This is a genomic window from Paenibacillus canaveralius (assembly GCF_047238265.1).
Classification (GTDB): domain Bacteria; phylum Bacillota; class Bacilli; order Paenibacillales; family NBRC-103111; genus Paenibacillus_F.
The window spans coordinates 4,963,358-5,078,700 of sequence record NZ_JBDFMM010000001.1 but is presented as its reverse complement, the minus strand read 5'-3'; the positions used below and the strand labels follow the sequence as shown (position 1 = coordinate 5,078,700).

The 115,343-nt window shown below is 55.4% G+C and carries 92 protein-coding genes, 3 rRNA genes, 2 pseudogenes and 2 riboswitches (1 of these 99 cut by a window edge); of the genes and pseudogenes, 78 read left to right on the top strand and 19 right to left on the bottom strand.

Annotation, left to right across the window (positions count from 1 at the left end; all coding sequences use genetic code 11):
• Positions 1 to 353: 353 nt before the first annotated feature.
• The 3 genes from ABC395_RS22875 to ABC395_RS22865 form a co-directional block, all read right to left on the bottom strand.
• Complete coding sequence (locus ABC395_RS22875; protein ID WP_413006129.1) at positions 354 to 2,450, bottom strand: hypothetical protein; 2,097 nt, start codon at positions 2,448 to 2,450, stop codon at positions 354 to 356.
• 164 nt (positions 2,451 to 2,614) lie between these two features.
• Positions 2,615 to 3,568: an aldolase catalytic domain-containing protein gene (locus tag ABC395_RS22870; RefSeq protein ID WP_413006128.1), complete on the bottom strand. Its 954-nt coding sequence runs from the start codon at positions 3,566 to 3,568 to the stop codon at positions 2,615 to 2,617.
• A gap of 200 nt (positions 3,569 to 3,768) precedes the next feature.
• Positions 3,769 to 4,083, bottom strand: a complete 315-nt coding sequence (locus ABC395_RS22865; RefSeq protein WP_413006127.1) for a hypothetical protein — start codon at positions 4,081 to 4,083, stop codon at positions 3,769 to 3,771.
• Between the two features lie 132 nt (positions 4,084 to 4,215).
• On the opposite strand from ABC395_RS22865, the gene ABC395_RS22860 reads away from it, so the two are divergent.
• From ABC395_RS22860 to ABC395_RS22850, 3 genes are all read left to right on the top strand, one after another.
• The gene (locus ABC395_RS22860; protein ID WP_413006126.1) at positions 4,216 to 4,914 is read left to right on the top strand and encodes an ABC transporter ATP-binding protein; all 699 of its coding nucleotides are present in this window, start codon (positions 4,216 to 4,218) and stop codon (positions 4,912 to 4,914) included.
• Positions 4,850 to 6,151 carry an ABC transporter permease gene (locus ABC395_RS22855; RefSeq protein WP_413006125.1) on the top strand — a complete coding sequence of 434 codons (1,302 nt, stop codon included), beginning with the start codon at positions 4,850 to 4,852 and terminating at the stop codon, positions 6,149 to 6,151. The genes ABC395_RS22860 and ABC395_RS22855 overlap by 65 nt, the downstream gene beginning before the upstream one ends.
• A gap of 99 nt (positions 6,152 to 6,250) precedes the next feature.
• Positions 6,251 to 6,733, top strand: coding sequence for a hypothetical protein (locus tag ABC395_RS22850; protein ID WP_413006124.1), 483 nt, complete (start codon positions 6,251 to 6,253; stop codon positions 6,731 to 6,733).
• A gap of 264 nt (positions 6,734 to 6,997) precedes the next feature.
• Here the strand turns inward: ABC395_RS22850 and ABC395_RS22845 are convergent, their stop codons facing one another.
• From ABC395_RS22845 to ABC395_RS22820, 6 genes are all read right to left on the bottom strand, one after another.
• Entirely contained in the window at positions 6,998 to 8,272 is a 1,275-nt protein-coding gene (locus tag ABC395_RS22845) for a BaiN/RdsA family NAD(P)/FAD-dependent oxidoreductase (RefSeq protein WP_413006123.1), read from the bottom strand.
• Positions 8,273 to 8,366: 94 nt separating this feature from the next.
• Positions 8,367 to 9,476, bottom strand: coding sequence for a GerAB/ArcD/ProY family transporter (locus ABC395_RS22840; RefSeq protein ID WP_413006122.1), 1,110 nt, complete (start codon positions 9,474 to 9,476; stop codon positions 8,367 to 8,369).
• Between the two features lie 121 nt (positions 9,477 to 9,597).
• Positions 9,598 to 9,804: a hypothetical protein gene (locus ABC395_RS22835; RefSeq protein WP_413006121.1), complete on the bottom strand. Its 207-nt coding sequence runs from the start codon at positions 9,802 to 9,804 to the stop codon at positions 9,598 to 9,600.
• A gap of 3 nt (positions 9,805 to 9,807) precedes the next feature.
• A complete protein-coding gene (locus ABC395_RS22830) occupies positions 9,808 to 11,004 on the bottom strand; it encodes a Ger(x)C family spore germination protein (protein ID WP_413006120.1) in 1,197 nt (398 codons plus the stop codon).
• A 15-nt stretch (positions 11,005 to 11,019) separates the two neighbouring features.
• Positions 11,020 to 12,582: a spore germination protein gene (locus ABC395_RS22825; RefSeq protein ID WP_413006119.1), complete on the bottom strand. Its 1,563-nt coding sequence runs from the start codon at positions 12,580 to 12,582 to the stop codon at positions 11,020 to 11,022.
• Positions 12,583 to 12,697: 115 nt separating this feature from the next.
• Complete coding sequence (locus ABC395_RS22820) at positions 12,698 to 13,753, bottom strand: metallophosphoesterase family protein (RefSeq protein WP_413006118.1); 1,056 nt, start codon at positions 13,751 to 13,753, stop codon at positions 12,698 to 12,700.
• 226 nt (positions 13,754 to 13,979) lie between these two features.
• Between ABC395_RS22820 and ABC395_RS22815 the strand changes: the two genes are divergently transcribed.
• From ABC395_RS22815 to acpS, 9 genes are all read left to right on the top strand, one after another.
• On the top strand, positions 13,980 to 14,273 hold the full coding sequence (locus ABC395_RS22815; protein ID WP_009676300.1) for a LiaF transmembrane domain-containing protein: 294 nt from the start codon (positions 13,980 to 13,982) through the stop codon (positions 14,271 to 14,273).
• 35 nt (positions 14,274 to 14,308) lie between these two features.
• A complete protein-coding gene (locus ABC395_RS22810; protein ID WP_103996456.1) occupies positions 14,309 to 14,971 on the top strand; it encodes a PspA/IM30 family protein in 663 nt (220 codons plus the stop codon).
• Positions 14,972 to 14,974: 3 nt separating this feature from the next.
• A complete protein-coding gene (locus ABC395_RS22805; RefSeq protein ID WP_413006117.1) occupies positions 14,975 to 15,490 on the top strand; it encodes a PspC domain-containing protein in 516 nt (171 codons plus the stop codon).
• A gap of 2 nt (positions 15,491 to 15,492) precedes the next feature.
• Positions 15,493 to 16,194, top strand: a complete 702-nt coding sequence (locus ABC395_RS22800) for a PspA/IM30 family protein (RefSeq protein ID WP_413006116.1) — start codon at positions 15,493 to 15,495, stop codon at positions 16,192 to 16,194.
• Positions 16,195 to 16,471: 277 nt separating this feature from the next.
• Positions 16,472 to 16,600 carry a hypothetical protein gene (locus ABC395_RS22795; RefSeq protein WP_258042510.1) on the top strand — a complete coding sequence of 43 codons (129 nt, stop codon included), beginning with the start codon at positions 16,472 to 16,474 and terminating at the stop codon, positions 16,598 to 16,600.
• 125 nt (positions 16,601 to 16,725) lie between these two features.
• Complete coding sequence (locus ABC395_RS22790) at positions 16,726 to 17,160, top strand: BrxA/BrxB family bacilliredoxin (RefSeq protein ID WP_103996459.1); 435 nt, start codon at positions 16,726 to 16,728, stop codon at positions 17,158 to 17,160.
• Between the two features lie 503 nt (positions 17,161 to 17,663).
• Complete coding sequence (locus tag ABC395_RS22785) at positions 17,664 to 19,949, top strand: glycosyl hydrolase family 18 protein (protein ID WP_413006115.1); 2,286 nt, start codon at positions 17,664 to 17,666, stop codon at positions 19,947 to 19,949.
• A gap of 133 nt (positions 19,950 to 20,082) precedes the next feature.
• Complete coding sequence (gene nadE / locus ABC395_RS22780; protein WP_413006114.1) at positions 20,083 to 20,892, top strand: NAD(+) synthase; 810 nt, start codon at positions 20,083 to 20,085, stop codon at positions 20,890 to 20,892.
• Between the two features lie 457 nt (positions 20,893 to 21,349).
• Positions 21,350 to 21,736 carry a holo-ACP synthase gene (acpS, locus tag ABC395_RS22775; RefSeq protein WP_413006113.1) on the top strand — a complete coding sequence of 129 codons (387 nt, stop codon included), beginning with the start codon at positions 21,350 to 21,352 and terminating at the stop codon, positions 21,734 to 21,736.
• Positions 21,737 to 22,099: 363 nt separating this feature from the next.
• On the opposite strand, the gene ABC395_RS22770 is transcribed toward acpS, so the two are convergent.
• Positions 22,100 to 22,654 carry a hypothetical protein gene (locus ABC395_RS22770; protein WP_413006112.1) on the bottom strand — a complete coding sequence of 185 codons (555 nt, stop codon included), beginning with the start codon at positions 22,652 to 22,654 and terminating at the stop codon, positions 22,100 to 22,102.
• Between the two features lie 308 nt (positions 22,655 to 22,962).
• Here ABC395_RS22770 and mutY point away from each other — a divergent pair, with 308 nt between their 5' ends.
• Positions 22,963 to 24,312 (top strand): A/G-specific adenine glycosylase, encoded by a 1,350-nt coding sequence (gene mutY / locus ABC395_RS22765; protein WP_413006788.1) that lies wholly within the window; start codon positions 22,963 to 22,965, stop codon positions 24,310 to 24,312.
• A gap of 356 nt (positions 24,313 to 24,668) precedes the next feature.
• Here mutY and ABC395_RS22760 read toward each other — a convergent pair.
• Positions 24,669 to 25,284: pseudogene (locus ABC395_RS22760) on the bottom strand (superoxide dismutase).
• Positions 25,285 to 25,378: 94 nt separating this feature from the next.
• Positions 25,379 to 25,567 carry a hypothetical protein gene (locus ABC395_RS22755; protein ID WP_326054579.1) on the bottom strand — a complete coding sequence of 63 codons (189 nt, stop codon included), beginning with the start codon at positions 25,565 to 25,567 and terminating at the stop codon, positions 25,379 to 25,381.
• A 416-nt stretch (positions 25,568 to 25,983) separates the two neighbouring features.
• On the opposite strand from ABC395_RS22755, the gene ABC395_RS22750 reads away from it, so the two are divergent.
• The 22 genes and pseudogenes from ABC395_RS22750 (at position 25,984) to ABC395_RS22645 (ending at position 48,587) form a co-directional block, all read left to right on the top strand.
• Positions 25,984 to 26,877: a carbohydrate ABC transporter permease gene (locus ABC395_RS22750; RefSeq protein WP_413006111.1), complete on the top strand. Its 894-nt coding sequence runs from the start codon at positions 25,984 to 25,986 to the stop codon at positions 26,875 to 26,877.
• Positions 26,874 to 27,758 carry a carbohydrate ABC transporter permease gene (locus ABC395_RS22745; protein ID WP_413006110.1) on the top strand — a complete coding sequence of 295 codons (885 nt, stop codon included), beginning with the start codon at positions 26,874 to 26,876 and terminating at the stop codon, positions 27,756 to 27,758. The genes ABC395_RS22750 and ABC395_RS22745 overlap by 4 nt, the downstream gene beginning before the upstream one ends.
• Positions 27,759 to 27,789: 31 nt before the next feature.
• Positions 27,790 to 29,169, top strand: coding sequence for an ABC transporter substrate-binding protein (locus ABC395_RS22740; protein WP_413006109.1), 1,380 nt, complete (start codon positions 27,790 to 27,792; stop codon positions 29,167 to 29,169).
• A 63-nt stretch (positions 29,170 to 29,232) separates the two neighbouring features.
• Complete coding sequence (locus tag ABC395_RS22735; protein ID WP_413006108.1) at positions 29,233 to 30,261, top strand: LacI family DNA-binding transcriptional regulator; 1,029 nt, start codon at positions 29,233 to 29,235, stop codon at positions 30,259 to 30,261.
• Between the two features lie 54 nt (positions 30,262 to 30,315).
• Positions 30,316 to 31,278 carry an N-acetylglucosamine kinase gene (locus ABC395_RS22730; protein WP_413006107.1) on the top strand — a complete coding sequence of 321 codons (963 nt, stop codon included), beginning with the start codon at positions 30,316 to 30,318 and terminating at the stop codon, positions 31,276 to 31,278.
• Positions 31,279 to 31,301: 23 nt separating this feature from the next.
• On the top strand, positions 31,302 to 32,624 hold the full coding sequence (locus ABC395_RS22725; RefSeq protein WP_413006106.1) for a 6-phospho-beta-glucosidase: 1,323 nt from the start codon (positions 31,302 to 31,304) through the stop codon (positions 32,622 to 32,624).
• 396 nt (positions 32,625 to 33,020) lie between these two features.
• A complete protein-coding gene (locus ABC395_RS22720) occupies positions 33,021 to 33,452 on the top strand; it encodes a GNAT family N-acetyltransferase (protein WP_103996524.1) in 432 nt (143 codons plus the stop codon).
• A 286-nt stretch (positions 33,453 to 33,738) separates the two neighbouring features.
• Entirely contained in the window at positions 33,739 to 34,290 is a 552-nt protein-coding gene (locus ABC395_RS22715; RefSeq protein WP_413006105.1) for a DUF402 domain-containing protein, read from the top strand.
• A 1-nt stretch (position 34,291) separates the two neighbouring features.
• On the top strand, positions 34,292 to 34,900 hold the full coding sequence (gene lepB / locus ABC395_RS22710) for a signal peptidase I (RefSeq protein WP_413006104.1): 609 nt from the start codon (positions 34,292 to 34,294) through the stop codon (positions 34,898 to 34,900).
• 143 nt (positions 34,901 to 35,043) lie between these two features.
• Positions 35,044 to 36,291: a tRNA epoxyqueuosine(34) reductase QueG gene (queG, locus tag ABC395_RS22705; protein ID WP_413006103.1), complete on the top strand. Its 1,248-nt coding sequence runs from the start codon at positions 35,044 to 35,046 to the stop codon at positions 36,289 to 36,291.
• A gap of 283 nt (positions 36,292 to 36,574) precedes the next feature.
• A pseudogene (locus ABC395_RS22700) lies at positions 36,575 to 37,172 on the top strand (methylated-DNA--[protein]-cysteine S-methyltransferase).
• Positions 37,169 to 38,200, top strand: a complete 1,032-nt coding sequence (locus ABC395_RS22695) for an HD-GYP domain-containing protein (protein ID WP_413006102.1) — start codon at positions 37,169 to 37,171, stop codon at positions 38,198 to 38,200. The pseudogene ABC395_RS22700 and the gene ABC395_RS22695 overlap by 4 nt, the downstream one beginning before the upstream one ends.
• A gap of 78 nt (positions 38,201 to 38,278) precedes the next feature.
• On the top strand, positions 38,279 to 38,521 hold the full coding sequence (locus tag ABC395_RS22690; RefSeq protein ID WP_009676878.1) for a YneF family protein: 243 nt from the start codon (positions 38,279 to 38,281) through the stop codon (positions 38,519 to 38,521).
• Between the two features lie 93 nt (positions 38,522 to 38,614).
• On the top strand, positions 38,615 to 39,223 hold the full coding sequence (locus ABC395_RS22685; protein ID WP_413006101.1) for a TetR/AcrR family transcriptional regulator: 609 nt from the start codon (positions 38,615 to 38,617) through the stop codon (positions 39,221 to 39,223).
• Positions 39,213 to 39,800 (top strand): GTP cyclohydrolase I FolE, encoded by a 588-nt coding sequence (folE, locus tag ABC395_RS22680; RefSeq protein WP_413006100.1) that lies wholly within the window; start codon positions 39,213 to 39,215, stop codon positions 39,798 to 39,800. Before ABC395_RS22685 ends, folE begins: the two co-directional genes overlap by 11 nt.
• Before the next feature lie 369 nt (positions 39,801 to 40,169).
• Positions 40,170 to 41,276: a putative 2-aminoethylphosphonate ABC transporter substrate-binding protein gene (locus tag ABC395_RS22675; RefSeq protein WP_413006099.1), complete on the top strand. Its 1,107-nt coding sequence runs from the start codon at positions 40,170 to 40,172 to the stop codon at positions 41,274 to 41,276.
• Positions 41,277 to 41,347: 71 nt separating this feature from the next.
• A complete protein-coding gene (locus ABC395_RS22670) occupies positions 41,348 to 42,391 on the top strand; it encodes a putative 2-aminoethylphosphonate ABC transporter ATP-binding protein (RefSeq protein WP_413006098.1) in 1,044 nt (347 codons plus the stop codon).
• Between the two features lie 18 nt (positions 42,392 to 42,409).
• Positions 42,410 to 44,170, top strand: a complete 1,761-nt coding sequence (locus ABC395_RS22665; protein WP_413006097.1) for a putative 2-aminoethylphosphonate ABC transporter permease subunit — start codon at positions 42,410 to 42,412, stop codon at positions 44,168 to 44,170.
• Between the two features lie 130 nt (positions 44,171 to 44,300).
• On the top strand, positions 44,301 to 45,146 hold the full coding sequence (gene phnX / locus ABC395_RS22660) for a phosphonoacetaldehyde hydrolase (RefSeq protein WP_413006096.1): 846 nt from the start codon (positions 44,301 to 44,303) through the stop codon (positions 45,144 to 45,146).
• A gap of 13 nt (positions 45,147 to 45,159) precedes the next feature.
• On the top strand, positions 45,160 to 46,314 hold the full coding sequence (phnW, locus tag ABC395_RS22655) for a 2-aminoethylphosphonate--pyruvate transaminase (protein ID WP_413006095.1): 1,155 nt from the start codon (positions 45,160 to 45,162) through the stop codon (positions 46,312 to 46,314).
• Between the two features lie 61 nt (positions 46,315 to 46,375).
• Entirely contained in the window at positions 46,376 to 47,560 is a 1,185-nt protein-coding gene (locus ABC395_RS22650) for a saccharopine dehydrogenase family protein (protein ID WP_413006094.1), read from the top strand.
• A gap of 241 nt (positions 47,561 to 47,801) precedes the next feature.
• On the top strand, positions 47,802 to 48,587 hold the full coding sequence (locus ABC395_RS22645) for a DeoR/GlpR family DNA-binding transcription regulator (protein WP_413006093.1): 786 nt from the start codon (positions 47,802 to 47,804) through the stop codon (positions 48,585 to 48,587).
• 258 nt (positions 48,588 to 48,845) lie between these two features.
• Here the strand turns inward: ABC395_RS22645 and ABC395_RS22640 are convergent, their stop codons facing one another.
• Both ABC395_RS22640 and ABC395_RS22635 read right to left on the bottom strand, forming a co-directional pair.
• On the bottom strand, positions 48,846 to 50,648 hold the full coding sequence (locus ABC395_RS22640) for a Fe-Mn family superoxide dismutase (RefSeq protein WP_413006092.1): 1,803 nt from the start codon (positions 50,646 to 50,648) through the stop codon (positions 48,846 to 48,848).
• A 68-nt stretch (positions 50,649 to 50,716) separates the two neighbouring features.
• Positions 50,717 to 51,730 (bottom strand): alpha/beta hydrolase, encoded by a 1,014-nt coding sequence (locus ABC395_RS22635; RefSeq protein WP_413006091.1) that lies wholly within the window; start codon positions 51,728 to 51,730, stop codon positions 50,717 to 50,719.
• Positions 51,731 to 52,026: 296 nt separating this feature from the next.
• Here ABC395_RS22635 and ABC395_RS22630 point away from each other — a divergent pair, with 296 nt between their 5' ends.
• The 3 genes from ABC395_RS22630 to ABC395_RS22620 all read left to right on the top strand — a co-directional run bounded on the left by ABC395_RS22630 (position 52,027) and on the right by ABC395_RS22620 (position 54,705).
• Positions 52,027 to 52,767, top strand: a complete 741-nt coding sequence (locus ABC395_RS22630; RefSeq protein WP_413006090.1) for an IclR family transcriptional regulator — start codon at positions 52,027 to 52,029, stop codon at positions 52,765 to 52,767.
• Positions 52,768 to 53,259: 492 nt separating this feature from the next.
• Positions 53,260 to 54,174, top strand: a complete 915-nt coding sequence (locus ABC395_RS22625; RefSeq protein WP_413006089.1) for a cation diffusion facilitator family transporter — start codon at positions 53,260 to 53,262, stop codon at positions 54,172 to 54,174.
• A 330-nt stretch (positions 54,175 to 54,504) separates the two neighbouring features.
• Complete coding sequence (locus ABC395_RS22620) at positions 54,505 to 54,705, top strand: DUF1272 domain-containing protein (protein WP_413006088.1); 201 nt, start codon at positions 54,505 to 54,507, stop codon at positions 54,703 to 54,705.
• Between the two features lie 240 nt (positions 54,706 to 54,945).
• On the opposite strand, the gene acnA is transcribed toward ABC395_RS22620, so the two are convergent.
• A complete protein-coding gene (gene acnA, locus ABC395_RS22615; protein WP_413006087.1) occupies positions 54,946 to 57,660 on the bottom strand; it encodes an aconitate hydratase AcnA in 2,715 nt (904 codons plus the stop codon).
• Positions 57,661 to 57,929: 269 nt separating this feature from the next.
• Here acnA and ABC395_RS22610 point away from each other — a divergent pair, with 269 nt between their 5' ends.
• The 9 genes from ABC395_RS22610 (at position 57,930) to ABC395_RS22570 (ending at position 66,230) form a co-directional block, all read left to right on the top strand.
• Positions 57,930 to 58,952: an amidase domain-containing protein gene (locus tag ABC395_RS22610; protein WP_413006086.1), complete on the top strand. Its 1,023-nt coding sequence runs from the start codon at positions 57,930 to 57,932 to the stop codon at positions 58,950 to 58,952.
• 33 nt (positions 58,953 to 58,985) lie between these two features.
• Complete coding sequence (locus ABC395_RS22605; RefSeq protein WP_413006085.1) at positions 58,986 to 60,122, top strand: D-alanine--D-alanine ligase; 1,137 nt, start codon at positions 58,986 to 58,988, stop codon at positions 60,120 to 60,122.
• A gap of 175 nt (positions 60,123 to 60,297) precedes the next feature.
• Entirely contained in the window at positions 60,298 to 60,621 is a 324-nt protein-coding gene (locus ABC395_RS22600; protein WP_413006084.1) for a hypothetical protein, read from the top strand.
• 276 nt (positions 60,622 to 60,897) lie between these two features.
• Complete coding sequence (gene uvsE, locus ABC395_RS22595) at positions 60,898 to 61,899, top strand: UV DNA damage repair endonuclease UvsE (protein ID WP_413006083.1); 1,002 nt, start codon at positions 60,898 to 60,900, stop codon at positions 61,897 to 61,899.
• Between the two features lie 220 nt (positions 61,900 to 62,119).
• Positions 62,120 to 62,896 carry an enoyl-ACP reductase FabI gene (gene fabI / locus ABC395_RS22590; protein WP_009676877.1) on the top strand — a complete coding sequence of 259 codons (777 nt, stop codon included), beginning with the start codon at positions 62,120 to 62,122 and terminating at the stop codon, positions 62,894 to 62,896.
• Positions 62,897 to 63,099: 203 nt separating this feature from the next.
• Positions 63,100 to 63,927: a hypothetical protein gene (locus ABC395_RS22585; protein WP_413006082.1), complete on the top strand. Its 828-nt coding sequence runs from the start codon at positions 63,100 to 63,102 to the stop codon at positions 63,925 to 63,927.
• Positions 63,927 to 64,421, top strand: coding sequence for a S24/S26 family peptidase (locus ABC395_RS22580; RefSeq protein WP_413006081.1), 495 nt, complete (start codon positions 63,927 to 63,929; stop codon positions 64,419 to 64,421). The genes ABC395_RS22585 and ABC395_RS22580 overlap by 1 nt, the downstream gene beginning before the upstream one ends.
• Before the next feature lie 144 nt (positions 64,422 to 64,565).
• The gene (locus ABC395_RS22575) at positions 64,566 to 65,426 is read left to right on the top strand and encodes an inositol monophosphatase family protein (protein WP_413006080.1); all 861 of its coding nucleotides are present in this window, start codon (positions 64,566 to 64,568) and stop codon (positions 65,424 to 65,426) included.
• Between the two features lie 162 nt (positions 65,427 to 65,588).
• A complete protein-coding gene (locus ABC395_RS22570; RefSeq protein ID WP_413006079.1) occupies positions 65,589 to 66,230 on the top strand; it encodes a hypothetical protein in 642 nt (213 codons plus the stop codon).
• A 791-nt stretch (positions 66,231 to 67,021) separates the two neighbouring features.
• Here the strand turns inward: ABC395_RS22570 and ABC395_RS22565 are convergent.
• Positions 67,022 to 67,915, bottom strand: a complete 894-nt coding sequence (locus tag ABC395_RS22565) for an AraC family transcriptional regulator (protein ID WP_413006078.1) — start codon at positions 67,913 to 67,915, stop codon at positions 67,022 to 67,024.
• A 171-nt stretch (positions 67,916 to 68,086) separates the two neighbouring features.
• Between ABC395_RS22565 and ABC395_RS22560 the strand changes: the two genes are divergently transcribed.
• From ABC395_RS22560 to ABC395_RS22530, 7 genes are all read left to right on the top strand, one after another.
• Positions 68,087 to 68,845, top strand: coding sequence for a sugar phosphate isomerase/epimerase family protein (locus tag ABC395_RS22560; RefSeq protein ID WP_413006077.1), 759 nt, complete (start codon positions 68,087 to 68,089; stop codon positions 68,843 to 68,845).
• A 276-nt stretch (positions 68,846 to 69,121) separates the two neighbouring features.
• Entirely contained in the window at positions 69,122 to 70,141 is a 1,020-nt protein-coding gene (bioB, locus tag ABC395_RS22555) for a biotin synthase BioB (RefSeq protein ID WP_413006076.1), read from the top strand.
• A 204-nt stretch (positions 70,142 to 70,345) separates the two neighbouring features.
• Positions 70,346 to 71,314, top strand: a complete 969-nt coding sequence (locus tag ABC395_RS22550) for an ABC transporter permease (RefSeq protein WP_413006075.1) — start codon at positions 70,346 to 70,348, stop codon at positions 71,312 to 71,314.
• A gap of 25 nt (positions 71,315 to 71,339) precedes the next feature.
• Positions 71,340 to 72,236 (top strand): carbohydrate ABC transporter permease, encoded by an 897-nt coding sequence (locus ABC395_RS22545; RefSeq protein ID WP_413006074.1) that lies wholly within the window; start codon positions 71,340 to 71,342, stop codon positions 72,234 to 72,236.
• 90 nt (positions 72,237 to 72,326) lie between these two features.
• Positions 72,327 to 73,967, top strand: a complete 1,641-nt coding sequence (locus ABC395_RS22540) for an extracellular solute-binding protein (protein WP_413006073.1) — start codon at positions 72,327 to 72,329, stop codon at positions 73,965 to 73,967.
• Positions 73,968 to 74,060: 93 nt separating this feature from the next.
• Entirely contained in the window at positions 74,061 to 75,632 is a 1,572-nt protein-coding gene (locus tag ABC395_RS22535) for a response regulator (RefSeq protein ID WP_413006072.1), read from the top strand.
• Between the two features lie 41 nt (positions 75,633 to 75,673).
• Entirely contained in the window at positions 75,674 to 77,440 is a 1,767-nt protein-coding gene (locus ABC395_RS22530; protein WP_413006071.1) for a sensor histidine kinase, read from the top strand.
• A gap of 442 nt (positions 77,441 to 77,882) precedes the next feature.
• Here ABC395_RS22530 and ABC395_RS22525 read toward each other — a convergent pair whose 3' ends face one another.
• A complete protein-coding gene (locus ABC395_RS22525; RefSeq protein ID WP_413006070.1) occupies positions 77,883 to 79,193 on the bottom strand; it encodes a glutamate-1-semialdehyde 2,1-aminomutase in 1,311 nt (436 codons plus the stop codon).
• 124 nt (positions 79,194 to 79,317) lie between these two features.
• Positions 79,318 to 80,412: an LCP family protein gene (locus ABC395_RS22520; protein WP_413006069.1), complete on the bottom strand. Its 1,095-nt coding sequence runs from the start codon at positions 80,410 to 80,412 to the stop codon at positions 79,318 to 79,320.
• A 275-nt stretch (positions 80,413 to 80,687) separates the two neighbouring features.
• Here ABC395_RS22520 and ABC395_RS22515 point away from each other — a divergent pair, with 275 nt between their 5' ends.
• The 5 genes from ABC395_RS22515 (at position 80,688) to bcp (ending at position 84,872) form a co-directional block, all read left to right on the top strand.
• Positions 80,688 to 81,770, top strand: coding sequence for an ABC transporter ATP-binding protein (locus tag ABC395_RS22515; RefSeq protein WP_413006068.1), 1,083 nt, complete (start codon positions 80,688 to 80,690; stop codon positions 81,768 to 81,770).
• Positions 81,763 to 82,557, top strand: a complete 795-nt coding sequence (locus tag ABC395_RS22510; RefSeq protein ID WP_413006067.1) for an ABC transporter permease — start codon at positions 81,763 to 81,765, stop codon at positions 82,555 to 82,557. The genes ABC395_RS22515 and ABC395_RS22510 overlap by 8 nt, the downstream gene beginning before the upstream one ends.
• Before the next feature lie 3 nt (positions 82,558 to 82,560).
• Positions 82,561 to 83,346 (top strand): ABC transporter permease, encoded by a 786-nt coding sequence (locus tag ABC395_RS22505; protein WP_413006066.1) that lies wholly within the window; start codon positions 82,561 to 82,563, stop codon positions 83,344 to 83,346.
• Between the two features lie 152 nt (positions 83,347 to 83,498).
• Positions 83,499 to 84,236, top strand: coding sequence for a hypothetical protein (locus ABC395_RS22500; protein WP_413006065.1), 738 nt, complete (start codon positions 83,499 to 83,501; stop codon positions 84,234 to 84,236).
• A 171-nt stretch (positions 84,237 to 84,407) separates the two neighbouring features.
• Positions 84,408 to 84,872, top strand: coding sequence for a thioredoxin-dependent thiol peroxidase (gene bcp, locus ABC395_RS22495; RefSeq protein ID WP_413006064.1), 465 nt, complete (start codon positions 84,408 to 84,410; stop codon positions 84,870 to 84,872).
• A gap of 60 nt (positions 84,873 to 84,932) precedes the next feature.
• Here the strand turns inward: bcp and ABC395_RS22490 are convergent, their stop codons facing one another.
• Positions 84,933 to 86,093, bottom strand: coding sequence for a Gfo/Idh/MocA family protein (locus ABC395_RS22490; protein ID WP_413006063.1), 1,161 nt, complete (start codon positions 86,091 to 86,093; stop codon positions 84,933 to 84,935).
• A gap of 173 nt (positions 86,094 to 86,266) precedes the next feature.
• Between ABC395_RS22490 and ABC395_RS22485 the strand changes: the two genes are divergently transcribed.
• The 19 genes from ABC395_RS22485 to purL form a co-directional block, all read left to right on the top strand.
• Complete coding sequence (locus ABC395_RS22485; protein ID WP_413006062.1) at positions 86,267 to 87,037, top strand: nucleotidyltransferase domain-containing protein; 771 nt, start codon at positions 86,267 to 86,269, stop codon at positions 87,035 to 87,037.
• A gap of 146 nt (positions 87,038 to 87,183) precedes the next feature.
• Entirely contained in the window at positions 87,184 to 88,557 is a 1,374-nt protein-coding gene (locus tag ABC395_RS22480) for a polysaccharide deacetylase family protein (protein ID WP_413006061.1), read from the top strand.
• A gap of 62 nt (positions 88,558 to 88,619) precedes the next feature.
• Entirely contained in the window at positions 88,620 to 89,600 is a 981-nt protein-coding gene (locus ABC395_RS22475; RefSeq protein WP_413006060.1) for an AAA family ATPase, read from the top strand.
• 9 nt (positions 89,601 to 89,609) lie between these two features.
• A complete protein-coding gene (locus tag ABC395_RS22470; protein ID WP_413006059.1) occupies positions 89,610 to 91,496 on the top strand; it encodes a DUF58 domain-containing protein in 1,887 nt (628 codons plus the stop codon).
• Positions 91,483 to 94,299 carry a DUF4129 domain-containing transglutaminase family protein gene (locus ABC395_RS22465; protein ID WP_413006058.1) on the top strand — a complete coding sequence of 939 codons (2,817 nt, stop codon included), beginning with the start codon at positions 91,483 to 91,485 and terminating at the stop codon, positions 94,297 to 94,299. The genes ABC395_RS22470 and ABC395_RS22465 overlap by 14 nt, the downstream gene beginning before the upstream one ends.
• Positions 94,300 to 94,351: 52 nt before the next feature.
• Positions 94,352 to 95,896, top strand: a complete 1,545-nt coding sequence (gene guaA / locus ABC395_RS22460) for a glutamine-hydrolyzing GMP synthase (protein WP_374755404.1) — start codon at positions 94,352 to 94,354, stop codon at positions 95,894 to 95,896.
• A gap of 169 nt (positions 95,897 to 96,065) precedes the next feature.
• A riboswitch (purine riboswitch) is annotated at positions 96,066 to 96,165 on the top strand.
• 186 nt (positions 96,166 to 96,351) lie between these two features.
• The gene (locus ABC395_RS22455; protein ID WP_413006057.1) at positions 96,352 to 97,758 is read left to right on the top strand and encodes an NCS2 family permease; all 1,407 of its coding nucleotides are present in this window, start codon (positions 96,352 to 96,354) and stop codon (positions 97,756 to 97,758) included.
• 301 nt (positions 97,759 to 98,059) lie between these two features.
• Positions 98,060 to 99,331 carry an S-layer homology domain-containing protein gene (locus tag ABC395_RS22450; protein WP_413006056.1) on the top strand — a complete coding sequence of 424 codons (1,272 nt, stop codon included), beginning with the start codon at positions 98,060 to 98,062 and terminating at the stop codon, positions 99,329 to 99,331.
• A 195-nt stretch (positions 99,332 to 99,526) separates the two neighbouring features.
• A complete protein-coding gene (locus tag ABC395_RS22445) occupies positions 99,527 to 102,904 on the top strand; it encodes a DUF5704 domain-containing protein (protein WP_413006055.1) in 3,378 nt (1,125 codons plus the stop codon).
• Between the two features lie 398 nt (positions 102,905 to 103,302).
• A 16S ribosomal RNA gene (locus tag ABC395_RS22440) occupies positions 103,303 to 104,856 on the top strand.
• Positions 104,857 to 105,108: 252 nt separating this feature from the next.
• Positions 105,109 to 108,025 (top strand): 23S ribosomal RNA (locus ABC395_RS22435).
• 134 nt (positions 108,026 to 108,159) lie between these two features.
• A 5S ribosomal RNA gene (rrf, locus tag ABC395_RS22430) occupies positions 108,160 to 108,276 on the top strand.
• Together the 16S, 23S and 5S rRNA genes form the textbook arrangement of a ribosomal RNA operon.
• 645 nt (positions 108,277 to 108,921) lie before the next feature.
• Positions 108,922 to 109,024: riboswitch (purine riboswitch) on the top strand.
• Positions 109,025 to 109,183: 159 nt separating this feature from the next.
• Entirely contained in the window at positions 109,184 to 109,669 is a 486-nt protein-coding gene (purE, locus tag ABC395_RS22425; protein WP_413006054.1) for a 5-(carboxyamino)imidazole ribonucleotide mutase, read from the top strand.
• A complete protein-coding gene (gene purK, locus ABC395_RS22420) occupies positions 109,666 to 111,159 on the top strand; it encodes a 5-(carboxyamino)imidazole ribonucleotide synthase (protein WP_413006053.1) in 1,494 nt (497 codons plus the stop codon). The genes purE and purK overlap by 4 nt, the downstream gene beginning before the upstream one ends.
• A 203-nt stretch (positions 111,160 to 111,362) precedes the next feature.
• The gene (gene purB, locus ABC395_RS22415) at positions 111,363 to 112,658 is read left to right on the top strand and encodes an adenylosuccinate lyase (protein ID WP_103997834.1); all 1,296 of its coding nucleotides are present in this window, start codon (positions 111,363 to 111,365) and stop codon (positions 112,656 to 112,658) included.
• Positions 112,659 to 112,688: 30 nt separating this feature from the next.
• Positions 112,689 to 113,582 carry a phosphoribosylaminoimidazolesuccinocarboxamide synthase gene (locus tag ABC395_RS22410; RefSeq protein ID WP_413006052.1) on the top strand — a complete coding sequence of 298 codons (894 nt, stop codon included), beginning with the start codon at positions 112,689 to 112,691 and terminating at the stop codon, positions 113,580 to 113,582.
• A 336-nt stretch (positions 113,583 to 113,918) separates the two neighbouring features.
• Positions 113,919 to 114,158, top strand: coding sequence for a phosphoribosylformylglycinamidine synthase subunit PurS (gene purS / locus ABC395_RS22405; protein ID WP_009675257.1), 240 nt, complete (start codon positions 113,919 to 113,921; stop codon positions 114,156 to 114,158).
• Between the two features lie 20 nt (positions 114,159 to 114,178).
• On the top strand, positions 114,179 to 114,874 hold the full coding sequence (purQ, locus tag ABC395_RS22400; protein ID WP_413006051.1) for a phosphoribosylformylglycinamidine synthase subunit PurQ: 696 nt from the start codon (positions 114,179 to 114,181) through the stop codon (positions 114,872 to 114,874).
• Positions 114,852 to 115,343 carry the 5' portion of a phosphoribosylformylglycinamidine synthase subunit PurL gene (purL, locus tag ABC395_RS22395; protein WP_413006050.1) on the top strand. The gene runs 1,752 nt beyond the window's last position, so 492 of the gene's 2,244 nt are visible here — the first part of the coding sequence; it begins with the start codon at positions 114,852 to 114,854; its stop codon lies off the right edge, out of view. The genes purQ and purL overlap by 23 nt, the downstream gene beginning before the upstream one ends.

The following is a 115,343-nucleotide window of genomic DNA, read 5'->3' as shown; positions in this document are numbered from 1 at the left end:
TCGTATCGCGCCGTTCCCGGCGTGCTGTTTCGCTGCGTGTCAATGATCGTCGATCACATCATGAGTACAGCAGTATATGTAACTATTTTGCTTTTTTGAATGTATTTAGTCAATCAATTTTACGCAGCGAAAGCAGGAGGCCCCAGAGCAAAAAAAGCACAGAGAAATTTCCCTGTGCCGTTTTATAACGGCTGAGCTGCTTCTGTACCGCAAGCGGACTTCCAAAGGTCCGAGCCCTCCGGCTGAGCTTGCGGAAGCGGTATACAGCTTTTTGAAGCCGCAGCAGCCAAAAGAAAGAGGCGGCGTCCTAAACCATGGCCGTCAGATTGATGGAAAAAAACTATCCGGCTGCCTTACTGGCCGCTGCCCTGCTTAACCAGCTCATCCACGGACCACGCCACGCACCAGGGATACTGGTTCTTCGTTTCCTCCGGAATCCAGTAGCAGCGGTCCGTTTTGTTTTTATCGGGGTAAAACACATACATGAGCAGCTTCACTTCGCTGATATCGTCCGGTTCATCCGTGCGAGGATTCGGGTAACGGACCGTACAGCCCATTTGCGATGAAAATTGGGTGGATACGTTCACTTCATACGTGTACATGAAGCTGGACCCTACACCGATCGAGAACACGTCGCCGGGGGCTTTGCCCGCAGGCTTGCATTCGACGGATACGCTGTTGGAGACGGAGGTGACGGTTTTGCTGATTTTAATAAAATTTTCTTCGATTTTCATAGATTCCGACCAGTTGACCGGCATACTGAACGAAAGCTGCTTATTCGTATAATCGGGCAGATCCGTAAACCGCCGCACATAGTTCTCGATATGGTTCGGATCGGGCCGCTTCGGGAACGTACTCAAGGATTTCCCTTTACGGGCCTCGATGCTCAGATCCGAGACGGAGAAAAGACTGAGCTGCACTCCCAGGTCTTGATTTTGCCAATCTCCCAGCTTGTAGGTGTGCCGGGTTATGTTGGGACGGATATACAAATGCGTAGCCGTTTTTTTGGTGAAGGACGGATACAGCTCAATCGAAAATTCTTTGATGCTCTTCATTTCCGAAGTGACGGAACGCGCCCGCTCATAAGCGATCTTCAGCTCGCCACCGAGACCTACGACCGGAACTTTGCCGCTAAAGTTGAGAGAAGCGCCGAATTTGTACTTGGCGGATACCGCCGCCTGCTCCTCCTTCGACCACTTGAACCGGAAGGAGCAGATGGAATCTTTAAGCTCGGAGCCGTTCAGCACGTGGGGAGGGGGGCTTTCGACGACGCCCAGAAACGTCAGATGGTCATCGTTCGCCCAGTTCGTCAGCGTGTCCGTTAAGGTAAGCCGGTCGGAGCGGTACCGGCCTATGCCGAGATGTTTTTTCCGGCCGGAGCCGTCGAACGTCTGGGTAAACCAGATTTCGGACCGGATATGTCCTTCCTCCTCGGGGATAAAAAACGAGAAGGCGTCGACATGGTGCCCGTTAGGCGTCGACATATGCCCCCAGCCGCGGACAATGGGGGCCGACCAGACGCCCGTGGAGACGGAGTATTCGTATCTTCTCGCTTTAACATCAGATTCGGTTTTGCCGCTGACGAACAACTGAAGGACGCTGCCTGCAGAGCCGTTTTCGATGGAGCCCGGAGCGAGCGCGAAGTGGCTGACATTCTCGCCTTCCGCTATGGCTTGCGGCTCATTTACTTTCCGGGGCGGCGCCTGCTCCTCGTGGTGCAGGAGCCACGTTTTCAGCGTTTCTTTTTTGCGGGAAAGAACCGACTTCGTATCTTGGCTCCGCTGAATATAGCCGGCCATGATCCGCACGTTGCCGCCGGAGTCCCGGTAGCTGCATGCCGCCGTATGAGTGACGTCCGCGATCGGGATTTCCTCCGTCCTGCCGTCTTTACCCTTCCGCTGTTCACGGGCTTCGGTTCGCTCCCACGTCTGCCCCCCGTTGTCCGTCCAGTTCAACGCCAGCTTGCCGTCCGCATCGGAGCCGATGAGATACAAACGGGTTCCGGCCGAGACGGCTGCGAACCGGCTGTCCGCCCGCATGCGCATGCGTTCGCCCAAGGTAAGAGCCGCCGACCATTCGGTCCCGTCCGGGGAGGTCATTTGGTGCAGCGTCCCTCTCTGATCCGCGTAAAACAGATACAGGACGCCCTCATGCACGCAAGCCGCCAGAGCCGGTATCCGGCCTCCGCCGACTCCGTCGCCTCCATAGGCCACTTTGGTCAAATATTCAATCCCCAGCGGCCCTTTCTTTTTGTTGGGGCTGTTAACGACTCTGACTTTTTCCCGTTTATCGTCGCCGAGATAAGTTTCCATGCAAATGAGATCCAGCAGATTCCCGTTCGTGTAAAAAAGATAAGCTTTATCATTGAAAAACGTACCGGCAGCCGGGCCGGTATTGGATGCCCTCGTATAAAACTCCTCGAAAGCATCGTGTTTGGTTTTGGCAGACATGGTCTCACTCCAGTGGTTAGTAGGATGGGTACTTTTCCATGAGTCACTATACCAAACCGGAATTAGTAAGGATATTAACGAAAGTTAATGAAAGAAGTGCGGATTCCCGGGACGTGAAAAGCAAAAAAGATCCCTTCCCGGAGGAAAGGATCTTTATAAGGGGATTAATTATTGGCGATAGTTTCAGGCGTCGTCAGCTTGTCGTAGAACTCGACGTATTTGTCTTTGTCCGCGGTGTTGCGGACGGCCATGGCTACGCGCGGATGCTCGTTGAGCGTTCCGGCGATCATGTAAGGAATGATGTAGCCCCATTCCACTTTCTCGCGCATGGCGACCATGTGGCGTTCGATCAGGTCCAGAACGGGACGCACATCGTAACGCGGGTTTTTCAGGTAGCTGACGAGCAGCTCGGTGGTGCAGTTGCCTGCCGCGCGACCCATCCCGAAGACGGAGGTGTCGAGGAACTCGACGCCTTTCTCGGCACCGACGATGGTGTTGGAGAACGCGAGCTGCATATTGTTATGCATATGAAGGCCCAGCTTCTTCTCCGGCAGAAGGCGCTGGAATTTATTGACCATGTAATCGATGTCCTTGTGATTCATGCTGCCGTACGAATCGACGACGTATACCACATCCACCGGACTTCTGTTAATGAGCTCGAACGCTTCGTTAAGCTCGTTCTCCATCACGTGGGAGAGCGCCATGATGTTCAGCGTCGTTTCGTACCCCATGTCATGGAATTTCTGTACGAGCTGCAGACCCTTGTCCACATCCTTGATGTAAGAAGCTACGCGGATCAGATCCAGCTGGCTCTGCTCGCGGGGGAGAATGTCGTTCTCGTCGACGCGGCCGATATCCACGAGCGCGGAAAGCTTCGTATCGTTCTTGGTAGGGATGACCTCACGCAGGAAATCCTCATTCAGAAAACGCCACGGACCCGCATTGTCGCTTTTCAGGAGTTTAGCCGAATTTTTGTAACCGATTTCCATATATTCAACGCCGGCCGCATTCAAGCCGCGATACATATCCTGAACAAATTCCACGCTAAAATCCCAATTGTTGACGAGCCCTCCGTCGCGTATCGTACAATCGAGAATTTTATGCTGATCGTGTTTCATTTTCGGTACCCTCCAAAAGCCGCATACCGGCTCATATTTTGCTATATTATCACGCATCTGATAAGGGATGTCAATCAATCGGCGCAATTGTCGGACAAATGACAGAACTGACAAACGGTCAAATAAAAAAGCGGGTCCCCTTAAGGAATTCCGCTTTTTTGTACGTTCCGGCACCGCGTACCGCCTTTGTAAGTCCGGATTTACCGGACAAGGACAAACTTACCAATGAGGGGCAGCGGTTTCATTCTGCCGTCATGGGCGTTCCGGATCCCGATAAATGCCAGCGCGAAGACGGAGATGTCCAGGGGAGGCATCAGCAGGTTCTCCACACCCGGAAGCAGCCCGAGCATCAGATGCGCGAAAACGGCGTAGAGCAGGAGCAGCAGCCCCTGGTTCGCATGATACATCGCGAATCTGGAATGTCTGGCTACCATCAGCGGCAGGCAAAAAATGAGATAAGCGGACATGGCGGCAGATTTGTTGCTGTCGATATCAGAGGACTTGTGATTGTGCATACGCGGACACCTCACACTCAGAATCGAAAACATGAAGCCGGATAAATTTCTGCTATACTTCTACTATAGAATATGCATACCCCGTTTGAAAAGGGATAGACGCAGGCTGGACGGGGAAATGGAGGAATTTATTTGGAAAAAGCTTCGATTCATATAAAAAAAGCGGGATACGGCGACTCCGGGGCAATTTTGGAGGATATCGACTTCCGCATTCCGGAAGGGCAGCTGATCGGTCTGATCGGGCCCAACGGTGCCGGCAAGAGCACGACCATCAAAAGCATGCTCGGCCTGTTGAAGGATGTCGAGGGGAGCATCGAATTTGCCGACGGACGGGCTTCGGTTGCCTATGTACCGGAGCAGCCTGTTCTGTATGAAGAACTCACGCTGTGGGAGCATATGGAACTCGCGGCGGCGGCTTACGGGCTGGAGCGCACCGTTTTCGAAGAACGGGCGGAAACGCTGCTGGCCCAGTTCAGGCTGTCGGATGCCCGGCACCGGCTGCCAGTCGCTTTTTCCAAAGGCATGCAGCAGAAAGTGATGCTTATCATCGGCTTCCTTAACCGGCCTTCGGTGTACATCGTCGACGAGCCGTTCATCGGGCTGGACCCGAGGGCGACGAAGGACTTCCTGGAGCTGCTGCGGAAGGAGCGGGAGAGGGGAGCGGGCATTCTGATGAGCACTCACGTGCTCGACACCGCGGAGCGCATCTGCGACTCGTTCCTGCTGCTCAGCGAAGGACGGATCGTGGCGCAGGGAACGCTGGACGATGTGCGCCGGAAGTCGGGACTGCCGGAAGGCACATTATTCGACTGCTTCCATGCGCTGGTCTGAGGCGGAGGAGGGAATGAATATGACACCGGCAAAATTATTCAAGCGGAGGCTGCTCGACGACTGGACCTACCAGTACCGCATTGTGCGCACGGCCGTGGACTGGACGGTGGCCGTCTATCTGATCGTTCCGGCCCTGATCTTTGCCTTCATTTATTATTCGGCGTGGTGGCGGACGCCGCCCGAGTGGTTCGGCTATATCCCGGCATCGCTGGTCGCCGTTTTCCTGTATCTGTTCGCCTGGTCCGGCACCATCCGCTTCTTTATCGAGGAAGCGGACCAGCTCTTCCTCGTCCGCAGCGAAGGCTGGATGCCCGCGATCAAGCGCCGCGGGCTTCTGTACTCGCTCGGGCTGCAGGCACTGACGACGGCCCTGCTGGCCGGCGCTCTGATGCCCCTGCTGCGGGCGGAAGACCCCGCCGGCGGAGCGCTGAAGCTGGCGGCCCTGTTCCTGGCCGTCTACGCGGCCAAGGTGAACCTGGGCCTGCTGCGCCAGCTTGCGGCGCTCGCCTGGGCCGGATGGAAGCGCGTGGCGGCTTCCATCGTGCTGTTCGCGGCGGGCTTTCTCATCTACTGGGCCTGCGTCCAGTTGATTCTGGCGGATTCCGCCGCGGGGTACTTCGCCGGGCCGCTGCTGCTTGCGGCCGCGGCAGCGCTTGCCCGCCGCCGTCTGCGGGCGGCGGGAGCGTTCTACCCCGACGTGCAGCGGGAGCGGGAGGCGAGGCTGAAGCTCGCCTCTCTGATGCTCCGGGGCATCGTCGAAGGCAAGAAGCCGCGCCAGCGCCGGGCGCCGCTGCTGCTGGGCCGCTCGCAGCGGGTGGTCCGCGGGACGGACGCTTCGGCGGTGCTGGCCGATTCGCTCGTCAAATCGGTCCTCCGCCGTCCCGGCCAGTGGAAGCTGTACGCGCAGCTGACGGCCGTGCTCGCGTTCGCCGCGTGGCGGCTTCCGGGTCCGATGCACGTCGTCCTGTGGGCCGTCGCCGCTTTCGTGCTGGCCTACTGGATGAAGTCGGTCGCGCGGGAAACGCTGGGCGCTTCCTTCTTCCGCATGTTCGCGTGGAGCGAAATCAGCAAGCAGGAAGCGCTCCGCAAAGCGTCATTCGCTCTGGCCGTGCCCGGACTCGCGCTGGTCGGTCTTGTCGCGGGCGCGAGCATCTCGCTGCCGCTGGGGATCGCCGCTCTTGTTCTTTCCGTGCCCGCCGCGTATGCGGCCGCCTTTCTGGTGACCATCTGGTATTAAACGCCAGGGTTTGGCGAACACTAAGGGCGACCGGCAAGCGTGCGTGCTACCAATATGAAGAGCGCACGGCGGATCTGACAGCACCGGAAAGGATGCCTTATGAGCGATACACCGATATTTTTCGAATTTCCGCAGGAACGGGATATGCGGCTTGCTTATGATACGTTGTTCGAGCTCGGCTACCGGCCGGGCGTCAGCGCTTCGGAAGGGAAGCCTGCGCTGCATATCCATGTGGAAGGGCAGGACCTCGCTTCCGCCATGCAGATCGCCCAGGCCCATGCGGGCGAACTGATCGACGCGCCGCCGGCAGCCGAGGCAAGTTACAGCGAACCGGAAGCTTACGCGGCGGCGTACGATCTCGACACGATCCGGATCCCGGCTCACTTGATCCAGGACCCGGAAGAAGACGCGCCGGAGGGGACTCTGGCCGCTGTGCGCGGCGGAGACGGGGATGGCAGCGTTCCGGGCGAATACTCCGGTGCGGCGGGTGCGAGCGCCGACGGCTCGTACGAAGAGCCGCAGCGGCAGTTTGACCCGTCCGACGACGATTTCGACCGGTTTTCGGCCGGGATCCATTTGTAAGACGGAGCTGCCGGGGGTTCGTCTTCCGCCGGTCCGCCTGCGATTTTCCGGAGCAGGGCAGAGGCAGAGTGCCGCATGGCGATGATCCGCTGCATGATCTACTCGCATGATCTTCCGCATGGTCACGTCATTCCGCTGTTTTCGGCGCATATCGGCAGGAACCCGGGCCGAACCGCGGCAGGCTGAGCCACCTGCACCCCAACGACAAAAAAACCAGCCCTTCCGAAGGAGGAGCTGGTTTTTTCCCGTTCTCTTTTTACACATCTAAACCCCTGTTTCCTCCGCCCGCATGGCCGCATGCTTGCCGGCCGTATACCCCGTAGCGAAAGCCGCCGTAATGTTGTAGCCGCCCGTGTACCCGTGAATATCGAGAACCTCTCCGCAAAAAAACAGGCCCTCCGTCAGCTTGGATTCCATCGTTTTGGGATCGATTTCTTTCAAGTTCACCCCTCCGCCGGTGACGAAGGCTTCCTCGATCGATAGAGTCCCGTTCACGCGCAGGGGGAAAGCTTTCAGGAGCTTGCTCAGCTCCATCCAGTTCTGCTTGGGCAGGTTCGCATGGGTGAGCGACTCGTCCAGCTCCGCTTTACGGAGCAGCAGGGGAACGAGCCGTTCGGAGACGGCGCCCTTCAGCACGTTCTTGATCGCCCGTTTCGGCTCGGCCGCGGCGAGCGCCAAAGTCTCTTCGTACACTTCCTCCGTACTTTGGTCGGGAAACAGGTCGATGGTCAGCTCCACGCTGTCCTTCTGCGACTTGCGGAGTTCCTTGACGACGAACTGGCTGCAGCGCAGCGAGATGGGCCCCGAAATCCCGAAATGCGTAAAAATCATATCGCCTTGGTGGGTAGTCAGCTTCTTGCCCTTGGCGTTCCATACGGTCAGCGCCGCATTGCGCAGCGACAAGCCCTGAAGCTCCCGGCTTTTGATAAAAGGCTCGGCCGAGGTAAGAGGCACTTCCGTGGGAAACAGCTCGGTAATCGTATGTCCGGCCGCCTCCGCCCATGCGTATCCGTCGCCCGTCGAACCCGTGTGAGGCACGGACTTGCCGCCGGAAGCGACGATCACGCATTTGCCGCGCAGCGTCTCTCCGGATGGCAGCCGCACGCCGGTTGTCCGTCCGTTCTCGTACAGCACGCGGTCTACGGAGCAGTTGGTCCGGATGGACACGCCTTGGCTGCGTACTTGACGGATCAGCGTATCTACGACGGTTTTGGCTTTATCGGAGACGGGAAACATGCGCCCGTTGTCTTCCTCTTTGAGGCGGATGCCGAGATTTTCAAAGAAAGCGATAATATCCTGGTTGTTGAAATGTGAGAAGGCGCTGTATAAAAAACGGCCGTTGCCGGGAATATGCCGGATCAGCTCGTCCATTTCCTTATTGTTCGTGACGTTGCACCGTCCGCCGCCCGAAATTCCGAGCTTCCGGCCCAATTTGTTGCCCTTGTCCAGCAGAAGTACATTGGCTCCGTCCGCGCTTGCGGCAACGCCGGCCATAAGGCCCGCCGATCCGCCGCCGATTATGATGACATCGTAAATCATGTGGTGTAAACTCCCTGAACCTTCAAATTTTTATTCGATCATATCACGGATCGCCCGCTTTTCAAACCGATAAGAGCTGCCCCTTGAAGAGGGATCAGGCCGGTTCACGAGGGGATTTGGGGCCCCGGAACATTTTTTGAACAGCGGAACCCACGAGCAGCAGCAGAGGAAGCCCGAACCCCCATAAGAATGAGATGTAGGTCCAGATTCTCGAAAAGTTGTTCAGCTCGGTAATGTTCGGGTACCACAGGAGCGACAAGGCGCCTGAAATAACGGCCACCGGAAACGTAATGACACGGTAATCGTGAAGCTTGAGCAGGTAAGAAAGGCCCGTCACCATCGTATAGAGAAGGAACGATACCCGGAAAAAGATCGTGAAAAACCAGATGAAAGCGACGATAACTTCGATACGGCGCACGAATTGCCCGAATTCGATCATTTTGCCGAGCTCATAGGTCGGAAACACGTAAGCGGCCGTTTGGCCGGGGTTCAGCACAAGCAGGCACATAAAGATGACGAGTACGATAAGCAGGCCGGACACGAGCGATCCTTTAGCTAACTGCAGAGCGAGAGAGGCGCTTCCTTTTACTTTCGCAAAAATCATCATGAACAGGTTGTGCTCCAGAAAAGGAAAACCGGCCAAAGTCAAGGAGGCGAGCATAACCGGCTGCCATCCGGAGGCAAGCACGGGCTGAATGTTCTCGATATCGGCTTTGGGCGAAACGAACACGATGAGCAGGATGATGAGGAGGAGTACCCAAGGGAAGAAAAGCTCCGCTGTCCGGCTTATGGTACCGATGCCGAGGCGTACCGCGATGCTGATCACGACAAGCGTAAATAAAATGAGAACTTCAAGCGGCGTGTCCCGAAGGAGGGAAGTCGTCAGAAAATCGCCGATATCCCTCAGGGATAGCGTGATGATGCCTAACGGATACGTCAGAAAGAACGCAAATCCCATGACTTTCCCCAATATTTTGCCGAGAGCGGCTTCGAGAATTTCACCAAGGTGTTTGCCGGGATAAGTTTTCTCCAAAGCGTAAATCAGGATAAGAGGGAGAAAGCCGATCATCAAACCGAGCAGGCCCGAGATCCATGCGTCGTTTCCGGCCTTATCCGCGAGATACGCCGGTATAACGAGAATGGCGCTTCCTATATAGTACATGGTGGCGAGCACGGTCAGTTGTCTGGGATTCAGCTGGTCCAACAGGCACACCTCCCTCGGTTGTCAGCCGTGCCGCAGGCTGAGTTTTGCAAGAACGATAAGAAGCAGGGTCAGAAGCCGTAAAAAAGCGGAGCTGGCTGCCGGGAATCTTAGGAGAACCCGGTTATTTGCGTCCGATCAGAAAATTTACCATATCCAGCGGCTTCGGAAAAGGAATGAAGAGGGCCAGCAGGGTGGACAGGATCATTCCCGTCAAGAGGAGAACGGCGAACGCGGTCAAGTCCTTCAGCATCCTGCGCTTCCAGAGAGACGGAATTTGAAACGCTCCGAGAACGATACCCGTCAGCCATATCATCGTAACGGTCAGCATACGTTAATCCTCCAGCCGGTTGATGAACGAATTGTTGGAACGTCCGAGCTGGCGGATATTCACCTGGATATCGTACTCGATCTCAAGCTCCCGGAAGGCGGATGTCCAGTCCCCTTTGACCTTTTTCCAGTAAGCCGGGTATTTCTGATACATCTTTTTGCCGAAGCCGAATACGTCGCTCCCCAGTTCCCGGGCTTTCTCAATGGATTCCTGCATTCTTCTGCGGATATCTCCCGCAACGGCTTTCTCCAGGTACTGAATGTTTTCTCTTTTGCCCAAATCCATGATACATCTCATTTCCCCTATATTTTCTTCGGAACGGAGTGAGACCGTGATAAGAGGCTTCCCGTTCTTCATGCCGGCTTTAACGGTGGTCTTGCTGCGGATAAGATCGAGCACGGCGATGCCGCCGTCGGGGCAAGCCGCTTGATGGACGGTGCTGTGTATATTATCTGTTATGTAATTATATCCTTTGCTCTCCGACTCATTCATCCACCCCAGCAGCTTGTCTTTCTTAAACACGCTTAAGCCGGCGTACTGCAAGTAGGTTTCGGGTTTGATCTGATCGATATTGCTCCGTTCCTCGCCCTTGTCGGGAGGGCCTTTCAGTATAACGGCCGACAGGACGCTTTCCTTGCCCTTCGCCGTCATATTTTTGATCAGCATATCCAGGGTAACGACCGAGACGGGAGCCCACTTCTTCTCCGCCGTTTCCAGTGAACTGTACAGTTCGTTGGCCGGGATTTTATCCAGTGGGGTAAGGACTTTCAAAACCTCGCTGGCTGAGCTTCCTTTGGATACCAGAGCGATGAAATCGGACCGGTGCTCCCAATCTCTTGTGAAAATATCGAGGATATCCGAGAGGCCCTCTTTCGCGACGGATTCTCCGATCACCAGCACACGCAAATGGGAGGGATACATCTGGCGGGGACTCTTGGTTGTGATTTTTCTCATGGCTTCCAGGTACGTATCTCCCATCGATTCGTAGACGGTAATGGGGGAGCGGCCTCCGGAGCTCTTCTTGGGAGCCACTTCCCCGGGATCGACGACCTGGAAGTTGACTTTAATCTGCGGGCCGATCTTATCCACACCGATGCCGACCACGATGGCCAGTTCGTTCATTTCTCTTTTGCTCCAGCAGCCGGTGAGGAGCGATACAGCCATGATCAGCGCAAGCAAGCCGGCCGGCCGTTTAAGCATAGGAAGCAGCCTCCTTTATTTTCGGGGTGCCGGATTTTTGCCGGGAGGCGGCTGACGCCACGTATTGCGGCTGAGCAGTCTCGGCCGCTTGTTAAGCAGCCACTGCGGCAGCCGGATCAGCGTATCTTTCTGCTCGTTCAGCTGAAAAGGCGCAAAGGGCGCCATATATGGAATTCCGAAGGAGGACATATGGCACAGATGCAGGGCAAGCAGGATGAGTCCCGTCGAAACGCCGAACAGCCCGAAGGTGGCCGCCAGCAGCATGAACAGAAAGCGCAAAATCCGCACCGAGATGGATAAATTGTATGCGGGAATAACGAAGCTTGAGATCGCCGTGATGGAGACCACGATAACCATGGCCGCCGACACGATGCCCGCATCTACGGCGGCCTGACCGATGACAAGCGTTCCCACGATGGATACGGCCTGCCCGATTGCCCGGGGCATGCGGATACCGGCCTCACGGATGATCTCGAAAGTGATTTCCATTAAATAAGCTTCCAATAGAGCGGGGAACGGCACACCCTCCCGCTGGGAAGCCAGGCTGAACAGCAGGTCCGTCGGCAGCATTTCCTGATGAAACGTAGTAATGGCAATATAAATGGAGGGGCCCAGCAGGGCGATCAGAAAGCTGACGAACCGGAGCAGCCTCAGCAGCGAGCTGATGTCCGCACGGTTATAGTAATCTTCGGGAGAATGAAAAAATTCCCCGAACAGGGCGGGCGCCACCAGTACAAAGGGAGTGCCGTCGACAAATACGGCTACCCGGCCTTCAAGCAGCTGCGCGGCGACCACGTCCGGACGCTCGCTTGAATACAAGGTAGGAAACGGGCTCCAGGCGGTTTCCTGGATGAATTCCTCTACATACCCGCTTTCGAGAATGGAGTCCGTCTCGATCAGGCTCAGCCGTCGTTTCAGCTCCGCCAGCACATCTTCGTTCACGATTCCGCTGATATAAGCGACGACCACGCTCGTCTTGGTTACGTCGCCGATTTTCTGCCCGTCGAAACGGAGGCTGGCGTCGTTGATTCTCCGGCGCACCAGCGACAGGTTCGTCTTGATGGACTCCGTGAAGCCGGCTTTCGGCCCGCGGATGACTCCCTGGCTGGACGGCTCCTCGATGGCGCGTTCCTTCCAGCCGGTAAGATCGACCGCCAGCGCCGTATCTATACCGTCCAGGTACAGAATGGCGCTGCCGCTGTTGAGCAGCTCGATGATAAGCCCCATATTTTCGGCACGCTGCACGCCGGATGCGGTGATATAGTAATCCTCCAGCAGCGACATCACCTCCTGCGTATGGCCCGGTTCGATGCGCATGCTTTTCATCTGCGTCATAATCGGCTGAAGAATAAACTGGTCTACTCCCTGGTTCTCCACAAGCCCTTCCGTATAGAAAAGAGCGGCTTTGACCCCGTTCTCTCCGGCTTCCCCTATCCGGAATTCACGATGCTGGATATCCACGCTGTCTCCGGTAACCTGACGGGTGCGAAGAATATTGAACGGAAGGCTGCGGCTTAATCTTTCCTGGTACAGCTCCGAATAGCCGGGGCGGGGAAACGGAATGAACGATGAGACCACGCGGCTTTCTCCTTTCTTATTAAATGAACGGCTTGGATGAACGGAGCGGGAGTCAAGGGACGGCATCTGTAAAAAGCAAGGCGCCGGAACCGGCCGTGTGTCCGAGGACGGCTTCTTAGCGCAGGTTGTGAACGTAAGAGCCGATCCACGACCGGCTGTAATGCTCCCGGACCCGGATGACCAGCTTGTCGGGATATACCCGGACAAGAAGACTCTCGCTCTTCGGCGGTTGCACCGGCTTTTCGCTGAAATCAAGCACTTTCCGTACCGAGGAAGAACCGACGGAGAGAAAGCCGGTCCGGACCGCCTGACCGCCGAGACTCCAGTCATAATGGGAATGGCCGGAGAAAAGAACGGCCTGCGGGTAGTCTTCTAAGACCCGGCGGAACGCCTTATAGTCCGTAACCCCCCGTTCCTGCCCGGAGCCTTTCAGCGTATGGACAAGCGGCTGGTGCAGGAAGACGAAGACCGGCCTGCCGGGATGCGTCCGGGAAGCTTCGGACAAGCGGCCGGCAAACCAGTTCATCTGCTCCGCCGACAAGTACGCGTCTTCCCGGGCATCTTTATCGACGTCCCGGTAGCCTTCCCCGCTAAGGAAGATAAACGTGTATCCGGCCGCTTCAGCCGCGTGATAGGGCTTTTCGTAGCCGAAGGAGCGGGTGAACAGCTCCACCGCCTGCCGGGTGGACCAGAACGGATTGAGTTTTGACGTATCGGCAGAGCCGAAAGGCGTGCGCCACATCCGGTAATACTCATGGTTGCCCATCGTCGCATGAAGAGGCGGGTGGGGCATGGCGTTCAGCACCTTCGCCAGCGCGTCGTAATCCGCCGGATTGCCGCCGGTCAAGTCGCCGTTAAGCACCATCATGCCGCCTTCAGGCGCCAAAGCGGCATGATCCAGCAAGGCCGTCCGCAGGAGTTCCTGCGACAGCTTGTCGTGCGCCTCGATATGAATATCGCTCAGCACGGAAAACGTCAGCAGCGCCGGCGGCGTATCTTCCGAAGCGGACGGACGTCCGCCGTCCGCTCCGGCCTGCTGCCCGGGCCGCTGCGCAGCCGCTGCGGCAGGCAGCGCTTTTGCCGCAGGCGTCTCTTGCCGGCGCTGCGCCGGAAGGCAGATGGCTGCGCAGCAGAGCAGAAAAACCGCGGCGGCGCAGGGTAAACACTTCACGGAGCAACCCCTCCGTTTCCATCGTCAGGATCATTTGGGTTAGTGTTCCTTGCCGCCTGTTTTCTATGCGTAAGACCCCGGCCGGAGCCCGGTTATCCTCAGGTCTGATACCGGCCCCGACTTAGGTCCAGGACCAAAAACCGCCGCGAGTCCGTTTTGGCGAATGCCGCTGTCGACTAGAATAAAGACATAAGATAACGACAACGAAAGGCGGTGACGCAAAAAGATGAAACGCAATCCTAACATGGGCCTCGCGATCGTGCTGATCGCATTCGGAGCCTGGCTGATTCTCGGCAAACTGGGCATTCACCTGGGGCCGATTATGAGTTACCTGATTCCGATCGGAATGATCGTGGTCGGCTACTTCGGGATTCAAAGAGGCAGCAAGCTGGGCTGGGTAATCGCCCTCCTCGGGATCTTCGCCCTTCTAGGCAAAATGACGACATTGTTCATTATCCTGATCGCTGTCGCCATGATCGCGTTCGGTGTATCGATGCTGAAAGGCACATCCAATTCATAAGGCCAAGACGCTGATAAAAGAAGGTGGTAAATACAATGAGCATTCTGAAACGAATTCGTGATATAACGGTAGCAACGCTGAACGAGCGGCTGGAGGAAAGCGAAGATCCCATCCGCCTGATCGACCAATATCTCTCGGCCAAGAGAGAACAGCTCATGCAAAGCGAGCGGCTGCATCAGCAGTGTTCGGCACACGCCTCTTCGCTGAGACAACAATACTTAAGCGCACTGGAAACGAAAGAGAAACGCGAGCAGCAAGCCGCACTCGCCCTGAAAGCGGGCGAAGAGAACATGGCCCGCATGATCCTTCACGAGAAGCTTCAAGCCGAAGAGCGCAGCGACCAGTACCGCGGCCTCTACGAGCAGGCGAGACAGTCGGCCGCCGAGCTGGAAGAAGAGCTTCAGGCCATGCGCGCCGATTACCAGGAAGTACTCGACAAGCGCGGCTACTACATGGCCCGCATGGAGTCGGCAAGGCTGCAGCAGCGGCTGAACGCCCGCCTGGGCTACGGAGACGGTTCCTCGTCGCCCCGCATGTTTTACCGGATGGAAGAGCACGTATCCGATATGGAGATGCAGGCACACGTCCTTCGCGACCTGCGCCGTGCAACCCGGGAAGGCGGCTCCGAGAACCCGAATCCGGCTTTAGAGAAGGAGCTTGAGGCACTGCGCCGCAAGATTAACCGGGAGGAGTCATAATACATGAGAAAACTTTACCGCTCGCGCACCGACAAGAAAGTAACGGGACTTTGCGGCGGACTTGCGGATGTGTTGAACGTCGATGCAACCCTGCTGCGGCTGCTCACAGTCGTCGCGGTATTCATCACCAGCGGTTCGCTGATCCTGCTTTACTTCATCGCCAGCTTTATCGTGCCTAAAGAACCGGGCTTCGACCCACCGCGCGGCCCTTACGGACCGGGCCCGTACGGCGGAGACTCCTACGGTCCTTACGGCAATCCCAACAACAATAACTACGGCGGCTCTTACGGCGGCAACCAGGCTTACAACGGCTGGAACGGCAAAGAAGCCAGAAACGGCAGACAGCAGTCCGCCGCGGGTTCCTCTTTCGGAGCGCCCAAGGCCGATAATATCGATGAAATGATGAAAGATATCGAGAAAAAAGCGATGCAGCGCGAAATCGAGGAGCTCAGAAGCAAACTCGACCGCCTGGAAAAGCACCAAAAACCAACCAATAACGATTCCAAAGGAGATGTATAAACATGGGAGTTTTTTCGAGAATTAAAGATATGACGAAGGCGTCTATTCACGAGGTATTGGATAAGGTCGAAGATCCGGTCGTTATGCTCAACCAGTATATCCGCGACATGGAAGAAGAAATCGCGAAAGCGGAAGTTACCGTGGCGAAGCAAATCGCCAACGAGCGCAAGCTGAAACAGCGCCTGGAAGAAAGCGTACGCCTGTCCGCCGACCGTGAAGGCAGAGCGGCTGCCGCGCTGAAAGACGGAGAAGAGCAAGCGGCACGCCAAGCGCTTGAAGAGAAGCTGTATCACGACGAGAAAATCGCCGAGTATACCGATCTTCACGAAGCTTCCAAAGGTCAAGCATCCGAGCTGACCCAGCAGCTTCACGACATGAAAGACGAGTATTACAAGCTGCGCAACAAGCGCAACGAGCTTGCGGCCCGCACGCAACTGGCTAAAGCGAAGAAGCAGATGGCGCAAGTGAGCTACAACGGCGTAATCGAAAGCGGCAATGCCTCCAGAGGCTTCCAGCGTATCGAAGAGAAAATCATCCAGCTGGAAGTGGAAGCGGAAATCGCCCGCAAGCCTTACGTACCGGCATCCGGCTACAGCAGCGCTTCCAGCTACAACCCGTCCGACTCCGCCAAAAAGGCCAAAGTCGACGAGCAGCTCCAGCAGCTGAAGAACAAAATCGGCGGCGGAGCGAAAGCCGAGAAGTAATCGGCTGAAGCACGCAGCTTTAATTGACCGGCGGCCTTCCGGAATTCAGAGCAGGAATTCCGCGGCCCCGGCCGGTTCAACCCCGCAGTAAGCGGTACCTCTTGCACAGCTATACCTGTTCTGGCCTTCGGAGATCGGACTCCGGAGGCTTTTTTGTCCGTACTCTTGTGTTAGGGGCGATTGACCTCTCGGACGGCGCGCCGCGCACGGTCGGCAGGAGCGAATTGCACCCGGATGCGGAGCGCATACTACGGAAAAGAAAGGAGATGAACCCCGAATGACTAAATCCAACAATTCCAAAGAGCAGGATATTCACGAAAAAGAAAACAAGCAGCGCAAAAGCACCCCGTCCGAATCCGGCGGTGTCGACAAAAAACTGAGCGGGCCGAATTTTCCCGCGACGTAGCAGCACTTAGGTCCTTGCGGATGCGGCGGATCTGATCCAGCCCCTTTGCTTTCTTTTCCCTCAATTGTATAATGGGATGGAAAAGAAAATGTCCATGACATTGATCACAGGGGAGTGAACCGATTATGGTGATGTCTTTTGACTCATATATGAGAGACATGGTACAACCAATGCGTGAGGATTTGACCCGCATCGGCGTGAAGGAACTTCTGACGCCCGAGCAGGTAGCGGAGACGCTGGAGAACGCCGAAGGAACGCTGCTGCTCGTTATCAACTCCGTTTGCGGATGTGCCGCGGGCCAATGCCGTCCGGGCGTTGCCAAAGCTCTGCAGAACGAAGTGAAGCCGGATCACCTGTATACCGTTTTCGCCGGTCAGGAGAAAGAAGCGACGGCTAAAGCCCGTGAATATCTGGCGCCTTACCCGCCTTCGTCGCCTTCGATCGCGCTGTTCAAAGACGGCCAGCTGGTGCATTTTATCCAGCGCCACCAGATCGAAGACCGTTCCGCCGACATGATTGCCGGCGATCTGACGGATGCCTTCGAGAAGTACTGCAAATAAGAACGCGGCCGTTAACCGGGTCCGTTCTCGATAAAGCAAGCTCCTGCGGCCGTCTTTTGACGGATGCGGGGGCTTTTTTCTTGCGGGGCGAAACGGTTTTCCGGCGGCGAACGGCTTAAATTAGTCATGTGGCCCTAACACGATGAGCATTTCAGACTATAGCCCATCCCGGAGGAATTGAGTAAAGTTTTAATATAAAGAGAGCGTTTCCAAAATGTGGGGAAAAGAGGCCGGGGCTTTAAGCCGGGCTGCGATTTTTCCCGGACGGGGAACGTCCGTGGACGTGAGTGTACATTGAACGGCTGAATCCGGAGACGGCATGGGTTTCTCATGCGGCCGGAGGAGGTGATTATGCGGATAATGATCGGGATGAGCGGCGAGGTACAAACGGCGGCAGGACGCCGACTGCAAAGCGGCGGAACGAAGCAAGCAAAGGAGGGTTTTTGAAAGCGTTTACTAAGAATGAAAAGGTTGTCCATTTTAACGAGAAAGAAGGGAAATGAATGAAAAGCAACAAAAAAATAAAAATGACCTGGTTGAGCTTCTTTGCGCTCTTGCTGGCGTTGCTCCCATTGTTTAACACGGGCGCGGGCAGAGTCTCGGCAGCCGAACCGGCCAAAATCGTCGGATATTTTACTTCCTGGGGAATTTACGGCCGCAATTATCAAGTTAAAGATATCGACGGCTCCAAAATGACTCATTTGAATTATGCCTTTGCGGACATTTGCTGGGGCGGCGTGCACGGCAACAATTCCGCCGACAGCCCTAACAAGCAAACGTGGTCTTGCACGGACTCTCACGTGCCCCTTCAGTCCAAACCCGTACCGAATGGAACGATCGTGCTTGGAGAGCCATGGGCGGACGTAAATACGCCATATGCAGGCTACTCATACGAGGAGTGTGACCAGAAGGCGCTTTGCGGCAACTTCGCGGGTCTGCGCGACCTCAAGAAAAAGAACCCGTCGCTCAAAACGCTTATCTCCGTGGGCGGCTGGACCTGGTCCAACCGTTTCTCGGAAACGGCTGCCAGCGCGGCGACGCGCGAAACTTTCGCGAACTCCGCTGTCGAGTTTATCCGCACGTACGGCTTTGACGGCGTGGATCTGGACTGGGAGTATCCGGTAGCCGGCGGCCTGTCCGGCAACACTTACAGCCCTGCGGATAAGCAGAACTACACGCTTCTGCTCAAAAAAGTCCGCGAGAAATTGGACGCGGCCGGAACGGCGGACGGCAAGAAATATCTCCTGACCATCGCATCCGGAGCCAGCCAGAAGTATGCGAACAACACGGAGCTTTCCGAGATCGCCAAAACCGTCGATTGGATCAACATCATGACATACGATTTCCACGGCGGCTGGGAAAAGTCGACGAACCATAACGCGGCGCTTTACCCGGACCCGAACGATCCGTCCACGGGCGAAATCAAGAAGTTCAACACGAGCGACGCGGTTGATATTTACTTCCAGTCGGGCGTTCCGGCCGACAAGCTGGTGCTCGGTCTTCCTTTCTACGGCAAAGGCTGGAAGGGCTGCCCTCCCGGACCGAACAATGACGGCCAGTACCAGACGTGCGTAGGGGGCTGGGACGGCAACGTTCTGCCGACCGGCACATGGGACGACTGGGCGTCCGGCAACAGCGGCACGTTCGATTACGGCGATCTCATGGCCAACTACGTAAACAAGAACGGCTTCACCCGCTACTGGAACGACACGACCAAAACGCCGTATCTGTTCAACCCGACGAGCGGCACGTTCATCTCCTATGAAGACACGCAGTCCATTGCCGCCAAAACGGCTTATATCAAAAGCAAAGGACTGGCCGGCGCGATGTTCTGGGAAACCAGCTCCGACTGCCGCACCAGCCCTAAATTCTCCTGCACCGTCAAGCTGCTCGATAAAGTAGCCGCCGACCTTCAGACTCCGGCAACTCCGGACACTCAGGCACCGACAGCGGTTACGAATCTGATTTCCACCGGCAAAACGTCGACCAGCGTAGCGTTGAGCTGGACGGCCGCCACGGATAACGTCGGCGTAACCGGTTACGAAGTGTCCTACGGCACGACGAAGGTAAATGCGACCGGAACGTCGGCCAATATCACGGGGCTGACGGCCAACACCGCCTATACGTTTACGGTCAAAGCGAAGGACGCGGCAGGCAACGTCTCCGCCCCGGCTTCCGTAACCGTTACGACGGCGAGCGGCACGACCACTCCGGATACTCAAGCACCGACAGCGGTAACGAATCTCGTCTCTACCGGCAAAACATCCACCAGCGTTGCACTGAGCTGGACGGCCGCCACGGACAACGTCGGCGTTACGGGCTATGACGTCACTTACGGCACGAAAACCGTCTCCACAACGGCTGCAAGCCTCAACGTGACGGATCTTACGCCGAACACGGCTTATACGTTCACGGTCAAAGCGAAGGACGCGGCGGGCAACGTCTCCGCCCCGGCATCCGTATCCGTTACGACGGACCCTGCGACGAACCCCGGATCTCCGGTTCAGCCGACTTTCACGGTGACGAGCGATTGGGGAACCGGCTACAACTTCAGCTTCTCCATCAAAAATACGGGTACGACCCCGATTACGAACTGGAAGCTGGAATTCGACTACACGGGCAGCATCACATCCGTCTGGGATGCGTCCATCGTCAGCTCCGCCAACAACCACTTCGTGATTAAAGGCGCAGGCTGGAACAACACGCTTCAGCCCGGAGCAACCGTTACTTTCGGAGGCGCGGGACTAGTTAAAGCCCAGCCGACGAACATTGTCGTAACGGGCAGCTAAACGCTGCGCGGCTTTTTGAAGTAAGGTAATCTGACATGAAAAACCGTCCCGGCCGTCCTTTTGGTGGTTGGGGCGGTTTTCTTTGTGGTAATATAAGTTCAAACCTTAGGTGTGGAGAAGGAGGATTTTTTTAATGAGCCTGCAGCAGGAGATTATCCAGGAACTTGGCGTTAAACCGCAGATCGACGTTCAGGAAGAAATCCGTAAACGTGTCGATTTTCTGAAGCAGTATGTAAAAACGGCGGGCGTATCCGGCCTGCTTATCGCCATCAGCGGGGGCATCGACAGCGCGGTAGCCGCCGGTCTGTGTAAAATAGCGACGGACGAGCTGACGCAGGAGAGCGGCAAAGAGTGTAAGACGGTCGGCGTCTTCCAGCCGTACGGGACTCAAGAGGATATTCATGACAGCTATGCGACGGCAGATGCTTTTAACCTCAAATACCGTATGGAAACCAACATCGAAGAAGCGGTGAACGAAATCGCGCTCGAAGTCGAATTCGGTTTGAAAAATGCGGGAGACTCCCGCCATATGAGCAAAGAGGGCAAGGGAAACGTGAAAGCGAGAACCCGGATGGTCGTCCAGTACGCCATCGCTTTCGAAATGAACCTGCTCGTCGTCGGTACGGACCATGCTTCCGAGGCGATTACGGGCTTCTTTACGAAGTGGGGCGACGGCGCGGTCGATATCACTCCGCTCAGCTCCCTCAATAAGCGTCAAGTACGAGCTCTGGCGGCCGGACTGGGCGTTCCGGACAGCGTCCTGCATAAAGCGCCGACTGCCGGACTATGGGAAGGGCAGACGGACGAGAAGGAGCTCGGTGTAAGCTACGAAGATAACAGCGACTATCTGGAAGGCAAAGAGATTAATCCCGAAGCCGCGCAGAAGCTTGAGAAGCATTATATGAAGACGAGACATAAGCGCAACAGCATTCCCGGCATCTAAACCGGGATTCGGGCAGAGCCTGTCCGGCCGGTGTATATCGGAGATAGCGTTCTTTTCGGTAAAAGGAAATGAAGAAGCGGAGAGCCGGGCTCTTCCGCTTCTTTGGCATTTGCGCGCGGCTAACAAAGGAACGGAAGAGAGCGATTCCGTTGTTCTTTTAGCGGAGCGGAACAAGTTGCGGCTGAGATCGACACAAGTGAAGCCGCACGGATCCGCAAGTCCGGGAGCAGCGGCGGGAGAATCCCTTCCATACCGCGCGAAGCTCCGGCCCTACGGTGCCTGGCGTCACATGGCGATGGTTAAGCATGATACCGGCAGGACAGCAATGCGGTTGTCTTGAGCGGATTTCTCATCCTTGCCCTGTGCGGGACGTCCCGGCTTGACCTTGCGGAATGGCCGTGCCACAATCAGGCAAGGTGAACGAACCGAAATAACGAAGAGTAACGGAGGCTTGAGGATGATTATCGGGGTCGGAATGGACATGGTTGATATCGCCCGTGTAGCGGGGCTTCTGCGGGAAGAGAGCGGCGAGCGCTTCATGCGGAGAATTTTAACGGAAGAGGAACAGCGGCTTGCGGCGGGAAAAAGAGGCAGGCTGGCTGAGTTTACGGCAGGACGTTTTGCCGCGAAAGAGGCCGTGGTAAAGGCGCTGGGATGCGGGATCGGACGCCAGGCCGGCTTTCATGACGTCAGCGTCCTGCCGGACGAAGCGGGCAAGCCCCACTGCTTTTTATCCGAGGGGGCCAGGCAGCGTCTGGGACTCGGACAGGACGTTGTCGTTCATTTGAGCATCACGCACACGGAAACGATGGCGGCGGCTTATGCGGTTGTCGAGCGGGTTTAGCCGGAAGAGGAAGCGTTAGCCGGACGCTCTCCCGATTGCAGTCCGTGATGCGTCAAAGTGGCCGACTGAGCGCTGTACAAGGGGCGGGACGTCGTGTAACTTATAACTTTCGGGCGCAAAAAAAAGACAGCCCGTTACCGGAAGCTGTCCGTGCTGTTCGTGCTGTCCGGGTCTGCGCCCGGAGGACCATGTGTGCGGCCTTGCGGCTGACGGCGGCAAACGAGGCGAGCGCGGCATCGCGCTCGGCGCTCCTCGCCACAAAGATGAAACATGTCTGTGCCGGGCCGGCGGCCAAGCGGAGTGCTTGGCATGCGGCACGTAAGACGGGGCACACGAGACACGCGGCTGCAGGAACTTGCGGCGCTATCTCGTTACTAATGCCGGCGGCCTTGTCAGGGACCAGGCGCACACAAGCAGGCTGAGCCCGCTCATTCCCTGCAAAATAACGCCCGAGTAGCCCAAATACCAGAGGGCCATCACGATCGTAAGCGCGAAGAGCCACAGGCCGAGCCAGAAGAGACGGCGGTCGGCGGCCGCTCCGAGCAGGACGAATACGGCCGAGAGCAGGAACGCTCTCAACAGAGCGACGAAATAAGGGCCGACGGCCTGCACATATTCGAGCACGGCCACGGCGCCGATCAGCATAACGGCGGGGAAGGCGAGCATAACCAGAGTGATGGAGCTTTCGCGCGCGGCGCCGGCTTTGCGGCGCGTTTTTACCCAAATCGCGATGCTGGCAAGCACGGCGGCCGCGAATACTGCCTGAGCGAGCCAGTCCAAGTCGATCCAGTCCTGGAAGAAATCGACCGCCGCCGCGACGACTCCCTGAATGCCCCACACAGCCAGATAAGGCGCGAGCCAGCGGAAACCGGTAGGAATCACGGCCGGTCTGCCGGTTGCCGTTCGGGCTTCTTTCATTTTGTACAACCTCCGTTCCCGAATCCAATCATCCGAAAAAGTCCGAATACGACAAGAATACCCAATTCGGCCCGCAAAAACAAGCAAAGGCCGGGCGGTTCCATCCTTCCCTCATTTGCTTTATAATAAAAGGTTGTGGGTGTTCAAAACGTGAGCCCCGGAGAGGAGAGGGAATCCAGGTGGCAGAGCTTGAACGGCAGCAGGAACGCAATGAGCCGGCAGCGGCCGAAGAAGGACAAGTTCCGGTAAAGCCGAAGAAAACGAAATCGGCATCCAAAACGGAAAAAACACCGCCGGTGGAATATCCGATGGAACAAAAACAATTTTTCTCCGCCAATTTGTTGGCGTGGTATTTGATACATCGCCGCGATCTCCCTTGGAGACGCAGCCGCAACCCGTATTATATTTGGATTTCGGAAGTGATGCTCCAGCAGACGAGAGTGGATACGGTGATACCGTATTTTCACCGCTTCGTCGATTTGTTTCCGACGGTAGAGGCCTTGGCCGAAGCTCCGGAAGATGAGGTTCTGAAAGCGTGGGAGGGGCTCGGTTACTATTCCCGCGCCAGGAACCTCCAGCAGGCCGTACGAGAGGTCCACGAGCGCTACGGGGGTGTCGTGCCGGACACGAAGGAGGATATCTCCTCCCTCAGAGGGGTAGGCCCGTATACGTCGGGCGCGATTCTCAGCATCGCGTACAACAAGCCGGAGCCCGCCGTCGACGGCAACGTCATGCGGGTGCTTTCGCGCTACTTCCTCATCGAGGATGATATCGCGAAGCCCGCCGCAAGAGTGGGGATGGAGCGGCTGGCCCGCGAGCTCATCCCCGAGGGCTCCGCGGGGGACTTCAACCAGGCGCTGATGGAGCTCGGCGCCATGGTCTGCACCCCGCGCTCGCCGCAGTGCCTGACCTGCCCGGTCATGGACCACTGCTCGGGCCGGCTTGCCGGCAGGGAAGAGACCCTGCCGGTGAAGAGCAAGGCCAAGCCGCCGAAGCCGGAGCGGCGGCTTGTGGCCCTGATCGAGGGCGAGGGAGAGAACGCCGGGCGAATTCTCATCCGCCAGCGGCCCCAGGAGGGCCTCCTCGCCCGCATGTGGGAGCTGCCGCACGTAGAGCTGCGGACGCCCGCCGGAGGCGGAGTCCATGGCGCTCTCGCGGCAGCGGAACCTCCCGGCCCGGCCGGTGGGCCGGGGCTGCTTCTTGCTGCGGCAGATGAGGCCGCAGCAGCATCCGCCGGCGCGGACAGGCCGGCGGCGGAGGCACAGCCTGCCGTCGGCAGCGCGGCCGCCGGGCCGGAAGCGCCGGCGAAGCGGGGCCGCCGCGGCAAAGCCGCCGCTGCGGGGAGCGACGCTCCCGCAGCCTGGCCGGGCGACGCGTACAGCATGGAGCAGCTGCGCGCCGCGCTGGCCGATGAGGAGCACGTGGACGTGCTCCCGCAGGGCTGGATCGCCGACACGAACCACACCTTCAGCCATCTTTACTGGGACATGAAGGTGTACCGGTGCCGGCTCGGCGGCCAGGGAGGCGCTCCCGCGGGACAACTGCCTTACCGCTACCGCTGGATGTCGCCCGAGGAGCTGGAGCGCTACGCGTTCCCGAACGTGTTCCTGCGCGTCTTGAAGATGTACGCGGAGGAACAGGGTGTATGGGGGAAGTAAACCCGGCCTTACCGACCGCCGCCGTCTGAATGCGCTTCACAGGGAAGCAAGCTAAGCGGAACAAGGGCTCTAAGCGTGCCTTCGCAGCTCCTACAGTGCATCGGTCATTAGCCGTGGCGTCCCGAACGCTTCCGGATCTGTTGGGAAGCGTCACGCCCGACGGCAGCGGTTCTCCTTTGCACCGTTTGTCCGCTCCCGCTCAGCCGCGCAAGGCACGAAGAACGCGAGCCGCATGGGGGAGGCAGACAGCCTCTATGTCTTGCAGATAACATTTCATAAACAACATGCAGCCGACTATAAAAAAAGACGCCCTCCCAGGCTTATCCCCTGAGGAGGGCGTCTTGCGTATACCGGAATTATTTCTTAGCTGCTTCGTAACGCTTGTTAACGGCATCCCAGTTAACAACGTTCCAGAAAGCGGAGATGTAGTCCGGACGTTTGTTTTGGTATTTCAGGTAGTAAGCGTGCTCCCAAACGTCCAGTCCGAGAAGCGGAGTGTCGCCTTCGAAGAGCGGGCTGTCCTGGTTAGGCAGGCTGTATACTTTCAGCTGGCCGTCTTTGCCAAGAGCAAGCCAAGCCCAGCCGCTGCCGAAACGGGTAGTAGCCGCTTTGGCGAAATCTTCTTTGAATTTATCGAAACCGCCCAGTCTCGCTGTCGATAGCTTGAGCCAAAGCGCCGGTAGGCTGACCGCCGGCGTTAGGAGCGATAGTTTCCCAGAAGAGGGAGTGGTTGGCGTGTCCGCCGCCGTTGTTGCGCACTGCAGTGCGGATCGCTTCCGGAATGCTGTTCAGATCGCTGATCAGATCTTCCAGGGATTTGTTTTGAAGGTCGGCATGGCCTTCAAGTGCCGCGTTCAGGTTCGTTACATATGTGTTGTGATGACGGTCGTGGTGAATTTCCATCGTTGTTGCGTCGATGTGCGGTTCCAGTGCGTTATTCGGGTAAGGTAGAGCCGGTAATTGATGTGCCATGATTTAAATACCTCCTAAGCGATATGTTAACACTTACCTGTTTATTATAAGACGATTTTTGATAGTAAATCAACATTTATGTATATTAAGTCGGTTAGACCGTATTCTCCCGCCTTCTTTCGATCTCCCGGATGACCTGCGCATGTATAGCCGTACCCTGTGCGTTGAGCCAGGGAGACAGCTCGCTCATCACCGAATGGTGGTAAGATAATTCTTCTTCATCCCAGGCGGAAGCGTCCAGTGAACTCAGTTCGTGCAGATGCCGTCTTTCCTGCTGTGCCATTTTTTTCACCTCCTTTTATTAAGAATGACCGGAAACGCGAGTTATTATCAGAAATTTTCTGTAAGAAGGGGTCTGGAAGATGTGAAGCAGACATAGGTGTCATATAGAAGAGGCGGAAAGCACAACGTTTTACTTAAAACCTGACTTGTAAGCGCTGTACATTTTGTTTGCAAAAAGCAAATAAGGGATTGACACCCCGCATGAAAGCGTTTATCTTAAAACTATAAAAGTTAAACCCTTTTAATTTTGAGAACAGGCTGACACGGAAGACAGAAGATGAATTTGAAGTGGTTTAAGAGGTTTTAGGCTGAAAAATGGGCATAATATCCAGAAATCCGAATCGGTTTGCATGGAAATCATGTCTTTTATTTTTAGACTAAAATTAAAGCGTTTTAACTTTCGGAAGGAAGGATGCCATGAAAACCAAAACGGCAAGGCACCAAACGCTCTGGTTTTACATCTTCATTTCACCCTGGCTGATCGGAGCTGTCCTGTTTGCCCTGTATCCCATCGTATCGTCCGCTTATTACAGTTTTACCGAGTATGACATTGTGAATCCCCCGAAATGGGTCGGCTTCCAGAACTACGTCGATTTGTTTCACGATGATATCTTCTGGATTTCCATTTGGGCTACCGTGCGGTATACGCTGCTGAGCGTTCCGATCCAGCTCGGGCTTTCGCTTCTTTTTGCGCTCCTGCTCAATCAGAAAATCCCGTTCAAAGGTTTTTTCCGGACGGTCATGTATTTCCCGAGCATGATTTCGGGTGTGGCCATGGCTCTGATCTGGATGTGGATTTTCAATCCGCAGAGCGGGCTGCTCAACCAGGGACTCAGCCTGCTGGGGCTGCCGGGACCGCTTTGGCTGTTCGACGAGAAGTGGGCCATCTTCGCTCTCGTGCTCATGTCTCTGTGGACGGTAGGCGGGGGAATGGTCATCTTCCTGGCGGGTCTGCAAAGCGTTCCGCCAAGTCTGTACGAAGCGGCCGAACTGGACGGAGTAACGCGCCTCCGCTCCTTCTGGCACATTACGCTGCCGATGATCTCGCCCGTGTTCCTTTTTCAGCTGATTATGAGTCTGATCGAATCTTTCCAGGTCTTTACCCAAGCGTTCATCATGACCAAGGGCGGCCCGAACTATTCGACGATGTTCTATGTGTATTACCTGTATCAGAACGCCTTCAAGAATTTCAAAATGGGCTATGCTTCCGCGATGGCCTGGCTGCTGCTGATCGTCGTCATGGTTCTTGCCCTGATTATTATGAAAGGCTCTAAACGATTCGTTCATTACGAAGGGGGAGACGGAGTTTGAGCAGCACGGTTCCTACACAGCCCGCGAGGGCCTTTAAACCTTCCAGGCTGAAGGCTGGACGCAGAACATGGTTCGACTGGTGCGTCTTCGCCATCCTGATCGTCTTGTCGGTTCTGATGATTTTGCCGTCGGTCCATATGCTGTCCACGGCTTTCAAGACACGGGCGGAATCGCTGAGATTCCCGCCGACGATCCTGCCGGATAAATTCGTAACGGAAAACTTCAAAAAATTGTTCGAGCTCGATTTTCTCAACTGGTATCAAAACAGCCTGCTCATCGGCATTATGACGGTGATCGGCACGGTGCTTTCCTCCGCACTGGTCGCCTACGGCTTTTCGCGGTACCGAGCGAAGGGCAAGGACGCCCTTTTCGCTTTTCTGCTGGCGACGATGATGCTGCCTTACCCGGCCGTTATGATCCCGCAGTTCATCCTGTTCAAGGAACTGGGGTGGATCGATACGTTCCTGCCGCTGATCGTTCCGGCTTTCTTGGGCTCCGCCTATTTTATATTCCTGCTCAGGCAGTTCTATACCTCTCTGAGCAATGAACTTTTCGAAGCGGCCAAGGTCGACGGCTGTTCGGAGCTCCGCCAATGGTGGAGCATCGCGCTGCCGCTGTCGGGTCCGGCCCTGGCGACCGTCGCCATCTTCTCCTTCATCTGGAGCTGGAACGACCTGCTCGGGCAGGTGCTTTATCTGAACTCGACCGAGAAGTTCACTCTGCCGATCGGCATGGCCGGCATGGTGTCCTCGACCACGCGCCCTCCTTCCTGGAACGTCGTTATGGCCGCATCTTTGCTGGCGCTGGTACCGATTCTGGTTTTATTCTCCGTCGCGCAGCGCTATTTCGTACAAAGCATCGTGCTGACGGGTGTGAAATAACAGAGGGAAACTATAAGGAGGTCTACCTGAAATGTGGATGACTAGAAAACCGTATCATATGACGCTCGCGGCCGTATTGGCGGCGTCGGTAACGCTGGCAGGCTGTTCCGGGGGAGACAAGAAGACCGAGGGGAAGGAAGGCTCCGGCAAATCGGGAGAAACCGTCACGATCACTCACTATACCCAGGATGCGCCTGACAAAGCCTACGTGGAGGAGCTCATTCCGGAATTCGAGAAGAAGTTCCCCAATATCAAGGTTAAGGTGGTCAAAGCTCCTTACGAGCAGTTTGAGTCGAAGCTTCAGAGCATGGTGGCCGCAGGCAACTCGCCGGACGTGACTTCCCACTGGGGGGATGCGGGCTTCGCGGAATATTACAACAAAGGCTTGGTCCGCGACATCACGGATCTTCTGAAAGAAGACAATTTCAAGGCTTCCGATTACGGGATTTCAGACCATTTGATGGATATCTACAAAGTCAATGGCAAAACTTATGGAATTCCTGTCTATAGTTACGTATCGGTTCTCGTATATAATAAGGATATGTTTGACAAGGCAGGAATTCCGTACCCTCCGTCCGATTATGAAGACAAATCGTGGACGTTCGAGAAGATGCAGGAGAATGCCAAGAAGCTGACCAAAATATCGAAAAACCTGAACGATACCCAATACGGCATCGATTGGGGATGGTCCGAGAGAGATATGAGACCGCTTTATTTCGGTGCCAGCCCGTATCCGGAAGAAACGTTTACGAAGAACGGGGGCAACCCGGAAGTTTCCAAGTTTAATTCGCCCGAAGTGAAGGAAGCTTACCGCACGATCTTCGACATGATGCACAAAGACAAGAGCATGATCGATCCCGTTACGTCCAAAGCAGTCGCGGGCGAAGGCGGAGATCCGTTTGCCGCAGGCAAAGTGGCGATGTCCGTCGGAGGTGCCTGGCTGCTTGCCGGCTCCAACGATTTCGGCTTTAAAGTCGGCGTAGCGGCCGTCCCGGCCGGCAAGAACGAGAAAGCGAGAGACGTGCTGTTCGTCGATCCCCTGTTCATCCTTAAAGACTCCAAACATCCGAAAGAGGCATTGGAGTGGATCAAATTCCAGCTTTCCAAGGAAACGCAGGAGAAAGCGGTCGAACTCAGCGGAGGCACACCGCCGTCAAACTCGCAAGCGGCCGAGAAGTATTTCAGCTACTTCCAGAACATCGATCCGAAGGACCTTAAGAACGTATACGAGGGCGGTCTGAAGTACGGCGTGGAATCCTGGAATCACATGATCCCGGGCTACGCGGAGCTTAATACGATCATCAAAAACGAAATGGAGCCGATCGAGAACGGCAAAAAATCGGTCGACGAGGTTATGCCGGATCTGGAGAAGCACATTAACGACGTTTTGGCGAAAAGGCAGAAAAAATAACACAGTCGGACTCTTGACCAGCCCCGCTGCATGGTGGGATTCCGACGTTGGGAGTTCGATTGGATGAAAATAAGCATATTTGACGTAGCAAAAAGAGCGGGAGTATCGGTCGTGACCGTCTCCCGCGTTCTGAACGACTCGCCTACGGTGAGGGAAAACAACCGGCAGAAAGTACGCCAGGCCATCAAGGAGCTTGATTACCGGCCCAATTCGGCCGCAAGGAGCCTCGCCAGAGGGAAGACGGGCGTAATCGGTCTTACGCTTACGACCCTGCAAGATTCCCTGTTCGACGGGATCGTCAAGTGCGTGAACGACGCGCTGAAGGAACACGGCTATTTTCTGGCGCTGTCCATCGGACCGGACACGAGCGATTCCGACTGGGGCGAAGGCAGCAACTTTCTGTACCAGGAAGACAGAGTGGACGGAATTATCGTACTTTCTCCTCTGAAGGAGGAAAACGACGTCCTGGAGTTGAAGAGGAAAAAGATCCCATTTGTTCTGGTGGATAACCAGCAGGAAGACATGAGCGCCTCGGTCGTTAACGTCGATAACTATATGGGCGGACTGGAGGCGACGCGCCACCTGCTGAGTCTCGGGCACACCAAAATCGCGCATATCGCGGGTCCTGAACTTTACCGGAGCGCGCGGGAGCGGAAAAGGGGCTATATCGATGCCATGGCGGAAGCCGGGCATCCCCCGTTTCTTTTGGTGGATTCGGATTTCGATATCCGGAGCGGTTTCGACATCGCCAAGAGCTGGCTGGCGGAGGGCGGGAGGCCGACGGCGGTATTCGCCGCCGACGATTTCATCGCGCTGGGCGTAATCGAGGCCTTCCGCGACGCGGGACTTCACGTGCCGCGCGATCTTTCCGTCATCGGTTACGATGACCAAGCCTTCTCGTCGGCGATACATCCCAGGCTGACGACAGTCCGTCAGCCGTCCGAGGGGATGGCCCAGGAGGCGGTGAAGCTGCTGCTGAAGATCGTGAACGGCACGCAGAAACGGAATGCATCGGTGAAGCTGGAGCCGAAATTGATCGTGCGTGAATCCACGGCGTCTCCGGACGGCAGAACAATCGAAATAGATAGATAAAAACAGGAGCTGTGAAATAGAAGAACAATCGCTTGATACGGGAGATGGAGAACTGTGAACTATTATTTGGGTATGGATGCGGGAGGCAGCAAAACCTACGCGGTTATCGCCGATGAAACCGGCCGGGTGGTCGGCACCGGCAGAAGCGGCATGGGGAATCATCAAATTCATCACGACCGGGCGGCCGCAAGCATCGGCGCCGCCGTGGACGAGGCGCTCCGCGAGGCGGGCCTGACGAAAGCGGATATCGCATTCGCTTACTTCGGTCTGGCGGGGGCGGACCGCGAGATCGACTTCCGCATTCTGCGGAAGCTCCTGGAGCCGATCGGCTTCGCGAACTGGGATCTCGCCTGCGATACGATCGTCGCCATGAGGGCGGGCACGACGAAGCCTTACGGCGTCGTCGCCATCTGCGGCACCGGCGTGAACTGCTCGGGCATGAACCGGCAGGGCGAAGCCTACCAGTGCGGCGGCTTCACCTACATGTACGGCGACTTCGGCGGCGGGGGCGGCCTTGCCGTCGAAGCGTTCCGCTCGGTCGTCCGCGCCTGGGACGGACGGGGAGAGCAGACCCTGCTGACGGGACTTGTGCTGGAGCAGCTCGGTTACGAGACGGTCGGGGACATGTTCCACGATTTTCTCGACCATAACAAGTCCGTTCCGCTGGAACTCGCCAAGCTGCTCTTCACGGCCGCCGGTCAGGGGGATGGGGTAGCCCGCGATATTTTGAAGGAGCAGGGCGAGGAAATCGGCCTCTCGGTCAAAGCGATCGTGAACAAGCTCGGCATGGCCGGAGAAGAGTTCGACGTCGTGCTCGCCGGCAGTGTGCTGATGCGCGGAAACGGCGACTACATCGAGAAATACATCGTAGACGCGGCGAAGAAAGCGGCTCCGGCAAGCACGATCCGCCGGCTGGACGCCGAGCCGGTAGTGGGTTCCGTCCTGCTTGCGATGGAACGCGGCGGTCTGACGGTCAGCGAGGAAGTCAGCGGGAAACTGAAACAGTTAAAGATGTAAACCAAAATCGGGGAGTGAGAGAGATGGACAAAAGCTTGAAAATCGTCGTCATCGGTGGGGGTTCCTCTTATACACCGGAAATCGTGGAAGGATTTATTCTGAATTACGACAAGCTGCCGATTCGTGAAATTTGGCTCGTCGATATCCCGCAGGGCGAATGGAAGCTGAACATCGTCGGCAGCCTGGCGAAGCGCATGGTCGAGAAATCCGGCCTGCCGATCCAGGTTCATCTGACGCTGGACCGCCGGGAAGCTCTGCCGGGCGCAGACTTCGTCTCCACGCAAATGCGTGTCGGCATGCTCGAAGCCCGCGCCTGGGATGAGTCCATCCCGCTGAAATACGGCGTCATCGGCCAGGAAACGACCGGACCGGGAGGCATGATGAAGGCGTTCCGGACGATACCGGTTCTGCTCGACATCTGCCGCGACATGGAAGAATTGTGCCCCGACGCGTGGCTGCTCAACTTTACGAACCCGGCCGGCATGGTGACGGAGGCAATCTCCAAGCACAGCTCCATCAAATCGATCGGCCTCTGCAACGCTCCGATCGGCATGCACAAATGGCTGATGAAAGAATACGACGTTCCGGTGTCGAGCATTTATACCGAGTTCGTCGGTCTCAATCACCTTCACTGGATCACACAGATTACCGTGAACGGGGAATCGAAGCTGGAGGAGCTCGTCGGCAGCGGCAGCGGATATTCCGCGAAAAACGTGCCTCAGATGGAATGGAACGTAAGCTTTATCCGCGGTCTGGGCGCGGTTCCTTCCTACTATCTCAAGTATTTCTACCTGAAGGATGAAATGCTGGAAGAACAAATCGAGGCGTCGAAGAAAGACGGCACGCGCGCCGAGGTCGTGAAGCGGGTCGAAGACGAGCTTTTCGAGCTCTACAAGGACCCGGATCTGGCCGAGAAGCCGAAGCAGTTGGAAAAGCGCGGCGGTGCTTATTATTCCGAAGCCGCGGTTAACCTGATGTGCTCCCTTTATAACGACACAAGGGATATTCAGACCCTAAATGTGCGCAACGACGGCATACTGGACTTCCTTCCGAACGAATCCAGCATCGAGGTGAACTGTGTGGTGACCCGTCAGGGACCGATTCCGGTTGGGGTAACCCGCGTGCCGGAGGCTGTCAAAGGCTTGATCCATGCCGTGAAAACGTACGAAATCCTCGCGATCGAGGCGGCCGTTACGGGAGACAGAAGCATCGCCCTCCAGGCGCTTGCCCACCACCCGCTCATTTCATCGGTCAATACGGCCGAAAAAATGCTGGATGAAATGCTGGAGCAGAACCGCGCGTATCTGCCCAATTTCTTTCCCCCCGCCGAACATTCGAACGTTTAACTTTGTGTGCCCCTAATAATTGCCGGCAAAAAAGAACGAATGATAATCGAACAGACAACTCCGCTGATGGAAAGAAGCGAATGGACCGCCGGGAGAACCCGGCGGTTTTTTTATGCGCAAGCGGCAGCTATTTTTCGGAAACTGCTTCCGGATAAAAGGAAGAAGCAGGCGCCTAATATGATCCCCCTCAAGATGAGGCCTATGAAACTGCTGGAAGAAGAAGGACTTTTTAGGCGAAAAAAAGCACAAAAACACATGTAAACGCTTCCTATTAAGCGCTTTCAAGAGATTTATTAAGAAAAGGCGGTGTTTTTTGAAAAAAAGGGAGGATTTTCGGCGTTTTTTGTCGTAAAATTATTTTTACACCGAAAAATTGATATTGTGGGAGTGGACCTCATGCGTGTTCGTTCTTTTCGATTGTCTGATTACAGCCTGATCTCCGATCTGCTTCAGGAAGCGCTCAGCGATCCTTGTTACAAGGAAACGATGCAGGCGTTTGCCAAGCAGCTGTCGTGGGACGGCGAATTAGTGTTGGTTGCGGAAGAGCAGGATGAGCTGGTCGGTATGGTTATCGGAACCATCGATGACAACAAAGGATACTATTACCGTCTGGCAGTTGCACCCGGGCATCGCCGCAAGGGAATCGGCAAGGCTTTGATTGAAGGAATGAAGCAGCGTTTTATGCAGCGTAAGGTTAAACGCATTCTTGTCACAGTCGATCATCACAATGAAATGGTGCTGCCTGTTTACGAGTCGGCGGGATACAATCACTCCGATTTTACGAGAACGGCAAACCGGCTCAGCATTGTAAAGAAAGCAAGCATGTAGGGGTCAATTATAGTATAATGAAGGCATATCTTTTTGTCGCTGGCGGACAGGCTCCGCTCCCGGGAGGAAGGTATGCCTTTATTGTAACCACTTCTTTTTTGCATGGAAGAACGGGCTCCGTAGGGAGCTTTTTTAGTCGCTGCGTTTAGTTTTTCTACGCGGAACCGGCTATTCCGTTTCAACCGTTTTTAACCTATTGAATTTCAACGGACGAACAACAACAATGAATTTATGAGCATAAGCAGCATTCGCCGGATGAGACGGTTTATATAGAGGGGCAATTTCAATGGAATCTTTCGAACACTTTGTCATTAAGAGCTTTAAGCACGACGGTCACCTGCACCGGATGTGGCTGGAGAACTGGAAAGTGCCCCGGCACGAGCTCCATCCCGAACACCAGAGAGAAAACATGTACGTGTTTATCAACAACCAGACGAAAATCCAGGAAGCGGACGGGAAGGAATGGACAAGCCGGATTCCGGGCGTCTCTTTTTTTATACCCGGGGAATGGTACAATATCGTCGCTCTTCTTGAGGAAGGGGGCGTGCGCTACTACTGCAACGTGGCCTCGCCGTTTTACCGGGCGGGCAACGTCATTACCTACATCGATTATGATCTGGATGTGATCCGGATGGCCGGAGGCGACGTTCATGTCGTGGACCGGGAGGAGTACGAGCAGCATAAGGCGCTGTACAGGTATACTCCGCTGGTCGAGTCGAAAGTAAAGGCGGGGCTGGACGCTCTGCTGAAACGGATCGGCAAACAGGACGCCCCGTTCGGGGACGAAAGCGTCCGGCGGTACTATCAGCTGTGGAAGGACAGGGAAACGGAGGCTTAAGGTGACGGATTCCGGACGGGAACCGCGGTCTTCTTCCATACACACACCGGAGAAGGGCGGAGTGCAAGGAGGCGGGCGGATTACCGGGAAGAGAAACTGGAGCAGGCTCGGGACTTTCGTTGTAATTATTCTGGCTGCTGCCGTTATTCAGCGGTACGGATTCAACATTTCCGCCGTCCGCGGAATATCGATGGAGCCGACCCTGCATGAAGGGCAGCGGCTTTTTGTGAATAAAACGGTATCTTGGACCGGAGGTTTCAGCCGGGGAGACGTCGTGGTTCTGAGAGAACCGGATGGGACGGGCACGGAAATAAAACGCCCGTATCTGGTCAAGAGAATCGTGGCTGCGGCCGGTGACCGGCTTGAAATTACCGACGGCAAGGTTTTCGTAAACGGGGAGGAACTGAAGGAGCCTTATACGGATCAAAGGATCGGGGACGGCGATTACGGTCCGTTTACCGTAGGAACCGGTTACTGCTTCGTCATGGGCGATAACCGGCGCAACGGAGCAAGTCTCGACAGCCGGAGTTTCGGCCCCGCAGCCGTTAGTTCGCTGGTCGGGCGGGCAGAATGGATCATATGGCCTCCAGACGCCCTGAGAGGTCTTTAGAAAGCTTTGCGACTGCAAATAATACCTTGGGGAGCAGAGACTCTTGAAGAGCCCGTGAGGCGGGAATACAGACTTTAAACTCGCTGCGGCAGACGGAGCTGACAAGCGGGTTCATCTTAGAGCATACGGAAGGAGGGATAGACATGCGGATAACACTCGCGAATGCTTCCGAAAGGGAGCTGATTCTGCTGAAGCAGGAAATCATCCAGGCGGCGCCGTCGCTAGGGATCGATAAAATCGGATTCGCTTCGGCGGAGCCTTTTCACGATTTGAAGGATATTCTTCTTCAGCACCGCGAGAAGGGCTACGAATCCGGCTTTGAAGAACCGGATATCGATAAACGCGTCAACCCCGAACGCAGCTTCGAAGGCGTCAAATCCATCGTGGCCATCGCGGTTGCCTATCCCTCCAAGCTGGTCAACCCTCCGCGTTCGGAAGCGGGCGCTTACCGGGGCATGCTGGCCAGGGCCGCCTGGGGCGACGATTACCATCTCGTTCTGAGGGACCGGCTGAAGCGGCTGGGAGCGTTTCTGGAAGAACGCGTCGACGGGGTACGGTTTATGGACATGGTCGATACCGGCGCTCTTGCGGACCGTGCCGTGGCCGAGCGGGCGGGAATCGGCTGGATCGGCAAAAACTGCGCCGTCATCACACCGGAATGGGGTTCCTGGGTTTACCTCGGCGAATTGCTTACAAATCTTCCTTTCCCCGCCGATACTCCTATTATGGACCAGTGCGGGGAATGCCGGATTTGCATTGACGCCTGCCCGACGGGAGCGCTTGTCGGGCCGGGTCAGCTGAACTCCAGCCGGTGCATCTCCTTCGTGACGCAGACGAAGGGAATGATCCCGGACGAGTTCAAGGAGAAGATCGGCAACCGGCTGTACGGATGCGACACATGCCAGATCGTCTGCCCGGTGAACAAGGGCAAGAACTGGACGCACCACGAAGATCTTCAGCCGGACCACGACGTCGTGAAGCCCCTGTTGGTCCCGCTGCTCACCATGGGCAACCGGGAATTCAAAGAGCGCTTCGGAAGAAGCTCGGCGGCCTGGAGAGGGCGCAAGCCCATTCAGCGCAATGCGGTGCTGGCGCTGGGCAATTTCAAGGACCGGTCCGCCGTTCCGGTGCTCGCTTCTCTGCTGAAGGACGATCCGCGTCCGGAGCTGCGGGCCACGGCGGCCTGGTCGCTCGGCAAGATCGGAGGCGAGGCAGCGCTTGACGCCGTCCTCCGGGCGCAGCGCGGCGAGCGTGACGAAGCGGTGCTTGCCGAGCTGGACCAGGCGGCGCGGAAGCTCGCCGGGCTTACGCCGAGCGGCGGCGGCCCGGCAGCCGGAGCGGCCGGAGGGCCCCGGGCGGACGACGCCGGGGAGGGACCGGCGGCGAGATAGCCCCGCGGGCAGCCGGAAAGTCCGGCTGTGCAGCAGGACGGCATAAGGGCGGAGCTTCTGCCGGGAGGAGGCGCCTTCGCCTCCGGTAATGAGGCTTTCTTGCCGGGGACTAGTACGGCTTCCGCAGGACAAGCGGGCAGTAACCCGGAGGAGCGCGGACAGCGTGGGAGCTGCTGTACATGCGGGTGCAGCGAAGCGATAGACGGGGCCTGAACGGCCTCGTCCGCACTCAGCGGCGCAGCCGGGACGCGGCAGCCGACTAACGGAAGCGGAGGAATGCGGAATGGACGGTAACGGCAGGAACACGGTCATGACGACAGGAGAATCTGTCCGGATAGAAACCGATACGCTCGATTCCCCGATCGGTCCTCTGCTTCTGGCGAGGACGGCGAAGGGACTCTGCGCGATCGAATTCGGCAGCGAGCCGGAAGCGGTCCGCAGACTGGAGACTGCGGAGAGACCGCTGGATTCCGGGCGGCATCATTGTCCCGAACCCCGGAGGACTCGGGGAAATCCGTGAACAGCTCCAACAATATTTCAGCGGACGACGACGCTCCTTCGACCTCGCATTCGATCTGCGGGGCACGGAGTTTCAGCTTCGGGTCTGGACGGCGCTGCTGTCCGTTCCGTACGGAGCCACCGCTTCCTATAAAGACATCGCCGCCGCCATCGGATCGCCTCGGGCTGTCAGGGCGGTCGGCGGGGCCAACAACCGCAACCCGGTCCCGATCGTCATCCCGTGCCACCGCATTATCGGCGCGGGCGGGCAGTTGGTAGGATACGGGGGCGGGCTTCCCGTCAAGACGGCCCTGCTTGAGCATGAGGGCTGGAAGCCGGCGGATGTCCGGCATACATCGAAGAATCGGGAGTGGAAAGCATGAAATATGTTCCAATTGATTCCATAGAACCCGGACAGTATCTGGGGAAGACGATCTTTACGGCGTCCGGGGCGGTCATGCTGGCCGAGGGGGTTCAGCTTACCGTTTATATGATTAATACGCTAAGGCGTATCGGAGTGTCCATGCTCTATATCCAGGACGCGCAGACGGACGATATCGAGATTCCCGAAGTCGTCAGCGAGGAAACGAAGCGGATTGTTATCCGGCAGATGCTGGACACCTTCGACTCCATCCGGTCCGGCAAAGACTTTAACACCCGCCACATGAGCAAGAACGTGGATACGCTGCTGGATGAAATTTTAAAAAACAAGGATGTTCTGATCCAACTGACGGATATCCGCACGAAAGACAATGACATGTACCTGCATGCGCTCAACGTCTGCATGATTTCCACAATGATCGGAATCAATATGAATTTGAATGCGCAGCAGTTGAAAGAGCTTGCTATCGGAGCGCTGCTTCACGACGTGGGCAAGCTGGACCGGATTACGGACGACGAGTCCAAGGACGACCGGCTCCATCATACGTGGAGAGGCTTCGAGTTGCTCAAAGCCAAGCGGGAATACAGCCTGCTTATCGCGCACGTCGCGTTCCAGCATCACGAAACGCCTGACGGGCTCGGCAAGCCGCGCCGGCTGCTCGGCGAACAGATTCATCTGTACGCGAAGATCGTCAGTGCGGCCAACACCTACGACAATCTGCTTCACGGCAGCGGTCTGAACACGGGACTGCTTCCCCATGTGGCGATCGAGCATATGATGGCTATGGCGGGCACGAAGCTGGACAGGGACGTCCTGATTCACTTCCTGCGCACCGTATCGGTTTATCCGACGGGTATTTCCGTACGTCTGTCCACCCGCGAAACGGGTGTTGTGGTCGGCCAGCACCGGGGTCTGCCGGGCCGTCCGGTGGTCCGCATCATCAAACAGGACGGCGGTAAAGAGTACGATGTGAAGGAAATGGATCTGGCGAAACATACGACGCTTTTTATCGAACACGTGTTGGCCTGAGATGCTTGGTTTTTCGGCTTTATAATGCTATGATGGGTTTGTCTGAAAACAATCTTTGAACGCAGGGGGAAAAGCAGGATGTGGCAAATTATCATTCCGATTCTGACCTTGATCGCGGGCCTGGTCGGAGGCTTTTTTATCGGGGTGTTCTATCTCCGCAAGCAACTCGAATCGATGCAGAACAACCCGGAAATGATCCAGAAAATGGCTAAACAGATGGGCTACAACATGAACAAGCAGCAGATGAACAAAGTGCAGACCATGATGAAGAACCAGAACCTGACCAGCAAAAAGCCGAATAAAAATGCAAGATCCAAATAAAAGATCCGCATGAAAGCGGCCGGGAGTCCTGTTTCACAGGCTGCTCGGCCCTTTGAGTAGAACGGACCAGTATTATCCAGAGGTGGTTGGCTTATGCCCAGCAACAAAGACAAAATTATCGCTGCTGCCATGGAGCTGTTTCACGAGCAAGGCTTTCAGGCTACGGGCCTGGAAGAAATTCTCTCCCAGTGCGGCGTAGTGAAAAGCAACTTTTATTATCATTTTAAGAGTAAGGAAGAGCTTGGCCGGCAAGTCATTCAGCAGAAGATCGCGCTGATGGAAGAGCAGATATTCGGGCCGTCGCTGGACAACCGAACGCTGGACCCGAAAGAGAGGCTGGGACGAATGTTCCGTCTCATGCAGGCTGCTGCGGAAGAGCATGACTGCCGCAGGGGCTGCTATATCGGCAACCTGGTTCTCGAACTGGGCGACCGGTATGAAGAACTGCGCCGCTTGCTGGTGCATTTTCTGGAAGACATAGAGAAAAGAATCGAAGCCTGCCTGCAGGAAGGGGCGGCTAATCAGGAGATCAACCTTCATGGCATGAAAGCCAGGGAAACGGCCGTCGCGCTGACTGCCCTGCTGCAGGGCGGCATGCTTCTCGGCAAAGCGCACCGCAGCAGTTTCGCGCTGCAGTACGGCGGCAAGCTGGTGAACCATATCATAGGAGACGGATCGGAAGGAGAGCAACATGCCGGCTAAAGAATACAAAAACACCAAGGTAACGGATAACCGCGAACAGATCGAAGGGCACATCCGGGAGATTCTGCGTCTGATCGGCGAAGACCCGGAACGAGAGGGGCTGCTGGATACTCCGGCGCGCGTAACCCGTATGTACGAGGAAATTTTCGCCGGATACGAAGCGGATTTCCACGACGTGCTCGGCGTAACCTTCGATGAGCAGCACGAAGAGCTCGTTATCATCAAGGACATTGTTTATTACAGCCAGTGCGAGCATCATATGGCGCCGTTTTTCGGCAAAATCCACGTGGGCTACATTCCGAGCGGGAAAATCGCGGGCTTAAGCAAATTCGCCCGTCTGGTGGAAGCCATCACCCGCAAATTGCAGGTGCAGGAGCGAATCACTTCCCAGATCGCCAACACGCTGGACGAGGTGCTGGAACCGCACGGCGTCATGGTCGTCGTGGAAGGCGAGCATCTGTGCATGTGCTCCCGCGGCGTTAAGAAGCCCGGCAGCAAAACCGTCACGTCGGCCGTACGCGGCTCGTTCCGGACGGATTCGGCTTTGCGGGCGGAGTTTTTGTCGCTGATTAAGTAAATTGGACAACCTGCGGAGAAATCCGAAGGATAGCCGGTCCAGGATACGGGGGTGTCTCTCCCCCAGCAAAGCAAACCCAAGCAGAACGCAAGCAAATCCAAGAAAAATGCAAGTAAAACGCAAGTAAAACTGCTTCTCCAATCAACTGCAAATGAAATCACAGGGAAAGGCAGCCGTAAAGGCTGTCTTTTTTTGTTGTGTTTATACGAACAAATACCAACTAAAAACAATTAAATAAAATAAAACACACAATCTTTACTTGTATTTAATCGTGAGTTTACAAAACTTCTTTACCATAACAACTGTAAGAGAAACGAATTCAAACGCAGCTTATCCCATTTTACAAATTCGAGAGGATGAACGACGGTCATGAAAAAAACAGCATCACTTTGCCTGACTCTTCTTATGGCGATTTCCCTTCTGGCAGGCTGCGGAAAAAGCGGCAGCGAAGCGGGCGCCGCGACCAACCCGCCCGAGAAGGCGGGAAGCAATGAGGGCACTTCCCAAAACGCCGCCCTGAAAGGCGACCTGACGGTGTACACCGCACTGGAAGACGATCAGATTAAAGCTTACCTCGAATCATTCAAAAAAACGAACCCGGATGTGAAGGTAAATATCGTCCGGGATTCGACGGGCATCATTACGGCCAAGCTGCTGGCCGAGAAAGATAACCCGCAAGCGGACGTCGTCTGGGGCGTAGCCACGACCAGCCTGCTTGTGCTCGATCAGAACGGCATGGTGGAGGGTTACTCGCCCAAAGGGATCGAACGTGTCTCCCCGATGTTCAAGAGCACCGGTACTCCGGCGAAATGGGTGGGCATCGACGCGTGGGAAACGGCTTTTATCGTCAACACGAAGGAACTGGAGAAAAAGAAGCTTCCGGTTCCGAAAACTTACCAGGATCTGATCAAGCCCGAATATAAAGGCATGATCGTGATGCCTAACCCGGCTTCCTCGGGAACGGGATTTTTCGATGTGACGGGCTGGCAGCAGCTTTACGGCAAAGGGCCGTCCTGGGAGTTCATGGACAAGCTTCATGAAAATATCGCCGTCTACACACACTCCGGTTCCAAACCGGCCAAGATGGCGGCTGCCGGAGAATACCCGATCGGCATCTCGTTCGGTTACCGCGGCATTCAGGAGAAGAAGAAAGGCGCGCCGGTTGAGGTCGTATTCCCGCAGGAAGGCTCCGGCTGGGATGTGGAAGCGAACGCTTTGATGAAGAAAGCGACGATCAAGCCCGAAGCGAAGGCGTTCCTGGACTGGGCGATCGGCGACGAAGCGATGAAAGCTTACAACAAAAACTATGCGATCATCAGTGTGAACGACGGCTCGGGCACGATTCCGGAAGGCTACTCCAAAGACCCGCTCAGCCAGCTCATCAAATACGATCTGAACGATGCGGCGAAGAATAGAGACAGCATTTTGAAAGAGTGGGAAAAACGCTACAACGCCAAAAGCGAGCCCAAATCTTAAAATAAAGCGGCAACCCCGCTAGCGGCAACAAGTCCGAAGCGTCAAGCCGGCAGCCGGAAGGAGAGAAACATTTGAATCAGGCTCACTTATCGATCCGGGGCATCCGTAAAACATTCGGTTCGTTCACGGCCTTGGACAGCATCCACCTGGATGTCCGTAAAAACGAATTCGTCTGTCTGCTCGGCCCCAGCGGCTGCGGCAAAACGACGCTGCTCCGCATTATCGCCGGACTGGAGCACCCGGACACGGGCACAGTATCGGCAGGAGGAAAAGACATCACGGCTCTTCCTCCGGCTCAACGAAATTTCGGCATGATGTTCCAGTCGTATGCCTTGTTCCCGAACATGACGGCCGCGCAGAACATCGCATTCGGCCTGAAGAGCCGAAAGCTCGGTAAACGCGATATCGCCGAGAAGGTGAGAGAATCGCTGGACCTGGTGGACCTTTGGGAGATGCGGGACAAGTACCCGTCCCAGCTCTCGGGAGGCCAGCAGCAGCGTATCGCGCTCGCCCGCGCCGTCGCGCTTTCCCCGGACTTCCTGCTGCTGGATGAGCCGCTGTCGGCGCTGGACGCCAAGGTGCGGCACAAGCTCCGCGGAGAAATCCGCGCGCTGCAGGAGAAGATCGGCGTCACGACTATCATGGTGACGCACGACCAGGAGGAGGCGCTGACGATGGCGGACCGCATTGTGGTGATGAACAATGCGGAGGTCGCACAGATCGGCACGCCGAGAGAGGTATACGAACGGCCGGCTTCGCCGTTCGTAGCCGACTTCATCGGCGCGATCAACTTCCTGGAAGGAGCCGAACTCCAGGAAAGGGGTGTACGCGGCTCCGGCATGATGGCGGTCCGGCCCGAGCATATCGGCGCGGAAGAGCCCGGTTCGCGCGGCGGCATACCGGCCGTCGTCCGCGGCATCGAATTCCGCGGACCCTTCTATCACGTCATGCTGGACGTACTCGGCAGCGGCGGGGAGCCGCTGGGACGCCCGATGACGATCCACGTATCCGCCCAGCATTACCAGCAGCTGGGCCTAGAGAAGAATAAGAAGCTGTCGCTCCGCCTGCCGGAAGAAAAATTGATCGCTTTCGAATCCCAGGCCGCAGCGAAGTAAGAGAAAGGAGTCCTTGTCATGATGTTCGTACGCAGGGTGCAGGGCGCAGCCAGAGACCTTCGTTCCGGTCTTACGGGAACGGGGGGAAGGATCAGGCGCCGGCACGGCAAAGAGGAGCGGATACAGCAGGCTCTCATCGCCCTCATGATCGCGGTGCTGGCCGTTACGGTGCTGCTGCCCCTGATCGGGTTGTTTTCCAAAGCGTTCTACGATAAAGCGGGGCAGTTCGTCGGTCTGGAAAACTTTGTCGTGTATTTCACGACACCGGCCCTTCTCCGGTCCCTGATCCATACCTTGAACGTGTCTTTACTCACTACAGTCATCTCAGTCGGTCTCGCGTTCTTGTATGCGTATGCGCTGACCCGCACGGATATCAAAGGCAGGACGCTTTTCCGCTATATTGCGCTGCTTCCGCTTTTCGCCCCGACGATGATGCACGGGATCGGTCTTATTTATTTGTTCGGCAACCAGGGGCTGGTGACGACAGGTTTGTTCGGTCTTCTGCCCGCAGGGCTGGATATCGGCCTGTACGGCCCGGTCGGAATCGTGCTGGCGGAAGTGGCTTACACGTTCCCCCAGGCGATGATGATTATGCTCGTGTCGCTGGCGGTAACCGACAACCGATTGTACGAAGCGGCCGAAACGCTTGGGGCGGGGAAGTGGAGAACTTTCCTGAGCGTGACGCTGCCCAGTGTAAAGTACGGCGTCATCAGCGCCCTGTTCGTCTGCTTTACGATGAGCTTTACGGATTTCGGCGCTCCGAAAATCGTCGGGGGCAACTATAATGTGCTCGCGACGGATATTTACAAACAGGTGATCGGCCAGCAGAACATGACGATGGGAGCGGCCGTAGGCATACTGCTTACCCTGCCGGCTATCCTCGCTTTTGCGGTAGACCGCTTCGTGGAACGCAGGCAGAAGGCGCTCGTTTCCTCCAAATCGGTTCCTTACCGGATACAGAAAGGAAGCTGGCGCAACGCCTTCTTTTACGTCATTTGCAGCTCCATCGGGGGCGCTATCCTGCTCCTGCTCGGAGCCGTAGTTTTCGCTTCCGTGATTAAAGTATGGCCCTATGATTTGTCGTTTACGTGGAACCATTTCGATTTCACATCCGTGGCCGGTGAAGGGCTGGCTCCTTTCTGGAACAGCATGCAGGCGGCTCTCTATACCGCTTTGATCGGCACGGCAGTTACATTCATTTTCGCTTATCTTATTGAAAAAGTGCGCCACTGGCACGCTCTGCGGCAGTTTGCTTATTTCTTGTCCATTCTGCCGCTCGCGCTGCCGGGCATGGTAATCGGACTGGCCTTTATTTTCTTCTTCAACCGGCCGGACAATCCGCTGAGCGGAATTTACGGCACCATCTGGATCGTCGTTCTGGCCAACATCGTGCATTTCTATGCCGTTCCTTTTATTACGGCGACAGCGGCGCTCAAAAAACTCGACAAAGAATTCGAGACGGTTTCGGAATCGATGCGGGTTCCGTTCTACCGGACATTCGCGAGGGTAACGGTCCCCATGTCCCTGCCGGCTGTTCTGGAAATGTTCGTTTATTACTTTGTGAATTCCATGGTAACCGTGTCGGCAGTCGTGTTTCTGTACTCCGCCGATTTCAAGCTGGCTTCGGTAGCCATTGTCAATATGGACGATGCGGGGGATACCGCCCCGGCCGCCGCCATGTCCGTCCTTATTCTGCTGACCAACATTGCCGTGAGGATCGGCTATGAGCAGCTTACGAAAGTGATGCGGAACCGTGCTTCCGCCTGGCAGCGGAAATAATATGTTTAACGGGGTTGAACGTTAACCATCTCTGCTGTAAACGTCATTATTTCTTATTTTCATCATAGCGAAAACGGAGCCGGACGTGCGGATGTGCCGCCCCGGCCCGTTAACCAGGAGGAGACTTCACATGATCAAAGCCGTCATTATGGACTGGGCTGGCACGACTGTAGATTACGGCTGCTTTGCTCCCTTGAACGTTTTTATAGAAATTTTCCGCCGCAAAGGCATTGAAATTACACCGAAGGAAGCGCGCGAGCCGATGGGACTCCTGAAATGGGATCACATTCGTGAAATTACGAAAATGCCTCGCGTGGCCGACCTTTGGGAACAGAAATTCGGAAGCCGCCCCGACGATCGCGACATTGATGCCTTGTATGCGGATTTCGAGCCGCTTTTGTTCGCCTCGCTTCGCAATCACTGCGAGCCGGTTCCGGGCGTGCTTGAGCTTATGGAAAGACTGCGCGGACGGGGGATCAAAATCGGGTCCACCACCGGGTATACCGAGGAAATGATGGATATCGTTGTAGAGGAAGCCGGCAAAAGAGGCTACCGTCCCGATGTGCTCGTTACGCCTACGGAAATGCCCGCAGGCCGTCCGTATCCCTGGATGATCTACGAAAACTGCATCCGGCTCGGAGTTTACCCGCTTCATCATGTCGTTAAAGTCGGAGATACCTTGAGCGACATCCGGGAAGGCTTGAACGCGGGAGTCTGGACGGTCGGGATTGTGCTCGGGAGCAGCGAGCTCGGTATGAGCGAAGCGGAGGTAGCGGCCTGCGCGCCGGAGGAACTGAAGCGCAGATGCGAGGAACTGCGCGAAAGGTTTTATGAAGCGGGAGCCCACTATGTGATTGAATCCGTAGGCAAACTGGATGAGGTACTGGAACTGATTGAAGCGCGCTTGAAGGCCGGCGAAAGCGTATCTGAGGGGGCGGCTGCCTCTGCGAAGCCGGAAGGTGTGCGGCATGCATAAGGAGGAAGCGGAAATGGCACAGACGGACACCATGTACTCGGCAATGCCGGACAACGAATACCTGCTGCTGACGCCGGGACCGCTTACGACCACGAAGCGGGTCAAAGCGGCCATGCTGCGGGACTGGTGCACCTGGGACCGCGATTACAACGGACTGGTCCAGGATATCCGCGCCCGCCTTGTCGCTTTGGGCGCGGGAGGTGCGGAAGGCTACACCTGCGTGCTGATGCAGGGCAGCGGAACGTTCTGCGTGGAGTCCGTTATCGGCTCCGTTATTCCGCAGGGAGGCAAGCTGGCGGTGCTGACGAACGGGGCTTACGGAGACCGTATCGCCCAGATGGCGCGGGTGCTCGGCATTGAGACGGCCGTTCTCGATTCGGGAGAGCTCAGCCCGGTCAGTCCCGCTGCCCTGGAGGAGCTGCTTCGGCGGGACGAGGCGATAACCCATGTGGCGGTCGTTCATTCGGAAACGACGACCGGTATGCTTAATCCGATAGCCGAAGTCGGAGCGGCAGCCAAGAAATACGGCAAAACCTTCATTGTGGATGCGATGAGCTCGTTCGGCGGCATTGAAATGAACATGAGCGAGCTGAACATCGATTATCTGATCAGCAGCGCGAACAAGTGTATTCAAGGTGTTCCCGGGTTCGGCTTCGTACTGGCCCGCACAGAGGAACTCAAGCGCTGCGAAGGGCAGGCAAGGTCTCTGTCTCTGGATCTGTATGACCAGTGGAATACGATGGAACTCCAGTCGGGCAAGTGGAGATACACATCTCCCACGCACGTGGTGAGAGCTTTTCACGAGGCGCTGAAAGAGCTGGAGGACGAAGGCGGCATCGGGGCCCGTCACCTGCGTTACACCGAGAACCAGCGGGTGCTTGCCGAGGGAATGAAGGCGATCGGTTTCCGTCCGCTGCTTGACGCGTCCGTGCAGTCTCCTTTCATCACGTCCTTTTATTATCCGGACATGCCGGGTTTCACGTTCCAGGCCTTTTACGAGGAATTGAAGAAGAGCGGGTTTGTCATTTATCCGGGCAAAATATCCGCCGCCCAGACTTTCCGGATCGGTTCGATCGGCGATATTCATCCTGGGGATATGCGGCGTCTTGTCGACATGATAGCGGACGTCACCGAAGGTACTTTTAAATCGGCGGCGGCACGGAACTGAGGGAAGGGCGCGGACTAAGCTTTACGGAGCGGACTGATCATTTGCCGGAGAGGGGTGCATCATGAAAGTATTTTGTCTGGGCGGCGCGGGCCGGATTTGCAGGGAAGCGATACTGGACCTTGTCGGGTATTCCGCTTTTGAGCAAATTACGGTTGCCGATTTCAACGAAGAAGAAGGGCGCAAGATCGTGCGGGAACTAAACGACCCGCGTGTGGATTTCATCAAAGTGAACGTTTATGACAAAGAAGCGACCGTCGCGCAGATGCGGGGCTACGATATCGTCATGGACGGGACGGCGATTACGCTTAACGGATTGTCTACGGCGTGCATAGCGGAAGCGGGCTGCCACGGCATCAATCTCAACGGATTCGGGGACGAGGACGCTTCGGCGTATCTGTTCGAGCGTCACGGCAAAACATGCGTACCCGGCTTCGGCATGACCCCGGGCGTAACCCAGATGATGGCGATGCACGCCGCCTCGCAGCTTGATACGGTCGATACCGTCCGTGTCAGCCACGGCTCTTACCGGCCGATCGCCTTTTCCAGGTCCATTACGGAAACGACGACCTACGAGTACGATCCGAACCTTCCGGGCCGCGTCGTGTACGAAAACGGGGAGTTCGTCCAGGTGCCGCCGTTTGCGCGCCCCCGTGAGGTCCGGCTCCCCGAGCCTTACGGAACATCGGTCCAGTATATTATCCCGCATGCCGAAACGAAGACGCTGGCGAAAGCTCTGGCCGGCAAAGGCGTGCGTCTGATCGAAGTCCGAGGTACGTGGCCGCAGCCGAATATGAGACTCGTCCAGGCGCTCTATGAGTACGGCTTTATGCGCAACGACAAGATCCGGATCAACGGGACGGAGATCGGCATCATGGACTGCATCAGCGAATATTTGTACGAATCCCGCGAAGGTTCGGAGACGGAGCTGTACGGCTATGCGCTGCATATCGAAGTCACCGGAGTCCGGAACGGAGTGCCGATGAGGCTTACGCTTACGCACACCCATCCGGCCTCAGACGGCTCCGTGCCGGGCTGGGAAGGGCTGCGAGCCTATACCCGTAACGTAGGCATTCCAATGGCCGTTGCGGCCGTCATGATCGCCGAAGGCCGTGTCAACAAGGCGGGCATTCTGACGCCGGAAGAAGCTTTCGAGCCGCAGGCGGTATTCGCCGAGCTGGAGAAGCGGGGTATCCGCATCCATCAGGATACCGAGGTTTTGAAGGAACGGGAACCGGTAGAAGCGTGAATCGCGCCGGGTGCCTTCTAAGCGTCCGCTGCGGCAGCTTGCTGCTTTTTTTTGCAAGCCGCAGAGGATGCAGGGAACTTTTCGAAACGGCCGATATTTTAAGCGGCTAAGCCGCATCTGTTTACCGTCGTTCCGGCCCTTATCCAGACGGTCCTGTCCACAAAAGGCTGTCGTCCTGCCGCAAGGTTGGGTATAATGAATCCGGAAACTACCAAAGAACCGAAAGAACGGAGGCGGGAATGTGTCTCTAGTAGGGGAAGAACGCAAGGAACACATCCTCCACTTGCTCAATCTTCACAATAAAGTCCGGACACACGAACTCGTGGAACATTTCGAAGTTTCTTCGGAGACGATCCGGCGCTATCTGGAGGAGCTGGAGCAGGAAAACAAGCTCAAGCGCGTGTACGGCGGGGCGGTCAAGTTTGACCTGATGAGGGAAGAACCCTCCCCCTTTAACCGGGAAGTCACGAAAGCGGAGGAGAAGAAGAGGATCGGCCGGGCGGCCGCCGCCATGGTCCGGGATAATGACGTCATCGTCATCGACGACGGTACGACGACCCTTCAGATGATCAATTACTTGGCGAATACACGGAATCTGACCGTTTTGACGCCGTCGGTGCCCGCTTTGTCGCTGCTGATCGAATATAAGAACAAAGAAATGTTCTCCGGGGAAATTTATTTTATCGGGGGCAAAATCAATGCGAAGCACTACCGCGCATCGGGCTCGGTAGCCGAGAGCATGATGGAATCGTTCTATGTGGACAAAGCGTTCGTTGCCGTCGACGGGCTTCACCCGCAAAGCGGATTAACGAGCTATGATGCCGAAAGAGGGCTTCTCGTCCGCAAGTTTATGGAGCATGCGGCGCAGACAATCGCGTTGATGGATCATACGAAGAACGGCAAGACGCACTTCTACAAAATTTCCGATCTGAAGGAGGTCCACGCGGTTATTTGCGATGCGGAGCATCCGCCCGAGTGGAACCCGGATTTCGAATCGATAGATACGAAGTGGATCGTGGCTGAATAACCCTCAGGGAAGAGCGGGTGTCCGGCCCCGCATGACGGTGCTCAACCGCAGGCGAAAAAAGGGGCCGGCTGCATCCGTACCCTTCCTGGAGAAAGATGCTGTCTCAGAAAGCGTGCGTATTGCAGGACAGTAGAGGACACTGGAAAACAAAAAGATCTCAGCCCCACCGTCAGGTGGAGATGAGATCTTTTTTTATAGCCCAGTTGATTTGGAGCGGGGCCTGTAAAAACAAAATGAACTCGGTAACAGCCCCTCGCTTTAATAAGGGAGCCAGGTGAGCTTGCTCGCGGGCTCGAATCGTTCGTTGACATGATCCCAGTTGACGACTTTCCACCAGTCTTCGATGTATTTGGCCCTGTTGCTTTTATGTTTGAGGTAATAAGCATGTTCCCACACGTCGAGCACCAGCAAGGGAATGACGTCCCATTGGGACAGATTCTGGTGTTTTTCCGCCTGCAAAATTTCAAGCCGGTGGCTGCGCGGGCTCCAGACCAGAATGGCCCAGCCTCCGCCTTCCACTTTCTTGGCGGCTTCGGTGAACTGCTTCTTGAACCGGTCGAAGCTGCCGAACGATTTGTTGATCTCGGCGGCAATCGGACCGTAAGCCTTCCCTCCGCCGTTAGGTTTCATGATGTTCCAGAAAATCGTGTGCAGGTAATGGCCCGCACCGTTAAAGGCCAGCTCCCGCTCCCAATGCTTGACGAGATCGAAGTCGCCGCTGTCACGGGCTTTCGCGAGCATCTGCTCGGCCTTATTGAGATCATCGACATAGGTTTTGTGATGCTTGTCGTGATGTTCGCGCATGGTCGCTTCGTCGATATGAGGCTCCAGCGCATTGTAGGCGTACGGCAGGGGAGGCAGCTTGTGACCGCCTATCGGCACGGGCTTATAGGGCGACAGAGCGGGAGCGGTCTGTCCCTGTCCGGCCGTCTGCGCCGAAGGGGGCGCCGCGCCGCTTTGCGCCGCCAGATCGCTCAGGGGCGGAGGGCCGCCCTCCGTGCGGATGTCCCAGGGGCCATCCGGCCCGACAGGCCCGATCCCCGCGCCGGGATAGGCGGACGGGCCCGGCGTGTAGCTCGCCGGAGGACCCGGCGCTCCGACTCCGAAGCCGGGAGGCACGTTCGTGCCGGGCCAGGTGCCCTGCTGCGGGGCGGAGAAGCCCGAGCTGCCTGAGGAATGGCCCTGCCCGCCGGAGGAATAACCCGGCAGTCCTCCGGGCACGGGCGCGGGACCGTCCGAATCGTGACCGGGGACGGGGACGCTGTAGAGCCCGTACTGTCCTGGCCCGGTCCCGGGTCCTCCGCCGCCGGCCTGCACCGGCGTGCTGACGCCATTCAGCGAGCTGCCGGCGCCGCTGATGGACGTGCTTGGCGAGCCGGAGACAAATCCCGGCCCTCCGCCGAAGCCCGGCCCGCCTCCCGGGCCGGATCCGGGCAGGGTTACGCCGCCGGGGCCGTAATAGCCGGGCGAGCCCCAGCCCCCCGGGGTTCCGGGAAAGCCCGCACTGCCGGGCGCCCCGAAAGCTCCGGGTCCCTCACCCGCTTGACCCGCGTAGCCGCTAAGGCCGGGATGCCCGCCGGGCGGCCATTGGCCGGGAACGCCGAAGCCCCAGTTCCCCGTCCCGTACGGGCTGCTTTTCTGGGCGGTTTCAAGCCCTTTGAGCGTGCCGAGGAAATACTCCGACTCCCGGATAATGTGCTCGATGACGATTTTGACAACGGGATTCGAGCTGACGGGCTTGCTCTCTTTTTCAACGATCTGCAAAAATTCAATGAATTGGACCGACTGCTTGGTGGAGACGTCGATCAGCTGCCGCAGCTGCTGCTGGAGAAAGGGATCGGTGGGATTTTGAGTGCGGATCGCCCATTCCACCCATTGAACGGCAGCGGCCTCCGTCTTGGCGAAGACTTCCTCCCAATCCTTAAGCGCCTGCACATAGACAGGCTCCAGCGCAGGAACAAGCTCCCGGATAACGACGGTGTGTTCCTTCTCTTGGGTTTTCCAGAAGCGGATTTCTTCTAAAATCCTAAGCGGCATCAAGCTGCCGTAGACCGAAAGCATCAGGACTAACCTCCCCGGAATCAGCGTTATTCCTATTCTTATTCAAGGGAGGGATTGGCCTATTCTATTTACATTTCCACGAATCCGGATTCCGGAAGCTGGGGGCGGGAGATGGTTTTCAGGAATCCGAAGGTACGGGTGATATATTCGTCGGGTTTTGCGGAATAGATCAGTTCGTGCTTGCCCGTAGGGAGCATCCAGTAGTTGGTGAATACATTGTGCTGATTTTTATATACCCCTTCGGCAATTTCGTGCGGAGCCCGTTCGTCTTCATCGCCGTGAATGAAGTAAATCGGCATCGGATATTCATGTGTCGTGACGGCCTGATACGGAATCTGGTTCATGTTGACCCCGTTCAGAAGCGGGAAAAATACACGGACGAGAGGAAGCGACGGAAATTTAGGAATATTTACATACTGTTTCATATTATGATAAAGCGTATCGGGATTGAGCAGGAAAGTGCTGTCCAGGATCATGCCGTCGATATCCTTGGTCTGCAGGGCGGCCTGGAGGGCAGTGCCCGCTCCCATGGAGAAGCCCCATACATAAACACGCTCGGAGCCTTTGTTTTTAATATAATTAACGGCGCCCAGAAGCTCTTTGGATTCCTGGATTCCGGCCGTTACGATGCGGTCGTTTTCGGGATGGACATAGCCGTAATCGAACATCAGGACGTTGTATCCGCTGTCATGAAGTTTTTTGGCAAGAGAATAGATGGGAACCCACAGTTCTTCGCGGTTGCCGCCGTACCCGTGCGAGAAAATAACCGTCTGGGCGGAAGCCTGGGCCGTCGGAATGTACCAGCCGCTCAAGGTGCTGCTGCCGTTCGAGCTGGGAAAAGTCACATTCTGATAAGGCAGACCGGCCGCTTTAGCAGGGTTCGAGCTTAACGGCGCAATGGTAGGCCGGGCCAGGGTCCAAGCGATAAAACCGTGGAAGCCGAGAATCAGACTGGAACAGAGCACAAAGAAGCAGAGAACGGAAAGCAGGACAACCTTCTTGCGTCGCGAAATCGATTTGACCGGGATATGATCCAGCGGTGCGGGTTGAAGGGGAGTCGAGTTAACGGGATTCATGCTCATATAGGTTCCCTCCTTTGGAGAATGGGTCTTTGTAGGAGAATTTAGTTAGTAGGAACCTGAATATTAGAAGGTTTATAATTAACTAAATATTCTGAAAAGGACCTCGTGGTACTCTTATATTATGTCAACTTACATGCTTCGTCAATATGTGCAACACAATGTTAATTGTCTTGTAATCTCGCTGTAATACAAGGCTTCAGGACGGTTTTTTCCTTTGCCTTTCAGGGGTTCATCAAGTATAATAAAAGAAACAGAGTTTCACTATGTGAAACAAGAATAGGCGGTGGTGAAACCCGATGGAGGAAGCAAAATCGACTGTCCGCGCCGTGGAACGGGCACTGGATGTACTCCTGTGTTATACCGACGCAACCGAACTGACGTTAACGGAGATTTCATCCAAAGTCTCTTTGCATAAAAGCACGGTTTACCGTCTCCTTGCGTCTCTTGAGGCGAAGGGGTTCCTTGTGCGGGAATCCGACGGAGACAAGTACAGACTCGGCTTCAGCATCTGGGAGCTTGCCGCGCACTTGTCCCAGAGCGACGATCCCGGCATGATCCTGCTGCCGGAGATGGAACGCCTGCGCGATCAGGTGAACGAGACGATCTCGCTGTACGTGCGCGACGGCCGGGAGCGGGTACGCGTCCAGGCCGTACAGAGCAACCACGCGATCCGGCGGGTCGCGCCGGTCGGCGCGAGAATGCCCCTGTTCGTCGGGGCATCGAGCAAGGTCCTTCTCGCCTTCGGCGAGGCGGAGGTGCAGGAACAGGCGATGCTGGAGGCCGAGCTGGCGGGCATCCTGCGGGAACCGTTCCTGCAGCAGCTTCACGAGACGCGGAAGGCGGGCTACGCCACCAGCGTCGAGGAGCGCGAACCCGGAGCGGCGGCGCTTGCCGCTCCGGTGTTCAACCGCGCGGGCAAGCTCGTGGCCGCGCTGGCGGTGTCGGGGCCGTCCAACCGGCTCACGCTGGAGGCCATGCTGGAGCAGGCTCCGGTCGTGATGGAGGCGGCCCGGCGGATGGGTACCATGCTGAGATAGCGGCATGGCGGTTATGCGGGCATACCAGGTAATCCGAGGCAGGATAGCCGGGAGAACTGGAGAAGCACCCGAGATGAGTACCGGAGATCAGCCGGAGAAGAGCCGAAACATCTCAAAACATCCGAAAATGGCTGTAGAACAGCCAGAACAGCCAGAACAGCCAGAACAGCCAGAACAGCCAGAACAGCCAAGGCAAATGAAACAACTGAGAACAACCGTAGAACAGCCCTGCACTGACTGCCGAGAGCGTTCTTCAGCCGAAAGGCCGCTGAACGGGAGCGGAATCGGATGGGGCTCTCGTGTTTCCCATTGTTTCAAACCCGCCGCGGCGGCGTAACAAATACATAAGGCCAGCTGAGCCCGCGTCAGCTGGCCTTCGCTTTCCCTTGCGGCCCTTTTTTTCCATATATTCAATGAGGGAGGCGCCTTGCAGGCATTTTATCCCACCGCGGGGGCAATACTAGATCGGAACAAACGGAAGGGGACGGGTTGATGGAACAGCGCAAGTCGATGATTGCGATCTGGATCAGCCTGATTAGCAATGTCATCCTAACGGGCATCAAGCTGGTCGTCGGCTGGTTATTCGGCAGCCAGGTTCTGATTGCAGACGGAATACATAATGCCGGGGACGTGATTGCCACGGCCACGGCTTACAGCTCCATGCGGATTTCCAACCGCCCGGCCGACCACGATCATCCTTACGGACACGGCAAAGCGGAGGTGCTCGGCTCGGGGGCCGTCGCGCTCCTGCTGGGCGCCGCGGCAATTTACATGGGGTATCATGCGGTTATGGCGCTTTTCGAGCCGCCGGGCGAAGCTCATATTCTTGCCCTGATCGCGGCAGTAATTTCCCTGGTCTGGAAGCAGTGGCTGTACGTGTATACGATGAGACTGGGCAGAGCCGCAAACAGTAAAGGCCTTATTGCCACGGCTTACGATCATCTGGCTGACGTATATGCTTCCATTGCGGCTTCCGCAGGAATCGCGCTTGCCCTGGCCGGAGACTATTTTGATATTCCTATCTTGGCTTACGGAGATCCGGCAGCCGGAATTATCGTCTCCTTCCTCGTCATCAAGCTTGCCTATACGATGGGGACGGAAGCCGTCAATATTTTAATGGAAACGAATGTTGAGGACGCCAAGCTGCAGCAGTACAAGGAGATCATTGAGTCGTTCCCGGATGTCAAACGCATCGACCGGCTGCGCGCCCGCGAACACGGCCATTACATACTCGTGGATGCGCGGCTAGGCATTATGGGAACGCTGACCATTCAGCAGGGGCATGATATCGGGCGCAGTATTAAAGAAGCGATCCGGGCCAAGCATCCCGAAGTGGATGAGGTGCTTGTGCATCTGAATCCGTGGTATCCGGATGAAGCCTTAACCAATAAGGATAACCCTTCTTAGGAGGGGTTATTTGTCCATGATGCTAACCGGAAGCGCGGCAACCGGAAGGGAATGCGAGTTTACGGGCTTTCAATTTTGACGATTTAAAAAGCGGAAAAAGACGACATTCCCGGGAAGGAAGAGCCGTTTTTTTATGCCGCATAGAGCGGATTTTGCAGGCCGAGGAGTTTGATTTTAAAATTTAAGTTTTATCGGGTCGTTTACTAAAATTTATAAGTCCATAAATCCCCAAAGCTTTAGAAGATGCCTGTATGCGGCGGCTTTTCTTTTATACACTGAAGTTAGATCATCGCATCGAGATCGAATTTCGCGTCTAAAGGGGATAGGGATATGGGTCTTGCCATGAATACGGATTGTCAAATTTGCGGGCACACGCTGGATGCCCGGTCGGAAGCTTATATTTGCGTTCATGAGTGCACATTTTGCAGAACATGTACCGAAGAGAGGGAGCATATCTGCCCCAATTGTTCGGGGGAGCTGGTACGGAGACCGCGGGCACCGTTAACTGCCGCTGCTTGTCCGTTAGGTTAGAGTAAACAAGGACGGAAGCGTAATAGACAGGTAAGGTAACTGATTATTAAGCACATACATATCACGTATATGGAAACAAGTAAGTAAGAGTAGGAGTAAAAGACGCAGCGGGGCCTTTTTTGGTTCCACACGAGCCCTATAGGGAAAGGATCCGCATGCCGAGCTTTATAAGGAAAAGAATCCGCATTTTAAACGGAAAAAAGAGAGCCCCTGAGGGCTCTCTTTTTTTACAAGCTTCTATTACGCGTTGTACATCATTTGGCGCAGTACGGTTTGCAGGATACCGCCGTTACGGTAGTAATCCACGTCCACCATGCTGTCCAGACGGACGATAGCTTTGAATTCGAACGACGTGCCGTCTTCACGGGTAGCCGTTACGGTTACTTGCTCGCCCGGTTGTACATCGTTGGACAAGCCGGAGATTTCGATCGTTTCGCGGCCGGTCAGACCAAGCGTTTTCCAGCCTTGACCTTCAAGGAATTGCAGCGGAAGTACGCCCATACCTACCAGGTTGCTGCGGTGAATACGTTCGAAGCTTTCCGCGATAACGGCTTTGACGCCGAGCAGAAGCGTACCTTTAGCCGCCCAGTCACGGGAGCTTCCGGTTCCGTACTCTTTACCCGCGATAACAACGAGGGAAGTGTTTTTATCCTGATAGTTCATCGAAGCGTCGTAAATGGACATGACTTCGCCGGTCGGCAGGTAAGTCGTTACGCCGCCCTCGGTGCCTGGAGCCACTTGGTTACGGATGCGGATGTTCGCGAACGTACCGCGCATCATGACTTCGTGGTTACCGCGGCGGGAACCGTAGGAGTTAAAGTCTTTCTTGTCCACGCCATGCTCGATCAGGTATTTGCCCGCAGGGCTGTCTGCCTTGATGTTACCGGCAGGAGAGATATGGTCCGTCGTAACGGAGTCGGCAAGAAGCGCAAGCGTTTTGGCGCCGCGGACGTCTTTGATATCGTCCAGGGTCTGGCCAAGGTTTTGGAAGAACGGAGGCTCTTGAATGTAAGTGGAGTTTTTGTCCCACTCGTACAGTTCGCCTTCCGGTACCGCGATTTGATTCCAGCGCTCGTTGGCACGGAACACGTCTTTATATTTCTCGCGGAAAGCTTCAGCCGTAACGGCTGTCGCAACAGCTTCCTCGATTTCTTTGTTGCTCGGCCAGATGTCTTTCAGGTAGACTGGCTCGTTGTTCGTGCCGTAGCCGATCGGATCTTTCGTCAGGTCGATGTTCACGTTGCCTGCGAGTGCGTAAGCGACAACCAGCGGCGGGGAAGCGAGATAGTTCGCTTTAACCTGTGCGTGAACGCGGCCTTCGAAGTTACGGTTACCGGACAGAACGGCAGCGACCGTCATGTCGTTGTCGGCAACGGCTTGGCTCACTTCGTCCGGAAGCGGACCGGAGTTACCGATACAAGTCGCACAGCCGTAACCCGCTACGAAGAAACCGAGATCTTCAAGCGGTTTAAGCAGGCCAGCTTTCTCTAGATAGTCGGTAACGACCAGGGAACCCGGAGTCAGGGAAGTTTTCACGTAAGCCGGTGTTTTCAGACCGCGCTCTACGGCTTTCTTCGCGAGAAGGCCCGCACCGAGCATAACGTTCGGGTTGGAAGTGTTTGTACAGCTGGTGATCGCTGCAATTACAACGGCACCCGTGCTCATTTTGGCGGTTCTGCCGTCGGCGTATTTCACTTCGACTTCTTCGGCGATTTTCTCGTCGGACAGGCCGTATCCGCCTTTGTCTACAGGCGTACGCAGAATGTCGTTGAAAGATTCTTTCATCGCCGTCAGCTCGACGCGGTCTTGAGGACGTTTAGGACCTGCAAGGCTCGGTACAACGGTGGACAGGTCGATTTCGATTACATCGGAGTAGATCGGATCTTCCATGTCTTTCGTGCGGAACATGCCTTGCGCTTTATAGTAAGCTTCAACGAGAGCGATCTGCTCTTCGCTGCGGCCGGTGTTTCTCAGGTATTCCAGCGTGCTGTTGTCAACCGGGAAGAAACCTACGGTTGCACCGTACTCAGGGGCCATGTTGGCAACCGTCGCACGGTCGGACAGGACGAGGTCTTCAAGGCCGGGACCGAAGAACTCGACAAATTTACCGACAACGCCCTTCTTGCGAAGAGTTTGAGTGACGGTGAGGGCAAGGTCGGTCGCCGTTGCGCCTTCGGCAAGACGTCCGGTCAGTTTAAAGCCGATAACTTCAGGCGTTACGAAGTAAAGCGGCTGTCCGAGCATACCGGCTTCGGCTTCGATACCGCCTACGCCCCAGCCAACGATACCGAGACCGTTGATCATAGTGGTGTGGGAGTCGGTACCTACCAGGGAATCCGGATATACGGTCGTTTCGCCGTCTACCGTTTTGGTAGCCGCAACGGAAGCGAGGTACTCCAGGTTTACTTGGTGAACGATACCGGTAGCCGGCGGTACCGCGCGGAAGTTATCGAATGCGGTTTGCGCCCAGCGAAGGAAGCGGTAGCGCTCTTCGTTGCGTTCGAATTCGAGTTCCATGTTGGTTTCAAGCGCCATGCCGTTACCGAAAGCGTCGACCATAACGGAGTGGTCGATTACAAGGTCAACCGGTACGAGCGGGTTGATGCGTTTAGGGTCTCCGCCTGCGCGTGCAACGGTGTCTCTCATTGCCGCGAGGTCAACTACGACCGGAACGCCGGTAAAGTCCTGCAGCACGATACGGGCAGGAATGAAAGGAATTTCTTTATTGTGGTCAGCGTTCTCGTCGCCCCAAGTCGCGATTTGCTTCACGTGTTCGTCCGTGATGGCGCGGCCATCGTATTGGCGGATCGCGGCTTCAAGCAGAACTTTAATGGAGAAAGGCAGTTTGGAAATTCCGGCGAACTGCTGCTGAAGATCCTGCAGGCTGTAATAGTGGTACGATTTACCGCCTACCGTCAGCTGCTTGCGTACGTTAAAAGCGTCTTTTTGCGGCATTGCAAAGCCTCCCTTGTGATCTTTGAAATGGCGAATTTGAAATTTGTCCGGGTCTTACGTTTGGATAGTTGATGATGTTTCATCTGATGAAACTTAATTTCATATTTCGCTATATCCTTAGTATACCGTGTTCCCCCTGCCGCGTAAAGAATAAAATGACTCATTTTTATTTGAAATTTTTCATATATTTAAGCGAATATCCATGCGTATGAACGATGCGTATAAAGCCGGTCCCCGCAACGGACCATAGGCTCTCGGGAGGTAAAGGCATGTCCTGGAAAACAGCGCTGTACGATTATCTGCACGCACGCAATACGGCGGAAACGGAAGCGTCGGCCGGAGTGCTGGCAAACGTAGTGGAAGACGAAGAGTTCAGCCGCGAAACCGACGCCCGGTATAACCGGCTGGCCGAAAGCCGCAAAGAACGAGGGATTAAGGCGCTGCGGGGAGAGATGCGGCTCAAGCTTCAGCACGTGTACGAACACGAAGAAGGCGTTTCCGCGGATGTCGAATGCCAGCGGCAGTTTTTTTACGAGCAAGGGGGCAGGGAACGGACCGAAAGCATGGTCATCCGGGAACGGGTAGGTTTGACCCGTAAGGGTACGCGCTGGAAAATCTCGCGGATTTCCGCCCGGGAGAGTGAACGGGAAAAAACGAGACAACCGTACTCCTGGCTTGCGGAGGAAGGAATTTACACGCCCGAAGGTGAAATCTCTTCGTCGCAGCCCTACCTGAATTATAGTATACTGAACCATGTCGGAACTTACCCCGAAACCCGGAAGAAGCTTTATGACCGCGGCAAAGCTGTCAAATATGCGGACACCTGGTGGAACCGGTACAATCCGGCTTTTATTGAATTTGAAGTGGACTGCACAAGCTACGTCTCCCAATGTCTCTTTGCAGGGGGGACACCGATGAACTATACTGGAAAAAGAGGCGCCGGCTGGTGGTACGCCGGCAAGCAGGGCAGCCGTGAGCTCTGGAGTTACAGCTGGGCGGTCGCCCAGGCTCTTCAGCTTCATGTGCCCGCTTCCCGCAGAGGATTAAGCGGAACGCTTGTTTCCTCGGCCGCCGAATTAAGGCCGGGCGATTTTATCAGCTATGACTGGGATGGAGACGGAAGGTTTCAGCACAATACGTTCGTAACCGCACTGGATGCGAGCGGCATGCCGCTCGTGAACGCGCATACCGTCAGCAGCAAGCACCGCTACTGGGATTATAAGGACTCGTACGCGTGGACGGATAAAACCCGGTATGCCTTTGTCCGTGTTTCGGATCAAATGGATGGATAAATACAGATTATGGAAATCAGGCGGAGGGGAAACATGAGCCGGAAATTGCGGATAGGACTGATCTATGGCGGTAAATCCGGGGAGCATGAGGTATCTTTGCAAACCGCGCATGCCGTCATTGGAGCATTGGATGTATCGAAGTATGAAATTACGCCTTTCTATATTACAAAGCAGGGGGAATGGCGCCGGGGAGCGGCCTTGAACGGCCGGGTGGAGCGCAAGGAGCTGCTCGCGTTCGACGCTTCGGAAGGTGAAGCGGCCGGTGCGGCCCTGGCTCCTTTCTTCTCCGGCCTTACGAGCCAGGCGGGCGTTCTGTCCGAAGTGGCCGCCGCGGGCGAAGCCGCCCGGACGGACGCTGTCGATGTCGTGCTGCCGCTGCTGCACGGTACCTTCGGAGAGGACGGTACCATCCAGGGGCTGCTGGAGATGGCGAACATTCCGTATGTGGGAGCGGGCGTGCTCGCCTCGGCCGTCGGAATGGACAAAGTCGCCATGAAGAAAATGTTCGCACAGGAGGGCCTTCCGCAGTGCGTGTACCGGCACTTCACCCGCTCCCAGTGGGAGAAGGACCAGCCGTTCTTCCTGATGGAAACCGAGATTTCCATCGGCTACCCGTGCTTCATCAAGCCGGCCAACCTGGGTTCGAGCGTAGGGATCTCCAAAGCCCGCAACCGTCAGGAACTGATCGAAGCGGTAGAATACGCCTTCCAGTTTGACCGGAAGGTGATTGTGGAGGAATTCGTGGACGCTCGCGAAATTGAAGTCGCCATCCTCGGCAACGAAGAGCCTCTGGCCTCCGTTGCGGGAGAGATCGTGTCTTCCAGCGAGTTCTACGACTACAAGGCCAAATACGTCGACGGCAAGTCGACGATGGTCATTCCGGCGGACCTGCCGGAAGAAACCGCCGCGCAGATTCAGGAACTCGCCATTCAGGCGTTCCAGTCCATCGACGGATCGGGCTTGTCGCGGGTCGATTTCTTCCTGACCCGGACGGACGGGCAGATCTATATCAATGAGATCAACACTATGCCGGGCTTTACCCCGTTCAGCATGTATCCCCTTCTCTGGAAGGAATCCGGCAAACCTTACGCGGAGCTGCTGGACGATCTTATCCGGCTTGCGATTGAACGCCACGCGGCCAAACAGCAAATCAAGTACACGGTGGAGTAACGGCGCTGCCGGACACCGGTCATCGCATGACGGGGAAGCAGGCTGCCGTCCGCGGGTACAACCCCGCGGGACCGGAACACTGGACCGGGGCCGGCGAGGAAGTGAAAGAGCCGCTTTCCTTCATGCGTTTTGTTTTTAGATCATGACTACTATTCCGATCAGCCGGGAGGGCGCTATGGGCTTTCAGACCGAATTTAATTCCGTATGCAAATTCAAATCCGAGCAGGAACTGTACGAGCTGTTGGAATACGGGCGCTGTAAAATGCGCAAAAGCGGATTCCGCGTGTATCCGACCGGCCAGAAAGTAATCGCCTATTCACCCGCCAACGAAGCGGTGGCTATCGTAAAGATCAGCGCTTCCATTGCGGAGATCACTTTTCAAGGGGATGAAGTCACCCTCGTGGAGATGGATCTGGTACGCAAGCTGACCGAGGAAGAGGCGCGCGTACAGACGGCGCTGGCCCACGAGATGTTTTTCAGCGAACAAGAAAGCAAATAAGAAGGCGGACCGTTTCGGACCATCCGCTATAGTCCGTTATGGACGCAGAAAAACGTTCAGGGAAATGAATCTTGTTCCCTACCCGTTTCATCCACTTATCCGTGAATATGGAAAGCAGCTTTGATCTCGGCCCCGGTTGAGAAAACGGCTGCTTTTTTATTTTGGGCCGCTGAAATTTCAGATCGTTAAAATTTTGCCTTCATAAATATAGGAGCCTTTTATTCGGGGCATCTTATGAGTATAGACCAATCAGGAGCAAGGATGTGACCAACGGCCATGATCGTACGCCTGGGGTATGTGGCGATGTCCACGGAAGTGAAGAATGCGTCCCCGTCCAAGACGATGACGGCAACACTGTTCAGCCAGTTGAATGACCGGGAGGCGGCTGTCCGCAAGCTGGAGCGAATAGGAGCCGAGAACCTCCACAATACACTCCGGCTCCTCAGGCACAACCGCGCTTACGATATCAAGGTTTACCGCTATTCGTCCAAACTGATTCCCCTGCTCGGCCATGAAATGTTGGGAGATTGGGACCCTATTCCGGCTCTTGCCGAAGAATTTAAAGAGGTGGGGGATTACGCCAAGCTGCACGGAATGAGGACGAGCTTCCATCCCGATCACTTTACGGTGCTAAGCACCCCCCGCAAAGATGTTCTGCTCAAGTCTTATGCGGACCTGGAGCGTCATGCCGCTATGCTGGAGGCAATGGGGCTCGGAGAAGACGCCAAGCTCAATATCCACGTAGGCGGAACTTACGGAGACAAACCGAAAGCGGCCAAGCGGTTTCTGGCTCATTTTGCCGATTTGAACGAAAAAGCCCGCCGCCGTCTTACTTTGGAGAACGACGACAAGACGTTCACCGCCCGGGAAACGCTGGAAATCTGCGAGAAGGTCGGCGTGCCCATGGTGCTCGATGTCCATCATCATCAAGTGAACAACGAAGGGGAGGACATCCTGGAGCTGTGGCCCCGGATACAGGCGACGTGGGAAGGGCAGCTCTGCGTTTCCCTCCCGGATAGCGCAGATCAGCCGCTGCCTCCCAAAATCCATGTGTCGAGTCCCAAGAACGATAAAGACATCCGAAGCCATGCGGATTATGTGGAAGCCGGGCCTTTACTGGAATTTTTCAGAGGCATTGCCGGAATCACTCCGCGGCTCGACGTTATGATTGAAGCCAAAATGAAAGATGCCGCCCTTTTTCGTCTGATGAAGGATTTCGAGCAGGAAAAAGACGTGGAAGTGCTCACGGAGGCTTCCGTGCAAATAAACGTTCCTTAGGATCGTGCCTGGAGCCGCGAAGGCGAGGGAATCGGACTCTGCGAGATTATGGCCCACATAGGCTGTGTTTTTCCGGGTAAACCTGTAAAAATCTCCGGAATTCCGTGTTAATCAGGCAAAGCCGCATGTTTTTGCCCTGTTCTTCTTGTCTTTGCGGGTCAAATGGGGTACCTTGTTAAAGTGAAGGATTGTCCAATTCGAACCGAGAGGAGATTGTCGAATGACGACATCGGGTTTATTGAACGGCAAGAACATTCTGGTTATGGGGGTTGCCAACGACCGCAGCATCGCCTGGGCGATTGCGCAATCTTTGGCGGCACAAGGCGCGCGCCTCGCATTCACTTACGAGAGCGAGCGTGTGGAAGAGCGTGTACGCAAATTGGCCGGGAATATTCCGGATTCGCTTATTTTGCCCTGCAACGTAACGGTTGACGAGGATCTTGTACGCCTGGCTGATACGCTCAAAGGCGAGTTCGGCGTTCTGCACGGAGTGGTACACAGCATCGCGTTCGCACGTACGGAAGAGCTGGAAGGCATGTTCGTGGATACTTCCCGCGACGGTTACGCTCTGGCACAGGACATCAGCGCATTCTCGCTGGTTGCCGTATCGAAGCACATGTATCCGCTTATGACGGAGGGCGGCAGCATCATGACGATGACCTACCTCGGCGCGGAACGCGTCATGCGCAACTACAACGTAATGGGCGTGGCCAAAGCTGCGCTGGAAGCAAGCGTACGTTACCTGGCGGCCGATCTTGGCCAGCACGGTATCCGCGTGAACGGCATTTCGGCCGGTCCGATCCGTACCCTTGCCGCGAAAGGCATTAAAGATTTCAACTCCATCCTGCATCAGGTGGAAGAAAAAGCGCCGCTGCGCAAAACGACGGAAACGGCGGAAGTGGGCGATACGGCCATGTTCCTGATGAGCCATCTGTCCCGCGGCATTACCGGCGAAATTATTCACGTAGACGGCGGTTACAACATCGTAGGCGCGTAAAACCGCGCGGCCTGCAAGGAATAGTCCTTCCGAATTTGCAAGTTCATACATACATGAAAACCCCTTCGGGCGGTTACACCTTGAGAAAATGGGAGGGTGTGCGCCGCCTCGGGGTTTTTGTGCTTTTTGTTGTTGTGAAGCGGTTCGATATCAGGTAAAATTTATGAAAATCAAGCTTATTTTGCAAAAAGAGAGGACCTTCCATGACGCGTTTTTTGACCCGGATCGGAAATGAGCGGATCGGCATTGAAACGGATTCTCCGGTACTCGGCGAGTGGTTGAGAGAATCATTTGACAGAGGCTTCGGAGACGACGGGGAGGAGCCTCGTCTGCGGCTGAACATAAAGGACGGCTACGGTGTGCCGTTCGTCGATTTCGAGGTTGCCGCGGAGAAGCGCGGCGGTAAGGTTATCTATACCCGGGCCGATTACAGGATCGAAGCGGACGAGGACCTTAAGGCGGCTTCCGTGGACGTGCAGGACGAGTTCGCGCTGAAGCATGCGCTGATGAACGTCTACAGCGCTTTCCTCATCCGCAACGGGCTGGGCCTGCTCATGCACTCTTCGTGCGTCGTTCAGGACGGGAGGGGCTATTTGTTCGCGGGGCCGTCGGGAGCGGGCAAATCTACGGCCGCGCTGCTGTCCAGGCCGCGTGTCCTGCTCAGCGACGAAGCGACGGTGATTGCCCTTCCCGAAGCGGGACCGGACGGCGGATCGGAGGCGCTGGCGTACAACTCGCCTTTCCGCAGCGATTCGCGCTGGGATATCGGCGAGGGCATTCCGGCCGCTCCGCTGGAAGGGATGTACGTGCTCAGACAGTCGGAGGAAGTCCGGACGGAGCCGATGAAAGCGTCGGATGCCCTGCCGATCGTCATGAGCCAGGTTTTTTTCTGGACGACGGGGGCGGAGGAGACCCGCGCGGTGATGCAGCTGTGCACGCGCTTCCTGGAGCGGGTACCGGTCCGTGAGCTTTTCTTCCAGAAGAACGATCTCTTCTGGAATGTTATAGCTCCCCGAGAGGCCGGCGTCTGATGGGCGGCGTCGCGCCTAGCCGGAGTGGGAGCGGAGGACTCGGCGCGGAGGCGCTTGTCGTGCGGCGCGCCCTGGAGCTTAAAGGGCGCGTGGAGATTCCTTCGCGCGGCACAAGCATGCTTCCGCTGATCCGCGAAGGCAGCGTCTGCACGTTCGTGCCGGTGGCGGCCGCGGATCTGCGGAGGGGCGATATCGTGCTCTTCGAAGGGGAAGAGGGCGGGCTTATCGCCCACCGCCTGATCCGGCGGGGAGGAGCAGGGGCGCAGGCCCCGCTGCTCTGCAAGGGCGACGCGAACATCGGCTTCGACCCGCCCGTGCCCGCGGCCAAAGTGCTGGCCCGGCTGGAGACGATAAGCCGGGACGGCCGCGTTTCGTCGAGGCTGTCGCCGGGCTTCCGGATCTGGGGCCTGCTCATGACGGTTTTTCCGGCATTGTCACGGGGATTCCGTCTGGCATCGCGTTATGCGGGAAGGCTCCGCGGGCGGAGAAATTGACCGGTGGATGAATGCGCCGCGCACGCGGCTTTATTTTTTTGGCAGATCCTACGAGGAAATTTGGGTGAAACGATGTGGCACGCAATTCGTTTCATTTACTATACTAGAACTATACTAGATTGCGAGAGAAAAGAGTGATATCCAATGACGACTGTAAATCAGGAACCTTACCGTGTCGGCGGCAAAAGCTTTACGGCCGTCGCTATCAATACCGCCGCGAAGGCGGGCGAATGGATTAAGAGCCGGGTGGGAGAAATCCGCCGGGTCGATGTGAAGTATTCCTCCCACGATCTTGTAACGGAAGTGGACAAGGGATCGGAGAAAATGATCCGTAATCTGATTTTGACGCATTTTCCTCATCACGCGTTTCTCGGCGAGGAAGGCGTGGAGCCGGGACCCGAAGCGTCGGCGGCCGCCCTGGAGAACGTAAGCGATGCCGAATACTTATGGATCGTCGATCCTATCGACGGTACGACGAACTTTATACATGGATTTCCGTTCTTCAGCGTGTCCATTGCGCTTGCTTACAAAGGCGAAGTGATTGTGGGCGTGGTCTACGATCCCATGCGTGACGAGCTGTTTGTGGCGGAAAAAGGCAAGGGCGCTTACCTGAAGGCCGCCAAGCTTGGCGTGTCGGGTGAAGCGGCGCTGTCCGAAAGCCTGCTCGGAACAGGTTTCCCGGCCGACCGCGATGGCGCTCTGCCGATCAACCTGGCCGGTATCAACGCTCTCATGCCGAAGGTGCGCAATTTCCGCAATGCGGGTTCGGCGGCGCTGCACCTGGCTTACGTGGCGGCGGGCCGTCTGTCGGGCTTTTACGAAATCGGGCTCAATGCCTGGGATATAGCGGCGGGTGCGCTGCTCGTCCAGGAATCGGGCGGCCGGGTCACCGATACGGCGGGACAGCCTTATACGCTTGGCGTACGCAATGTGATGGCGACAAACGGTCTCATTCACGACGAACTGCAAAACGAGCTTCAGCAGGCCGGCGCTACGGGTTTATAGGCTTTTCGGACTTGTTGGATTGAGGCGCCGACGGGACCTGCTAGGTACCGGGACGCAAGGAAATGCCAAGGCTTAGGCCCGAGGCCCCGAAGGTTACTTCGGGGTTTGTTTTTTTTGCGTGGAGGAAGTAACATGGACAAAGAGAGAAACGGAGGGAAACGGATGAATAGAAAAAGATGGCTGATCGGGCTCATTTTGTTGTGTCTGGCTGCCGGGATATATGCGGTGATCCGTTTCAACATAGATCCGACGCTGGCGCCCGAAGACGTTAAACTCCGGGCGCGGATCGTGCCTGCGGCGGAGAAGCCTGCCGAGGTGCCGTCCCAGGCATCCGCAGCCGCGGCCTATGCGACTGTGATCGAGGTAGAGCTGGAGAGCACCGGCGGTAAAGCGCTGAATCAGGAAGGCTACAGCTATAAGGTGTATCCTTACGTGCAGAACGGCACGGTGGCCGCTTGGGAGCCCGCGCCTGATTCGCTCGCCAAAGGCCAAAAGCCGGAGAGCTACGCCTTCGGCGCCGATAACGTGACGATGCCGCGCGCGCTGGAAATGATCGAGCGGCTGACGGGCGCATCGACGAACGAAGAGGAAGCGAAGAAGGCGGGCATGTCCGGCGCATTCGTCTATACCGGCGAGGCTTTCCCGGCAAAGGTGCGCTACTACGCCAAGGATGCGGAAGCGGGGACCGGAGCCGGTGCGGGAACCGATCCGAAGGACGGCCGGACCTATATTCTTTTCTCCTATCACGAGAAAAAATGGGGCAAAGACGTCAGCTGGGTCAAAGCGGTGAAAGTCGCTCCGTAACCTGCGGCTGAGCCGTTCGGGAAAGGCAAAGCGGGTCAGCGCGCGTATGAGCGGAGTGCACTGAGCGGCTGACTATGTATCTTTAGAAGCATGGCGCGGGGTACTCCGCCGTGGAGCGCCGGCTTTCGATAAGTGCTCCGGCATGGCGCAGGAACACATACAAATGCCGTTTCGGCGCAGCAGCAAAACAGCCCTTGTCCGGGAGAGGACAAGGGCTGTTTTTGTTTGGCCGCCGTTTCGGGCGGTATGGCGGGCTGCGGGCGGGAGGTGCAGACGAAGCGGCTGTACCTCCAAACACCGGAGCGCTGCGCTGATGCTTGGGCCGCTACTGTGCGGTGCGCTGCGGTAGATGCAGAACGAAGCGGCTATGCCTCCGATGCCCGACGCTTCCGCACCGGCGCTGCGCTGATGCTGGGACTGCAACGCCGCAGCCGCGTCTGCGGTCGGTTGTAGTCCCAGGCGCGTCTGCGTCAAGTAGTCAGCGTCTCAGCTGCAACGCGGCGGCCGCATCAGCGCCAGCGCTGAGACTGTGATCGCACCAGCCGCAGCGCCGCAGCACAGGCTCGCAAGGCCAGGGGCAAAGGCGCTTATGCCTCGCGTTTTTCGCCTGCGCGATCGCTTCAGCCGCAGCGCCGCAGCACAGGCCCGCTAGGCCAAGGCAAATGCGCTTCAGCCTCGCGTTTTTCGCCTGCTAGGCCGTGGGGCGGCGCTCCGCACCGGCGCTGCATCTGCGGCAAAAAGCGGCCCCGCTCGCGCTCCGCTTCAACATGCAGCAAGCCTGTTCCCGCGTCTCAAGTAACGCCATGCTCTTGAGGCGTTTCCAGGCTGCCGAGCTTGCCGTCGCGGTACTCGCGGGGAGAGAGGCCCATCCGCGCCCGGAAGGTGCGGTGGAAATACGAATAGCTGTGGAAGCCGCAAGATTCCGCAGCCTGTTCCAGCGTCATCGCGCCGAAGCGGATGCGCTCGCATGCCATCGAGATCCGCACCTCGATGGCGTAATCCATGACGGACTGGCCGAACGTCTCGCGGAACAGGTGACCCGCGCGCGAGGTGCTTAGTCCGACGTGGTCGGCCAGATCCTGCAGCGTGAAGGCTTCCGAGGCGTTCTGCTCGATGTATGTTTTCATCCGCTGGACCATATAAGAGAAGCGCGGTTTCTGGGGAAACGACCCCAGGTCCGCAAGATCGCCGATGACGCGGTCCAGCGACAGGCAGAGCACGCGAACGAGATAGTCGCCGATTTCCTGCAGGTTGTCGTGCAGCCGGCGGCGTTCGCGGAAAATTTCCCGCCAGACGTTCAGCCAGCTGTCGTCGAGGCCGACCCGGATGATGCCGGGTCTCTTGAAACGCTCCCACCAGGCGTCCATCCAGCTTCCGCTGCACATCAGATAATAATCGCCGCTGTACACGGTACCGGCATCCGGCGGCGAAGTCTCGTGCTGGCTGCCGATTCGGAGCTCGTAGGCGTCTCCGGGACGATACAGCAGAAGATCGCCGGGCTCTGCGGTTACGTAGCGGCCCTCCTGCCAAACCTGACAGGTGCCTTCCGTCTGAAGACGCAGCAAATAGTATTGGATTCCGTCCCGCTGATTGGAGACGAAAGGCTTGCGGTGCACCGAATAACCGGCGGACAAAATATGGACCTCATCTTTTACGGCTGACGCCGGGTCCTGAATTCCTGTCACGAGGCATCGTTCCTTTTTGAGAATTTAGCAAAATAGTTCATGTTCCGCGTAGATCATTCATTCTCATTATAAACGAGGTATGGTATCAATAGAAGGAGAGGTTTTTTAACGGAGGGAAGCATTTGCCTTCCGGCATTTCCATAACCCAGGACAGAGGAAAGGTGATCGAAGATGACAAAGATCGGAATTGGCGTGCAGTTATACACCCTGCGTTCGGAAACGGAGAAGGACTTCAGAGGCTCCTTGCGGAAAGTGGCGGAGCTCGGGTATGAAGGGGTAGAATTTGCCGGTTACGGAGGGCTTGCTCCCCGTGAATTGAGTGAACTTCTGAAAGAACTGAACCTGACTTCGGTCGGCAGTCATGTGGGCATTCACCGTCTTCAGGAAAACTTGGATGAAGAAATCGAAATGAACGTGGCCATCGGCAGCAAGTATGTCGTCTGCCCGGGCTGGTTTCCGCCTGAGCGCACCGAGGAAGGCTTCCGTGAAATCGTGGAGATTCTCAAGGAGAGCAGCCGCCGCTTTGCGGAACACGGAATCGCTTTCGGGTATCACAATCATTCGTTCGAGTTTGAAGAAAAAATCGGCGATCAGACCATGTTTGACGCATTTTTCTCCGCGCTCCCCGAGAATGAGCTGTTCGTGGAACTGGATGTGTGCTGGGCTCATAACGCCGGCTTGGATCCGATAGAGGTTATGAAGCAGTATGCGGGAAGAACGCCGCTTCTTCATGTGAAAGACCTGCGCCGGGAAGACGGCAAGCTGCTCACGGTTGAGCTGGGTACAGGCGAAGTCGACCTGAAACCGGTGCTGGCCGCCGCCGGAGAAATCGGCACGAAGTGGTTCATCGTCGAGCAGGACGAGTGCCAGAATCCGCCGTTTGAAAGCATTGCCGCAAGCCGGGAGTGGCTGCGTCAGAATTACCGTTAAGCAGATAATCCGCCGCACGTCCGGCAGTGCAGGAAGAGCATTTTCCCCGAACGGGAAATGCTCTTTTTTTGTACATAGCGGAAGTAAAGGATTTGCCGGTAGCAATAACGGGGCAGGAAATAACTTTCCGTGCGGAAGAAATCCTGTTACAATGAAAATGATTGTAAACCTTAATTTGGTTTATTAGGTTAACAATTAACGGGCAAGCGGAATTTACAAACCGAAAATTCGGCTATTTATTCAACTTTTCTTTTGGCAGGAAAGGACGTGCTGAGCATGCATACGGAACAACAAACGGCCGGGGGAACCGGAACCTTGTCCAGATGGGAGCACTACGCGGACAAGGCGCTTCGGGGTGACAAGCTGGAGACGGAAGAGGCGCTGAGCGTACTCCGGGCCGACGATGATGAGCTGCTGCCCCTTATGCAGGCGGCTTTCCGTGTACGCAAGCATTATTACGGACGCAAGGTGAAGCTCAATCTCATCATTAACGCGAAAAGCGGACTGTGCCCCGAGGACTGCGGCTACTGCTCCCAATCCATCGTATCCAAAGCTCCGATTACGAAGTACCCGCTACTGGAGAAGAACGTTCTGATCGAGGGAGCGCGGAAAGCGCTGGAGATGAAAGTGGGCACCTATTGCATCGTGGCCAGCGGCAAAGGACCGACTAACCGCGAGCTGGATCAGGTGATTGAAGCCGTGCAGACGATTAAAGGGGAAATGCCCCTGAAAATTTGCGCCTGTCTGGGCATTTTATCGGACGAGCAGGCCGTGCGCCTGAAAGAGGCGGGGGTAGACCGCTATAACCACAATCTCAACACGAGCGCTTCACATTTCGCCAAAATTACGTCCACGCATACATACGAGGACCGGGTCAGGACGGTAGAGCAGGCGAAGCAGGCGGGAATGTCGCCCTGCTCCGGAATTATTGCGGGAATGGGCGAGTCGGACGAGGAATTGGCGGAGATGGCCTTTGCGCTGCGCGAACTGGACGCCGACTCCATTCCGGTCAACTTCCTGAACCCGATTCCCGGCACGCCGCTGGCGGACCAACGGAGCCTGAATCCGCGCCAGTGCCTCAAAATTCTCGCGCTCATGCGGCTGATTTGCCCGGCGAAGGAAATCCGCATTGCCGGCGGCCGGGAAGTGAACCTGAAATCGCTGCAGCCTCTGGGTCTGTATGCGGCCAACTCGATTTTCCTGGGGGATTATCTGACCACGGAAGGCCAGGAAGCCGGCGAAGACCACCGGATGCTGGAGGATCTCGGCTTCGAAATCGAATTGTGCGCCTTGTAGACCGGCCTATTTAAGCCGATTAGCCGCATCGGAAAACAGAAAAAAAGCAGAAGGACGGAAGTCCTTCTGCTTTTTTTGCATTTTTATACGAAACGGGCTTAATTGCATTGAATAGTATTAATTTTCGTTGATCCGGCAAATGGGCGGAGAAAGCGAAAGCGGATACAATAAGTCTATCGGCTAAGGCCGGAAAGGGGGGAGACAATGGCACAAGTTGCAGTAGAAACCAGCGTAAGTAAAGAGGCGAAAAGCCCGTCGATATGGAAGCGTTTTTTCAAACAGTGGGATATTCAGCTCATGGTACTTCCAGGAATTGTTTTTCTTCTTATCTTCCATTACATTCCGATGTACGGAGTGTTGACCGCATTTAAAGATTATGATCTTTTCAACGGGTTTTTCGGAAGTCCTTGGGTAGGACTTAAGCATTTCAAAATGTTTTTCGAGTCTCCGGATTTTCCGAGGGTTATGAGGAACACGATCATGATCAGCTTGTTCAAGCTTCTGATCGCATTCCCGGCGCCTATCATCCTGGCCCTCATGCTGAACGAGGTCCGGAACAAACTTTTCAAAAATGTCGTACAAACGGTCACGTACCTGCCTCACTTCTTGTCCTGGGTTGTCGTAGCGGGATTCGTGATGTCCTTCCTGTCCACGGACAACGGAAGTTTGAACATCGCTCTGCAGAAGCTGAGCATGATCGACGAACCGGTCAACTTCCTGGCGATTCCGGAATATTTCTGGACGATCCTGATCTCCACGGGGATATGGAAAGATATCGGTTTCGGATCGATCGTATACTTGGCGGCTATCGCGGGAATCGATCCTGCTTTATACGAATCCGCCTCGATCGACGGAGCATCGCGTTTTAAACAAATCTATCTGATTACACTGCCTTGCATTTTCCCGGTCATCATGATTTTCCTCATTCTGCAGATCGGAAGTATGATGAACGCGGGTGCCAACGGCGGCTACGAAGATATTCTCCTGCTCAGTGCGAATCCGGTTCTCAGAGAATACTCGGATGTCCTCGATACGTTCGTTTACCGGACCGGTATTCAGAACCAGTTGTTCTCATATGCGACGGCAGTCGGATTGTTTAAAGCGGTAATCAGTATTGTTCTGCTGAGCGGCGCCAACCTTCTTGCCCGCAGAACGGGGCAAAGTCTATGGTAGCTGGAGAAAGAAAGGCGGAAACAACATGTTGAGAGCAAACTTGGGAGACCGGTTCATGACGGTCGTCATCTATACACTGCTGATATTTCTGGCCTTCATTACGCTGTATCCGTTCTGGAACTCGGTCGTCATTTCGTTCAACAGCGGCAAAGACACGATGATGGGCGGAATCACCTTCTGGCCTCGTGAGTTTACATTGGAAAACTACAACGTCGTTTTCGAAGACAAGAGGATCATTCAAGGCTTTCTGATCACGATCAGCCGTACCGTAATAGGAACCGTTGTAGGCATTCTAGCGACTTCTCTATTTGCCTACGGGTTGTCCAGACGAGGGCTTATCTTCCGCAAGTATTATATGGTGTTGGCCGTGGTCACGATGTATTTCACCGGCGGTCTGATCCCGAACTTCCTGTTAATCCGCGGACTTGGCCTGATGGATACGTTCTGGGTCATGATCCTGCCGGTTATGATCAACGTCTGGAACATGATTATCTTCATGACGTTCTTCCGGAGTATTCCGGCAGGGCTTGAAGAAGCGGCTAAACTGGACGGCTGCGGAACCTGGTCGGTATTTTTCCGGATCGTGCTTCCTTTGTCCGGTCCCGTTATCGCCACGCTGGGACTGTTCACGGCGGTTCAGCACTGGAACGAGTGGTTCCTGCCCAGCATCTATCTGAACAACACCGATTTGTACCCGGTGCAAACGCTGCTGAGACAAATTTTGAACTCCAATATTATGTCGGAACAGCTTTCCAATCTGGACTCTGCGGCATTGACCCAACTGTCCAAGATGCAGTCGATTACAACGAAATCGTTGTCGATGGCTACGATGGTCGTTTCTACCCTGCCAGTTATGCTCATCTATCCGTTTGTTCAGAAATATTTCTCCAAAGGCGTTATGATCGGCTCCCTCAAGGAGTAGATCTTCGCTTTTCAAACGGATTGTAAGCGCAACCACGTGCAACACGATTGACCACATAGATTATAATATCGATTAAGGGGAGTGTCACAAATGGCAAAATGGAAAAAAGGGGTCTCGCTCACGCTCATTACCGTGCTGTCTTCCATAGCGGTGCTTAGCGGCTGCAGCAGCGACAGCAAGCCGGCCGCTTCGGATTCCGGTAAACAAGGTACCACTCAATCGACCGGGGTCAAGTTCGGCGAGCAGCAGCTCGACGTAAGCTTCTACGGCAACTATGACTGGTTCACCATGCCGGTATGGGGCCAAGATCTCGCTACAAAATGGGTGAAAGAAAACAAAAAAGTCAACGTAACGGGCGTACCTAACGGCGGCAACGCCGAGCAGAAATTCAATACGCTGATGGCTTCCAAAGAACTGCCCGATGTCATCTGGCTGGAGCGCGGAGCCCAGGTAGAGAAGCTGCGTGCGGCAGGCATGCTGGTGTCTTTCGACGAATACCTCGACAAATATCCTAACCTGAAGAAGTGGGCGGGAGAAGCGACCCTCAACATGCTGCGCTCCAGCGACGGCAAGCTCTATCAGTTCCCGAACTGGTATACGCAGCGCCCTGCGGGCAACGCGGGTTATATGATCAACCTGAAAATTTACAAAGAACTGGGCGAGCCGAAGCTCGAAACGTTCGATGATCTGTATGCTTACCTCAAACAAGTGAAAGCGAAATATCCGGACGTGATTCCGTTCGATTCCGGCGTGCAGGCTCAGAACGTTGAGATCATGTACCCTGGCTTCGCCAACGATCATCCGGTTACGAACATCTCGATGCGTGCCGTTCCGGAAGGCAACGAGCTGAAATCGATCTTTGCGGATCCGGTTTACCGGGAGTCTCTGACTTACGCAAGCAAGCTTTTCCGCGAGAAATTGATTTCTCAAGACGTATTGACTCAAACGAAAGACCAGATCGACGAGAAAGTGAACAACGGTAAAGTTGCCGTTATGGCGGCATCCAGCGTGACGGAATTCGGTTCCAAAGGTACGACGGCTCTTCAAACCAAAGACCCGAACCACCCTGGTTACCAAATGATCTGGCCGGTTCATAAAGAAGGCGTAGACAAAACCAAAGTATTCCCTGGCCACTACGCGACACTCGGCTGGAACGTAAACGTTATTACGAAGAGCGCGAAAAATCCGGAAGCGATCTTCGCCTTCCTCGATTGGATGACCGGAGAAGAAGGCCAGCGCGTTATGTTCTGGGGTCCTGAAGGCGAATACTGGAAGGGCGTAGACGACAAAGGCACGCCTAAATTCACGGACAAATACTACAGCGACGCAACCGGACGCGCCAAGCTGATGGATTCTCTCGTCAACCTGCAATGGGTCGGCAACACGACTTACATCGATACGGCCAAGACCGATATCGAGCTGAAGTTTCCTCCTGAAAAGCAAAGCTGGGAAACACGCAACCAGACTCAAGTGGCATGGAAAACCGTATTCAACCGTACGGAATTCGTAAACCTTGATCCGGCTGCGAACACGGAAGAAGGTATGGTTCAACAGCGCGTCAGAGATATTTTCATCGAATCCCGTGCAAAAGCTCTCTTCGCGAAAAGCGATGCCGAAGTGACATCCATCTTGGATAAAGCGGAAAAAGACGCTCAAGCTGCCGGATACGCCAAACTGCTGAAATACCAAACGGAACGCTGGCAGGAAAACAAGAAGAAAATCGGCAAATAAGAAGATCATTGGAAATTTAATGCCGCCTAGGCGGGCAGAAGAGGTATACTTGGGGTATACCTCTTTTGCTATTCGCCGGGAAAGGAGAACAACATGTATAACGTGCTGCTGGCAGATGATGAAATATTGGACCTGGAGGGCATGCAGACTTTTATCCCTTGGGAGCGTCTCGGTCTTCATGTAGTCGGAGCAGTCAATAACGGCTTCGATGCCGTAAGGGTTATGGAACAGGAGAAGGTCGATATCCTCGTGACGGACGTAAGGATGCCGAGCATGACCGGTCTTGAGCTGGCCCGAAAGGCGCTGGAGCGGCATACGGGATTGCGGGTTATTTTCGTAAGCGGGCACCAGGATTTCGGTTATGTTAAGGAAGCGCTTTCTCTGAAAGCTTGCAGCTATGTGCTGAAGCCGATGGACGATAACGAGCTGATCCAATCGCTCGAAACGATTATCGGGGATCTCAACCGCGAACAAAAGCGCCGCAAAACGGAACGGGCCTTCGAACAGATGAGACCGATTGTGCACAATGAATATGTGTTTCGTTTGCTGGAAGGCACGGCAGGCCGGCAGGAACTCGATGACTTGTTGACCGAGGAAGGTCTGGAACCGATCCGCTATCCCATCCGGGCCGCGGTTTTGGAAACCGACGATCTGTCGTGGAAGCTGAATCCGTATACGGCCAAGGAACGTCAGGATATGCTTAACGATTTCGGCGGACAAATCATGGATTTGTGCCGGCCGCGCGGAATTACCCATATGTGCCGGATTACGAAGCAGCGCCTGGGCCTGCTGGTTACGGCCGATGAGAAGGGGACCAAAGAGCTTCAGGAAGTGATCGCTTACGTCAAAGAGCATTTTCCTTTTACGATTACGATCGGGCTCGGCAACCCGGCCGGCGATCCGGCGGTTCTGCAGGAGTCTTACCGCGAGGCGCTTGCCGCTCTCGATGCCAAGATGTTCTACGGCAAAGCGAAGATTATCGAGACCCGCGAAATTCCGCAGGAAGAAATCGCCGACGCCAAGCAGCTGGAATTCCGGCTCGACGCTTTGTTTAACGCGATGGTCAAGTATGACCTGGTCGGCATTCACGATGAAATCGACCGGCTGTTTAACGTGGCGGTGTGTCTGCGATCGCGTTTTACGATCCATAACTTCGCCACGTACCTGATCGTCAAGCTGGACGGCTATCTCCAGACGAGAAACGAGCAGTTGTTTACGCTGCTGGGAATGGAACTGCAAAACCTTGACATCCTGCTGCAATTCGAAACCATTGAGGACATACGCAGCTGGATGCGCCGCATGCTTTTTGAAATTTCGGAGAAGTTGAACATGGGAAATCAGAGCAAAAACCGCAAGCTGATCCGCGATATGATGGAATATATCAAGGAACGGCTGCAGGAGAATGTGACGCTTCGCGACGTGGCGGACCGCTTTTCTTTTTCCCCGAACTATTTAGGCCATGTGTTTAAAGAAGAAACCGGCCAAAATTTCAGCGATTACGTGATTGCGCTGCGGATGGAAAAGGCGAAGGAGCTTCTGGGCGATCCGACGCTTAAAATTTACGAGGTGGCGGACCGGATCGGCTACAGGTATCTGCCTTATTTCAGCCGGCAGTTCAAGGAAACGTTCGGTATGACCCCCATGCAGTTCAGAAGAAACCACTAACAGCGGAATGCACCCCGGGTGCGGGAAAGGAGCCGGTACGTATGAAACCGGAAGAGCGCCGGCGGTTCGTTCCGTTCGGATATAAGCTCATGCTCTCGTACGCGCTCTGTATTCTCGTGCCGGTGATCATTGTAGGCTCGTTCGCGGTTTCTACTTTGGTGAAGTCGGTGCGTGAGCAGGCGGAGAGCAGCGTGCAGGGCACGATGAGACAGATCAGGGACAATATCCAGTACAAAATCGAGGATACGAGACGTCTGACGAATATGATTTACGGGGATACGACGCTGGCCAAGCATCTGAAGCATTATGAGGAAGGCTGGGTAAGCTACGACGCGACGACGACTTACCTGCTTCCCAAAATGATGCAGACCATTCAATCAAGCAGCCTCAGGCTGTGGCTTTCCGTCTATCTGCACAATGAAACTCTGCCGGAAGTGTACTACAATCACGAAAATATCGATCCTCTTATGACGGTGGGAAAGCTGTACGAACTCTACCATATGAACCGGATCGTGGACGCGGACTGGTACAAAAACTTCCCGCCCGAGCGCTACGGAACGACGATGCAGTGGCGGCAGATCGAGGACGACGCGAAATTCGGCAGGCTTTCCCTGCTGCGCAGAATCGTGGATACGACGAACGGGGTGGAGCTGAGGGAGATCGGCTTCATCCGCGTTACCGCCCATCTGCAGGATCTTTTTGAAAGCGTGGACTATACGAAAGTCGGGGAAGGCAGCGCCATCTATATCGTCGGTCCCCAGGGAGACATCCTCTACTCGTCGGCGGCCGATACGAACATGACAGGCAAGACATGGGATGAATCGTGGGCCCAAAATCATCTCGTGCTGCGCCAGCCCCTCGAAGGTCTGGACTGGAGCGTTGTTTCGCTCGTTCCGACGGCGATCATGGAACAGGACGCGGACAAAGTACGGATGCTGACGGCAGTCGTATGCCTGATTTCCGTATTGGTTATTTTTTTCGTGGGCTGGATGTTTTCAAGGTTCTTCTCCAAAAGGGTGACCAAAATCGTCTCCGTCCTGCACGCGTTCAGGGAGGGAGAATTCCGCAAGCGAATGGCGTACGAAGGGCGGGACGAATTCGCCCAGATTGCGGCCGCGCTGAACGATATGGGACAGCACACGGAAGGGCTCATCCGGGAAGTTTATCTGACGAACCTCCAGAAAAAAGAGGCCGAACTGGAATCGCTGCAGGCGCAGATCAACCCGCATTTTCTGTATAATACCTTATCGTCGATCAGCCGCCTGGCCCGGTTCGGCGATATCGACAAGCTTCACCGGATGGTGATCGGGCTGGCGAAATTTTACCGGCTTACATTGAACGACGGACGCACCTTCATCCCGCTGAGCAAGGAACTGGAGCAGGTGCAGGCTTATGTCGACATTCAATCGATCAAGTACGGCGACCGCATGGAAGTTCTCTTCGACATCCAGCCGGAAGTGAACCGGTACGATACGGTGAAGCTCATCGTACAGCCTTTTATCGAAAACGCGCTCCAGCACGCCTGGTGCGGCGATCATATTCACATCCGGATCAGCGGGGAAATCATCGGCGGGGATATTCATCTGAAAATTATCGATGACGGCAACGGCATTCCGCAGGACCGGCTCCGCAAGCTTTTCGACCCTCTGGACGATGTGGAATCCGGTTACGGCATCCGCAATGTGGACCAGCGGATCAAGCTTCATTTCGGCAAAAAGTACGGCGTTTCGCTCGCAAGCCGGCCCGGCATCGGCACCGCCGTACTGCTGCACATACCGACCTATAAGCACAAGAAAAACCGAGAGTGAGCATGCGACCTACAAGCACGAAAAAACCAGAGTGACCCTGCTAAAAAAGCTCCCGTCCTGCATAAGCGGAACGGGAGCTTTTGGTATGGAATCACGCGGGAGAAGCGGCCTCTGTGATAAGGACCGGCTTCACAGGTCGACTTTACATGTCGGCTCACGTGTCCGCTAGATTGAAGGCGGACAGAGACCGGCTGCGGGCAGCCAGTTGCGAACGCACCGCAAACAGGGCAAAAGCAGCGTTTGCGATACGTTGGTGCGGCCGCCGGTTGCGCCGATGTCCGGCTTTTCGCTCACGGGGATGAAGCCAGTATGTGACGCCGGGCACCGCGCGCTGGGAGCTTCGCACGGTGCGGAAGAGTTGCGCCGGCATCACAACTGCGGCGGCCGAGAGACGGACCGGGCTGCGGGGAGACGCCGCAAGCACGCGTCTTCGCCCCGGGCGTCAGCCCAGCAGACGGAAGGACTCGTCAGCCGCCTGCAGCGTGCGGGCCACGTCTGCGTCGGTGTGCGCGGTGGTCAGGAACCACGCCTCGTACTTCGACGGCGCGAGGTTGATGCCGCGTTCCAGCATGAGCCGGAAGAAGCGGCCGAACCGCTCGCCGTCCGTATCCTGCGCCTCGTCGTAGTTCGTGACCGGATGGTCGCAGAAATGCGTCGAGATCGCGCCGGCGATGCGGTTCACGGTCAGCGCGACGCCGTGGCGGGAGGCCGATTCCCGGAGGCCGTCCGCCAGCATCGAGCCGAGCTGATCGAGGCGCTCGTACGTGCCGGGCTGCCTCAGCACCTCGAGGCAGGCGATGCCGGCGGAGATGGAGGCGGGGTTGCCCGCCATCGTGCCGGCCTGGTACGCAGGTCCGAGCGGAGCGACCTGCTCCATCACTTCCTTACGGCCGCCGTAAGCGCCGATCGGCAGTCCGCCGCCGATGATTTTGCCGAGCGCCGTAAGGTCGGGCTCAATCTCCTCGGGCCGGCTGTTCAGGCCCGCGTAGGTTTGCGTCGTTCCGTAATGGAAACGGAACGCGGTAATCACCTCGTCGTAGATGACGAGGGAGCCGTTTGCGCGCGCGGCGGCGCAGAGCCCTTCGAGGAAGCCCGGCTGCGGCATGACCATGCCGAAGTTGCCGACGATGGGCTCGACCATCACCGCGGCGATATCGCCGCCCCAGCGTGCCAGGGCTTCTTCCAGTGCCGGGATATCGTTGAACGGCACGGTGATGACCTCCTGCGCGATGGAAGCGGGCACGCCGGCGCTGTCGGGCGTGCCCAGCGTGGACGGGCCGGAACCGGCCGCGACGAGCACGAGATCGGAATGGCCGTGGTAGCAGCCGGCGAATTTGATGATCTTCGTGCGGCCGGTGTAAGCTCTCGCCACGCGGATAGTCGTCATGACGGCTTCGGTGCCGGAATTGACGAAGCGGACTTTGTCCAGCGAAGGGATGGCTTCCTTCAACATCCGGGCGAAGGTGATTTCAAGCTCCGTCGGAGTGCCGTAGAGCGTGCCGTTGCGAGCGGCGCGGATGATCGCTTCGGTGACATGCGGATGGGCGTGGCCCGTAATAATCGGTCCGTAAGCGGCGAGATAGTCGATATATCGGTTATCGTCCTCGTCCCAGAAGTAGGCGCCTTCCGCACGTTTCATAAATACGGGGGCGCCGCCTCCGACCGCTTTGAACGATCGGGACGGGCTGTTGACTCCGCCGACAATATGCTGGAGCGCTTCTTCGTGGAGCTTTTCGGAACGTGTATGATTCATGGCTTGGTAACTCCTTTGTTTATGTAGTGAGATCGTGTCCTTTATAGCCTAACACCGAATGGCGGAGGCCGGGAAGAAAAATAACGTGCCGTCTCCCTGGAGGAGACAGTCACGTTAGAATGCTTTACTGTCTGGTATTCTTAGCGGCGCCGGAGTTTCCGGAAGTCGTGCTTCCCGAACTGCCCCCGGACGAGCCGCCGCTCGAATTCGCGCCGGTGCCGGTGCCCGTGCCCGTACCTGTTCCGGGAACGTCCGCCATGCCTTCGAACACATCGTCCAGATAGCGTTTGAGCTTCGTTTTATCGACGGACAGGACCTGGGCACCGCCGATTCTGCGCTCGATGAGCAGATTTTCGGGAGGCAGCTGGATGCTCTGGATTCCCTTGGCCCTGGCGTCGAAAGCAAGCGAGCCGAGCTTGAGCATATCGCCGACCGACAAGTTCGTATGAATGTAAGGCTCCATCTTGTTCAAGATGGACGGCAGCTTGAGAATAGACTGCGTAGTTTGCATTTTGTCGGCTACGGCTGTCAAAAATTTGCGCTGGCGTTCCGTGCGGGCGTAGTCGGACTGGGCGTCGTGACGGAACCGCACGTACTGCAGAGCGGTCTGGCCGTCGAGATGCTGCATGCCCTTCTTCAAATTAATATCGAAGACGTGCCCGTCCGCGGCGTCGGTGTACTTCATGTCCTTCTCGACTTCGAGATCGATTCCGCCGATGGCGTCCACTAGGGCGATAAAGCCTTTGAAATCCGTGTACAGGTAGTACTGGATCGGAATCCCGGTCAGCTCACTGACGGTTTTCATCGCCAGATTCGGCCCCCCGATCGTAAAGGCCGAGTTGATGCGGCCTTCCTCGTTGCCGGGGATTTTAACCCAGGTGTCCCGGAGGATCGACATCAGGGAGGCTTTTTTGGTGACGGGATCGATGGAGGCGATCATGAGCGTATCGGAGCGCGGGGGCTCCCCGTTCTCCACACCCCTGGAATCCGCGCCGAGCAGCAGCACGTTTACACGCCCGGTTCCCTCCCAGACGGGAGGTTTGTAGTCATCTCCCTGATAGATCGGATCGAAATTCCCGATCTCGTCTTTGTTGTTAATGTTATCGGCGAAGCTGTATATGCTGTAAGCAAAATAGCCTGCGGTGCAGATCAGGGCGAAAACAACCGCGACAATCAGCATCCGCCACGGTCTTACCCGTCTTTTTTTAGGCTTCGGCATGTGAGTTCATTCCCTTTCCATCTAAAAAATAGGCGTTGTCTGTACATGATTAACTGGATATCCGGCCGCTGAAACAAGGCTTCCGTATTCCCGTGATTTGTACCGGAGGCGCCCCCGGGTGTTTTTATAAAAAGCTCTTTTGTTGTATGATGAGGGGTGGGAATGGCGAACTCATGTATTTCATTATAGGGGCAACTTCTTCTCGGCCGCAAGTTACACATGAATTCACAGGGCTTTCAAACTTTCCCAGTCCAATTAAACAGCAGGAGGAAAACATGCCAGCTATCGAAGTGAGAGATCTCCGTAAAGAGTTCCGCGTGCAGAAAAGCAGAAGCGGTCTCAAAGGAGCGTTCCGCGATCTGTTCGACCGTGAATATAATCAGGTTACGGCCGTTAAAGATATCAGTTTTGAAATTCCCGAGGGAGAGATTTGCGGGTATATCGGAGAGAACGGCGCCGGCAAATCGACGACGATCAAAATGCTTACGGGCATTCTCGTTCCCACCTCGGGTCATCTCCAGGTGAACGGCTATATTCCTTATAAGGACCGCGAAGCTTTCGTCAAAGGCATCGGGGTCGTTTTCGGCCAGAGGAGCCAGTTGTGGTGGGACATCGGCGTCATTGAGTCGTTTCAGCTGCTCAAGAAGGTATATCGGGTGCCGGAAAACGATTTTAAAGAGCGGCTGGATGAGCTGTCCGACCGGCTTCAGCTGGGCGAGCTGCTGAGCAGACCGGTCCGGAAGCTGAGCCTCGGCCAGCGGATGCGCTGCGAGCTTGCGGCTTCTCTGCTGCACAACCCCGCGATCGTTTTCCTCGATGAGCCTACGATCGGACTCGACATCGTGGTAAAAACCGAGATCCGCGAGTTCCTGAAATCGCTGAACCAGCGCTACGGGACGACCATCCTGCTGACCACGCACGATCTTCAAGACATCGAAGCTCTTTGCTCGCGGGTCATTATGCTGGACGACGGACGCATCATTTATGACGGCGGTCTGGATCAGCTGAAGGAGACGTGGGGGAAAGGCAAGGAAGTGGTGTTTCAGTTCAACGACCCGGTGCCGCTTGAAAGTCTGGAACTTCTCACGGAAGGCCTTGACGTGACTTGGGAGCAGGACAGCCCGCTGGACGCGCGCGTATTCATCCCGCAGCGGAGCGCGAACGTGTCCGATGTTCTGGCGCGGATCGTCGGCGTCGTCCAGATTGCGGATATCGGCATCCTGGAGACGAATACCGACGATATCGTCCGCGAGATTTATAAATCCGGTTCGGCGGAAGTCCGGAAGACGTCCGCGCCGGAAGCGGGGGAGCCGGGCACCGGGGCCGAAGCGGACAAAGGAGCGGTGCCGCATGTATAAGGCTTATGTGGAGCTGATCCGCATCCGGTTCATCACGATGCTCGCCTACCGGGTTAACTATTACAGCGGCATTCTGGTGTACGCGCTTAACATCGGTTCCTATTACTTCCTGTGGAAGGCGATTTACGGCAGCCAGGAAACGCTCGGCGGACAGACGCTGGGACAGATGACGACGTATATCGTCGTGTCCTGGATGAGCCGCGCTTTTTACTTCAATAACCTGGACCGGGAAATCGCCAATGAAATCCGGGACGGGAGCGTCGCGATCCAGTTTATCCGTCCTTACAATTATGTCGTGTACAAAATGATGCAGGGCCTCGGAGAAGGCTTGTTCCGGCTGCTTCTTTTTACGACACCGGGTCTCGTTATCGTCTCTCTCTTGTTCCCGGTCGAGCTGCCGACGGATCTATCCTTGTGGCTTGTCTACCTGCTGATGCTGCTTTTCGCATTCTTAATCAATTCCCAGATTAATATTATGACGGGATTGTCCGCGTTTTTCCTGGAAAACAGCGAGGGCATGATGCGGATGAAGCGGGTGGCGGTCGATCTGTTCTCCGGGCTGATCCTGCCGATCACGATGTTTCCCGGCTGGACGGCGAAGCTCCTCGAATGGCTGCCGTTCCAGGCCATCACGTATTTGCCCGGCTCGGTGATTACCGGCAAAATGACCGGAAACGCCGTATGGCAGGCGGTTTCGATCCAAGTCATCTGGTTCGTCGTGCTTCTTGTGCCGATTGCCTTCATGTGGCATAAAGCAAGAACCCGGCTGTTCGTGCAGGGGGGTTAACGGATGTTTTACTTATCGCTTATTCTTGATTATCTCAAAAATTATTTGAAAACCCGGCTGACCTATCGTTCGGATTTCTGGATCGAGGTCGTTTCGGATTTGCTGTTCAATGGGCTGAACCTGGTGTTTATTCTCGTCGTCTTCCAGCAGACCGAGCTTCTCGGCGACTGGAACCGTGATCAGATTCTGTTCATCTACGGCTTCTTTATGATCCCGTACGGATTGTTCTCGACGATATTCAATTTGTGGAATTTCAGCGAGCGCTATATCGTCAAAGGCGAAATGGACCGCATCCTGACCCGTCCGGCCCACAGCCTGTGGCAGCTTATGCTGGAAAACATGGACCCGGCCTCCTTGTTCAGCGCTCTGGCGGGACTGGTCGTGATGATCTACTCTTGGGGCCAGCTCGGTTTACCGGTCCACTGGAGCGATCCGCTCATTATGCTGATGATGGTCGTATCCGGCGTGCTGATTTACGGCGGCATTTACGTTTCGCTGAGCGCGCTTGCGTTCTTTTCCGATTCACCGACCGGCATAATGCCCCTGATCTGGAACATCCAGAACTACGGCCGGTATCCGGTCACGATTTACAACAAGCTGCTGCGCGGAATTTTGACGTGGATTCTGCCGTTCGCTTTCGTCGGTTTTTATCCGGCGGCCTATTTCCTGGATCCGCTCAATTGGAAGGGCTTTGCCCTGCTGACGCCGGTTATGGGGATTATTTTCATTACGATCGGCCTCAGCGTGTGGAACATCGGTGTCAAGCGCTACCGGGGAGCGGGGTCCTGATCCGGCGGCGCAGCGGAAACTGCCACAATTTTCAGGTTGCTTTCAGCAAAGTTTTAGGTTTCGCTAAGCTGGGCGTAAAAGTTCCGTCATAATTTCTGCCTATACTTGGGATGTAGCATAAACAAGCCCCCATTTGAAAGGTGGAAATAAAAATGAATACAACACGCAGCAAACTGATGGTATCCACATTGGCCGCGGCACTTCTGCTCGGCGGCGGAGCCGCTGTTTCCAGCCAGGTATTCGCAGCAGACAGCACCGATTCGGGCCAAACGTCGACTCAGCAAACGGCACCGTTCAAGCATGACGGCAAGGACCGCAAACCTTTCGGACCATTCGGCGGGCCGGGATCTTATCTGAAAGACGCGGCATCCGTGCTCGGTCTGGAAGAAAACGCTTTGATCACCGAGCTGAAAGCGGGCAAATCCCTGGCCCAACTCGCTGAAGCGAAGGGCATCAGCCAGGCGGACCTGGTGAAAAAGCTGGTGGAAGCCTCCACGAAAGAAATCGATGCTAAAGTAACCGAGGGCAAAATCGACGGCGCGAAGGCGGCCGAACTGAAAGCGGATCTTCAAACGCGCATCGAGAAGGCCGTCACGGTTACCGGCTTGAAAGACTTCAAAGGGGGCAAACACGGCCGCGGCGGCGGCTTTGTAGATCCGGAGAAGCTGGCGGCTATCCTCGGCATTACGAAAGACGAGCTGAAAACGCAGCAGGAAGCCGGTAAAACCGTCGCCGAGATTGCGGAAGCCAAAGGGATCACGAGAGAGCAGCTTCTCGAGAAGCTGAAAACGGAGCTGACTCCTTCGCTGGAGAAATTTATCGACGCGAAGAAGGGCGACAAGCCTCAGAAGCAGGACCGTAAACAAGCCCAAGCGGAGCAGGCCGGGTAAGACGGCCGAACAGGCTGCAGCGGCAGGCAGAGGATTTAAAAAAAGACCGGCAGCGAACAAACGCTGCCGGTCTTTTTGCGTGCAAGGCTCAGCCCGATTTCCCATGCATACGCAAGGTGGGTATAATGGTAACTAATGCAAAAAACGATGAACCGAAGGGGGTTCCCGAAGATGAGTATGAACATGGGGCAGCAGGCACCGGAATTCGAATTGCCGGCCAACAACGGGCAGCACGTAAAATTGTCCGATTTCAAAGGGAAAAAAGTAGTCCTGTATTTCTATCCGAAAGACATGACGCCGGGATGCACGACACAGGCGTGTGATTTCAGGGACAAACATACGGAATTCGAAGCCTTAAACGCCGTCATTCTCGGCGTCAGTACGGATTCTCTGAAACGGCACGAGAAATTTATCGACAAGTACAATCTGCCTTTCCTCCTTCTTGCCGATGAAGACCACGCGGTATGCGAGGTCTACGGGGTCTGGAAAGAGAAGAGCATGTACGGCAAAACGTTTATGGGAATCGAACGCTCGACTTTTCTCATCGACGAGGATGGCATCCTTGTCAAAGAGTGGCGCAAGGTTAAAGTCAAAGGCCATATCGAAGAAGCGCTGGCTTATTTGAAGGAAAACTAAGATGTTTTGAAGAAATCCGCCGATGAAACTACACGTGACGAAACTTACACGTCTCGAAACTTACACATCCACCCAACGCTGGCGCTCATGGCTTTGCAGAACCGCTTCGACGATTCTCATAACACCGCAGGCCTGATTGAAAGTAGCGAACTTCGAGCTCGTTTCATCCGTCTGGTGCGCTCTGCGCTTGCCGATGAGAGAGTAGTAGTCGAGCAGCAGGTTTTTGAGCGCATCGGGCCAGCCCTCTTCATGACCGCCGGGATAATGGGTGATGGAGGCGGCCTGGGAGCTCATCAGGCTGGCATCCCGCATTTGAATCTGATTGGGAACATCCCGGGAACCGATCCACAGCCGGTTCGCTTCCTCCTGGTCCCAGCGCAGGGCGCCTTTTTCGGCGGAAATTTCGAAATACAGCTTGTTTTTGCGGCCGGGACTGACCTGGGAGATGCAGAAGACGCCTTTGGTGCCGTCCTCGAACCGGACCAGTATGGATCCGAAATCCTCGGTGTCCACCTCGACGCGTTCGCAGTCCTCGGGCTTGGGCGCCGCGTTCGTAAACGTGGCCAGATTATCCTTGGGCTTATACCGCACGGGATGGACGATTCCGAGGTCCGCGAATACGGACACGATCCGGGTGCCCAGTACGTACTGGACGGTGTCGCACCAATGGGAGCCGATGTCCGCCACCGCCCGTGAAGGCCCGTTCAGGCGCGAATCCATCCGCCAGTTGTAATCCGTCTCGTACAGCAGCCAGTCCTGGAGGTACCCGCCAAGCACGTAGTGCGGCTTGCCGTAGTTCCGGGATGCGATCTGCTGCTTGATTTCCTCGACAAGGGGATAGTGGCGGTAAATAAACGCCACGCCGGCGACGAGACCTTTTTCACGCGCAATCTTCTGCAGTTCATCCGATTCCTCGACGGTAACGGAGAGCGGCTTTTCGGACAAGACATGTTTGCCGGCAAGCAGAGCCGCCTTATTGAACGTATAATGCAGATGATTGGGCGTGCAGTTGTGTACGACGTCGATATCCGGGTCCTGGATAAGCTCCATGGCGTCTCCGTAATACATGGGAATCCGGTAGCGGGCCGCTGCTTCCTCCGCATGCGACAGTTTGGAAGAAGCAACCGCGACGACTTGAACCGAAGGCACCCGCTGGAGGGCCTCGATGTGGGCCATGGCCGAGAATCCGGTCCCGATCACGCCGACTTTAATATCTCCCATTCGTTTCACCTCTTCAATTAGTCTGGTATTTATCTGATTTGCGGTTAACTGGGTTAATGTTCAACTCCCTGGAACAGGCAGCAGGTTAAAGATATAGCTTTTAATCTGCTTTTACCCCAAAAAGCGCCGGATTGATTGAAGAACTGAAAAATTTCGGAAACCGGAGGGCTTTTATGGAAGCGGTCATACGTGAAAAATTAAGAGAAATCGAAGAGAACGAGCAGGTCAAAGTCTTGTTTGCCGTAGAGTCGGGAAGCCGCGCCTGGGGGTTTCCTTCCAAGGACAGCGACTACGACGTCCGGTTTGTTTATGTCCGCAGACCGGAGTGGTACCTTTCCATCGACGACAAAAGAGACGTGATCGAAGTGCCGATCAATGAGATGCTCGATATAAACGGCTGGGACATCCGCAAGGCGCTGAAGCTGTTCCGCAAATCGAATCCGCCTCTTATGGAGTGGCTGATCTCGGATATCGTGTATCAGGAAGCTTACGGTTTCAAGGAAGAGATGCTCCGCCTCCGCAGCGAGGTGTTCTCGCCCAAGGCGTCTCTTCATCATTATCTGAGCATGGCGAAAGGCAATTTCCGCGAGTATCTTCAGAGGGACCAGGTCCGGATCAAAAAATATTTTTACGTGCTCCGCCCGATTCTGGCCTGCAAATGGATCGAGGAAAACGATACGAACCCGCCTATTCTTTTTCAGGAGTTGGTAGACAGGCTTCTGCCCGAATCGGGATTGAAAGATGGGATCAATGAGCTTTTGAGACGAAAAATAGCCGGGGATGAGCTGGACCTGGAAGCGAGGGTCGAGGAGATTCACGCATTCATCGGCAAAGAGATCGAACATCTGACGGAGGTGGCCGCGGCAAGCAAGGCGGAGCTGGCGGACCCGACGCCTCTGCTTGACGATCTATACCGCCGCTATTTAACTCTCGTCTGGAAATAGATTGCTAGATTTATGAATCGCATACCGCTTATGGATGGAGTCCGGCGTCAGCCGAGGCTCTTTTTTGTGTGGGAAAGCATACCTCCGGCAACTCTCTCATATACTCTATCAGCAGCCAAATGATTGAATAATGCGGAGGGATTGTCATGCTGAAAACGAAGTTGTCCCACACTCGCTTCACCCGGATCGCGCTTATCCTTCTCCTTATTTTCGTTGCCTTCCCCACTATACAGCCTGCGCAAAAAGTTTATGGAGCCGAAGCGGACGGCGAACCGGCAGAAAATATTTATGAAGCGCTTAAAGCCGGGAGTAAATCGCTCTCGGACCAAACCTACGCGGTTCCCGACAAGCCGACGGTCTATTTGACGTTCGATGACGGGCCGAGCAAATATACGCCGGAAGTGCTGGATATTTTGCGAAAAGAAAGCATTCCCGCTACCTTTTTTGTCGTCGGTAAGCAGGTGGAAGATCATCCGGGACTGGTCAAACGGATTGTCTCCGAAGGCCACGCGCTCGGCAATCACAGCTATGACCATACCTACAAGAAGCTATATTCGGATTACAGCGGCTTCTGGAAGCAGGTCGAGCAGACCGACCGGGCTATCGAGAAAGCGGCCGGTTTCCGGACGGGTTTAATGCGGGCGCCCGGCGGAACCGCCGAGAATTTCGATGCCTTCTACTTCTACTACATGAAGGAAGCGGGGTATACGCTGTACGACTGGGATATCGACAGCGAGGATTCGAAGCGTACGGGAGTCCCCGCGGCGGAAATTATCCGTTCGGTCCGTAAGGCTCCGCTGAAACACGAGCTGACGGTATTGTTTCATGACGGCACCGGGCACAAGGAAACGGTAAAAGCGCTCCCGGAAGTCATCCGCTATTTCAGGGACAAAGGCTACGCTTTCGCGAAGCTGGACGACCGGGTGCAGCCCGCGCAGTTCCCCGTCCGCGAAGCCCGGCGGTGGCAGCGCGGCGCACCGGGCGAAGCGGAATTTGACCGGACGGCAGCGGCGATGAGAGCCTGGGCCGCTCAAGTCTCCGGCGGACGCACGCCTGTCCCTTCCGGCGAAGAAGCGGCCGTGGGAGCAGGCTCTATCCGGTCCCGGCAGGCGGCGCCCCGGCTTCCTCTGACGCTGATCGTAGACGGAAGGAGAGCGGTAATTCCGGCCGAACAGGCTCTTTTTCGGGAGGAGCGACTGGAGGTGCCTCTGCGGGTGCTTGCACAGCAGTTGGGGGCCAAGGTCGACTGGGACCAGGCGGCCTCCACGGCGAGCGTTGACTACGGATTCATCCGGCTGGACTACAATCTGCGAGACTATACCTTGTCGGTTCGTCTGTGGGCCGAGGTGACGGCCGTCTATCATTTCCCGAATATGCGCCTTCTTGACGGGAGTCTCTATGTCCCTCTCAGGAAGACGGTAGAGCTGCTGGGCGGCGATATACTGGACTATCACGCGGACGAAAGCGGGAGGCAAGTAACGATATCCGGCGGAACCGCTCTTTTTTCTAGCAGCCTATAAGTCTATTTCCATAGAGAACGGGGAACACTGGGAATATATCATTTCACTAGGAGGCTTTCCCCGTGATTTCCAATCGGACGTTCTTATTTGACCAGCCCCATACTCTTCTGCAAAAAGTAGTCGATCAAGTCGCCAAAGTCGTTTTCGGCAAACGGGATGCCATCGAGAAAAGCGTCATTGCCATGCTGTGCGGAGGCCATGTTCTTCTGGAGGATGTGCCGGGCGTAGGCAAAACGCTGCTCGTCCGCAGTCTGGCCGCCACTGTGGGCTGCGGATATAAAAGAATTCAGTGCACGCCGGATTTAATGCCGTCGGATATAACCGGCGTTTCCGTATTCCAGCCGCAAACCGCCGCTTTCGAATTCAGGCCGGGACCGATTATGAATCCGGTCGTTCTGGCCGATGAGCTGAACCGTGCGCTGCCCAGGACGCAGGCGGCTTTTCTGGAAGCGATGGAGGAGCGCAGCGTAACGGTGGATGGAGTCACTTACGGGCTGCCGAAGCCTTTCCTGCTGCTCGCCACGCAAAATCCGCTCGATCATGAAGGGACGTACCCCATTCCCGAAGCGCAGCTGGACCGCTTCATGATGAAGCTGTCGCTCGGCTATCCGGAGCACGGGGACGAAGTCGGCATGCTGGAGCAGCAGCTTCAAAGGCGGTCGCCGGACAGCCTGAGGCCCGTTCTTCTGCAGGAGGAATGGGTGCAGCTGCAAAACGAGGCCGCCACCGTCAACGTCGATGAATCTCTGCGCGAGTATATCGTGAGCCTTGCCGCAGCTACGCGAAGGCATCCCGATCTAAGGCTCGGAGCCAGTCCGCGCGCATCCGCGGCCTTAATGCGGGCCGCCCAGGCCAGGGCGCTGATGCAGGGCCGACGCTATGTCGTGCCCGATGACATCAAATTTCTGGCGGTGCCCGTGTTCGCCCACCGGATGCTGCCCTCGACCGACGCGCTTATCGGCGGCAGAACCCCGCGCGCCGCGGTCGAAGCGGCCGTCGCATCCGTGCCGATTCCCGTGCTGCGCTTTGCGGCCGTCCGCTAGGAGAACGCCATGATGAAATCTTGGCTGAATCTGGCGGGGAGTATAGCGGGAGCGGCGGGGGCGCACGCCTTTTACCTCGTATTCGGGGGAGTGGCTCCCCTGATCATCGAGTGCCTGCTCTGGGCGAATGCGGCCTCCGGCGCTTCCGTCCTGTTCTTCACGCTTAACGGGGCGGAGGTTTCACGCAGCCTCGGGGCGCCCCGGTTTTTTGCCGGTCAGAAGGCGGAATTGAAGCTTATCGTGGCTCAACGCTCTCTGCTGCCCGTATGCTGGATGGTTGTCCGCGAACACTGGGTGCATGAAGGGCGGGAAGAGACCAACAGCAAGTCGCTGCTTTGTTTTCCCTGGATCTCGCCTGTTGTTTCGCTTTCTTACAGCATGGATGCCGTAGAGAGGGGAAAGTATGTTTTGGAGCGGACAGAGCTGCTTTGCGGGGATCTGTTCGGACTGTTCATTAAAAGGCGCGTCGTGAAAACGGAGGCCGCCTTCACGGTCTATCCGGTGCCCGAACCATTCGGGCTGCGCGGGGCGGCTGGTGCGGAAAGCGATAGCCGCGGGAAACCGTCCCGGCACCGTACGGCCGGCACATCGGCCGGCGTACGCGCCTATGGCGCCGGAGATCCCCTGTCGTGGATCGATTGGAAAGCGACTGCCCGCAGGGGTTCGCTGCAGACACAGGTGCGTACCGGAGCCGTTAAACCGTCCCGGATCATCGTGCTCGACACGGATCCGGGCTGCAGGGGAGCGGACACCGGCTGCGGCTGCACGCTTTCGCCGGGCAAGGGCGGGACAAGGCGAAAAAGCGGAAAAAGCGGAAAAAGCGGAAAAAGCGGTTTGAACGGCATAGCCGGTATGGCCGGCATGATCGGCATAAACGATATAAAGGGCATGACCGCAGCGAGCGGCTTCGGCGGCAGGTATGGAAAATCCGCCGAGAGCGGCAAGGACAATGAGGCCGCATCCGACGCCGTTTCACCATATTGGAGCGATCTGGATAGTACGGATGAGCATCCGCAAGCAAAACGCAGGCTCGCTTTCGGCAAAAGCGAACCTGTCCGCGGCAATTATTCGGCATCCGGCTCCTGCCGTCTGGGACAGGCCATGCTGGAGAAGCGAATCCGTATCGCCGCCTATGCCGTCCTCGAACCGGAAACGGGAACCGGCGGGATTGTTACGGGAACCTCTTTCCGGGAAAGAGCCGTACTTGCTCAATCGGACCAGCCGTATAGTCATGCGCGGTTCCAGGGCACGTCCTCGTTCAATCCGGATGACGGGGCCTCGGCTCCGTTTGCAAACGCGCCTCTGGAACTATTGGCGGCCGTCCGTGGCGAGACAGGCAAAGGGGTCTACATGCTGCGCAAGGAACATGCTTCCAGACCCCCGGGCGTTGCGCTGCTCTATCTGACTTCACGGCTGGATGATGCCGTAATAGCCTGTGCCATGGAGCTGCTTGCCGCAAGACGGCCTCTGCATATGGTGTACGTTTCGCAATCACACATGCTTACGCCCGAGGAGCAAAAAAGGCTCTCCGTGCTGCGTGAAGCCGGGGTGGAGACGGCCTGCTTTACCGCAGCGGAAGATGACAGGGACGCCGGGACCCCGGTCGCGGGACGCAGACAAGGCGCGCACAAATCCGGTCCGGCCGTGAGCAAACGAAGATTTTTCACCAAAAAAGATAAAACAAAGCAGTCAAGAATTGCTGCTGAAGCGGCACATAATTCCGCGTGTGTTCAGGGAATGGAAGTGGAGAGAACCCACAGTAACGCTTACGCTTGGGGAGAGTCCGGGTCATTCGGCAGCGCTGATTTTTTCAATGAGCATTCGTCAGTCCCTCGCAGCATCGCGTCAGATAAAAAGAAGCCCGAAGAAGGAGGGACGGAAGATGCAATCGGTTAAAAATCCGCTTATTTCGTCCTATGGTGCAAGAGGCTCCGAGACTTCGGCTGATGAGCATAGAGCTCCAGGACGCCTCGTTGAGAACGAAAAGCAGGGGGAGTTCTCTTGGATTCGGGACGCTGCACTAACGGTGATTTGGTACATGCTTCTGCTAGAATGGCTGAATCCGCTTGCTCTCGGAGCCGGCGGGTTCCAGCCTTTAGGCATCGAACCTTATGCAATCATGTTCGGCTATTTCCTGCTGCTCTCGGCCGGCGTGCGTTCTTTTGCGCTGTTGTGGATTTTTAATCTGGCGGGGATGGCGGCCGTTTCCGGTTATCAGTTTCAGAAAGAACTTTTCCCTTTCGGCGCTTGGCCGCCCGGGCTTTGGGAGCTGTTAATGACTGACCTCGGCTATGCGGCGTCCGGCCAGCTCGACGCACTCAGCGGGTTGACCGAGTCCCTGCTGTTTCTGTTCGGTGCGGCCGCTTTTATTTCGGCTTCCCATCAACTGCTGCTGCACCGGCAAAACGGGGCCTGGTTTGCGGCCGCAACCGGCGGTTACTTACTTCTCCTCCAAATCGGCTTCGGCATCGACACGACGCCCGGCTTGATCCGCACGGGGGCGCTCGGGCTGCTTCTGCTTGCGGGCCTGACCGTTCCCCGTCTGCGGAGACAATTCGGCATCGCCGAAACCGGCCGCGGCGGGTCTTTGCCATGGATGGGCATCAGTTTGTTAGCTGCGGCGGTTTTCTATGCGGCGGGTAACTGGGCAGCCGGCGAAGGGGGACCGGCGGCAAAAATGAAACCACTGAGCTTGTCCGCCGCCGCAGACAAGTGGGCTTCGCTTATGCGCGGGCATACGGTCGCGGGCCCGGGTGCCGGACAAACTAGCGGCTCGTCCCTGAGAATCTCAGGATACGGAGCCGATGATTCCGTCTTGGGCGGAGCGCTGGTTCCAGACAGCCGGGTTGTGTTTACCGCCCGGACGCCGGTTCTCACGTATTGGCGCGGGGAAGCCAAAAGCGTCTATGACGGGCGCGGCTGGTCCCAGCCTTCCGGCATGCTCCGCCCGGCATTCCCGGCGTTGTCGGGTGAGACGGAGTCGGCGGGGAGGGGCGGGACGGTATCTCCGGACGGCGGCGTGTCAACCGAAGGAGTTGAAACGGGAGCTTCCGGAGATGGGCAGCCGGCAGCGGAAAGCACTACGGCTTCGTCGTTTGTGGAATCCTATGTCCCTGGTGCCCTTAATGCCTCAGATGCCTCAGATACCGCCGCTATCGTCGCCGTTCCGAACCCCCCCTTAACCCAAGAGATTACGGGGCTTTCGGGACAACTGGGGATGCAGTTGTTTGCCGGAGGCCGGATACTGAAGCTCGAAGAAGCCGGAAATACATCCGGCGAACCCGTCAAGCCGGAGGCCTTCTGGCTGAACGACGAAAGCGGCAAAGTCGCCCTCCCCGTCACGGATGAACCGCTGCAATCCTACCGTGTGACGGTTACGCCGTTTGCATTCGGCAGAGACTGGTCGATGCCCGATCCGGGCCCGCAAGCGTCGTCTTTTACGCCGGTAAGCGACGCCGAGATCAGAAGCGGACTGCGCAGCAGTGTGGATGTCACGGGGCAGCGTGGGAAAAGTATGGAGAATGGGACTGTGGGCGATAATGCCGCCGGTCTGGAGATCGCAGGAGGCGGCTCCGGTCCGGCCAACAGTAGTGGGAGCGCCGACAATGGTACGGGGACTACAGGCGGCAACTCTAGCGCATCAGCAAATAAAAGCCGAGGTGCCGGCGGCACGAACGTCACCGGCAGCCTTCGTGAAACCATGGGCGCGGAAGCCGGAAGTTCCGAGCGGAACACGCATGCTTCGGCTTCCCCGGCGGCGCTCTCCGCGTACCTCCAGCTCCCGGACATGCTGCCGCAGCGCGTCCGCGACCTTGCGGAGCGCGTGACCGCCGGCAGCGGACAGGACCCCCTCGCGGCGGCGCTTGCGCTGGAGCGGTACCTTCGCACGGAGTACCGCTACAGCATGGACAAGCCGACGCTTCCCGCCGCCGGCGAAGACTTTGTCGACCACTTCCTGTTCGTCGACAAGCTGGGGTACTGCGACCATTTCTCGTCGGCCATGGTCGTCATGCTGCGCGCGGCGGGCATTCCCGCCCGCTGGGTCAAAGGCTTCGCCCCCGGCGAAGCGGGCGAGCGCGGCCCGGACGGCAGCCTGGCGGTTACCGTCCGCAGCCGCGACGCCCACTCGTGGGCCGAAGCCTACATCCCGGGCGCCGGCTGGCTCGCGTTCGAGCCGACGCCCGGCTTCGCGGCTCCGTCCGGCGCCGGAGCCGGGGCCATGCCCGCAGCCGTCTCCTCACCGGTAGAGGAGACGGCCGCCGCGGACACGGCAAGCCCTTGGGCAGCGCAGCTGCTGCCCGCACTGGCCCGGGCGGCCGATTCGCCGGCCGCCTGGGGTTCGGCCGCGCTGCTCGCCCTGCTGGGCGCGGCCTGGCTGCTGCGGCGCTTCCGGCCCCGACGAGCATCCCATGCGCCGCTGCGGGCGAGCACGGGGCTCCGCCGCGGCACGGGCAGCGCGGCGCTGATGGAGCGGCTGTGGCTGAAAGTGTTCCGCAGCCACGGCCGCCTGGCCCCGCAGCAGACCCTCCGCGAGTACGTCGCGGGGCTCGCGGAGCTTGATCCCGGCCGCCGCCGGGCGCTGGAGGAATTTGCCGCTTTGTACGAGGAAGTCCGTTACGACCGCAGCGGCGCCGGGATTATCGGCAAAGGGCGCATTTTAGATCTTTGGAAGCGGATCAAAGGCCGGGGTACGCCTTGATTCATCCGCCTTTGTTATATATAATGATCAAGATTATACTAGGAGGCGGACCATGGATATCCAAAAAACACATGAATTGATTGTCGTTTTAGACTTCGGCGGGCAGTACAACCAGCTGATCGCCAGACGCATTCGCGACCTTGGCGTTTACAGCGAATTGCTCCCTTACAATACTTCGGCGGACAAGATTCGCGAACTGAACCCGAAAGGGATTGTATTCTCGGGCGGACCGGTCAGCGTATACGGCGAAGGTTCTCCGGTCGTAGACCCCGGTGTCTATGATCTCGGTATTCCGATTATGGGCATTTGCTACGGCATGCAGATGATCGCGCACCAGTTGAACGGTAAAGTAGAGCGCGCCGTTACGCGCGAATACGGTAAATCCGAAGTTGAATTCCAGTCTCACAGCCGTCTTGCGAAGAACCTGGATTCGAAGCAAGTGGTTTGGATGAGCCACGGCGACCACGTCTGCGATCTGCCGGAAGGCTTCGTTCTTGACGCAAGTACGGAAACTTGTCCGATCGCGGCGATGAGCCACCCGGACAAAAACATCGTGGCCGTACAGTTCCACCCGGAAGTCCGTCACTCGGCGCAGGGTAACGAAATGATCCGCAACTTCATCTTCGACATTTGCGGCTGTACGGGCGACTGGAGCATGGAAAGCTTTATCGAAGACACGATCCGCGATATCCGCGAACAAGTCGGCGACCGTAAAGTGCTGTGCGCACTCAGCGGCGGCGTAGATTCCTCCGTTGTAGCCATTCTGATCCACAAAGCGATCGGCGATCAACTGACCTGCATGTTCATCGACCACGGCCTGCTCCGTAAGGACGAAGCCGAGAGCGTCATGGAGACTTTTGTAGGCAAATTCGATATGCATGTTGTCAAAATCGACGCTCGCGACCGTTTCCTCGGCAAACTGGCCGGAGTAAGCGATCCGGAGCAAAAGCGTAAAATTATCGGCAACGAGTTTATCCGCGTCTTCGAAGAAGAATCCGCACAATTGGGCGACTTCGCATTCCTCGCTCAAGGTACGCTGTACACGGATATTGTCGAGAGCGGCACGGCAACGGCTCACACAATCAAATCTCACCACAACGTAGGCGGACTTCCCGAAGACATGAAGTTCCAGCTTGTCGAGCCTCTTAAGGCGCTCTTCAAGGACGAAGTGCGTAAAGTCGGCGAAGAATGCGGCCTTCCGGGCGCCATCGTATGGCGTCAGCCGTTCCCGGGCCCGGGTCTTGCGATCCGTGTTCTCGGCGAAGTAACGGAAGAGAAGCTGAAAATCGTCCGCGATTCCGACGCGATCCTCCGCGAAGAAATTGCCAAAGCCGGTCTCGACCGCGAGATCTGGCAGTACTTCACGGCTCTTCCTAACATGAAGAGCGTGGGTGTTATGGGCGATGCCCGGACATATTCTTACACAGTAGGCATCCGTGCCGTTACATCTATCGATGGTATGACGGCCGACTGGGCGCGTATTCCTTGGGACGTTCTGGAGAAAATCTCCGTACGGATCGTCAACGAAGTCGATAACGTCAACCGTATCGTCTATGACGTAACCTCGAAACCGCCTGCAACGATCGAGTGGGAATAGTTTAAAAAGATCAAGGCCGGACCCTTCCGAAAGGGCTCCGGTCTTTTTTGTCGGCTTTGTCCGCGTCATCTCACATGGAAAAAATCCCGAACATTAACTCTTTTTTGCCAGTTAAATATTCGTTATTCCGTATTGACAAGATCGGATTCGCTTACTAGAATGAAGAGGAATGACAAAATTGAATGCTTTTCGTATAATTCCGGGGATTGGCCCGGAAGTTTCTACGAGGTCACCGTAATGATCTGGCTACGAAAAGAACGTGCAGCCCAGCGGCCTTTGGCGCCTCTTTTTGAAATGGACGATCGCGAATTTGCTCCGGCAGATTAGGGAAGTTTATTTCCAAAGGAAGTGACCGATGACCGTGGGAGCCGCTCTTTCTTGCAACCGGCCCAGGTGATAAAACGTCGCCCGGGCTTTTTGTTGTTCTCATCCAATTTAAGGGGGATTTCGTTGCAATGGATCGTTTTTTTAGATTAAAGGAAAACGGCTCTAACGTACGGACCGAAATTATGGCGGGCATCACCACGTTTATGGCTATGGCTTACGTGCTGGTTATTAATCCGAACATCCTGACCGCTTTCGGCAAAACAGGCATGGAGTGGTATCCCGTGTTTCTCGCGACGGCTCTGGCCGCCGGTATTTTTACCATCGCCATGGGTCTGTTCGTGAACTTTCCGGTCGCTCTGGCGCCGGGTATGGGACTTAACGCGTACTTTGCGACTGTCGTGGTATCCACCGCTTCCACCAACAACCCGATTACTTGGCAGATGGCTCTGACCGCCGTCTTTATTTCGGGGATTATTTTTATCATTCTGACCATTACGAGACTGCGGCAGATGCTGCTCGTCGCGATTCCGGACGGAATCAAGCACGCGATAACCGTGGGTATCGGTCTTTTTATCACCATCGTGGGGTTGAAAAACACCGGTCTCATGACAATTGCGGCTGAAACCGTTAATGATATTCCGAAAGGCCAGTTTACTCCGCTTAAGAGCTTCGAAACCGTTATTGAGCTTGGCAGCTTTAAAAGCCCGGACGTGATCATGGCTTTGATCGGCCTCGTCCTGATTTCCATTCTGATGGTGCTCCGTGTACGCGGTGCGATTTTGTTCGGTATTTTGGGCACGACGATTATCGCTCTTCTCATGGGATACGTTGACCTTAGCTCGCTGAACAATCCGCAAACGCCTTGGATTCCGGACCTTGGCCAGCTTAACTTCTGGGAGTTTGATTTTGCCGGTATTATGGGCGTCGGCATCGTATCGGTTATCGTGACCTTTACCTTCGTCGAAATGTTCGACACGTTCGGTACGCTTGTAGGTACGGCTAACCGTGCGGGTATCATGAAAAACAAAGAAGAAGGCAACAAGCGCGTCGGTAAAGCGATGTTCGTCGATGCTTTTGCAGTGAGCGGCGGCGCCATGCTGGGTACCAGCACCGTAACCGCTTATGTGGAAAGCTCCGCCGGTGTAGCGGAAGGCGGCCGTACCGGTCTTACTTCGCTCACGACGGGTATCCTGTTCATTCTCGCTCTGTTCTTTGCGCCGATTATCGCTCTGATTCCGGGTTCCGCGACAGGCGCTGCCCTGATCGTCGTAGGCGTTCTGATGATGCAGGCGGTGCGTGACATCGACTTCCAGGATCTCGTAATCGGGATTCCGGCGTTCCTGACCATCACGTTCATGCCTTTCACTTACAGCATTGCCAACGGTATTTCTCTCGGCATCGTCGGTTATGTCATTCTTGCGGTTATTTCTCAGATGAGCAGCCGCGTTGAAAAGAAACACAGCATTCACTGGCTCATGTGGATCTTGTTCGTTCTTGTTATCGCGCGCTACGTGTTTATAGGCGTGAGCGGTTAAAAGGCTGCAAAGCAGCAGACCGGCCTCGGATTTAAATCCGACAGGCCGGTTTTTTTATAGACAATAATTTGATTATATTTTCACTATTTCCAAATTTTTATAAATCGTATATACTTGGTTTTGTGCCTTTGTTTTTCCTCATCCCCCTCCCGTTCGCCCCTCCCATTTCCTTTCTTTTTCATCTCTTTATCTCTTTTTTATGGTTGTACAAGCTGAAGCTGTTTATTTACTGTCCATTGGCTCTTTATGTTTGTTTGCTGTGCCTAATTTTATTATTTACTGTTGCCAAGGGGGTTTTTACATGGTTTTTTGGAAAAAAAGCAAAAGCAGTTGGGGCGCCGCCATCTTTTTAGGAACAGCCGCTCTATTTCCGCATGATGCAAAAGCTGTTGGCCTTCCCGACGAGCCAGCCGCGGCTGTGCAGACAGGGTCTTTTAGCGATGTAGGGGGACACTGGGCGGAAAAGGTCATCCGCCAGGCAGCCGGGCTTGACCTGGTACAAGGCTACAGCGATGGAACCTTTCATCCGGATGGGAAAATTACGCGTGCCGAATTCGCGGCTATGCTGAACCGTGCTACAAAACAGAAAGCAGATGGAGTAGAGGCCGAAAGCACACTCCCGGGTTTACAAAACCACTGGAGCCAGAAGGAGGTTACTAAGCTAGCGGCTATCGGTTTTATCGACCGGAACGATTACAGGGATGGCTTTTCACCTGACCGGGAGTTGACGCGCTATGAAATGATCAAATGGATCTCATCAGGGCTCGTCCAATCTGAGCCAAGCTTCAAACAGGCATTGGAAGACTCGGAGGGAACCCTGCTGCCGACACCCGAAACCTACAAAGGAGGTATTTCCGGCGAGCAGATTCCTTACGTGGCCCTTGTAAAAGGCACCGGCATCGTGGACGGTTTTGAAGACGGCACGTTCCGGCTTGCACAAGCGACTACAAGGGCGGAAGTTTCCGCCATTTTGTTGCGTTTTATGGAGGTGGAGGGCAGCAAAGCCGAACAATACAAGGCTCTTAACGAGCTGAGGGAGGTTGGAGTTACAGGGTCGAATGTACTTTCGATAACAAAATATTTGTACTCTAAGAATTTTAATAATGAGGAAGCAAGCTTCGATAAAATCAAGAATAAAGAGATAACTCTTAAAAATAATATCGCAAAAATGAAAGTTAAAAGAATTATATTTATTGATACAATCGACACAAAAGCTTCAGGTGTTTACGCTCAAATGTTCTTAGATCAAGTTGAAAAATACCAATACAATAGATACATTGCTGTTTCTGAAATTTCAGTTATTTCAAATTTAGATAAAATTGATCCTAACACACTAGCAAATGGTATGGGAAATGGAATTACGTCTGCTACCCGATTAAGCGATGCTTCAGCTACACGATACGGAGTGCCAACGATCCCCTTAGCATCTGCTGCATTTTTCAAAAAAGGAGTTGAAAACTCAGTTTGGGTCATTCAAACAATGCCAAAAATACCGCCCAATAATAGAGAATACATATCATATAGTATAACTACAGATTCCGGCGATAACGGTGGGATAATTCTAAGAAAATAATATAAACTTAAGGAGTGGTTTTATATTCTTCAAAGAATATTATTAGCTATATCTAGCTTACTATTATTAACTCTGACAAGTTCATACTACAACGTGAAAGCTGTTATTCAACCGCCACCTAAAATGCAAAAATCGAGTCCCAAAACTATATATTCAGAACCACGAATAGCTACTCCTGGAGTGTACTGGTATCAATTGGATTCAGGGGGGTTTAGAGTAGATTATTCCGGTGGTCAAAATGATGTAGGTTGGAATGGAGATTGTTACAATCCGAGACCAGCGTATACTAAAATACCTGATGATGTTAATCTTTCTAAATGGGCGGCCCAGATATGGAAAGACGAAAGTGGGAGGATTGTTAAAGCCGAAAACATTGCTAAAGTACATTTAGATAGTGTTGAGTATGAACCGAGTGATTCATACGACCCCGCTAATATAAAGCCGGATATAACTGGTAATGAAACGGCGCTCATTAGAACCAATACTGGAGGCAACAAAATTCCCACATATCTTGAAGAATTTATGAAAAGACCGAATGGTTGTCCCAAAATGATTGTTGAGTATGATACTCCTGTAATGATCACCTGGGCAGGAGACATCTACGAAGAAAAAGAAATCACCGTAACACCAGACTCGACCATCTCCGTCGGCCAAAAAATTCAACTTCAGGCAAACGTCAAAACCAAAGACTGGGGAGCAAGCGACTGGGGGAAGGAATACGACGTAGCTGCCCGAACAACCGAAACCACGTGGCAATCCGAAGACGAAACTATCGCCACAGTGAACGCTTCCGGTCAAGTTCAAGGCAAAAAAGCCGGGAAAGTCAAGGTAAGAGCCACTTGGGATAACGGCGATTACCGCATTTCGGACAATGCTGAAATTACCGTTACGACAGATCCGGGACTTGTGATCAATTTCCCTCAACCCGATTTTTGCACCTCCGACTCCTCTCCACAGCAAGCGGAAGCCGTGCTGACTAAGCCTGACGGCTCCTCATGGCCCCTTCAAAAACACGATAGACTAACTTGGACCAGCTCCAATCCCTCCATTGCAACCATTGACCAATCGGGCAAAATCACCCTGAAAGCAGCAGTAGGAACCACGCAAATAACCGCGCATTTTAAAGATGATCTTCAGCATCTGGACGAGAAAAAAACGGCTACGCTGACGGTAAAAGATTGCGGTTCTTCCGGTGGAGGAAACCCGGGTACGGGTAGTCCCCAGCCTCCCGGTGGAACTAATGGGTGCAGCCCGGTAATCAATCCGCCTTCCAAAGGCGCATCACAAAGCGGCGCCTCCATGAATCCTCAAGCAAGCGGCATGATTCGTGCCGACAAGCGCGGTGCCGAAACTTTTAATATCCTCGAAGGTATCCCCACTTCCGAAAGCCTCTACGCGAACGCGTTCAGTCTCCAGTACCTTTTTCAAAACAAATTCACCAATATGACCGGAGAGGTTACCTACAACGTCCCCGTCACCAAAACGTATGTATGGACCATCCCCGTACCTCCGCCCGGCCTGCCGATCCCCATGAGCCAAACCGTTACTCAAACGATGACCGTCAAGCGTCCTTACGGCTACTGGCAAATCGATAATTTAGAAGTTTACCGGCCCAAGGAAGTACAATTCAGCAACTATGCGCTTGGCGGATATGGCGGTTCGGTTACCCTGGACGCTAAAAATTACACCCCTCCTGTAATAACAAGCATAAATAAAGACGACGTTTCCGCACACGTACAACCCTCGAACTGTAATTCGGTTAACTTGGGTACCGGCGGAGGTCCGCCTATGAACGAAACCGGCTTGTTTCAAGCTTCTGCGGAAGCTGCGGTCGGCGCTAACAAAGTCAGTAATGATCATTTGGTGTTTAACGGTGTTACGCTTATGGACAACCGGATTCACGACGCCGCGGCTCCACTGCCCAAGCCTGTTCCGGAGCCTGCCAGGTTAGGTGCCGATACTTTTTACGGGACGGGTTATATGATCAGCAAATCACTGGCCAACCGGCAAAACCAGCCCACATCCGGAACAATCGCTTACACGCTTCTGCCGGGAAACGTTAAAGGAGGAGCGGACAAAACCTTCGATATCCCGGGCATCAATCCCGTTACGGTTCATACGCCGGTCATTATGGTCCCTTCGGTTTCCGACGATCAGGCGCATAATCAGAAAACGTCTCCCGCCCACGACCGTTCCGCGCTGATCCTTGACCGTCCCTTTAGTGTAACCATACCCACAACCGGTCCGCACCGCGGCATACCGGGTTACGGAGTTCGAGATTACGCCAAGTACACCAGACAGAAACAAGTGTGGTTCCCTTTTGACACTTACGACGCATCTATGAAATTCATACCAAAGCACACGTGGATCGACATACCGGTAGGACAGTTGTCGTCCACCTTCTATATGCCGGTATGGGTAGACGAAGGTCCTTACAGTGTTCTTTTCCGCTCTATAGCAGAAAATGCTCCCGCCTCGTTTGCGACAGAACCGCAGGCTAACCTGGTCTTGACCAATCATGTTGCCACAGATACGGTTCCGGTTGATGTGATCGGGCGACTTTATGATTTTAAAGTGACGGACATTGCCGACTACAATTGGGAAAGCGTGTTTCGTACGACTAGAGGCAGTGCGGCGCACACCGGAACGAACTATTGGATAGGGGCAAAAGGAATCGACGGTCAACCCCGGCCCACGGGCTATCCCTTCATTCTCCCGATACATCCGGGAAGCCATCCCGAAGCGGGATATAAAAACATAGCGGTAAAAACAGGCTATCACATCAAGTTTGACCTCAAGACCAAAGGCAATATGTTCGGCCCGGACGATGGTTTGAGGATTACACCGGCTTTTTATTTCATTTCTAATGAAGGAGGCAAAAGACAACCCGTTGATTTGTATTATCATACTGAGAATCAACCTTTTGTCCGTATCGGTTCCCGGCAGGATCAGGAAAAGCGTTTTGTTGTTTTAAGCGACAGACTTCGCAACGTGAGTACGAAAGAGCTTGAGCAGACGGCAGGCTATCTTTTCGATCAGGCTCCGGGTTCCTTCGCGAACCGGGCGGCATTTACGGCCGAATATTTAAAGAAAGCGGCTAAACCGGCCTGGGTCGGAACCTATCATTGGCTCGTTTTATCCCGACAGGTGCGGACTTTTATTGGAGAGAATCAGAGTATTCCGGCCGGAGTGGACAAAGCCCGGGTCCTCGCTTCCGATCAAAAATGGTACGGGGAGTACAGCCTGCCCGCGGCGGTGTATGCCGTACAGCAAGGAACCGACCTGGCCGCTTATGGCCGGAAGCAAACACTTGACGACCGATCACCGATCTTTCTGCGAAACGGCTACATCGTCGTGAACTTCAATATTGAAAGCATTCGTGCGGGCGATGTTAATCGGCCTTATCTGCAATATATCCATGCTCCCTTGAGCAACCAATGGCAGATGGAGGGAGGGGTTCGGAGTGTGACTGACGCCAAGGGCCATGCATTCCCGGTGACGGATGGAGACGTTGTTTTCTACCATGGTGATCTTTCTAGCTATGATGATTTCGGTTCTAACGGTACTCATTAGCATTAAGGGCATCCGCTCAAATGTTAAGAAAGCAAGCGGAATAGGGAAGAGTCTAATCACGGCTCTTTCCGAATTCCACAAAATGGTTGTTGCAAAAGACTTTGAATGCTGGTAAAGTTACTTCTTGCCGGCAACAACGAAACACGCCGCGCAAAAAGAAATTTAAAAAAAGCTTGCATAACTGAGCGCGACTGTGTTATAGTATAAAAGTTGTCGCTGAGACAAGCGTTAACAACGAAGACTGCAAGGTCTTACAAATTGTCCTTTGAAAACTGAACAACGAGTGATTGAAGCGTCTCAGTAATGAGACATTAAAATGAGAAGAAATTCTCGTCAGCAACGAATGTTTGAGCTTAATCAGCTTGAGATAAACCGCTGGCCTTACGGCTAGCACAACTTTATCGGAGAGTTTGATCCTGGCTCAGGACGAACGCTGGCGGCGTGCCTAATACATGCAAGTCGAGCGGACTTGAAGAGAAGCTTGCTTCTCCGATGGTTAGCGGCGGACGGGTGAGTAACACGTAGGCAACCTGCCTGTAAGATCGGGATAACTACCGGAAACGGTAGCTAAGACCGGATAACCGGTTTCTCCGCATGGAGAGACTGTGAAACACGGAGCAATCTGTGGCTTACGGATGGGCCTGCGGCGCATTAGCTAGTTGGTGAGGTAACGGCTCACCAAGGCGACGATGCGTAGCCGACCTGAGAGGGTGAACGGCCACACTGGGACTGAGACACGGCCCAGACTCCTACGGGAGGCAGCAGTAGGGAATCTTCCGCAATGGACGAAAGTCTGACGGAGCAACGCCGCGTGAGTGATGAAGGTTTTCGGATCGTAAAGCTCTGTTGCCAGGGAAGAACGCCAAGGAGAGTAACTGCTCTTTGGGTGACGGTACCTGAGAAGAAAGCCCCGGCTAACTACGTGCCAGCAGCCGCGGTAATACGTAGGGGGCAAGCGTTGTCCGGAATTATTGGGCGTAAAGCGCGCGCAGGCGGTTTTTTAAGTCTGGTGTTTAATCCCGAGGCTCAACCTCGGTTCGCACCGGAAACTGGGAGACTGGAGTGCAGGAGAGGAAAGTGGAATTCCACGTGTAGCGGTGAAATGCGTAGAGATGTGGAGGAACACCAGTGGCGAAGGCGACTTTCTGGCCTGTAACTGACGCTGAGGCGCGAAAGCGTGGGGAGCAAACAGGATTAGATACCCTGGTAGTCCACGCCGTAAACGATGCATGCTAGGTGTTAGGGGTTTCGATACCCTTGGTGCCGAAGTTAACACAGTAAGCATGCCGCCTGGGGAGTACGCTCGCAAGAGTGAAACTCAAAGGAATTGACGGGGACCCGCACAAGCAGTGGAGTATGTGGTTTAATTCGAAGCAACGCGAAGAACCTTACCAGGTCTTGACATCCCTCTGACCGGCTTAGAGATAAGCCTTTCCTTCGGGACAGAGGTGACAGGTGGTGCATGGTTGTCGTCAGCTCGTGTCGTGAGATGTTGGGTTAAGTCCCGCAACGAGCGCAACCCTTGAACTTAGTTGCCAGCAGGTAGAGCTGGGCACTCTAAGTTGACTGCCGGTGACAAACCGGAGGAAGGCGGGGATGACGTCAAATCATCATGCCCCTTATGACCTGGGCTACACACGTACTACAATGGCCGGTACAACGGGAAGCGAAGGAGCGATCCGGAGCCAATCCTAGAAAAGCCGGTCTCAGTTCGGATTGCAGGCTGCAACTCGCCTGCATGAAGTCGGAATTGCTAGTAATCGCGGATCAGCATGCCGCGGTGAATACGTTCCCGGGTCTTGTACACACCGCCCGTCACACCACGAGAGTTTACAACACCCGAAGTCGGTGAGGTAACCGCAAGGGGCCAGCCGCCGAAGGTGGGGTAGATGATTGGGGTGAAGTCGTAACAAGGTAGCCGTATCGGAAGGTGCGGCTGGATCACCTCCTTTCTATGGAGACTCGGGTCCTGCAACGGACCCAGTCAAGAAGGCAGTGCCTTCAACCTTCAATCACTCGTTGTCAGTTTTGAAAGGAGAATTTGCTTCTCTTTTCAACCGTTGATCCTTGAAAACTAGATAGCGAAACATGTAACTAGAATCATCCAAAACCTTGATGGTTTGATGCAAAGCGAAGTTGTATGGCGCATGAGCGATTTGGCAAGCTTGCTTGCTAGCGCGAATTCGGCATATAACGGAGCGACTGGTCAAGCTAATAAGGGCACACGGAGGATGCCTAGGCGCTAGGAGCCGAAGAAGGACGTGGCGAACGACGAAATGCCTCGGGGAGCCGTAAGCAGGCTTTGATCCGGGGATGTCCGAATGGGGGAACCCAGCTGTGGTAATGCGCAGTTACCATGCAGTGAATACATAGCTGCATTGGAGGCACACCCAGGGAACTGAAACATCTAAGTACCTGGAGGAAAAGAAAACAATAGTGATTCCGTCAGTAGCGGCGAGCGAACGCGGATTAGCCCAAACCAGGGAGCTTGCTCCTTGGGGTTGTAGGACGTCAACATGGCAAAAGTTCATTAGGTGAAGTGATCTGGAAAGGTCCGCTGCAAAAGGTAACAGCCCTGTAGCCGAAAGTGAACGTATGCCTAGACGGATCCTGAGTACGGCGGGACACGTGAAACCCCGTCGGAATCCGGCAGGACCATCTGCCAAGGCTAAATACTCCCTAGCGACCGATAGTGAAGCAGTACCGTGAGGGAAAGGTGAAAAGCACCCCGGGAGGGGAGTGAAAAAGAACCTGAAACCGTGTGCCTACAAGAAGTCAGAGCCCGTTAACGGGTGATGGCGTGCCTTTTGTAGAATGAACCGGCGAGTTACGTTTGCATGCGAGGTTAAGCTGAAAAGGCGGAGCCGCAGCGAAAGCGAGTCTGAATAGGGCGACTATAGTATGCAGGCGTAGACCCGAAACCGTGTGATCTACCCCTGTCCAGGGTGAAGGTGCGGTAACACGCACTGGAGGCCCGAACCCACGAATGTTGAAAAATTCGGGGATGAGGTGGGGGTAGCGGAGAAATTCCAATCGAACTCGGAGATAGCTGGTTCTCCCCGAAATAGCTTTAGGGCTAGCCTCGGGGGATGTGTCGTGGAGGTAAAGCACTGATTGGGTGCGGGGCCCGCCAAGGGTTACCAAGTCCAGTCAAACTCTGAATGCCACAGACATTACCCCGGGAGTCAGACAGTGAGTGCTAAGATCCATTGTCAAGAGGGAAACAGCCCAGATCATCAGCTAAGGTCCCCAAGTGTGTGTTAAGTGGGAAAGGATGTGGAGTTGCACAGACAACCAGGATGTTGGCTTAGAAGCAGCCACCATTTAAAGAGTGCGTAATAGCTCACTGGTCGAGTGACTCTGCGCCGAAAATGTAACGGGGCTAAACACACCACCGAAGCTATGACTTGCACCTTGCGTGCATGGGTAGGGGAGCGTTCTGTACGGAGTGAAGGTAGATCGTGAGGACTGCTGGACTGTACAGAAGTGAGAATGCCGGTATGAGTAACGAAAAGATCAGTGAGAATCTGATCCGCCGAAAGCCTAAGGGTTCCTGAGGAAGGTTCGTCCGCTCAGGGTAAGTCGGGACCTAAGGCGAGGCCGAAAGGCGTAGTCGAAGGACAACAGGTTGAAATTCCTGTACCACCGTAAGCCGTTATGAGCAATGGAGTGACGCAGCAGGGTAGGGACGCGGACTGATGGATGTCCGTCCAAGCAGTGAGGCTGATGTGTAGGCAAATCCGCACATCATAAGGCTGGGCTGTGATGGGGAGCGAAAATTACAGTAGCGAAGGTCTTGATCTCACACTGCCGAGAAAAGCTTCTAGCCAGGCGAAGGTGCCCGTACCGCAAACCGACACAGGTGGGCGAGAAGAGAATTCTAAGGCGCGCGGAAGAACTCTCGTTAAGGAACTCGGCAAAATGACCCCGTAACTTCGGGAGAAGGGGTGCCCCGGTAGTGTGAATAGCACGAGGGGGCCGCAGTGAAAAGGCCCAAGCGACTGTTTAGCAAAAACACAGGTCTATGCGAAGCCGCAAGGCGAAGTATATGGGCTGACGCCTGCCCGGTGCTGGAAGGTTAAGGGGAGCGGTTAGGGCTAGCCCGAAGCTGTGAACCGAAGCCCCAGTAAACGGCGGCCGTAACTATAACGGTCCTAAGGTAGCGAAATTCCTTGTCAGGTAAATTCTGACCCGCACGAATGGCGTAACGACTTGGGCGCTGTCTCAACGAGAGATCCGGTGAAATTTTAATACCTGTGAAGATGCAGGTTACCCGCGACAAGACGGAAAGACCCCATGGAGCTTTACTGCAGCTTGATATTGGACTTTGGTACGATCTGTACAGGATAGGTGGGAGCCTTTGAAGCCTGAGCGCCAGCTTGGGTGGAGGCGCCGTTGGGATACCACCCTGATCGTATCGGAGTTCTAACCTACTACCGTAATCCGGTAGAGGGACCGTGTCAGGTGGGCAGTTTGACTGGGGCGGTCGCCTCCTAAAGAGTAACGGAGGCGCCCCAAGGTTCCCTCAGAATGGTTGGAAATCATTCGAAGAGTGCAAAGGCATAAGGGAGCTTGACTGCGAGACATACAGGTCGAGCAGGGACGAAAGTCGGGCTTAGTGATCCGGTGGTACCGCATGGAAGGGCCATCGCTCAACGGATAAAAGCTACCCTGGGGATAACAGGCTTATCTCCCCCAAGAGTCCACATCGACGGGGAGGTTTGGCACCTCGATGTCGGCTCATCGCATCCTGGGGCTGAAGTAGGTCCCAAGGGTTGGGCTGTTCGCCCATTAAAGCGGTACGCGAGCTGGGTTCAGAACGTCGTGAGACAGTTCGGTCCCTATCTGTCGCGGGCGCAGGAAATTTGAGAGGAGCTGTCCTTAGTACGAGAGGACCGGGATGGACGTACCGCTGGTGTACCAGTTGTCTCGCCAGAGGCATCGCTGGGTAGCTATGTACGGAAGGGATAAGCGCTGAAAGCATCTAAGCGTGAAGCCCCCCTCAAGATGAGATTTCCCAGTATGTAAGACCCCTTGAAGACGACGAGGTAGATAGGTTGGAGGTGGAAGCACAGCAATGTGTGGAGCTGACCAATACTAATCGGTCGAGGGCTTGACCACGAGGCACTTACGACAGTAAAAGCCGCATCACAAGCATACCCAGTGTATGCACCACAAGATCTTTGGATGGATCGACTGCACGTTTCGCTGCTAGTTTTCAGGGAGCAACCCTGATGTGTCTGACAAGACACCTGTTTGGTGACGATGGCGGAAGGGAACCACGCGTACCCATCCCGAACACGACCGTTAAGCCTTCCAGCGCCGATGGTACTTGGACCGAAGGGTCCTGGGAGAGTAGGACGTTGCCAAGCACGTAAGAGTCCTTTTGAACGTAACCGTTCAAAAGGACTCTTTTTGTTTAGGTTTTGTTTTTTTACATATTAAGAACTTACAATCTATAGAGTATGTCAAATCTAAAGAGTGTCATGATAGAGCGTACTGAGCAGGCGCATCACGCATGGCGCACGCATCCGCGAGCCCCTGCTCTTGTGTACGGAGTGCTGTGGATGACCTCCGTCATGGGACAAGGGCATCGCACGCTGGAGCTTCGCGCACGGTGATGAAGCACAGAGAGTACAGGCCTGCTTGTAGGTGCGCTGAACTGGCCAGAGCCTGGTGGACCGAACCGACAGCGAGCGAATTGTTGAACGGAGTCGAAAAGGAATAAGAAATTGTTCTCGAAAGACCGAAATCTTATAAAAAATCGTAAATTTAAGAGCGAGCACAGGTAAGTTTTTGGGTTAATCCGGGATTACTCGGCGCTGCAGGAGGATAAATAAGCGTGCTTTTTTATTAAACTGTTTAAGAAAAGCGTTTTTGAACAGGCTTTCGGAAGGCTTTTGAGAACAGAAAGCGAACTTTACTTCTTTTTCATGATTTGAATGTTCGTTATTTCGTTTGACAGGCAAAAAGGTAACTGGTACACTAGAGGAGCGACAATACCTGACAAAACACGTAAATATAATTGTTTACAATCTCGTATAATCATCGGGGATATGGCCCGAAAGTTTCTACCCAAAAGCCGTAAATTTTTGGACTACGAGAGCGAAGCGAGGGGATCCCGGAAGGGGGTGCCTTATGTTTGTGTCTCTTGCAGTCCGGCAGATAGAAGTGAAGTATCTATCTCTGGGCTTTTTTTGCGTCCGGGGATGGAAAGCAGAGCTTGGGGCTTTCTATTTAAAGAGGTTACCAATATGATAGAAAAGGCGGGTTACGGAGATGTCAGCACGAGTTGGAGTCATTATGGGAAGTAAATCGGATTGGGAAACGATGAAGCATGCTTGCGATGTGCTGGACGAATTCGGCATCCCTTATGAGAAAAAAGTCGTGTCGGCGCACCGTACACCGGACTTGATGTTCCAATATGCCGAGCAGGCCGCCGAGCGCGGACTGCAGGTCATTATCGCCGGAGCGGGCGGAGCCGCTCACCTGCCGGGCATGGTGGCAGCGAAGACGGAGCTGCCCGTCATCGGGGTTCCCGTTAAAAGCAAAGCGCTGAACGGGCTCGATTCCCTTCTCTCGATCGTACAAATGCCGGCGGGAATTCCCGTGGCTACCGTCGCGATCGGAGAGGCAGGAGCCGCGAACGCCGGACTGCTGGCGGCGCAAATTCTCGGAGCATTCGAGCCCGAGCTTCAAATTAAAGTGCGTGAGCGCCGCGAACGCATCAAAGCACAAGTATTGGAAGCGAGTGAGCTTGAATGACAGCGAAGAACAGCGGAGAAGAAACGGCAAAGGCTAAGCTGAACGTAAGCTTAACCGGCAGCGAAGGCTTAAACGTAGCAGGACAGGCGGAGAGAGCAGATTCGGAGGCAGCAGTCGAGAAGTCCGTTCGGGTACAGCCTAACACCTTCACGGGCCACGAAACCGAACCGGGGCAGGACGCCAACGTTGGGCCTGAAATCGCGGCGCAGGACGCCAATCCTGCAGCTCTTACATCGGCGAAGAACACAAGCACTGCAGCTCCTACATCGGCGCAGAACACAAGCACTGCGGCGCAGGATGCGGCTGCCGGGGCTGCTGGCGCATCTTCCGCGCAGCACAAAGTCATTCCGCCCGGAAGCACCATCGGTGTGCTGGGCGGCGGACAGCTCGGCCGCATGCTGGCGCTTGCGGGCCGCAATATGGGCTACCGGTTCGTTACACTTGAACCGGGCGCAGACTCGCCGTGCGGACAAGTGGCCGACCGGCAGATCCAGGCTTCGTACGGAGACGTGGACGCGGCGCGCGAGCTTGCGAGAGTGTCCGACGTCATTACGTACGAATTCGAGAATGTCGACGCCGCGGTGACGAAGCTGCTGACGCAGGAAGCCTATGTGCCGCAGGGAAGCGCCCTGCTGTACACGACGCAGCACAGGCTTCGCGAGAAGCGTGCGATCGAGGCGGCCGGCGTGAGGGTGGCCCCGTATGCCGAGATTGCTAGCGAAGAGGATCTTCGCGCTGCTGTCGGCAAATTCGGAACGCCCTGCGTGCTGAAGACCGCAACCGGCGGATACGACGGCAAAGGCCAGTGGGTCATCCGCTCGGCGGATGAGATTCCGGATGCTTTTGCCGAACTGAGCCGGGCGGGTACGGATCTGGTGCTCGAACAGTTCATCCGGTTCGAGAAGGAAATATCCGTAATCGCGGCGCGGAGTCCCCGCGGAGAAGTTAAAGCTTTTCCGGCAGCGGAGAATATTCATGTCGAGAATATTTTGCATATGTCGATTGTGCCGGCTCGGATCAGCGCCTCCGTTCAAGAAGAGGCCGAACGTCTGGCGATCCGCATCGCGGAATCGATGGAAGCGGTCGGATTGATCGCCGTTGAGATGTTTTTGACCCGGGACGGGGAGCTGTTCGTGAATGAGCTCGCACCTAGGCCGCATAATTCAGGGCACTATACGATGGAGGCTTGCCTGACTTCTCAGTTCGAGCAGCACGTCAGAGCCATCTGCAATCTGCCGCTTGGTCCGACGGAACTGCTGACACCGGTAGTAATGGTGAACGTGCTGGGAGAGCATATGGAACCCCTGCTGAAATGGTTCTGTTCGGAAGAAAGCGCGGCATCCGGCGGTGTGACGCCCAAGCTTCATTTGTACGGAAAAGATGAAGCCAAGACGAAGCGGAAAATGGGGCACATTAACCTTCTTACGGACGATACGGCTAAAGCAGCCGAATGGATGGAACGCACCGGTATCTGGGATTCTATACGTTAAAAGCAGCCGATTTCCTGAACGCGGATGGTGACCTTGTGTAGTAAACCTGCACCAGGGACAATTCGAGCGTCGGAGGCACAAGAAGGGAAAGCCGTTAGATACAGGTCAGCCCGTTAAGGGGCATGCAACACATAAGCTTCGTCAAAACCGGAAGCACAAAACAAGGGTACCAACCCAATCGGAATACAGATGGAGGATTAACGATGATCGAAAGATACAGCCGGCCTGAAATGGTCAAAATTTGGACGGAAGAAAATAAATTCAAGGCTTGGCTTGAAGTTGAAATTCTCTCCTGCGAGGCTTGGTCAGAGCTTGGCGTCATTCCTAAGGAAGACGTGAAAGAACTGCGCGCCAAAGCGGATTTTGATATGGACCGCATTTATGAAATCGAGCAGGAAACCCGTCACGACGTGATTGCCTTCACGCGCGCGGTATCCGAGAAGCTCGGTCCCGAGCGTAAATGGGTGCATTATGGCCTGACTTCCACGGACGTCGTGGATACGGCTCTGGGCTACCTTTTGAAGCAGGCGAATGAAATTCTTGAAAAAGATCTTCTCAACTTCATCGAAATCTTGAAAAACAAAGCGATCGAACATAAGCATACGGCGATGATGGGGCGCACCCACGGTGTTCATGCCGAGCCGACTACCTTCGGTTTGAAAATGGCCCTGTGGTATGAGGAAATGAAACGGAATCTGGAGCGTTTCCGTTTTGCCGCGGACGGTGTGCAGTACGGCAAGATTTCCGGTGCTGTCGGTACTTACGCGAACATCGATCCTTTCGTGGAACGCTTCGTGTGCGAGCGTCTGGGTACGAATCCGGCTCCGATCTCCACACAGACCCTTCAGCGCGATCGTCATGCGGAATATATGGCTACTCTCGCCCTGATCGCCACGTCTTTGGACAAGTTCGCGACAGAGGTCCGTGCCCTTCAGAAGAGCGAATTCCGCGAAGTGGAAGAAGCTTTCGCCAAAGGACAAAAAGGTTCGTCGGCCATGCCTCACAAACGGAATCCGATCGGATCGGAGAATATTTCCGGTTTGTCCCGCGTTATCCGCGGTCACATGGTTTCCGCTTATGAGAACGTCACGCTGTGGCACGAGCGCGATATTTCGCACTCCTCCGTGGAGCGCATTATTTTACCGGATGCGACGATCCTGCTTAACTACATGCTCAACCGTTTCGGCAACATCGTGAAGAACCTGACGGTGTTCCCTGAAAATATGAAGCGCAACATGCAAAGCACGTACGGCGTACCTTTCTCCGGCCGCGTAATGACGAAGCTGATCGACAAAGGCTTCAGCCGCGAGCAGGCCTACGACACGGTACAACCCCGCGCCATGCAGGCCTGGGAAGAGCAGCGTTCGTTCCGCGAAATCGTGGAAAACACTCCTGCCATTACCGAGCTGCTGAATGCGGAGGAAATCGAAGACTGCTTTAACCCAAGCTGGCATCTGAAGCATGTGGATACGATTTTTGACCGTCTGGGCTTAAAATAATTCAGAACATCTGCTTGGGAGGACGCAAACATGGGCGCATCCGTCGCATTGTCGACCGCCGAACATCTCATTAAAGCGCCTTTGGTATACAAAGGCAAAGTCCGTGAATTGTACGACTTGGGCGAGCATTTCCTGATCGTCGTCACGGACCGCATCTCCGCTTTCGACTATGTGCTGGACCCGGCCGTGCCGGATAAGGGCAACGTGCTTAACACGCTGAGCAAGTTCTGGTTTGAGCTGACGACGCCTTTTATGGAAAATCACGTGGTTCACTGCGACGTTGAGCTCCTGGGAGATCTTGTTACGGAGCCAGCGCTTCTGAAAGACCGCGTAATGGTTACCAAAAAAGCGACCCGCATTCCGGTCGAATGCGTCGTGCGCGGCTATATTACCGGCGGAGGCTGGCGCCAGTACCAGGAAACCGGCATGATCAACGGCATCCGGCTTCCGGAAGGTCTGCGCAAAAACCAGGTGCTGGAGCACCCGATCTTCACTCCGGCCGCGAAGAACGATGTCGGTCACGACGAGGACATCACTTACGATCAAATGTGCGAGCTGGTCGGCGAGAAGGTAACGGAGCAGCTGATGACCAAGAGCATCATGCTTTACACCCTCGCTCATACGTATTGCGAGCACCGCGGCATCATTTTGGCGGATACCAAGTTCGAATTCGGATTTATCGGCGGCGAGCTGATTCTGATCGACGAAATTTTCACGCCGGACTCTTCCCGCTACTGGGCTAAAGATAAGTACGAGCTGGATACGGAGATCGATTCGATGGACAAAGAACCTGTCCGTACGTATCTGGCGAACTCCGGCTGGGACAAGAACAGCGCCCCGGATCCGCTCCCGGATTCCGTGGTGGAGGAAACTTCCCGCAGGTACCGCGAGATTTTAAAGCGTTTAACGGAAGAAACCGAGTAAGAGAAGCTGCGCCGGGTTTTGCCGAGTGAGGCGGAGCCCGGTACAGACTTTCGGGACGCGGTCCGTTATCCGGGAAGATGTGCAGGCATCCGGTCAAGCCGTCATGCAGGCTGGGTTTATCGGTCCGTTAACGATTTCTGTCATGAAAGATGGAGGGAGCGGACGATTAACCGCCTTTACGGCACAGCGTTTGAAGAATAAATCAGCTTTATTTTTCAGGAGATTAACTTTTTCAAGGATAAAGAGTCAGAAGATTACAAAAACAGATGCCAAGAACGGTCAGACAGCCGCATGTAAACAGACGGCGATCGTGATACCAAGGGAGGACAAACCGTAATGAAAGCAACCGTCTATGTGACGATTAAGCAAAGTGTATTGGATCCGCAGGGAAATGCCGTTCAAGGCGCACTGCACTCGATGGGATTTGAAGAAGTCGGCAAAGTACGCGTCGGCAAGTATTTGGAGCTGGAACTGGATACGACGGACCGCGCGGAAGCGGAAGAGCGTCTGAAAGCAATGTGCGAGAAACTGCTGGCGAATACGGTCATTGAAGACTACCGCTTCGAGCTGAACTAACGGATCAGGAGGACATTCCCATGAAATTTGCGGTACTGGTATATCCCGGTTCGAACTGTGACATCGATTGCTACAAAGCGGTCGAGGACACGGTGGGCGAACCCGTCGATTACGTGTGGCATACGGCCACGGACTTGTCCGAATACGATTGCATTCTCGTACCGGGCGGATTTTCTTACGGTGACTATCTGCGCTGCGGCGCGATTGCCCGTTTTGCTTCGGTAACCCAGGCTCTTATGAAGGCGGCGGAGCAGGGCAAATATATTCTTGGCATTTGCAACGGTTTTCAAGTTCTGACGGAGGCGGGTCTGCTGCCCGGCGCACTGCTGCGCAACCGCTCGCTTAAATTCCGCTGTCATTCCACTTTGCTTAAAGTGGTGAATAACGCGACTCCGTTCACTTCCGATTATGCGGAAGGCGAAGTGATCAACATCCCGATCGCGCACGGGGAAGGCAACTACTACTGCGACGAAGAGACGCTGCGCGGGCTTCAGCAGAACAATCAGATTGTTTTCCGTTATGAAACGGACACGAACCCGAACGGTTCGGTTGACGATATTGCGGGAATTTGCAATAAAGAAGGCAACATTGTGGGCATGATGCCCCATCCGGAACGGGCCGTGGACGAAATTCTCGGTTCGGCTGATGGCAAACGGATGTTTACGTCGATTTTAAACGCTTGGAGGGAACAACATGGCACAGCAGTTAGCCGCTAAGGAACCGAACGCGGAGCAGATCGCCGAGCAGAAAATCTATAAGCAGATGGGCGTAACCGATGCGGAATACGATCAAATCTGCGGATTTCTCGGACGCAAGCCGAACTACGTGGAAATCGGCGTCTTCAGTGTAATGTGGTCGGAGCACTGCTCCTACAAAAATTCCAAGCCGCTTCTCCGCCGTTTTCCTACGACCGGCGAACGCGTATTGATGGGTCCCGGCGAGGGCGCGGGTATCGTGGATATCGGCGACAACCAGGCTGTCGTGTTCAAAATCGAAAGTCATAACCATCCGTCTGCGATTGAGCCGTACCAAGGCGCGGCAACGGGAGTCGGCGGCATTATCCGCGATATTTTCTCGATGGGCGCGCGTCCGGTGGCGCTTCTCAACTCCCTGCGCTTCGGACGTCTCCAGAACGATCGGGTCAAATATTTGTTCGAGCACGTTGTTTCCGGTATTGCCGGCTAC

Coding starts and splice junctions, on each gene's coding strand:
- purE (WP_413006054.1), top strand. CDS start 109,184: ATGTCAGCACGAGTTGGAGTCATTATGGGAAGTAAATCGGATTGGGAA.
- folE (WP_413006100.1), top strand. CDS start 39,213: ATGCCGGCTAAAGAATACAAAAACACCAAGGTAACGGATAACCGCGAA.
- ABC395_RS22485 (WP_413006062.1), top strand. CDS start 86,267: ATGGAAGCGGTCATACGTGAAAAATTAAGAGAAATCGAAGAGAACGAG.
- ABC395_RS22455 (WP_413006057.1), top strand. CDS start 96,352: ATGGATCGTTTTTTTAGATTAAAGGAAAACGGCTCTAACGTACGGACC.
- ABC395_RS22830 (WP_413006120.1), bottom strand. CDS start 11,004: ATGCTTAAACGGCCGGCCGGCTTGCTTGCGCTGATCATGGCTGTATCG.
- ABC395_RS22630 (WP_413006090.1), top strand. CDS start 52,027: ATGGAGGAAGCAAAATCGACTGTCCGCGCCGTGGAACGGGCACTGGAT.
- bcp (WP_413006064.1), top strand. CDS start 84,408: ATGAGTATGAACATGGGGCAGCAGGCACCGGAATTCGAATTGCCGGCC.
- ABC395_RS22515 (WP_413006068.1), top strand. CDS start 80,688: ATGCCAGCTATCGAAGTGAGAGATCTCCGTAAAGAGTTCCGCGTGCAG.
- queG (WP_413006103.1), top strand. CDS start 35,044: ATGCGGATAACACTCGCGAATGCTTCCGAAAGGGAGCTGATTCTGCTG.
- ABC395_RS22610 (WP_413006086.1), top strand. CDS start 57,930: ATGTCCTGGAAAACAGCGCTGTACGATTATCTGCACGCACGCAATACG.
- ABC395_RS22805 (WP_413006117.1), top strand. CDS start 14,975: ATGAGAAAACTTTACCGCTCGCGCACCGACAAGAAAGTAACGGGACTT.
- nadE (WP_413006114.1), top strand. CDS start 20,083: ATGAGCCTGCAGCAGGAGATTATCCAGGAACTTGGCGTTAAACCGCAG.
- ABC395_RS22585 (WP_413006082.1), top strand. CDS start 63,100: ATGACGCGTTTTTTGACCCGGATCGGAAATGAGCGGATCGGCATTGAA.
- ABC395_RS22675 (WP_413006099.1), top strand. CDS start 40,170: ATGAAAAAAACAGCATCACTTTGCCTGACTCTTCTTATGGCGATTTCC.
- acnA (WP_413006087.1), bottom strand. CDS start 57,660: ATGCCGCAAAAAGACGCTTTTAACGTACGCAAGCAGCTGACGGTAGGC.
- ABC395_RS22570 (WP_413006079.1), top strand. CDS start 65,589: ATGAATAGAAAAAGATGGCTGATCGGGCTCATTTTGTTGTGTCTGGCT.
- bioB (WP_413006076.1), top strand. CDS start 69,122: ATGCATACGGAACAACAAACGGCCGGGGGAACCGGAACCTTGTCCAGA.
- ABC395_RS22755 (WP_326054579.1), bottom strand. CDS start 25,567: ATGGCACAGCAGGAAAGACGGCATCTGCACGAACTGAGTTCACTGGAC.
- ABC395_RS22540 (WP_413006073.1), top strand. CDS start 72,327: ATGGCAAAATGGAAAAAAGGGGTCTCGCTCACGCTCATTACCGTGCTG.
- ABC395_RS22535 (WP_413006072.1), top strand. CDS start 74,061: ATGTATAACGTGCTGCTGGCAGATGATGAAATATTGGACCTGGAGGGC.
- ABC395_RS22770 (WP_413006112.1), bottom strand. CDS start 22,654: ATGAAAGAAGCCCGAACGGCAACCGGCAGACCGGCCGTGATTCCTACC.
- ABC395_RS22625 (WP_413006089.1), top strand. CDS start 53,260: ATGGAACAGCGCAAGTCGATGATTGCGATCTGGATCAGCCTGATTAGC.
- ABC395_RS22720 (WP_103996524.1), top strand. CDS start 33,021: ATGCGTGTTCGTTCTTTTCGATTGTCTGATTACAGCCTGATCTCCGAT.
- ABC395_RS22550 (WP_413006075.1), top strand. CDS start 70,346: ATGGCACAAGTTGCAGTAGAAACCAGCGTAAGTAAAGAGGCGAAAAGC.
- ABC395_RS22855 (WP_413006125.1), top strand. CDS start 4,850: ATGTGCGCCGGAAGTCGGGACTGCCGGAAGGCACATTATTCGACTGCT.
- ABC395_RS22725 (WP_413006106.1), top strand. CDS start 31,302: ATGGACAAAAGCTTGAAAATCGTCGTCATCGGTGGGGGTTCCTCTTAT.
- ABC395_RS22865 (WP_413006127.1), bottom strand. CDS start 4,083: ATGCACAATCACAAGTCCTCTGATATCGACAGCAACAAATCTGCCGCC.
- ABC395_RS22605 (WP_413006085.1), top strand. CDS start 58,986: ATGAGCCGGAAATTGCGGATAGGACTGATCTATGGCGGTAAATCCGGG.
- ABC395_RS22635 (WP_413006091.1), bottom strand. CDS start 51,730: ATGAGCATGAATCCCGTTAACTCGACTCCCCTTCAACCCGCACCGCTG.
- ABC395_RS22530 (WP_413006071.1), top strand. CDS start 75,674: ATGAAACCGGAAGAGCGCCGGCGGTTCGTTCCGTTCGGATATAAGCTC.
- ABC395_RS22650 (WP_413006094.1), top strand. CDS start 46,376: ATGAAAGTATTTTGTCTGGGCGGCGCGGGCCGGATTTGCAGGGAAGCG.
- ABC395_RS22735 (WP_413006108.1), top strand. CDS start 29,233: ATGAAAATAAGCATATTTGACGTAGCAAAAAGAGCGGGAGTATCGGTC.
- ABC395_RS22490 (WP_413006063.1), bottom strand. CDS start 86,093: ATGGGAGATATTAAAGTCGGCGTGATCGGGACCGGATTCTCGGCCATG.
- ABC395_RS22505 (WP_413006066.1), top strand. CDS start 82,561: ATGTTTTACTTATCGCTTATTCTTGATTATCTCAAAAATTATTTGAAA.
- ABC395_RS22620 (WP_413006088.1), top strand. CDS start 54,505: ATGGGTCTTGCCATGAATACGGATTGTCAAATTTGCGGGCACACGCTG.
- ABC395_RS22815 (WP_009676300.1), top strand. CDS start 13,980: ATGAAACGCAATCCTAACATGGGCCTCGCGATCGTGCTGATCGCATTC.
- ABC395_RS22500 (WP_413006065.1), top strand. CDS start 83,499: ATGAATACAACACGCAGCAAACTGATGGTATCCACATTGGCCGCGGCA.
- ABC395_RS22450 (WP_413006056.1), top strand. CDS start 98,060: ATGGTTTTTTGGAAAAAAAGCAAAAGCAGTTGGGGCGCCGCCATCTTT.
- ABC395_RS22520 (WP_413006069.1), bottom strand. CDS start 80,412: ATGCCGAAGCCTAAAAAAAGACGGGTAAGACCGTGGCGGATGCTGATT.
- purQ (WP_413006051.1), top strand. CDS start 114,179: ATGAAATTTGCGGTACTGGTATATCCCGGTTCGAACTGTGACATCGAT.
- ABC395_RS22640 (WP_413006092.1), bottom strand. CDS start 50,648: ATGCTTTCGGTCTACGGCAGCTTGATGCCGCTTAGGATTTTAGAAGAA.
- ABC395_RS22715 (WP_413006105.1), top strand. CDS start 33,739: ATGGAATCTTTCGAACACTTTGTCATTAAGAGCTTTAAGCACGACGGT.
- ABC395_RS22750 (WP_413006111.1), top strand. CDS start 25,984: ATGAAAACCAAAACGGCAAGGCACCAAACGCTCTGGTTTTACATCTTC.
- ABC395_RS22580 (WP_413006081.1), top strand. CDS start 63,927: ATGGGCGGCGTCGCGCCTAGCCGGAGTGGGAGCGGAGGACTCGGCGCG.
- ABC395_RS22740 (WP_413006109.1), top strand. CDS start 27,790: ATGTGGATGACTAGAAAACCGTATCATATGACGCTCGCGGCCGTATTG.
- fabI (WP_009676877.1), top strand. CDS start 62,120: ATGACGACATCGGGTTTATTGAACGGCAAGAACATTCTGGTTATGGGG.
- purB (WP_103997834.1), top strand. CDS start 111,363: ATGATCGAAAGATACAGCCGGCCTGAAATGGTCAAAATTTGGACGGAA.
- ABC395_RS22785 (WP_413006115.1), top strand. CDS start 17,664: ATGAAAAGCAACAAAAAAATAAAAATGACCTGGTTGAGCTTCTTTGCG.
- ABC395_RS22560 (WP_413006077.1), top strand. CDS start 68,087: ATGACAAAGATCGGAATTGGCGTGCAGTTATACACCCTGCGTTCGGAA.
- ABC395_RS22545 (WP_413006074.1), top strand. CDS start 71,340: ATGTTGAGAGCAAACTTGGGAGACCGGTTCATGACGGTCGTCATCTAT.
- acpS (WP_413006113.1), top strand. CDS start 21,350: ATGATTATCGGGGTCGGAATGGACATGGTTGATATCGCCCGTGTAGCG.
- ABC395_RS22870 (WP_413006128.1), bottom strand. CDS start 3,568: ATGAAACACGATCAGCATAAAATTCTCGATTGTACGATACGCGACGGA.
- ABC395_RS22525 (WP_413006070.1), bottom strand. CDS start 79,193: ATGAATCATACACGTTCCGAAAAGCTCCACGAAGAAGCGCTCCAGCAT.
- phnX (WP_413006096.1), top strand. CDS start 44,301: ATGATCAAAGCCGTCATTATGGACTGGGCTGGCACGACTGTAGATTAC.
- ABC395_RS22665 (WP_413006097.1), top strand. CDS start 42,410: ATGATGTTCGTACGCAGGGTGCAGGGCGCAGCCAGAGACCTTCGTTCC.
- ABC395_RS22575 (WP_413006080.1), top strand. CDS start 64,566: ATGACGACTGTAAATCAGGAACCTTACCGTGTCGGCGGCAAAAGCTTT.
- ABC395_RS22480 (WP_413006061.1), top strand. CDS start 87,184: ATGCTGAAAACGAAGTTGTCCCACACTCGCTTCACCCGGATCGCGCTT.
- ABC395_RS22685 (WP_413006101.1), top strand. CDS start 38,615: ATGCCCAGCAACAAAGACAAAATTATCGCTGCTGCCATGGAGCTGTTT.
- ABC395_RS22835 (WP_413006121.1), bottom strand. CDS start 9,804: ATGCTGACCGTTACGATGATATGGCTGACGGGTATCGTTCTCGGAGCG.
- ABC395_RS22410 (WP_413006052.1), top strand. CDS start 112,689: ATGGGCGCATCCGTCGCATTGTCGACCGCCGAACATCTCATTAAAGCG.
- ABC395_RS22695 (WP_413006102.1), top strand. CDS start 37,169: ATGAAATATGTTCCAATTGATTCCATAGAACCCGGACAGTATCTGGGG.
- ABC395_RS22600 (WP_413006084.1), top strand. CDS start 60,298: ATGGGCTTTCAGACCGAATTTAATTCCGTATGCAAATTCAAATCCGAG.
- ABC395_RS22470 (WP_413006059.1), top strand. CDS start 89,610: ATGATGAAATCTTGGCTGAATCTGGCGGGGAGTATAGCGGGAGCGGCG.
- ABC395_RS22850 (WP_413006124.1), top strand. CDS start 6,251: ATGAGCGATACACCGATATTTTTCGAATTTCCGCAGGAACGGGATATG.
- ABC395_RS22795 (WP_258042510.1), top strand. CDS start 16,472: ATGACTAAATCCAACAATTCCAAAGAGCAGGATATTCACGAAAAAGAA.
- guaA (WP_374755404.1), top strand. CDS start 94,352: ATGGATATCCAAAAAACACATGAATTGATTGTCGTTTTAGACTTCGGC.
- ABC395_RS22510 (WP_413006067.1), top strand. CDS start 81,763: ATGTATAAGGCTTATGTGGAGCTGATCCGCATCCGGTTCATCACGATG.
- ABC395_RS22845 (WP_413006123.1), bottom strand. CDS start 8,272: ATGATTTACGATGTCATCATAATCGGCGGCGGATCGGCGGGCCTTATG.
- ABC395_RS22690 (WP_009676878.1), top strand. CDS start 38,279: ATGTGGCAAATTATCATTCCGATTCTGACCTTGATCGCGGGCCTGGTC.
- uvsE (WP_413006083.1), top strand. CDS start 60,898: ATGATCGTACGCCTGGGGTATGTGGCGATGTCCACGGAAGTGAAGAAT.
- phnW (WP_413006095.1), top strand. CDS start 45,160: ATGGCACAGACGGACACCATGTACTCGGCAATGCCGGACAACGAATAC.
- ABC395_RS22810 (WP_103996456.1), top strand. CDS start 14,309: ATGAGCATTCTGAAACGAATTCGTGATATAACGGTAGCAACGCTGAAC.
- ABC395_RS22465 (WP_413006058.1), top strand. CDS start 91,483: ATGCAATCGGTTAAAAATCCGCTTATTTCGTCCTATGGTGCAAGAGGC.
- ABC395_RS22800 (WP_413006116.1), top strand. CDS start 15,493: ATGGGAGTTTTTTCGAGAATTAAAGATATGACGAAGGCGTCTATTCAC.
- ABC395_RS22875 (WP_413006129.1), bottom strand. CDS start 2,450: ATGTCTGCCAAAACCAAACACGATGCTTTCGAGGAGTTTTATACGAGG.
- ABC395_RS22790 (WP_103996459.1), top strand. CDS start 16,726: ATGGTGATGTCTTTTGACTCATATATGAGAGACATGGTACAACCAATG.
- purS (WP_009675257.1), top strand. CDS start 113,919: ATGAAAGCAACCGTCTATGTGACGATTAAGCAAAGTGTATTGGATCCG.
- purK (WP_413006053.1), top strand. CDS start 109,666: ATGACAGCGAAGAACAGCGGAGAAGAAACGGCAAAGGCTAAGCTGAAC.
- mutY (WP_413006788.1), top strand. CDS start 22,963: ATGGAACAAAAACAATTTTTCTCCGCCAATTTGTTGGCGTGGTATTTG.